Genomic DNA, 115343 nt, shown 5'->3' with positions numbered 1-115343 from the left:
GATCGTGCGCAAATCGATCGATTGTGATTTAACTGCTGCTGAAGGTGTGACAACATGTTCCCAAACTTTGTTTAGTTCAAATTCTTCAATGACACTAACCGGGGTTTGATAACGCACCCACGCAGGGTTGATACCGTAAAACAAGACATCAGCTTCAAAGGCCGTTAAATAGAGCGTAGCAGCAATTTTCTCAATTTGGTGAATATACCGTGGGCGAAATTTACCTGTAAACCAGTTATTCATGGTGGTCAGCGAAACTCCAACCTGCTCAGCAAGACGGGCTTGGGTTAGTGTTTCATCACGATGCAACATAAAAAAAGCCCGCAACAACTCGGCAAACGAATGGCGCGACATTTATACGACCTTTCATTGACTTTGAAAAATACACAAGTGGCAGCGTTGGCGTAGTGCTACAGTTTCTAGCGAGCTCAATTCACCGATAGATCTATCGAATTCGACTTAGTTGGTATTGATTAGCTAACACTGTATTGGAGTATCGTGTCATGAACCAATTAACCAAACGTGAATTCGAGGTTGCCGAGTTATTGAGCCAAGGCCAATTAAATCGTGAAATTGCCGCCCAACTCTGTGTCAGTGAAGTAGCAATTGAACAGCATTTGACTAGGATTTATCGCAAGTTGGCGGTTCGCAATCGGGTCGAAGCAGTGCTAAAATTACGCGGCATGCAGCAAGAATGTATGGGTTCCCATAGTATACAAGATCTTTCGCACTAGCTACACTAAACCTATCGAAACCTTACTACCACATTGCAGCCAAGCGAATCTTTAGCTTTCTTGTTTGGAGGATCTCTGTATGCATGGTGGAGGAAGAATCTTCGGCATGGTGGGGTTGTTGGCATTAATGTTCAATCTAATTGGCATGCCATTAAGTTCAACGAGTGCGCAAAATCGAAAATTACGCCAGCTAACAATCGCACCCGCTGGATTTCCAAAAACGTTGGTTAATCAGTTAGAAACCATTCCGCTTAACGATATTCCCAAGCTAGCCAGCGCAAAATCGATCAGCGTTGCTGATAGCCGAAGTAGCGAAGAATGGATCTTCTTCAGCATTACGCCACTCAGTGCTGATGGAAGCAAAATCGATCCTGCTACAAGCTTAGATGCAAGCTCATTGGCTATCGCGGTCAATGATCACGATAAGGGCTGGACGATTGCCATCGAACCGCAAGCAGCATTTTATCAACAGGTGAGCAATGCACCCGATAGCTTACTCTCGCCCGCTGCTAAAACGAGTCTGTTGTCAGTCCAACAAAAAGCTGTTCAAGCTGTTAATTATCGCTTTCCTTGGGCAGCAAGTAATGGATGGCAGTTATCGCCTGCGCGGCCTACCATTTGGCACAATGGTCGTGCCGTGGATGTTGGGCGCAATGGCGGTGACCTGCGAGTGCTTAACCCCGCCAATGGAGTTGTAACCCAAGTCTGTTATGGTTCAATCAGCGTCAATCTCAATATTCGCTACAACGATGGCAAAACCTTTGGCTATCTTCACCTTGATAAAGCGAGCGTTGATAGCAGTATCATCAATGTTGGCCAGCAGTTGCCGCAAGGCTATGTGCTTGGCAGCGTCTGGAAGGGCTACCTGAATGATAGCTTTCCCAGTTGCGGTAGTACTGCGAGTGCTTATCAATCAGCTACCTATGGTCATCTCCACTGGGTTTTACCAGAAGGCGTGAACATCGTTGATGGCTGGACAATTCAATATCCGATTAATTATTTTGAGCGTAATGGCGAGCACCGTGGGGCTGGCGCTTCGTTCGATTCATCAAATACCAATGTGCAATTGGAGTTGGCTAATCCTTCGTTTGAATATGGGTTTGAAGGTTGGTTTCGCGATGGCCCATGCAATGCAGTAACTTATTCCGATTCACCGATTGATGGTAACCTCTATCTGGTAACCAATCGGAGCAATACCGAAAGTTGTGGCTCGATTTTCCAAGACACGCTTTATCCCGTCCAAGCAAATCACACCTATCGCCTAGCGCTCATGGTTCGTTCGTCTAATGGCAATCAGTTGAGTGGCACGCTGGCCTTGTGGGGGCTTGGCACAGCGTCGAATGATAATGGCAATACCAATGTCACTACAGTAGGCACAAACTGGCTATGTCTCGAAACTGTGTTCAAACCAACAATAAATTATCCCAAACTAAGAGCGCAGTTCTACCTAAAATCGATGAATGGCGACTATCATCTCGATAATGTAACCTTGCGCGAACAAACAACTCCAATTTGCAGCACCATGGCGCTGCATAACCCATCGTTTGAGCAAGGAACCCAGGGCTGGTCAAGCTCAGCTCCATGCTACATTGGAGCAGGCTCTGGTTCTGCGGTTGATGGCAATCGCTATCTGGAGGCCAATCGCAATGGTTCAGAAAACTGCCATTCAGTCTCCCAAGATCTGACCTATGGAGTCCTAGGAAACCGTACGTATCGAATTGCGGTTTGGGTGCGTTCGCCAAACGGTGTACCGTTGAGTGGCACGCTGGCCTTGTGGGGACTTGGTATTTCAGCTAATGAGAATGGCACTAAAAATTTCACTACCAGCGGCTCAGGTTGGCAGTGTGTCGAAGCGGTTTTTCAGCCAAAAACTAATCATTCAACATTTCGGGCCGAGTTCTATCTCAAATCAATGGGTGGCGATTACAATTTCGATGCGGTAGCTGTTCGCGAGCAGGCAACGCCTATGTGCCCCTAAGCGCAAAGGTTAATCGCTAGCTTTGACGAGCGCAGTTGTGAGCAGCTGCGTTCGTTTTATGTTTAGCGCTGCTCGATGAGATGGCGGGCAAAGCTCAGCAAATCGGGCACAATCAAATCGGGGCTGTGCTGCGAGGCTTCAGTCGTGGCTTGGGGGCGCTTAACCCAAGCTGCATGCAACCCAGCGAGCTGCGCACCTTGAACATCGCGCAACAAATTATCGCCAATATACCAAGTTTTGGTTGCTGAGGTTGGCACGTGCGCCAAGGCATGGCCAAACAAACGAGGGTCGGGCTTGCGATAGGCATAATCCGAAGAAATGATAATTGGCGCAAAATATTCGCCTATGCCTAGTTCAGCCAATTCGGCCAGCACAATTACTCGTTGAGCATCGGAAACAATGCCAAGCTGGTAGTGCTGGCGCAAAAGTTCTAGGGCTTGCTTGGTTTCGGGGAAAAGCCGCAAATGTTTGATGCTCAGCACCCGCAATAATTGGCTCATGCTCACAGCCTCAGCAGGATCAAGCCCAAACTCGGCCAGCAAACTAGCCCAAACCTGCTCAGTTTGCCATTCGGGATAGCGTTCGTGGGCAGGCAGATTGGCTTGCATCGCCACAAAATAACGCTTATGTAAACTTTCCGCAGTACAAGCCACGCCCCGATAGCGCAACCACTGGGCCAAATGCTGCCACAGCGCTGGTTGATGCTCATCGGTGTGCACATCAACCAGCGTGCCATAGACATCAAACAAGACTAGCGGACGACCAGACATGCCTGCGCCTCCGCCACTAAGCGTTGGCGATAGTCCCAGCTAAACCATTCGTTGCGCGCAATCCGCAGCAAATAGCAGCCCATATAAAATTGGCCGCGCTGGGTAAATGAGGCAAATTCGGCCTGATCAAAATCGTTCAACAAGCCATAACGATCATAGACCCGCCGAATCAGCCACTCGGCAGCGGTTGCATCACCAAGCATGTTGAAGAAGGCATGCTTCAATTCAGCCACCATACAGCCAATATCAATCGCTGGATCATCGTGGCGGGATCGCTCCCAATCGATCAATGCAAGCTCAGCGGGAGCGGTAAACAGCATATTGGCTGGCGTTGCATCGCCATGAATCATCGAGCGCAAGCCTTGTTCCAGCTCGCCGCTGTTTGCCCAATGAGCTTGGAGCATGCGCAAATTGGCTAAGGCAGCATGGTTGAGCAAGCCTTGACCACGCAATTGGCGCAGCAATTTTTCCCAATATTCCCATGCATTGGTTGAATCAATACTATCGGTGGTGGCAGTACGACGATGCAAGGTGGCCAGCCAGCCAGTGATCGTATCGACATAGGCCATCAAGGGGCCTAAATTGCGGGTTTGCAAAGTGGTTTCGAGAATCGACCCCCAACTTTGGCCTGGCAACCATTCGGTAATTAGCAACAGGCGCTCAGGGTCGGTGGCGAGTGGGCGGGGCACAAGATAGGGTGCTTGGGCAAAACCAAGCGCGTGCAACTGAGCCAAGGTGGTGGCTTCGCGATTCAATAAGGCCCGCGAATAGGCTGGCAAAAAGCGCCGACCATCTAAGCCGGTTTTATGCTCAAACGATTTAATAACCACATGGACTCCGCTATGCGCCTCGTGCACCCGCTGCACACTGGGAGTATTCATAATTGGTTCGACATTGAACGTTGGGTGTAACGTGAAAATCCCTAAACTTGGCAGAGCTTGATCACGTAGCGCAGGAAATGCGCGATGATCTGAGAGCAGCATGATCGTCATCGTTCGCCCGCTCCTTCCTTTATACGAGTTCCACCACCATTGGTTATGCGGCTCACATTGCCGCGCAGTGGGGAATGGCTAGAATGTACAGCGCCTAACTTTCACACGACTTTACGATTGATAGCCTCTTGAGCAATGGTTGAATAGATGCTGCTTGCTCACAGTATAGTTAGGGCTTTTTAATATGTGTAAACGTTTACAAATACTAACATAGCTAGCTAGCGTTGTTAATCACAGTCAAGGGAGTAGAAAAAGGTGATTAAGCCTGCTATTCAGAGGTGATTAACTATCCCCTGTAGGAGTTATTAATCACCTCGCTTGGCTTTGATTAATATTAAAAAAGCAACCCTTAAAGTACTATCGGGTAATGAATGGAGATTTTGCCCACGTGGAATTTTATTCGAGCGTCCCATGCAATCTATTGGCAGATTTACGCGCAATTAATTGAAGTGGCACAAGTTCTGTAAACAGAAACCGAAAACTTCCACAACGTTCGAGAATTTGCGGCCCATACAATGCCAATATCCAGCGCCAGTAGGCCGATAAACCAGCTTGTTCGCTTGCGCGCACTTCGCCGCCCCGCGCAATAAAATCAGTGGTTAATGATGTTAGGACACTGTTGGCTTCTGGTTCGCTTGGCTCAATTGTTTGCAACCAATGGCGATAAAAACTAGCCCATGGATTATCGTTTTGTTGCCACCAAGCTGAGCGTTCTGATGGCACGGTTGGTGCTGATAGTGTTTGCCACGTTTCTTGGTAGCTATGAGCGATGATCAACGGTTGTTGAATGCCCAAACCACCAGCCGTCATTGGCCAATGAAACCAAGCCTCTGGCAATTGCACACGACTCTGCAAACGCTGACGAATCAAATCGCCAACATAGGCCACCATGCTGCCTTGTTGAATAACTTGTTGGCCATAACGCCATAAGGTTGTGCGCAGCTGCTCCCTATGACTGGCTCCAAGGTTGACCCGTAGGCCAATCGCTTGGCATAGGTAGCTGCAAGCCCCATTATACACCTCAATTTTATTAAGAATTGCAGGTGTATTCGTGATCGCTTGAGTGGTTTGGTTAATATATTCGCGAATCAAATGTTGATCAAGTTGCCATACGCCGCGCTGATCTAGGGTCAGAAAGAGCCAATGTGGCGTTTGCTGCGGCAATTCGCTTGGCAATTGGCCATTAATCGCAATTGCGCCAGTTTTTTGCTGATTCAAAGCCAAGCCACAGCTCGCACACCATGTTTGCAAGGCCCGCCAAGCTTTCACAAGTTCCTCGGGATCGGTGGCAATAATCGTCAGGTCATCAACGAAACGCACGATTTGCACATGAGCATGCAATTCAAGATACTGTTCCAACAAACGCAGGACCAATTCGCCCAAAATGTCTGAAATTGGCCGATGATTGGGCAGGCCAACCTGCTGCTTGGTTGCTTGCTGATTGACCTGCAACGGCACAGCCATATATTCGGCAAAAAAGCCAAGTTGCTGCTCGTTCAGTCCCATCCGCTGCAAAATATCCAGCACAAATTGCTGATTGAGCGAAGGATAATAATCACGGAAATCAGTTTTGAGCACATAGATTGGTTGATCAGGTGTGGCATGCAGGCCAAGCTGAATTTCGGCGTTGATCAAACGCAGCGCAATTTCAAGATTATGTTCATATTGCGCATCGTATTCGGCCAATTGGCTCCATTGTTGCAAGCGCTGAATTTCGCTAGCCCGACTGGCAAAAATCGAACTGGAATTGCCATACAACTCAAGGTGTTCAGCAGCATCGTGGGCAAGCGGGCGGCGCAGGCTATGCCACAAATTGACACTTTTAGCCAGCGTGTAGCTTTCGGCAATTAGCTTGTTCAAATCGCGATCGTAGCCGCGATCTTGGGCGATGCGCTTGAGTTTTTTCAAGGGAAACGTACCATTGAGCTGGCAAAATTTGGCAAAATAGGCTTGCCACTGCTCGGCAACCAAGTAATGCAAACACGCGGTCACCAAATCTTCTTGCAAAAACAAGCGCCATTTGGTCCGTGCATATTGCGCTACTGCGGCAACACCAGCCTTGGGCCAGCGCCAACTGCCCAAATGCTCACGCAGCAACAACAAAGCATCGGCCAATTCTTTGAGCATAATCGGATCGCCCACGATTTGGCGGGCCTCGGCCCGCGTGGCAGCGCTATAAAAGCTATCGTTGGCAATACGCCGCAACATCGCAGCACGCAAATCATCATCAAGCAACGCTGGCTCAGCATGCAGCATGGTGGTTAATTCGGCGCGGCTTTCAGGATCAAGCTGATCGTGAAAGATACGATCGAGGACTGGCCCGTGCTTGGTTGCCATCCCAGGCTGATTAATGTGTTCGACCAAGCGCTGGGCTTGCTCAGCATGGGGCGCGTTAACTTCGGCATGATCAAGCCACTCTTGGAAGACTGCGCCAAATATCGAAACCAATTCGGCGCGCAGCTGACCACTGGCCAATTCACGCTCAAGCTCAGCCGACCACCAAGCGGTTAATTCAGGGCTAGCAGGCGTAGCCGGATCGCTTAATAAACGCATGTTGCTAATGCTCGGGTGCAGCGGCTGTTTGGCAAAGGTTAATTGCTGCAATTGCTCCTGCAGGAGCTTAATGCGGGCATGGGGTTCTTCAAGTGTGGCTAATTGTTGGCTAATTTCAGCATAGGTTGCAAGGGCTTGCTCACGTTGCAAGCCCAACTCGCGCAATTTAATTGCAGTTACCAATTGTTCAGTTGCAGTTAACATCAGTGCCTCCAGCAAGGAGCCACATTCTGCTAGCTTTTGTGCATTAATTCGTTCAATGCGGCAAAACTTTGCGATCGTTCAGCAAAAACATAGTGCACCGGCAAAACCGTGATCCCACTTGAGCCGATCGAGCGCAGGTGATCGATGGCTGGCAGAATGTTGGCGCTATCGACGACCAACGATACTGCGTACCAACCGTCGCCACCATCGCGGCTCCACACTGGCGAAACCGTTGGGCCTTGCAATCCCGCCAACGCTGGATGCGCGACCACCCGCGCGCCAACATCGGCGACATCAGCGCCTGGCACATTGGCAATTAGCGAAACATAGGTTTTGGCGCGATGGCGGGCTTCGATCAGCTCTAAAATCGATTGCACAACTCGTTGTTTTTGCGAACTTTCGCGGAGTGAGCGCCGATTGGCAATTAATGCAGCTTGCGCTTGCAGAATCGTGCCTCCTTGAATCATCTTGAGATGATTATCGCGGAGGGTTGTCCCAGTGGCTGTCAAATCGGCAATGATGTCTGCATATCCCAACGATGGCGCGGCTTCGGTAGCCCCTTGCGAGTCGATCAAGGCAAAGACGTTGATGCCTTGTTGGTGGCACCATTGGCGCACCAAATTGGGAAACTTGGTCGCAATTCGCAGTTGGCGGCCAGAGCGCGCATACTCTGCTGCCAAGTCGGCCACATCGCGCCATGACGTTACGTCAATCCAGTGATCAGGCACGGCCAGCACCAAATCGCAATAGCCAAAGCCCAAATCTTTGTAGACCACCACCAGATCATCGCTTTCGCCGCCAAGTTCCTCGACCAGATCGTAGCCGCTTACGCCCAAATCGATCGAGCCTTCGGCGACCTTCTCGACAATATCGGGCACGCGATTCAACAAAACCTCAACCTCGGGCAAGGCTTTAATCGAAGCAGTGTAGCGACGAGGATTTGGCCGCGAGATTTTCAGGCCACAGCTTTCGAAAAAGCGAAACGTATCATCAGCAAGAGCACCTTTGGAAGGCACAGCAAAACGTAGCATTAGCGCGTTATCTCCACAGTCCATTCAGCAGTGACATCGGGCAGATTAACCCGCCGCACTTGCATTTCGATCTTCCAGCGCCCAACCAAGCTTAGCGCTCCCGAAGTTGCGCTGTAGAGTCCATCAGCATCGGCTTCGAGAATTGCCACCTGTTGACCAGCTTCGAGATCAAGCGATTCAAAGCGTAAGCGTACCCGATCTGGCTGAATTACGCCATTCGTATCGCGAACGCCAGCACTAAATCGACGCTCACCTGGGCGGTTATCATCAATAGAGAGTGTCATGGTCAAGCCTTCTTGCTGAGCAGTCAGATTGAAGGGCTGAGCTACACGCGGGGTTGGCGTGGGCAAGGTTGGTTGGGCGGTTCCACCTGCGCTGGGAGCGGCTTTAACCGGATGTGGCGTTTGGGTCAAGGCGCTGGCGACCAAAATCACGCCAATGGCCAATGTGCTTTCTAAGCCCAAGGTCAGGCCAATTTTAACCACGGTTGCTTGATCTTTGGCAGCTTGCAAGCGCGGATTAAGCTTGCGCCAATGCCAAAAACCGAGCAACAGCGTGGCAACCATCACTGCCAGCTTGATCAACAAGGTTTGGCCGTAGCGCGATTCCCACAAACCAGCCAAAGTTGGCAGTTGGTCGAAGGTGCGCATCGTACCCGTCAGCACCACCAAGGCAATGCTAAACAAAGCCAACGGGCTAAAGCGGGCAATTAGCCACGCCAAAGCGCTGTTGCGGGCGGCAGCTTCGGTTTTGCGCAAGACCCAAGCACTCAAAGCCATGCCAATCAAGCCGCCAAACCAAACCGCCGCCGTCAGCATATGCAGCCAATCTGAGGCAACTGGCGTGATGGGGTCATCGATATTGGCCGCAGCATGGCCGCTCATGCTAAACGTCAAGAGGCTCAAACAGGCCAAGCCCAAGGCCAGATAGCCCATTGGCTTGCGATAGGCAGCCAAGAAGGTCAACGGAATCAAGAGCGTAATCGCAACCAAGCGAATCAACGCCAAAATGCCCCAACGGCTCATTGCCATCGACGACAGCACATCAGCATATTGAATTGAGGCCAAGCTGCCATCGCCAAAATCGCTGGCGCGCACCACAAATTCCCAAATTGAGCCAATCAGCAATAAGACCAAGCTGAATTGCGTGAGCCAAATCGTTGGCCGCAGCAGCAATGGCAAGCGTGATTCAGGATTGTGCTGAATCGCTGGCAAGAGCAAAATCAACAACCAAGCCAAGCCGCCGATTGCCCCTAAACCACCAGTTAAGGCGATTGAGCGGCCACTGACCACGCCCCAACTGAGGCCAGCATCAGCAGTTGCACTAACTTCGACCGAAGGCGCGGTTGGCACGGTTCCTGTGCCGATGCTAAACAGCAACGAGCCAGCCGAACGGTGGCCATCGGCAGTCGAAAGCACCTTGTAAATTAAGGTGTATTCGCCTGGGCGCAGCTCGGCAGGCAAAGCCACCTGCATACTATCGGCGGCGGGAAAGGTGGTTTGCTCAAGCCCAATTGGCTGCGATTGCTCATTGTAGAGCGTCAGCGAACTATAACTTTGGTCAAGCGGCTCGCTAAATCGCAGCACAACCTCGGCTGGCGCAACATCGAGCGCCGCGCCATCAACAATGCTGCTCTCGATAACCAAGGCATGCGCCGCCGCCACGCTTGGCCATAAACAGAGCAAAAAAACAGCTAAAACTAAAATCCGCTTCATATCTATCGTTCCTTATCGGTTGCACAAACTGAATCGTAGAGTTCAATTATGGGTTGTATCATAAGTATGGCTTAGGTGTACGTTCAGTCGTTCAGTTCCCTCACCCCAACCCCTCTCCCGTGGCGCGGGCGAGGGGCTTTAACGCTCTGGTTCTACCGCAATTCTTCATTGAAAACGGCGGCTCCCCCTCGCCCGTGTTTTCGTGGGAGAGGGGGTTGGGAGGTGAGAGCATGCCACTGGTTACCAACCCCCAATAGTAAAAAAACGTGCTAGGCCTAAACCTAGCACGCTGGAGCATCGAAAATACTCGTTTAGGCACGGACTGAGCGGCGGCGCAAAGCCACGCCAGCAGCCATGAAAATGATGATTGCGGCCAGCAGAATGCCGACGTTGAAGCCATTGCTGCCAGTTGCTGGCAAGCCTGGGGTGTGATGATCTGGTTGAGCAGGAGTTGGCACGGCTGCATCGCCCACGGCAAAGTCAATTGCGCCAGTTACTTCGTGGCCATCGCTGCCGGTAACCGACCAGCTAACCGTGTAGCTGCCAGTGCTCAAGCCCGATTTCAACGAAACGCGCATGGTTTTGCGCTCAAGATCAGCCAAATCAACCCGACCATCGCCAGTATCAACGACTGTGCCATTAGCATCGGTGACGCTTAATTTCACGCCTTCCGATTCTAACTCATCATTGAAGGTCAAAACCACTTCGCTTGGCGCAGCTGCCAATTTCGAGCCATCGGCAGGAGTTGAACTGACCAATTTGGAGTGCGCTGAACTGACCCCAGGCTGAGCAAAAATAATCACCAACGCCAACAAAGCAATTAAACGTTTCATTATGTAAATCCTTAGTTGCAGCAGATCACAGCGATCTGCCAAAAAATGCTAAACCGATCAAACGGAACCTGTATTAAGCATTGCAACCAAGGTAGCGTGGTGGCGGAGCAAGCGGACGTTCAATCCACGAGCGGCCAATCATGCCTAAATTGCGGTACACCCAACGCGCAATCCGCATTGAAACGAGCACAAGCAGCATCGTTGCTAAAGCAAGCGGCACTTCATGGCCTTGCTCAAGCACGCCCGAAGTGAACGGCGCTGGTTGGAGATGTTGAAAATCATCAATAATTAACTGAATTGGCTGTTGGTGATGATGCCCATGGTGGGCGATTAATGCGGTATCAGATTGTATTACTGCACAATACACAATACAAGCCAGCGCAATTCCATGAGTGAGGATCAAGCCAACCACGCTGCCGACAATCGGCAACCACGCCTGTTTATTGGTTAATTTGTGCCAGTGTTGCTTCATGAATTTAGCGCATCAAGGTGGGAGTTGGCCCCGGTGAGATCAAACACAATTGGCGTTGCTCGGAAAGCTTGCCAGGCCCCCACCATGCCTTGACGCGGGCGATAATTGTAATAATTTCGTCTTCGCTGAGTTGCGAGCCAAAGGCAGGCATTGAATTTTTGCCATCGCGAATCAACGAAATTAATTCCCAATCGGGGTGGGAATAGGCATGCATGCCATCGTTGAGCGCAGGAAACGGCCCCATGCCCTCGCCACTTTGGCCATGACAATTGGCGCAATATTGGCCAAATAAAGCTTGACCGCTGGCTAATTTCTCGCCAAAAGCTGGCTCAATATAGGGCACGGCTGGCTCACCTGTGATGAGAGTTGCTTGTTGGGCTACCTCGCCACAAGCAATCAAGCCTGGAATTGCAATGCTCAACAACAAACCAATTAGTCGCCAGCGCTTAAATTTAGGTTGCATGGGAATCCGACTCCAGCGCTGCCTTGCGCAACATCCGATTGCGTAACGCAGCCAAGGTAATTAAAATTGCGAGCACAATGATTGGTACCATGTACAGAATGACGTTGAGCCAGCGCATGATGCCACCAGCAACATTAACCGTTGTGCGAAATTCTTGGGTTTGGCCAGCCTCAGTCAAACGGAGCAAAAATTGCCACTCGCCGCTGCTCGAAAAATCAAGATCGTGCGAGCCATAAATTGCATCTTCTGGGCGGCTTTCGGGCGCTGGCGTATAGCCAAATTCCTCGCCATCGGGGTCAATTAAGACCACGCTGATTGTATCGACAGGCAAGGCTGCAAAATCGCTGCTATTACGCACGGCAATGCTTGCATCGCCACGGCCAACGCTCATCGGCCCAGGAGCCAACGAAACGACGACAAAATATTGATCGCGAGTTTCACTAATGACGTAATTGCCGCCATGGGCCGCTGCTAGATTTGTCCACCACAAACTAGCCAACACCACCCAACAAACCACCAAACCTAGGCGTTTCAGCATAGAGTGTATCACAATCTTTGGCCGGATAGTGTGGTAGTTTCTTAACCAACAGTCTCAACAATGCGCACTGCTCCACCATCATCGACCAACTGATCCAAGCGAATCGATAAAATTTTCGAGGCTCCATCAGGATTCATTGTAACGCCATAAAGAGTTGAAGCCGCTTCTACAGTACCACGATTATGCGTCACCAACACAAATTGGGTATGTTGGCTCATCTCAAGTAATTGTTCACGAAGTCGCACAACATTGGCTTCATCCAAGGCTGCGTCAACTTCGTCCATCACGCAAAACGGCGTGGGATTAACTTTCAACAAGGCAACCAGCAAAGCCACTGCGGTCAACGAACGCTCGCCGCCAGAGAGCAACGATAGCGGTTGGCGGCGCTTGCCTGGCGGCTGAGCGATAATATCAATCCCACTTTCGCTACTATTTGGATCGTTCAAAATTAACTGCGCCGTCCCACCGCCAAACAAACGGGTAAAGGCTTGGCTAAATTCCTCGGCTACCGCGCTAAATGTTTGGGCAAAACGGCTGTTCATGGCCGTTTCAAGCTCGTTAATCAACTCGCGCAAGCCATCAGCAGCGTGGCGAATATCCCGCACTTGCTCGGTTAGAAATTGATGGCGTTCGCCAAGTTCGGTGTATTCTTGCGGTGCAAGCGGGTTAATCGTGCCCATCCGCCGCAATTTATTGCGCAATTGATCGATGTGCTCGTTGAGGGCTTGAGCCGAAAGTTCAGCTTGCTCAAATTCAGCAGTTTGGCTCAAATCCAGCTGCTCAATATCGATATTTTCTTCGGCGCAACGTTCCCACACATGGTCGCGGCGGGTATTGGCGCTAGCAACTTGGCTTTCGGCGCGGCTGAGGCTGGCTTGAGCTTGAACAAACGCTTGCGCTGCTACTCGTTCATGCTGCTCTGCTTGCTGCAATGCTCCATTAATGCGATTGAGCGCTTCAAGCAATGGCGCTTGTTCGGCATTGGCGGCTTCACGTTGGGCGCTGGCTTGCTGGCGACGCTCAGCTAAAACGACGCTCTGGGCCTCAGTCAAGGCCAATTGCTCGGCCAATTCGTGTTGGCGTTGTTGATCATCGCGGCTGCGCCGAACCAATCCATCGATCAGCTGCTGTTGATCGCGTTGCGCGCGTTGGGTTGCTTGCAAGGTTGCATCGCTCGACACAATCGCGGCGCGGGCAGCAGCAACCCGCTCTTCGCTGGCCCGACTGGCATCAGCAGCCGTTTCGGCCTGATTGCGCGCGGCAGCAACCAAGCGTTCATGCTCAGCAACAAACGTTTGATGGCGCTCAATTTCTGCTTGGCTGGCAGCGATTTGCTCGCTAAGGCTCGCTTGCTCTTGTTGCACATTGGTGCTGCGCAGCGCTTGCCATTGGTGCTCTTGCTCAATTTGTTGCAGGCCACGTTGGCGTTGGGCAAGGCTATCGCGGGCTTTTTCCATGGCACTGCGATTGGTGCGCCGCACGTGGTCTGCCTCGCGGACAGCTTTTTCAGCAGCACCAATCGTGTCAATCGCTTGTTTGAGGATTTGTTCATTGCTGGCAAGTTGCTGTTGAGCGTTGGCAAGTTGGGTTGGCAACTCGCGCAATTCACGTTCGCGGCGCAGTGTGCCAGCTTCACGGGTTTTGGCCCCGCCAGTCATGGCCCCCGATGAGCCAACTTGCTCGCCGCCAAGCGTCACAATCGTCCAACCACCATCCAATTCGGCCAAAATACGACGCGCTGTAGCTAAATCTTCAACCACAATTGTGCGGCCAAGTAGGTGCTGAACTGCGCGCTCATAGTTTTCGGCATAGTTGACTAACTCGCTAGCCACCCCCAAAACGCCCTTGGCTTGGGGAATGCGGCTTGGGCGCGGCGAGCGCAGGCTATCCAAGGGCAAGAAGGTCGCGCGGCCTGCATCGCTGCGTTTGAGTTCGGCAATCGCAGCTTCGGCATCGTCCCATTGGGGCACAATAATATTTTGCAAGCGTGCGCCCAAAGCCACTTCCAAGGCGGTTTCTAGCTCGGCAGGCACTTCGATAACGCTAGCAACCACGGCAAATTGGCGTTGCTGTTTTTCGGCCCACTGCAACGCGGCGCGCACCCCAGTAAACATGCCAGCGCCAGCAGCGGCAGTTCGCCGCAATGCATCCAAGCGGCTATGCAAGGCATCGGCTTCGCGGCGGGCGTAGGCTACCGCTTCTTCGTGCTCACGACGCAGATTGCGGGCTTCGAGCAAGCTTTTTTGGGCTGCTTCTTCATTAGTTTGGGCTTGATTAAATTCAAGCTCTGCTTGTTGATACAGCGCTTGGGCTTGCTCGTGCTGAGTTTGGGCCTGCTGAATGCGCTCTTGGCTCGCGGCAAGTTTTTGTTGATTAGCAGCTAACTCGTTGGCTAAGGCTTGCCAGCGCTCGTGCTGGATCTTGGCGCGCTGCTCGGCTTCATTCAAGGCTTTGCTGGCTTGCAAGGCTGCTGCTTCAGCCTGTTTCAGCGCCTGCTCTGCTTCGCGGCGGGCAGCAATTGTGGCTTGTTCGCCAGCTTCAATCGTACTCAGCGCTTGGCGTTGAGCCAGCAAGGCAGCCTGCGCTTGGGCTGCTTGTTCGGCCAACTCAAGGGCGCGAGCGTGGGCTTGATTTTGCTCGTGCTCAAAGGTTTGTTGGCGCTCGTTGGCTTCATCGCGGCGCGTAATCAGCGCTTGTTGGCGCTCGCTCAAGACCGCCCATTCACGCTCGATGGTTTCCCATTCACGCTCAAATTGGGCTAATTGCTGCTGTTGCTGTTCGACAATCTGCTGCTGGGAATCACGCTGCTGGCGAAGTTCGCCAAGCTGATGTTCGCTTTGCGAATGTTCAGTTTGGGCGTGGGCCAAGGCTTGTTCGGCAGCGGCAAAGGTTGTTTCTGCTTGGGCAACCAGGCTTTGGGCTGCTTGCCACTGGCGACGATAGGCCACGAGCAAGGCTTGTTGCAAGGCTGTTTCAATTTCATGCACTTGCTCTGCTTCGCGGGCTTGGCGGCGCAGCACCTTCAAACGTGGCTCGATTTCGGCCAAAGTGTCCAAGATTCGGCCCAAATTTTCTTCGGTTTGTTTGAGCCGCCGTTCGGCCTCGGCGCGTTTGCTGACCGAAAGGCTAATCGAGGCCGCATCTTCAAATAAGCTGCGGCGCTCTTCTGGGCGTAAGGTCAGGGCTGCATCAACGAGTCCTTGATTAATCAGGGTATAACTTGAAGCCAAGGGCGAGGTGGCTTCTTGAATGTCGCGCAAACGAACTTTATTTTTATTCAAGAAATATTCGTTCTCGCCAGACCGAAACGAGCGGCGCATAATCGTCACTTCGTTGAAATCGAGTGGCAAGGTACGATCAGTATTGTCGATCGTCAAAGCTACTTCGGCCATGCCTTGGGCCGCGCGCTTGCCACCGCCACTATAAATCAAATCTTCGGTGCGGCGACAGCGCAAGGCCGAGAAACTTTGCTCGCCCAGCACCCAGCGAATTGCATCGGTGACGTTGGATTTGCCGCTGCCATTTGGGCCGACAATCGCGGTCACGCCCAAGGGAAACTCAATCACTGTGCGATTGGCAAAAGTCTTAAATCCCTGAATTTCAAGTCGTTTGAGATACATGCAAAACCCTACTTTTTAGGCTGTGGTTGGAGCTAAATGATGCTGCATGGTGACATAGGTTGGCTCGGTGTAGCCTTGGTGGCTATGATATTCGGTAATTGTATAGCCTAATTGTTGATACATGGCGATCAGCTTTGGCAAGGCTAGGCGCACGCCAATCTGAATGATCCGGCGCGCTTCTGCCTGGGCAATTGCTTCGACCGCCGCCACCAACTGTTTGGCCAAGCCTTGGCCGCGATAGGCTGGCAAGACTGATAAACGCCCAAGATACAGCGTATCGTTGCCCCGCCGTTCGTAGAGCACACAGCCAATTAATTGCTGGTTGGATTCAAGCACCAACACGCCGCCATCGCCCATGCGTGCCCGAAAGCTCTCAACTGTTTCCCAACCAACGCTGGATGGCGGGTCAAGCAGCGTTGCATATTCAACAAAGGCTTGGCGAATAAGCTCCAACGCTTGGCTATGTTCATCAAAGCGAGCTTCACGAATCTGCATCGAATAATCCTTAATGCAACGGGCTGGTGGTCGTGACAGAGGCCTATTATACCCGCAGCAGCAGGCGCTTTTGCAGCGCTAAAACAAAAAACTCAAGGGATTAGCCTTGAGTTAGTTTGGTGGAGGTGAGGGGGATCGAACCCCTTACCTTCGCAATGCCATTGCGACGCTCTACCAAGTGAGCTACACCCCCATTTGTTGGTGTTGTGTGTTTGTTCACAACGCGGGCGATTATAGCACAGACTGTTTTGGCTGTCAAATTTGATGCAACAAGTAGCCTAATGCGTGTGCTTACAAGTTGAAACCACGAAGGACACGAAGAGCACGAAGAATGAACAGTTCTCTCCGCTATATCTCGCCCCTGATCCCTAGCCCCTAATCCCCGATCCCTCTTTGACAACCTCGCTATACTCAGTTGAATCTTGTTTTGTGGATTTGGAGGCGGGTGTGTTTGATCAGCGTTGGCAGCAGTTGGCAAAAATTATTGTGCAGCATTCCTTAGAACTGCAACCAAACGATTTGCTGCGAATTCAAGGCGAGGCTATCGCTAAACCATTGTTGTATGCGCTCTATCGCTAGGCGCTGCACGCAGGAGCCAAGATTATTCCCAGAATTATCGACCCTGTATTTAGCGAAATTTTGTTTTAAAGAGGGCAACGACGCTCAGCTGCAATTTAGCCCTAGTACGCTAACCCACGAAATCGAAACGATGAGCGCTTGGTGCGATATTTACAGTGAAATTAATACCAAACAATTCAATCACGTTGATCAACAACGCCAACAATTGAGAAGCCAAGCTGCGAGTTCAGTCCAAGCCTTATTCAACGCCAAAGCGGCGCAAAACCACTTACGCTGGTGCGATGTGATCTATCCAACTCAGGCCTTTGCCCAAGATGCAGGCATGTCGCTGTGGGATTTTGAGGATTTAGTGGTTAAAGCCTGTCTGCTCGATCAGCCTGATCCGGTCAAAGCATGGCAAACAATCTATCAGCAACAGCAAAAAATTACTGATTTTCTCAACACATGTCGCACAATTCGCATGCAAGGCCCAGGGGTCGATTTGAGCTATCGCTGCGACGATCGCATCTGGATTAATTGTGCTGGCAAGCGCAATTTGCCTGATGGCGAAGTTTTTACCGCACCAATTGAAGATTCAGTCAATGGCCGATTAAGCATCAGCCACCCGAGCCTCTATCTGGGTAATTTGGTGAGTGGCATTCAACTAGTGATCGAAGCAGGCAAAGTAACCCAAGCTAGCGCTGAACAAGGCCAAGATTTTCCGCACGCGATGTTGGAGCTTGATGCAGGCGCGCGCTTCATTGGTGAAGTTGCCTTCGGCCTCAACCCAGGCATTACGCAGCCAACGGGCCAAACCATTTTTGATGAAAAGATGGCTGGCACTATGCATCTCGCGCTGGGCAACGCCTATCCTGAATGCGGCGGCACAAATCAATCAACATTGCACTGGGATTTAGTCTGCGATTTGCACCACGCAGAAGTATATGCCAACGACGAATTATGTTATGTCAATGAAAAGTTTATCATTTAATTGCATTCCGTCTGCATCTTGGCCTATCCATTTTTCGTGGTTAAAAAAGTCCTGCGGTAGCGACTTCCCTCACATCCCAGCCTCCTCGCCCACTGAAACGCGGGCGAGGAGGAGCCACCAAAATCGGAGTTTCCATCACGATTCATCGACAATCCAATATATGAAGCCCCTCTCTCGCTAGGCGGGAGAGGGGTTGGGGTGAGGGGATCATTGCTTATGGAGCAACGCTACAGGCAACGCCGTTCAAGCTGAAGCTGCTTGGTTTGGCATTCGTGCCGCTAAAGCTGGCTTGCATACCAAAGCTCGCCGTGCCGCCAGTTGCCAAATAGCCGTTCCAGTTGACGTTGGTCACATTCACTGCTTGGCCAACTTGGCTCAGATTGCCATTCCACAAATTGCCAATTTGCTGATTGCCAGCAAATGCCCAAGCTAAATTCCAGCCGTTGATCGCCGCACCATTGTTTTTAATTGTCACATCGGCGGTAAAGCCCGTTGGCCACTGATTAGAAACAGTGTAAGTCACTTGGCAGCTGCCATTGGTTTGGGTTGGCACAACCGGCGTGTTGCTTGGCACAGGCGTGGCGGTTGCTGGCCGTGGCGTGGCAGTTGGCACGATCGGCGTAGCCGTCGCGGTTGGGCCAATCGGGGTAGCGGTTGCCGGAATTGGCGTTGCCGTCGCTGGTCGTGGCGTGGCCGTCGCCGGAATTGGCGTTGCCGTCGCTGGAATTGGCGTTGGTGGCGTTACCGCGCCAGCTTTTTCATCAAGATAGGCTGCAACCCAAGCCAACGGCGCATTCCAGTTGATTGTAATTTCGTTGGTTGACCACGATTCAATATGATCGACAAAACATTTTTGGGCTTTGCAGCCAGGCAGGCCAATGCTTTGAGCATACGGGTCTTGCAAGGCCGAATTTGGGCCACCAGAAACTGCCCCTGCTGGCGGACGTGGAAAACTGCCATTGGCTTGAAACGCCCAGAAACGGTGATGCGGATTTTGCAGCGGGTTTTCGCCATAGCCAGTCACATACGATTTATCCATCGCGTTGCGTCCAAGCAGATAATCCATGCCTTGGCTCATGGCATTCAGATAGCTCGCATTGCCAGTGAAATCGTGGGCCAAGCCCAAAATAATCCCATTATTCAAGACAAACGAGTTGGAACCCCACGGATAGCCAGTGCTTGGCGCACTCAACGGCGTGCCATAGCCTTGGGTTGAAACATTATTCGCAAAGACCGTAGCAGCGCTGGTGATTGCGTTGCGCACGCCAGCCAATTCGCTACTGTTGAAACCATTGGGTACAACGGCTAACGAAATCGTGCCCAGCGCTTCGGTTGTGCCCCAAGTCATGGCTGGTTCACGGCTGCTATAGTCGCTCGGCACATCTTGATAGTAGCTTGAGCTTTGCAAATAGCTCTTGTATTCAGCTTTGCCAGTGGTGATGTATAGCTCGCTGGCGGCCCAATAAAATTCGTCGCCAACTTGCGGATCGCCATATGAACCGCCGCCAGTGCCATCGCTATCCAACGCAATCACGTTGGGGTTGGCGCGGGCAGCTGCCCAAGCGGTTTCGGCGGCGCTCAACAAACGCGCCGAATAAGCTGGATCAATCGAGCGCCAGATCCGTGAGCCTTGGGCGGCGGTTGCAGCCAAGTTCAAGGTTGCAGCGGTGCTTGGTGGCCGCAACACCCGCTCTTGCGAATCTTGATCAGGCCGCAATGGAATGCCCGTCCAGTTGGCATCGTGCATTTTGTGGTGCACCATGCCAGCGCGGGGCTGACCAGCAGGCACTTGCATACGCAGCATAAAATCCAATTCCCAGCGTGCTTCGTCGAGCAAATCGGCCACGCCATTGCCATTTTCAGGAATATTCATGCGGCCATCGCCAAAATCGGCTGCTGACGAACCAAAATATTGGTTGCGCTCATATTGATTGAGCAATGTCCAGACGGAAATTCCACCATTAACGACATACTTGCCATGATCGCCAGCATCGTACCAGCCGCCAACCACATTCAGCGAATAATTACAGCCAGTGCCGCCAGCACATGGCACATTCGTATCGCCACGATTGGGAGCGATGCCAATATGGCCAGCGGGACGCGTCAGATCGTTGCGCCCAGCATAAGGCATGGTAATCGCAATCCCGCTGCGGTTATGGTAGAAATAGGCCAGTGCATCGTATTTTAATTGGCGATAAACCGTTGAGCTAATATCAAATTGATGGCTGGTATTACCTGCGGCAGCCAACGTAAAGTTACTGCCAGTGCCAGTGTAGCCCGAAAAATCGATAATGTGCAGCGTATCGCCGGAACTAGCATCATAGCCAAAAACCGTAGTAGTGCCCGAAAGCACCGTCGCGCCTGAGCTATTGCGCAATTGCCAAGCTACTGGCGAGTTGCTGCTATTGACAAGGCTGGCACGCTTAACTGCATTCGGCAAATAGCCATGTTGATTAACCCGAATCAGCGAGGAAGCCGCTAGGGCAGCTGAAGGCAGATTTGCGGGAGTGGTATTTGAGGATTCGTGCTGAACAACGCCAAACACCGAGGAAATATTACCAAAAGCCACGCTAGCAGTCAGGGCAACGGTGCTACAAGCCGCTATCAGCGTGCGCGATCGTTTCCGCCGTTGGAAATGAAGCTTCATTTGGTCGATCCTTTTTTGGGCTATTGCAACACACATAGCTGCTGCAATAGTGCAACGTAAGCAATCAGAGCAGCATCTGGGATCGGTCTCACTAAATCAAAGAGCTAAGGTCTATCGCTAGCTGATTGATTATGCCTAGTATTTGAGAGCGTTCCCAAATTTATTGAGGCAAAGATTAAATGATTTTTACAATCCTGTCAATGTTCTAGCGCTACAATAGTTAATTCATGCTAGAAGTAAAAAAGAACAGAGGGGTAAGGGGATCGGTTGTTGGGAACTGGGGATCGGAAATTCAACTCTGCGTTAAATACCTGTTCGTTTAACGAAGCGGCGCAGAGAATATAGGGATTTTGGCTCAGAGCTATAAGAGATAGGAACAATAATCACAATAATCTGTGCCAATCTGTGGCAAAAAAACGTAACCTTCGCGTGCTTCGTGTAATTCGTGGCGAAAAATCTTTGCGGTTTCGTTTTTACTCATCGCTGATTGTTTAACATTCGTTTCGCCTCCCTTCCGTCCCTCCGCCGGAGGGAAACGCCGGGGGTTTTCATCCCCCAGCACCCCCTAATGTTTCTCCGTGGATTGTTTTGATTGATACGAGTCCCCCCAGTGCTCGTCTTCGTGATCTTCGCGTCCTTCGCGGTTTCTGCTCTTCGTGGAATTCGTGCAATTCGTGGCTAAAAATGTATCCTTCGTGATCTTCGCGTCCTTCGCGGTTTCGGCCCTTCGTGTCCTTCGTGGATCAAAAACAAGCCTTCGCGGTTTTGGTCTAATTCTTTTGGTTTCTTAAAAATCATTGACTTTTATAAACATTTCTTTATAATTTCACTGGAATTACAAAGAAATTAACTTGGTGGATGAACGGAACGGGAGACCCATTGAAATGGAGCCACGCTGCTCCGCATACGTATAAGGGGGAAAATCCCATGGTACAACGTCGTATCCTTCGTTTCGCAGTTGGTTGTTGTTCGTTGGTGGTAGGGTTGGTTGGATTGAATCACGTCCATGCCCATGGTTCGTTGCAAACGCCAATGAGCCGAACCTACGCTTGTTTTCTCGAAGGGCCAGAAACGCCTGCTACCGCCGCATGTCGCGCGGCAATCGAGCGCGGCGGCACTCAAGCGCTCTACGATTGGAACGAGGTCAATATTGGCGATGCTGCTGGCCGCCATCGCAGCATTATTCCCGATGGCAAGTTGTGCAGCGCAGGTCGCGAAAAATACGCTGGCTTTGATCTCGCCCGCGCCGATTGGCCAGCAACACCACTCAATTCGGGCAGTTCGCTGAGCTTTTTGTATAAAGCAACCGCACCGCATCGTGGCACATTTGATTTTTATCTCACGCGCACTGGCTATGACCCCAACCAACCGCTAAAATGGTCGGATCTTGAGGCTACGCCATTCGCATCGGTTACCAATCCAGCGTTGGTCAATGGATCGTATGTGATCAATGCAACCTTGCCAAGCGGCAAAACTGGGCGACATCTGATTTATTCGATTTGGCAGCGCTCGGATAGCCCCGAAGCGTTTTATAGCTGCTCTGATGTGACCTTCGGTGGCAGCAACCAAACCACTGTACCAACGGCTACGCCCCGTCCGACTAGCCAGCCAAGCGCTACGCCCCGCCCAACCAGCACCAACGTCCCAACGATAACCGCCGTGCCAACCAACACGCCAGTTGCAACCCCGCGCCCGACCAATGTGCCAACCGCCACCCCCAACCCAAGCACCCCAGCTTGGCAAGCCTATACGAGCTATGCCACTGGCGCAGGCGTGACCTACGCTGGCCACACCTACATTTGCCGCCAAGCCCATACCTCGTTGCCTGGCTGGGAGCCAGCGGCGGTGCCAGCATTATGGCAATTGATTAATTAAATCTAGCAACCGAAAGCTCCTGTGGTGTAGCTATCCGCAGGAGCTTTCTTTGTTTAGGCATAATAATCGGCAACAAGCTAACGCTCTATTGCACAGCCCAATCAATAGCTGCACTCGAACAAGCCTTGGTGAGCACGATCTAACATTCTGCTAACATATGCCAAGCTAAAAGTAACGGATAATACTCCTAGATTATATATCGAGATAGCCGCATGTTTGAACCGATCACCGCTGATCTTTATCGTATCCCGATTCCCGTTCCCTTGCCACTCAAATATGTTAATTGCTATTTGTTGCGCGCCGATCATGGCTGGGTCGTGATCGACACGGGCATGCGTTATGGGCCAGCAGAGCAAACGTGGCTCGAAACATTCGAACGCTTGGGCATCGAATGGTCACAGATTAAGCAGATTATCGTGACCCACTATCATCCCGACCATTATGGGATGGCAGGCTGGATGGCCGAACGCAGCGGAGCCAGCGTCTGGATGTCGCCAACCGAAATTCAGAGCGTGCAACGAGCGTGGTATCAACCCTTGCCCGATGCCGCCGATCATTTGGTCGATTTTTTCGAACTGCATGGCATGCCCAACGATCTCAATCGCCAGATTTGGCAACACACGATGGATGCCAGCCAGTATGTTGATCCCAAGCCTGTGCTGCACCCACTCACGATGGATCAGCCATTGCAGCTTGGGCAACGCTCGTGGCAATTGCTGCACGCACCTGGCCATGCAGATGGTCAATTATGTTTATACGATCCAGCAGATCAATTATTGATTGTGGCTGACCATGTGTTGGCCGATATTACGCCCAACATCAGCCTGTGGCCTGAAGCCAAACGTGACCCATTGGCCGATTATTTGGGATCATTAAACGAATTTGCGGCGCTCGATGTGCGTTTGGCCTTGGCTGGGCATCGCAAGCCAATCGTGGCCTTTCGCGAACGCTGCCACGAAATCGCCCAGCATCACGATCAGCGGCTCGATTTGATGCAGGAATATGCGCGTACTGGCAAAACCGCCTTTGAAGTTTGCGAATTTGCCTTTGGGGTCAGCACGCTTTCGGCGCATCAGTTGCGTTTTGCCATCACCGAAACCTTGGCCCATTTGGTCTATCTCGAAGGCCAAGGCCGCTTGCGCCGCGAACAACGGGCTAGACAGATTATCTTTCTTGATCAACACTAACGCCGATTCGCAACGTTTTTTGGAGGGTGTATGCGCTGGTGGAAAAAACTAAGCTTATTGGTGCTGGCAATGGCTTTGGTGGCCTGTGGCAACGCCGATGTCGATGCTGCCAAAGTGGCGAGCGACGGTGCAACCGCCTTTGAAAGTGTCAATAACTTTCATTTTAAACTGACGGTCAGCGACGGCGAAGCCGCACCATTGGGCGATATTATCATCATCGATGCTGATGGCGATAGCATTCGGCCCAATAAAATTCAGGCCAAAATCAAAGCCAAATTGGCTGGCGCACCAATCGCCGTCAATATCAATGGCATCATTATTGGAGCCGATGCTTGGATTACGCCAAACCCATTTAATGCAACGACCTATGAAAAATTGGCCGATACTGGCGGGCTTGAAACCTTTTCGCCAGCCAAAGGCATTAGCGATGTGCTACGCGGCCTGAAAAACCCAAGCTTTGTCGAAGAGGCAGAGATCGACGGCGTGGCGACCTATCATATCAGCGGCGAAGTTGATGCCCAAAGCGTCTCGGCCCTGACTGGTGGCGTTGCCGAAGCTGGCACAATTAAACTCGATCTTTGGATTGGCAAAGACGATAAATTATTACGTCAACTCGTTGCGGTTGGCCGTTTGGTCAGCAGCGAAAAAGAAACCATCAAGCGCACCTTGGTCGTTTCGCAATTCAACCAATCGATTACGATCACTCCACCACAATAGCCCAGCATTTCGTAGGCTGGTTCGTTATGTCGAACCACGATGCTATGGCTAGAGCAAACATGCAATCGCGAGGTATCCAAAACATGCTTGATCAACCATTAAACGATATATTTACAGGGTGGGCTGCGATGACTGAACACAATAGCGATCGAGTGGCTGATCGTTTTGGCATGCCACGCGCTGAACTCGACGAATTAGTCCATGGCTCGGTGGCCCAACTGGCGCAAAGCCACTACTACCATTATTTGGCGCGGCCCAAGCCACAGTTTGATGATGAGCTTGATGAGAACACCACTGCGCCAAGCAAACCCCGTCATGTTGTGCTGTTTCGCACGCCCGACGACGCACTTTCGTTTGCCCAACGCATTCGCATCGGCGAAACGCCCCGCGTGCGCTCGATTAGCCGCGAAAATATGATTTGGCAGATGCTCAACGATGAAGCCATCGTGCGCGTGATTTTCTTTGAGCAACCACTCGAAGAATTGCCAACTGGCCTCAATTTGCAAACCTTGGCCGATTTGCCTGGCGCAATCGCCATCGAACGCAACGATGTATTAACGTCGCGCCAAATTTGACCCTTACCTATCTGGGTGTTAGAATCCCAATAGGCGGAATATTAAACTAGTAACGATTTCTACTAAGAGCTACGAGTGTATCGTAGCTCTTATCGTATGCCATGCGTTACCCCAATGCGAGGTTGTATGTTAGTCGTCATGGATGCACACGCTACACCTGAGGATATTCAAGCTGTTTGTACGGTGATTGAGGATATGGGTTTGCAGGCTAACACCATGCCCGGCCCAACCCGCACCGCGATCGGAATCACTGGCAATCAAGGGGCGATTGCCGAAGCTGCCCGACTTAAGTTGATGCCCGGGGTACGCGATGTGATTCGCGTCACCGCGCCCTATAAATTGGTCAGCCGCGAGTATCGCGAAGCCGACACAATTATTGAAATTAATGGCGTGCAAATCGGTGGCCCTTCGTTGGTTGTTATGGCTGGGCCATGTTCGATCGAAGGTCGCGAGCAATTGCTCAGCACTGCCGAAGCCGTCAAAGCTGCTGGCGCAACGATTTTGCGCGGTGGCGCATTCAAGCCACGCACCTCGCCCTACAGCTTCCAAGGCATGGGCGAAGATGGGCTAAAACTCTTGGCCGAAGCCCGCGAACTCACCGGCATGCCAGTCATCACCGAAGTGATGGATACCGAGCAAGTCGATTTGGTGGCCGAATACGCCGATATTTTGCAGCTTGGCGCTCGCAATATGCAAAATTTCGCTTTGCTCAAGCGCGTTGGCCGCACCCGTCGCCCAGTTATGCTCAAGCGCGGGCTTTCATCAACCGTCAAAGATTGGCTGCTTTCCGCCGAATATATTATGGCCGAAGGCAATCAGGCGGTCATTTTGTGCGAGCGCGGCATCCGCACCTTCGACGACCACTCACGCGGAACTTTTGATCTGAGCGTGGTTCCAGTCTTGCGCGAGCTGACCCACTTACCAATTATTGTTGACCCCAGCCATGCCACAGGCCGCTGGCAGAGCATTTTGCCAATGTCACGGGCTGGCATCGCCTCTGGCGCTGATGGCTTGATGATCGAAGTCCATCCTAATCCTGCCGAAGCTTGGTCGGATGGCGAGCAATCGCTCTTGCCAGAACGCTTTGTTGAATTGATGGAGCAAGTCGAGCGCATCGCCGATGCTATGGATCGGCCAATTCAAGGCCGAACGAAGGCGGCAGCGGTTTAGCTATCGTGAGGGCTGATCGATGTTTTTCGATCAGCCCTTACAGTTTAATTAGCGCCCATAGCGCATTAATCGATCGGCCACGCGGGGTAAAAAGCGTTGGACTTGGATTAAAAGCTTAACTTTGCCAATCGCCAACTGATATTTATTATTGACAAAACCGCGCCAGAACTCCTCAACCAAGGCCTCTGGACTGATTTTGCCCTTACCGCGCCCCGCCGTCATCGCCGTATCAACCAGCGGTGGAATAATTTCAAATACCCGCACCTGCGTTTGTTCTAGTTGCCAACGTAAGGCCTTGGTAAAAATATGAATTCCAGCTTTGGTAGCGCAATAGATCGGCGCTTGTTGTTTTGGAACCAAAGCCAAGCCCGATGAAACATTGATAATCGCTGCTTCGGGCTGCTGCTGGAGCTTGGGTAAAAAACGCTGAATCAAATCAATCGGCGCAGTTAAATTAATCGCAATTTCCTGATCACGATCAACGTGGGCCGATTGTTGCTCAACTAAATCGCCATGATATTGCACGCCTGCATTGTTGATCAGGATTGATATGGCAGGAACCTGATCGGCTAAGCGCTGACGCTCGCTGGCTTGCGCCAAATCGGCCTGAATGGTGCTAATCGTTGGCTGCAAGGCCCTAAGTTGGGCCAATTTTTGCGCATCACGACCAACCGCAATCACCTGATTGCCTGCTTGGGCAAAGCGTAAGGCCAACGCCCGCCCAATGCCTGCTGCGCCGCCGGTAATCAACACTGTGTGTCCTGTGGTTTGCATCGAAGCTACCTCGCTAGCTAAATTCCTGCGGCTACTCTAGCAAGCACAGCAGCATGCTGCATTATCATAGGTTAATCGGGGCGCAATTGGCGACGAATGCGGCTTAAACTGACTGGTGTAATGCCCAAATACGAGGCAATATGATATTGCTTAATTACGTCAGCCACCGCCGAAAAATCGACCAAAAAGCGTTGATAACGGGTCGTCGCATCATCGAGCAATAGGCTACTTTCACGTTGTTCTTTTTTGATAAACAGCAATTCGGCCACCCGCCGCAAGAGGCGATCCCAACATGGGTGCTGGTTGATCAAGCCAGCAAAATCTACATACTTGGCAACTAAATAGTGGCTTGGTAACAGCGTTTCAATCGTAAATTGACATGGCTCGTTCAACAACAAGGCTCGATAGCCACCGATCAAATCGCCAGGCAGGCAAAACGATTTTGTCCATTCCACGCCATCGGCGGTTAAATAGTAGAAACGCAGCAAGCCATCGACCAAAAATCCCACTTGGTCGGTCGCCTCACCAGCATGCAACCAAACCTGCTCTGCATCCAAAAAACGCGGCTTGAATAAGCGCAAACATGCTTGCATCTGCTCAGTCGGGATCGGCGCAAGCTGCTGAAACGTGCGAGCCATTAGTTCATAGTCATCTATCGGCATCATTCAACTCCTAGCGGTTTTTTAACCACGAAAAACACGAAGGTCGCGAAGATTAATTTTTTTGCCACAGATTAGCGTGATTATATTCTGCTATGCCACATATGCTTGAATTCCACCAATAAACGTCCGCCAGCCCATAGCCTACAGCCAAAAGCCATCGTTCCTCTGCGCCTCTGCGTTAAAAAATTAATCCACGAAGGACACGAAGATGAGGCTATGGGCTATAGGCTATGGGCTTTTGACTTTTAACTTTACCCCTATGTTCTATGCTCTCTGTTCTATGTTCTTTTTGACTTCTGATTTTTGCCTTTTGACTTTTGATTTTGGCTTTTGCCTAAGGTACAATAGCAATATTTGAATTGTTTAAGCGGTGGCCTACATAATGACAGATCATGCAGAGAGTTTATTAGCAGATATTCAGGGGCTTCTGGCAAACGAGCCACAGCTTAAAGCGGCTCTGGCAGCAGCCAAACCCAATACAACCCTCACGATCACGCCTGTGCCAAGCGCAGCGCGGCGGGTTGTGGCAGCCATCGCCACGCTTCAGGCGCGCAGTAGCCTCTTAATTGCCGCCACGCCCGATGCAGCAGTGCGCATGCACGCCGATCTCACCGCTTGGCTCGGCGAAAGCGTGATGCTCTTTCCGCCAACCGATACCTTGCCCTACGAGCATATGTCGGCGGATATTGGGATTGTTGCTCAACGCTTGGCAGTGCTGGGGCGTTTACATGCAGGCGAAACCGTCTGTGTAGTAGCTTCGGTTAAGGCCTTGATGCAACCAACCATGACTCCCGAGGAGTTTGATTTTGCCACCCGCGTGTTGCGCCAAGGCGACCAGCATGATCCACGTAAATTATTGGCCCACTGGGTCAGTTTGGGCTATCGCGTCGGCCCAACCGCCGAACAACCAGGCGATCTCAGCCAGCGTGGCGGGATTATCGATATTTTTCCGCCAACCAGCGAGCGCCCAATTCGGCTTGAATTTTGGGATGATCAGCTTGAAAGTTTGCGCATTTACGACCCAATTTCGCAACGCTCAGACAAACGTGTGCGCCAAATTCAAATCAGCCCAGCCCACGAGATTCCGTTTTGGCGACGTAACGAAGCGATCAAACGCATCGATCAGTTGCAAATTGCTAGCTTGCGTCGCGAAGTGCAACACGAATGGGCCACCGCCCGCGAACATCTCGAAACAGGCCAGCGCTTTGAAGGTCGGGCGTTTTATGCACCGTTCTTCCGCACGCCCCACGAAGCGGTTGAAGCTGGTTTATGGCAACATTTGCCAAGCTCAGCGATGGTGATTCTCTCCGAAGAACATGAATTGAATGCCCAAGGCATCGAACTGCAAAGCCATGCCGACCTTGTGCGCAACACTCAAGTTGAAAATAACGAATTACCAGCAGATTTTCCCTTTCCATTAATTGCCTGGACATTTATTCGCAAAGCAATTCAACGTTGGAGTTGCCTCAACCTGAGCAATCAGCCAATCGCCGATGATCAAAACGATGCCTTTGTGCGCGAAATTAATAGCTTCAGCCAAGCGCCAGCATATGGCGGCCAAACTGATCGGTTGTTTGAAGATTTGCGCGAACGCTTGGTTGGTGGCGAACGAGTTGTATTGGTTTCGCCCCAAGCCAGCCGCTTGCGCGAATTGGCCAGCGAGCACAATTTGGCCCTCATCGGCGAAGAAGATGGCCCCGATGTTGATGATCCAGCTTTCCAAAGCGGCACGATTATTATTCGCCATGGCAACCTATCTGGTGGCTTTAGCAGCGATCCCTTGCGCCTGATCTTGCTCAGCGATAGTGAGATGTTTGGCTGGCAACCACGGCGCGCAATCTCAACGCGTGCCCGCAAACAGCGCAGCGAAAGCGATCGCACGGCGTTTTTGCAATCGCTCAAGGTTGGCGATTATGTGGTGCATATCGAGCATGGCATCGCCCAATACGAGGGTTTATCGCGCATCGAGGCCAGCGGCGCTGAACGTGAGTTTTTGGTGTTGCGCTACGCTTCTGGCGATAAATTGTATGTGCCAGTCGATCAAGTTGATCGGGTTTCGCGCTACATTGGCGCTGGCGAAGGCAAGCCAACCCTCACCCGCTTGGGCACGTCGGATTGGGAGCGAGCCAAGCGCAAAGTGCGGGCTGATGTCGAAGAACTCGCCACCGAATTACTTGATCTCTACGCCGCGCGCCAGTTGGTCGAAGGCTTTGCCTACAGCAGCGACACCTCGTGGCAACGCGAACTGGAAGATAGTTTTCCCTACACCGAAACCGATGATCAATTGCGGGCAATCGAAGATGTCAAGAGCGATATGGAAAACACCCGTCCCATGGATCGGCTGATCTGTGGTGATGTGGGCTTTGGCAAAACCGAAGTTGCGCTCCGCGCCGCCTTCAAAGCGGTGCAAGATGGCCGCCAAGTGGCCGTGCTGGTGCCAACGACGGTGCTGGCCCAACAACATTTCGAAACCTTCTCACGGCGCATGCAGATGTTTCCAGTGCGGATCGAAATGCTTTCGCGCTTTCGCTCGCCAACCCAGCAAAAAGCGATTATCGAACGCATCGCCAAGGGCGAAGTCGATATTGTGGTTGGCACGCATCGGATTTTATCCAACGATTTGCATTTTAAGCAGCTTGGTTTGGTGATTATCGACGAAGAGCAGCGCTTTGGGGTCAAGCATAAAGAAATGTTGAAACGCCTGCGCCATGAAATTGATGTGCTGACGCTGACTGCAACGCCAATTCCACGCACGATGCACATGGCGTTGTCGGGTATTCGCGATCTCAGCGTTATCGATACGCCGCCCGACGATCGTATGCCGATCAAAACCTATGTGCAGCCCTACAACGAAATGTTGGTGCGCGATGCGATTCTGCGCGAGTTAGGGCGCAATGGCCAAGCCTACTTTGTGCATAATCGCGTCCAATCGATTTACACCGTCGCTAATCGCATTCAAAAATTAGTGCCCGAAGCTCGCATTGGCGTTGGCCATGGCCAGATGCCCGAAAAAGCGCTGGAAAAAGTCATTCTGCAATTTTTCGAGGGTATGTTCGATGTGTTTGTTTGTACCACAATTATCGAAAGTGGCATCGACGTACCCAGCGCCAATACGATGATTATCGACGATGCAACGACCTACGGCTTGGCGCAATTGTATCAACTGCGCGGGCGAGTTGGCCGTTCAACCCAACGTGGCTATGCCTATATGTTCTATAACCCAACCAAAGCGATGGGCGAAGAAGCGCAAAAGCGGCTTGAGGCAATTCAAGAGGCCACCGAGTTGGGCGCTGGCTTTCGCATCGCCATGCGCGACCTTGAAATTCGTGGCACTGGTAATTTGTTAGGCGCTGAGCAATCGGGCAATATCACCACGATTGGTTTTGATCTCTACTCACGCTTACTTTCGCAGGCGGTCGAGCGAGTGCGAGAGGAGCGCAAACGTGGCCAAACCCAAAAGGCTGGCGAACAAAAAGCCCAACGGGCGCGTGCCGTCGAAGCGCTGCGCCGCGCGGCGGTGGTTTCGGCGCGCAGTGGTTTTAGCAGCGATGCTGAAGATCCCGTTTTGCCCGATGCAATGGTCAGCATCGACCTGCCGATTAATGCCTATCTGCCGCAAAATTATGTTGACGATGAGCCGCTGCGTTTGCGGGTTTACCAGCATATCGCCGAAGCCCGCTCGACCCGCGACATTCGCATGCTCCGCCAAGAGCTAGAAGATCGCTTTGGGCCAGTGCCTGAGCCAGCAGCGCGCCTGCTTGATTTATTGACGCTCAAAGTTTTGGCTTTACAAGCGGGCGTGGTTTCGATTATCTCCGATGATAACGAAATTACGGTGCGGCTGCCCAAGAGCGTTTATCTTGATCGCGAGCAACTTCAGCGTGAATCGCCGCGCGGCGTGGTGATTGGCCCACAATTGGCACGGCTTGATCGGCGGGTGCTGCGCGACGATTGGGAAGTCGTTTTGCGCCAGTTGCTTGAGGCATTAAATAAAATTAGCAATTGATATGCTTAATTAAGCATACACATTAATGAAATTTTGAGCTTTTAGGCTATAAATATCACAGAAACTGCATATTTGCATAAAACCATGGAATCTGCTATAGTTTTGGGGAATGCAACGTCTTGAGCTTGCACAACCAACTTGCATTCGTGGTCAGGTAGCAATACCTGCTCAACAAAACAGGCCACAGCGAAAAAAAGCGAGGCATGCGTTCCGGGAAGACGCAAGCGCAGCTTTTTTCGTTTTTAGCCTGCTCGTTTTTGGATACAGGAAAGAGGATTCCAGTCATGTTCGAACGAAGCAAACGCTTAGCCGCCATCGTGCTTACGGGCGCGATCTTGGCAGCCTGCGGAAGCGGCACCAGCACCACGCAACCAACTACTGGCAGCACCAACGCAACGGCGGTGGTCGAGCCAGGCACAGATACTGGGGCGCAACCCAGCAGCGATGGCACGGTGATTATTGGCATGAGCCAATCACCTGATACGCTGTTTGGGATGGAATCGCAATCAAGCGCCACCACCCAAGTGTTAAACTCGGTGCAACCGGTCTGTATTACGACCTTGAGCTACGATTATCAACCAGTTTGTTTTAGCGAATTGCCAACCTTCGAAAATGGCGGCGCAGTTGAAGAAACCGTCACCATCGACGAAAGCTATACAGGCCCATTCGTGATCAATAATGAAATCGTAACCGATACCAGCATTTTGACTGGGCCAATCGAATTGCCCCAAGTCAAAGTAACCTGGAAGTTGGTCGATGGCATCGCATGGGAAGATGGCACGCCAGTAACCGCCGACGACTTCTTGTTTGCCGCTGAGTTGTATGCCAACCCAGGCACCAAGGTCGCCAGCCGCTTCACCATCGAGCACACCGCTAAATACGAAAAGGTCGATGATCAAACCTTCTCGTGGTATGGTTTGCCTGGCTATCAAGATTCAACCTATTTCTTGAATTATGCAGGCGGCGCGCTTGGCCCTGAGCCAAAGCACGTCCTTGGCAGTGTTGATGCAGCAACCATTGGTGGCAGCGATTATGCAAGCAAACCATTGGCCTATGGCGCATACAAAATCGATGAATATGTGCCCCAAGAGCGAGTTGTGCTGAGCGCGAACCCAAATTATTGGGGCGCAAAACAAGGCTTGCCCAAAATTGCTAATGTTATTTATAAATTCGTCACCAACGAAGATCAAATTTTGCAACAATTGCAATCAGGCGAAATCGATGTGGTCGGCCAAATTGGCTTATCGTTAGCCCAAGCACCATCACTTGATGAATTGCAAGCTGGCAACGAATTTGATATTCAATATGTGCCAGCCACGGTCTGGGAACATATCGACTTTGCAGTTGAGCGTGGCGATGGGATTGCAACACCGTTTGCCGACCCCAAAGTGCGCCAAGCAGCTGCTTATGCTATCAATCGCCAAGAAATTATCGATCAGATTTTGTTTGGCAAAACTGTGGCCATGAACAGCTTCATGCCTGAAGATCACTGGGCTTACCCCAGCGATGCAAGCGCCATCAACAGCTACGATTTTAATCCAAGCAAGGCAATCGAATTGCTGAAGGAAGCAGGATGGGTTGCTGGCGATGATGGTATTTTGGTCAAAGATGGCCAACCATTCAAGATCGAATTCTTCACCACCGAAGGCAACGATACTCGCCAAGCAGTCGCCCAATTGGTGCAAGAATACTTGCGCGATGTTGGCATCGATGCTGAATTGCAGTTTGTGCCTGGCACCGATTCATTGTTCAAAAATGGTTCGGAAGGCATCTTAGCTGGTCGGCGCTACGATTTGGCCTTGTATGCATGGGTCAGCGGCCCTGAGCCATCAACGCCATTGTATTTGTGCAGCCAAGTGCCAACCGCCGAAAACGGCTACGCTGGTCAAAACAACACTGGCTACTGTAACCCAGACTATGATAAAGTGGCGCTCGAAAGCCAAAGCATCGTCGAACGGGCAAACCGCTTGCCATTGCTCAGCCAAGCCCAACAAATCTTCAACCGCGATTTGCCAACCTTGCCGTTGTATCAACGGATTAATGTTGGGGCTGCCCGCAAAACAATCAGCGGCTTCAAACTCGACCCAACCAGCCAACAAGATTTCTACAACATCGAAACCTGGGAATTGGCGCAATAGGGAAGGGCTATAGGATGGATGGCTATTGGCTATCGGAACAATCGATATGTCAATAGCCATCCATCCACAAAGAACGTAACCGCGAAGAGCACGAAAGATGATCCTTCGTGCTCTTTACGATTAACGATCCACGAAGAGCACGAAGATCGCGAAGGTTAAGTTTTTTCGCCACAGATTGACACAGATTGGCGCAGATTATTATTTTCCAATAGCCTATAGCCTATAGCCATCATTTCGCTTCATCCCTCATAATTCATAATTCATACCTTGTTTTAGCCACGAATTGCACGAATTCCACGAAGCATGTTCCGATAGCCTCTAGCCACCAGCCTATAGCCTCATCCCTCTGCACCTCTGCGCCTCTGCGTTAAAACGTTGCTCCTTTTTTGCCTTTTGATTTCTGCCTTTGGCCTTTCATCCCTCATAATTCATACTTCTGACTTTTGATTTTTGCCCTGTTAACAATTGCTCATCAAATGCTTACACCAAATTTGCAGATTTGTTAATCAATTCAGGGTAGGCTAGATTCAAACAAGCTATCAGGAGCTATTTGGGCATGGCGCAAGCAATTAAGCAACCGATTCATCCTTGGGCAAAGCGGCTTTACCAAGCAGGACGCTGGGCTGGCAATACTGTACTTTGGTTGCTGCTCTGGCTCAGCTGTATTGCTAGTATGTTTTTTATGATTCGCTATTTCAGCGCTGCTGAATGGCTCAGCAATTTGCAAGGCACACCGCACATGCTGGCCGAATTTGGCATGCGGTTGTTGATGGCGCTGCCATGTACGCTCTTGCTCGTGCTGATGCTGCGGCCTGTGCGTACTCGGCGTTGGATTATTGACCAAATTATTAAGCTCGCTCAAGGCTTACGGCGCAAGCAAACCAACCAATCTAGCGAGCAACCCGTAACCCCAATTGCCAACGAAATCGCGCCAACAAGCCCCAGCCTTGCAAGCAAACCGCTCTCTCGCCGCCGCTTTTTGGTCGAATCGGGGTTGGTTGGCGGGGTGGTTGGCTATGCCATGTTGGTTGAGCCATACCAAATTCAAGTGCGCGAAGTGAACTTGCCAATTGCCAATTTGCCCGAACGCTTTCGCGGCATGAGCATCGCCCAAATGAGCGATTTGCACATCAATGCCTACACCACCAGCGCCGATTTGGCCCGTGCTGTGGCCCAAATCAACCAACTTAACCCTGATATGGTGCTTTTGACTGGCGATTTTGTGGATTGGGATGCGCGCTTTGCTGACGCGGCGACCGAACCGTTTCGCCAGCTGCGTGCGCCAGAGGGCATTTATTCAGTGCTGGGCAATCACGATTACTACAGCGGCAAGATTGACACAATCAAACAAGCAATTCAACGCCACGATTTAGGCTTGTTGGTCAATCAACATACGGTTTTGCGGCGCGGCGCTGATCAATTGGTGCTGGTTGGGTTTGATGATCCACGCCATAATCGCAACGGCGGGCCACGGCTCAGTCCAGAGAGCATCAATCCCGAGGCAGCCTTGAAAGGCACGCCCAAGAATGTGGCGCGCTTGGCGATGGTGCATAACCCAGTAATTGTGCCGCATTTCGTGGCCAACTATCAGCTTGATGTGATTTTATCGGGCCATACTCATGGTGGCCAGTTTCAAGTGCCAATTCTGACCGATCAGTTGGTTGGCAATGCTGAATATTTTGTGCGTGGCCATTACGATCTTGGCAAATCGCAGGTTTATGTCAATAGTGGCTTTGGCTTTACCGGGCCGCCGTTGCGTTTTCGGGCAGCGCCAGAAATCACATTAATCAATTTGGTCAATGCCAAAGCCTAGCCCGACTCAAGGCTGAGAGCTAGCAAGGCCAACGGCTGAGCACAATCTTGGTTTTTGCTGTATAATAGCCATTACGTGTCAATTTTTATGATTGTACGAAACGCCAAATAAAAGGGGGTGAATTCTAGTGGCAAGCATTTCGGTAGATTCAAATGAATCAATCGACAAAGCACTGCGCCGTTTTAACAAGGCCGTGCAAGCTGATGGCATTTTGACGGAAGCCCGTCGCCGTGAGCATTATGAAAAGCCTAGCGTTAAACGCAAGCGCAAGGAAGCTGCTCGTCTGCGTAAGTTGCAAAAGATGGCTCGTGAGGCCAACAACTAAGCAATTCGCATGACGCCCCCCGAATCGCCGCAGCTTGTGGAAATACCACGCTGCGGCGATTTTCATGTATCATGAGAGTTGCAGATTATTAAAGAGGTTCAAAAATGTCGATTCAACAACAACTGCAAGAAGATATGAAAAATGCCATGCGCAACAAAGAGCAACAACGGCTCGATACGATTCGCATGATGCTCGCATCGCTTAAAAATGCCCAAATTGATCTTCGGCGCGAGCTTGATGAAGTTGAAGCAGTTGGCGTGATTCAAAAAGAAGCCAAGCGTCGCCGCGATGCTATGGCCGAGTATAATAAAGCGAATCGCCCAGATTTGGCTGCCAGCGAAGAAGTTGAACTGGCGATGATCGAAGCCTATTTGCCCACCATGCTCAGCGCCGATGAATTGCGGCCAGAAATTGCGGCAATTATTGCCGAGCTTGGCGCAACCAGCATCGCCGACCTTTCCAAAGTAATGCCTGCGGCTATGCAGCGCTTCAAGGGCAAAGCAGAAGGCCGCGTGATCAACGAGGTTGTGCGCTCATTACTTAGTGCCTAAGCTATGATAGTTCGTTCATATCGCTTAAAAACCTTGTTACGCTCCCTGATCGAGCATCACCACCACTGGGTGTTGGTGCTCTTCGGGATCGGGCTGACCGTGATCTTGACCGTGATTTTTACGTGGCGCTCAGCCGTCAACCAAGATATTATGGTCGGGCGGCCAAGCCCACGCACCATCAATGCTGATCGCGATTTGACCTTTGAAAGCCAATTGCTAACTGAGGCCAAACGCCGCGAAGCCGCCAACGATCCGCGTAACTTGGTTTATAACGAAGATACTCAAATTCATGGCCAGCAACGCGAGCAACTGCAAGCAACCTTCAGCGTAATCAATTCGATTCGCGATAATCCCAGCCTCAATCTTGATCAGCAGCGTGGCCAACTGACTGAATTGCCATCGCTGCCACTTTCCGATACGCTAGCAATTACAATTCTTGAGGCCGACGACGATACATGGCAACGGATTAAAGATCAAACCAATGCCTTGTATGATCGCACGCTGCGCGAAAATAATTATTCGCTGGATGAAACAACCCTCGCCGATATTAAAATTCGCTATTTGCCTTACAACTTGCCGAGTAGCTTGGACCAAGATCAGCGAGCCGTTGTGCTCTATTTGGTCGAGCAAACCCTGCATGTTAATCGCACCCTCAACCAAGAAGAAACTGCGCGCCGCCAACAAACCGCCCGCAACGCCGTCCAATCGGTCTCGAAGGATGTTGTGAATGGCGAAAATATTGTGCGCCAAGGCGATACGGTTTCAGCAGAACAATACGAAACTCTGGTCAAAATGGGCCTGATCACGCCAGAATTGGGGATTGACGGCTTTATGGGGCGCTTACTTTTGGCGCTCTTGGTCGCCTTGGGGCTTGGCATAGCGCTGTATATCGATCAGCATAATCTGCTGACGTGGCCGCGCGCCTTGCTGGTCATTATGATTTTGACCGTCATCCCGATTTTATTTGGGCGGTTATTTATTGGCACATGGTTGAACTTCCCCGAAACCTTCGCCTTGGCAATTATTGCGATTCCGCTGGCGGCGCTGTTTAACAATAATTTGGCCTTGATCGTCTCGGCTTTGGTGTCGATTGTAATTATGTTTTTGGGCGAGGGCGCACTGCAAGTTGGCATGATTAGCTTTGCAGGAGCGTTGTGCGGTATCTACGCCATTCGCCGCGCCGACCGTGCCATGGCCTTTATGATGGCTGGCGTTTGGATTGCGCTGGGCGTATTTGCCACGGCCATGGTTTGGCGCTTGATTCAGCCCCAAGGCGTGACATGGCAACAAACCATGTTTACCTTGATTTTTAGCGTGCTCAACGGCGGCATTACCGCTATGATGTCGCTGACCTTGCACAACGTGCTGGGACGGGTCGCTGGCATCGTCACGCCAATGCAATTGCTGGAATTGGCCCACCCCAACCAGCCACTGTTACGGCGCTTGATGCAAGAAGCACCAGGTACCTATCATCACTCGGTTGTCGTGAGTAATTTGGCCGAACAAGCCGCCGAACGCATTGGCGCAGATACCTTGTTGACGCGGGTCGGAGCCTATTATCACGATATTGGCAAAATGCTGCGCCCCTTCTTCTTCACCGATAATCAATATGATCGCTCGAATGTGCACGATAATCTCGATCCGCAAACCAGTGCCAAATTAATCGCCGACCACGTGATCGAAGGCGCGAAGATCGCGCGCCAGCATAAAATTCCTGAGCAAATTGTTAATTTTATTGTTGAACATCATGGCACCGATGTCATTCGCTATTTCTATCAGCAAGCCTTGCAAGCAGAAGATAGCGTTGATATTAACAATTATCGCTACCCCGGCCCCAAGCCTCAATCGAAAGAAACCGCAATCTTGATGCTCGCAGATGGCGTGGAAGCTACCGTGCGCTCCAAGGAGCAATCGGGCATGCTGGTTGCTGAGCGCCACGACGATGATGATCATCAAGCGCCGAAGGGCTGCCAGAGCATCGCCCAAGTGGTCAATCAAAGCATCGATATGCGAATTGCCAGCGGCCAGCTTGATCAATCGCCGCTGACCCAACACGATCTGAATACGATTCGCCAATCGTTTGTCAAAACCCTGCAAGGGATCTATCATCCACGGGTTGAGTATCCCAAGTTGATTCGGGAAGCCCAGCCAAAGTGAACTATCACGCCCACGAGGGGCGTGGCTTCTGCCTTCAACGACGGTTACCAGCGTTTCGCTGGGTTTACACCATCTCCAGCAGCGTTTTGGCTTTCCGTCGTCCCAACCGCAAGCAGGCGTATTCCTTCATGCAACATGTTGATCGCGGCGTTGCCATCCCGATCATGGGTCGTGCCACAGGTGGGACATGTCCACATGCGATCCGCCAGCGTTAAAGTGGTTTTCGTCTGGCAATGGTGGCAGGTTTTCGATGAGGCGTAGAACCGCCCAACTTTAACAATCTGTTGTCCGTGCCATTCGGCTTTATGGTGCAGCATTTGCATGAAGGTACTGAGGGCGGCATCACTGAATGATTTGGCCAGCTTGGTTCTCGCAAGGCCTTTAATATTCAGGTCTTCGATGCACACCACGTCGAATCGTCGAACAATCCCCAACGCATGCTTATGCAGCCAATCGGCGCGTTGGTTACGGATTTTTTGATGGACTTTCGCAACCCGCTTCTTTGCTTTTAATCGGTTGTTGCTCCCCTTTTGAGCGCGTGAGAGTTTGCGCTGAGCGCGGGCAAGTTTCTTCTGGTTGCGGCGGTAGAACTTTGGTGGTGCAGTTTTTTCGCCTGTTGACAGCGTGGTGAAGGATTCCAGTCCCACATCAATCCCCACAGGCCGATCAGCGGTTGGTTGAACATCAGGGCGGTCGATATGACAGACAAACACCACCCACCATGCGCCCATTGCGTCTTGCTTGATTGTTGCGCCCTTCGTTATGCCTTGCAAGGGGCGATGAATAACCGCCTGCATCAGTCCGATTTTTGGCACGCTGATCGTGCGTTCATCAATCATAACCACGCCTTGCGGAAAGCGGAGGCTATGCAGCGTAACTTTGCGTGATTTGAAACGTGGGTATTTGGCGCGTTTGGCAAAAAAGTTGCTGAAGGCCGTGTTTGGTAGTGGGTTTGCTTGCAGTGCAATGCCCAATTCCAGACAAAGCGTCGGCAGCCAGCCCACTGGACCAAGGTTTCGACGTGGGTTAGGGTGGGTTGCAAGACGATATTTGTAACAACGGGTCAGCGTTCGCATGATCAAGCTTCCTTTTGATTGGCGCTATCTGCGGTCGTGGCGGATTGCGTTGGTGTGCGTAGTCATGGCCTTGGTTCTTTTCAATGGTGAGTGTCGTAGTAGCAACACCATCAACTAAATATGCGATAATTATAGCATATCCTAATGTATAATGTCAACTACCTATTGCAAAAATAGAGTATATTCGCTATAATTCTCTCAACGTAGGCAGGAGTTAACAGCATGGCACGATGGCGACTACGGGAAATCGCGGAGCCAGAACGATGGACTGCCCGAAAACTCGCTATAGCGACAGGCTTGGCGTATAACACGGTTTGGGGTATCTGGACGGGGAAGAGCAAACGCGCCGATCTGGAAACCCTGTCAACACTGGCAGCAGCACTCAACGTTCATCCACGAGACCTGATCGGGAATGGCGAGGATCCTGGGGAGACGGAAGAATGATATGCCCTCGCACTGCTACGAACAGTCGAGGGCATGGCGACACCAAACCAAGGAAGGCAGAGCGACGATTAGTATACGCGATAATGGCCATTTTTTGACTGTATGGGATAGAGTATGTCGTACGCAGTCAAAAACAACCGAACCACGTTTGATTGCTCTTCACAAGATAGCCTGCTATTTCTCTCTTTAATTGCTCTTCGTCAGAACTGGCACGCATGCATCCCACGCGGGGAACCTACACCGTGGGTCTTGGGGCGGGGTGTTCTGCGGCAAGCCTATAAACCAACCTATCAATAAGGAAATAACGCGGTATGTTAGAACTAACAGCCCATATTGAAGTTGTGCCTGCCGATTTGGTGCTTGATACCAGTTTGCTAGAGCAGGTCGTAGCCCAAGTGTTACGTGATGAAGGCCAAACTGGCACCTGGGAAATTGGCATTCGCATCACCAACGATCAAGAATTACAAGAACTCAATCGCCAATATCGTGGCATTGATCGCCCAACCGATGTGCTTTCGTTTGGCGAGTATGAAGACGATGATGATGATTTTATTGTGCCAGATGGCGTGTACGACGATGATGAATTTGACGATCCTGAGGCTGATGAAGCTGCCTATCTTGGCGATTTGGCAATTTCGTATGAGCGGGTGCTGACCCAAGCTCAAGAGTATGCCCATTCGAGCCGCCGCGAATTATGCTATTTGGTAGCCCACGGCAGCTTGCACCTGCTCGGTTACGACCACGAAACCGACGAGGAGCGCGAAGATATGCGCCAACGCGAGGAAAAAGCCCTGCAAGCGCTTGGCATTACCCGCGAAGCAGAGCCGTATGTTTAGGGTCTAGGGGTCAGGAGTCAGGGACTAGCAATTGATCCATAAAGGACAAGAAGGGCACGAAGTTCGAAACCGCGAAGCACGCGAAGGTCGCGAAGTATTCAAATTCAAATAGCCCGAACCCTGCCCCCAACCACCAAGCTCCAGCGCCATTATGTTCTATGCTCTATGTGTACTAGCTCATTGGGTTGGCAACCAGAAGCATGCCCTCACCCCCGGCCCCGCTCCCACTGAACGCGGGCGAGGGGAGCACTGGATTCGTGGTTCCCCCTCGCCTCGCTGGCGGGAGAGGGGGCTAGGAGGTGAGGGGGAATCGTTGTTAACGCAATAAATCAGTACAGCTATGTTCTATGCTCTTGATGAGAATTTGTGGATGTTTCAGGCGATTTGGAAATTTATCTGCGGCTTTGGCTATGCCTTTCGCGGCATTTGGATCTTAATTCGCAGCCAGCGCAACGCTCAAGTTCATTGTTTGGCAGTAGTTGTTGTGGCAATCGCAGGCTGGTTGCTCGAGATCAGTGCCAATGAATGGCTGGCAGTGATATTAATTAGCGTGATCGTTTTGGCACTTGAAGCAGTAAACACAGCGATTGAGAGCGTGGTCGATTTGGTTTCGCCAAGCTATCATCCGCTCGCAGGCCGCGCCAAGGATGTAGCGGCAGGAGCGGTGTTGATTGCAGCAATCGGGGCCTTGCTGATTGCCGCAATCATCGTTTGGCCGCGCCTAGCGCACTTGATAGCTAGTTGAACGTTGATCAAGCAGATACTCTTGCCAGAGCGTTTGGCCAGCCTCGCCACGTGCCACCGGCTGCATGCGATCAGCGCCATCGGGCACAAGGCTCAAGTGTTGCTCAGCAAAAAAGACCGTTGGCCGACCATCGTAGTCAACCACTGGCGAGATTGGCAGGCCAAAGATATCGGGGCCGCCATGAGCACGCCAGTAGCGCCACAAGAGCGTTGGCATCGTGATTCCCGTGGTTGCCTCAACCGTGGTCGTCACTAAGGGCAATAATTCCTCTGAGCGTGTCATCAGTGCTTGCACAGCTCGCAAGTTTTGTTCAAAATCGGGCAATTCGCCAGTTGATAATTCTGGCGTGATCGAGGCAATGCCCAGCGCCCCTGCCCAATCGTGCATCCCGCCAGTAATCATATAATTGCCCCAATAGCGGTCATAGCGATAGCCGCTGGCTTCAGCATAGACTTGGGCCAAAGCAATTGATGGTGCATGTTCGCAAAAAGCAGGAAACACATCGCCGCCATCGCTATGAATCCAAACCACCGCCGAGGCATCGAGCACCAAATCACGCACCAACTGGCTCTCTAATTCCGATTCGACAAAGGCTCCGCCGGTATCCGAAACGATGCCATACGCGCCCTCGACCGTTTGATTCCAATCGTTATCAGGGCAGGCATCGAAGTTGGTATCCATGTTGCGGTTGAGATCAACGCTGCGGCTATTGAAGCGCGTGCCAATTGCTAAGCCATCGGGATTGACCGTGGGAATGATATACAAGCTCACATCGGCTGGCACTTCGTTGGGTCGTTGGCGAAAATGCTCAAGCAACGCCATTGCCAATTGATAGGTGTTGGCTTCAGGGCCGCCGTGGGTATTCGACACCAGAAACAGCTTGCGCGGGCCTGTGCCAAAGCGCGTGCCAGTAATTGCCCGCCCTTGCAGCGATGTACCAAAGGTCAAATCGATAATTGGCACAGTGCTAGCGCTTGGCGTTGCTTGGTTGGTTGGCGTTTGGGCGACAAGCGTGGTCGCCGGAATGCAGAGCAATCCAGCGACCATACTTAACATCAGCAGATATTTCTTCATTAGGGATTTGGTGTTGGAACCACAAGTTCAGGTGTTGGCTCTGGTTGTGGTTCAGGCGTTGGCTCCGGCTGTTGCGGTGGTTCTGGCTCCGGCGTTGGTGTGGCCGGCTTCGCACACGGGTCGGTTGGACGACAGCCTTTTGGTGGCAATGGCGTTGCCGGATTGTGTACAAAGATATCGGGCCATGGCTTGAAGTGGGTATAGAATGGCTCGCGCACAACCACTTGGCCATTTTGGCGGATAATGCGATAAACCGTAATATCCATGCCATCGCGCGCGGTATCAGTCTGATTGAAGACACCGACTGGCTCTTTGGCATCAGCGATAAAGGTTGGCTCGGTTGGCTTAGGATATTCTTTGGTTACATAGGGGCCATCAAGCACAACTTCGCGCTCAGGAGCCGTGCCATACAAGGCATAGGTAACGGTAGCAGTTGAATCGTTGACGTAGGTGTTGAGCAACAACCAATTGCCAGTATCATTGACAAAGCGGAAGTCCAATGCCCCAGTGAAAATTGCCGCATCCATGCCAAACGATTCGTACACTTCATACCACGAAATGCGGAAGGAGTGGGTATGACGCTCGGTAATGGGCAAACCAGCGTGGAACGCAGCCCGGAACAAGGTCGTTGAATCTTGGCAAATCCCGCCGCCCCATTCTTCTTGAGTGCGATTGCCAACAATTGCATAGCCCTTGACGAAGCCATTTGATTCGTCGATTGAGCCAACCGCATTGTTGAACGAGAATTCCTCGCCAGGTTTGATTAAGATGCCATCAAGCAAGTACGAGCCAGCTTTGATGTTGGTAACCCGATATGAAGCTGAGCCTTTGTAGGAACTTTGGCCAACCCCAACCGTTTCGACAATCCCCAAGCTATGCAAGTTTTCGGCGGTTACATCGGGCTGCACTTCTTTGATCACTAATTCGATAGTGCGGGTTTCGCCAATCGTGGCTTGCTCGATAATGCGCAGCGCTGAGGCTTCTTCATCGAGGCGCAAACCAGTACGGCCTTCGCGAGTAATTGTTAGGGCACCGCCATCCCACGCCACGCGCGGATTGACCGAACCACGGCCAATTTCGTCGGCGAAGCTTGCGACCCGTTGGCGAATCATTTGCTCGTTCAACGAGGCCACCATTTTGGTTTTGCCGTTCGCGTCGGTGTGGGTGTCGAGCCGAATCAAAGCCCGCAAATCATCAACGCTCAATTCCCATTGCAACTCGCCTGCAACCAACGTCAACGGTGATTGCAAGACAGCATCAATCGTTTGTTTGGCTTCAGCAACGCCATCATCAAGCACGGTTGGCACAACCATTTCGGTGCGCAACACAACTTCAGCTGGCGAGAGCGTTTGCAACTGGGTCAAAATATCCTGTGCAGTTTCATCAATCAAGATCAAACGGCCTTCGCGGGCAGGAGTCATGGTGGCGTTATTACCAGCCACAATCAAGTTGGCATTAACTGGCGCAGCAATCAAATCGTTGGTTGCAGTGCTCAGATACTCGCCCAATTGGCCTTGATCGATCGTCACTTGCAACGGAATATCATAGCCATTTTGCCAAATGCCTGAAACTGCTTGCAAAGTATTGATGATATTACCACCACGCCCGAGCTTATAGGCTTCATCGACCGATTGCTCGACCGAGAGACTGATGCCTGCATCTTGTGCTGAAGGCTCCCAGGTTTGACCATTGAAACTGAGTGCTAAAGGCCGCTTGAGCAAATCGGCATAGCGCTCGTTGAGCAAGGCTTTGGCTTCTTCAGGCGTTTTTTGGCTCATATCGATGCCCTGAATTGCCACATTTGGATAAATGCGGCCTTCAAAGGTGCGGTTGAGATACCACAACCCTACGCCAAATAGTAAGCCAAACAAGCCCAACGTAATGCCAGCGCCCCAGATAAATGTTCGCAGACGGCTGCGTTTCCGTTGTGGTGGCGCAGCCGATCGAACGGGGAGATCGTCGGCCAATGGCGCAGTTGCTTCATACTGCTCGACATCGCCATTTTGACGGCGACGCTCCATGGGGCCATATTTTTGATAAAATTCATCTGCCATGCCAAACACTCCTAGCGACCAAACAGCACAATAGTTTTATAAATTAACAAACCAAGCCTAATGTGCTTAGATGTTGATGAAAATACTGGCAATTAACGAAAATACCAAAACCACCACCAGAATGATGGACACAATTCGGTAAATTTGTTTAAGCTGCTGATTATTCACCGAGGACTCTCCTAGTTAAACATTGTGGCTATTATACCATTGCTCAGGTATTATGTCGTTCCATTTAAAGCTGATGTTTCGCTGAAAAATCGGCAAATAAACGCTTTGCAACCATGCGAGCAAGCAGCATACCAGCAAGTACATCCCAGACGCGATGTTGTTTGGTGGTGAGGGTGCTGATGATAATTGCCACAGCCCAAGCCGCTACGAGCCAACGCCACGGCGAGCGCAAACGCCAATGGGCCTCCGCCAACACCATCGCATATGCTGTGTGCAAACTGGGCAAGGCATTGTACGGTGGATCAACGCGCCAAAGCCAAGCAAGCACGCGGTTGGTTGCTGGTTCTGGGCGGGGCACACTGGTGCGCACACTGCAAAAAATAATCGATCCTAGGCTATTGAGCAGGCTAATGGCCCAAAAAACTCGCCGGGCTTGGGCGGGCTTGGGCCAAAAATAAGCAGCATTCAAGCCTAAAAAGGGGTAGAGCGAAAGATAGGGGAAGACACTCGCAGGCAGCAGGGGAATCAGCCGATCAAGCGCGGTTTCGGGCACAACGTAGGCTGGCTGATCGGGAACATGGCTTGCAGCAAAATAACCGCCAAACGAGATCAAGGCAAGCGCCAGATCGGGGCTTGGCGAGGCCAGCGGCGATTGTTGCTGCAAGCCTGGCATATTTAGCTATTCACAGCCGATTCGCTATAGTGATTGCCGTTGCGGATGGTGCGTGGCACTTCATGGCAACGGCGACAGCGTGCTTCATAGGCTTCTTGCGCCCCAACCAAAATAATTGGGTCATCATACGAGGCAGGCATGCCGTTGATCAAGCGTTGCGTGCGCGAAGCAGCTTGACCACAAATCACACAAATTGCTTGCAGCTTGGTCACTTCTTCGGCTTTGGCGAGCAAGGTTGGCAATGGGCCAAATGGCTCACCGCGAAAATCTTGATCTAAGCCAGCGACAATGACCCGAATGCCGCGTTGGGCTAAAATATCGCATAAATCGATCACCGCAGGATCAAAAAACTGAACCTCATCGATCGCCACGACAGTTGTTTCAAGCACAATCGCCGCCGCAATATCGGCAGCAGTTTGCACGGGGGTTGCCAGCACGCGCACGCCATTATGTGAAGCAACTTCTTCATCGGAATAGCGAGTATCGATGGCTGGCTTAAACACTTGGATTTTTTGCCGGGCGATTTGCGCGCGCTTGACACGCCGAATCAGTTCCTCGGTTTTGCCGCTAAACATACTGCCGCAGACAACTTCAATCCCACCACGTTGCATGAGAACTCCTTATCGCATCAAGAGGAAGTGCAGGCCGCAAGGCAACAAAAGAGCCACGCGAAGCCTGGTGGTATCGCGTGGCTCTTTCCAGTTCAGAACAACGATGAAACCTTATTCTTCGGTTGAAGTTGGTTCTTCGCCGTAGACTTCATCGTAGAGGCTGCGCTTCTTGGGGGCTTGTTGAGCGCGAGCTTCGCGGCGGCGTTGGGCATCTGATTGCTTTTCTTGGCTTGATTGCAAGCGCTTCATAAAGCGATCAACTTGACCAGCGGTATCCAAGATGCGTTGTTCGCCGGTGTAGAACGGGTGGTTGCCTGACCAAACGTCCAAGCGCAATTCAGGCTTGGTTGAGCCAGTGATCAAGACTTCTTCGCCGTTCACCACAATTTTGGCATTGGGATAATATTTTGGGTGAATGTTCTTCTTCATGATAACTCCTCGATGGTGATGCTTTAGGCTTCAGCTTCAGCAGGTACAACGCTCACCATTTTTTGGGTGCGGCTGTAATCTTCGAATTTGACATGACCATCAATCATCGAGTAGATGGTGTAATCGCGGCCAAGGCCAACATTTGCGCCAGGGCGTACTTTGGTGCCACATTGGCGAACGATGATTGAACCAGGCTGAACCAACTCACCACCGAAGCGCTTGATACCACGCATTTGCGGCTTGCTGTCGCGCCCGTTTCGCGAGCTACCTACACCTTTTTTATGTGCCATTTGCAGGCTCCTTTCAGACGCGGGCCAACCGCGCGGTCAGATTACTTGTTGGGAACTACAATATCGTTGATGGTGATTTCAGTGTATTTTTGGCGATGGCCGGTGCGGCGGCGATAGCGTGCTTTTGCTTTGTAGCGGAACACGACGATCTTTTCGCCCTTCACAACTTCGCCAACGGTTGCTTTCACAACTGCGCCACTGATCAAGGGTGCGCCAACAAAGGTGTCGGCTCCACCAACCATCAAGACTTCATTAAATTCGATAGTGCTTCCATCTTCAGCGTCGGTCAAGGCAATTTGTAATGTTTGGCCTGGCTCAACGCGATACTGTTGGCCACGGTCTCGAATAATGGCGTACACGATGCCGCTCCTTCTGGCGGTTTGGTCCGCCGCCGATAAAAAAGAGAGGGGCATCTGCCCGCCCTCTTTTAATGATATTTTTTCTTTACAATACGGCGACGAATTATAACAGACAGCTTTGATGCTGTCAACCACAGCGATTTGAATTTTTAGGCCGCTTGGCTAGCGCAAATCACGCTCGATTTGAGCATTCCCTCACCCCCAAACCCCCTCTCCCACGAAAACGCGGGCGATGGGCTGCACACCTATTCACCTCTGCGAGCTAACCCGATAGTCATTGTTGACGTTGCCAAATATAACTATTTTTTGACTATGCTTTAATAAATTATTAAGTATGGTATTCTATAGTACCTACGCTCAGAGCAAAGCATAACAACCCTCCAGATCAGCAATTCCATTCTGAAAGGAACTTAAATGAAGGATCATCGGCTGATTACCCTGCTCGCGTTGTTCGTCATTATTTTTGCTGGGGCCAGCATGGTTCACCCGTTGGAAGCCAAAACCGTCAGTAGCGATAACTTGGTTTTGGGCAATCCTAGCGGGGCGGTCACCAGCAGCAGCTATCCTACCAATTATTTGATTCAACGCAACCAATACGCACTTTCGTATCATCGTGATAATGGCATCGCCAATTGGGTCAGTTGGCACCTTGATAGTGGCGATATTGGCAGCGCCTCACGCAGCGATTTCCAATCAGACAGTAGTTTGCCCAGTGGTTGGTATCGGGTCGCAACCGGCGACTACAGCGGCAGCGGCTACGATCGCGGCCACATGACTCCCTCCGGCGACCGCACCTCAAGCTCCAGCGACAACCAACCAACCTTCTTCATGACCAACATCATTCCCCAAGCTCCCGATAACAATCAAGGCCCATGGGTCGACCTCGAAACCTACGCCCGCGAGTTGGTCAGCGCAGGCAATGAGTTGTATATGATCACAGGCGGCGCTGGCTCACGCGGCACAATCGCCAACGGCAAAGTGCGCATCCCCAACTCAACCTGGAAAATCATTGTGGTGCTGAGCCAAGGCAGCAACGACCTGAGCCGCATCAGCAATAATACGCGGGTTATTGCAATCAACATGCCAAATGTGCAAGGCATTCGCGATAACGATTGGCGCGATTATCTGACCACAGTCGATGCGCTCGAAAGCTTGACTGGCTATAACTTTCTCTCGAATGTTTCAACTAGCATCCAAAGTGTCATCGAAGCGCGGATCGATGGCTCGACAACGCCAGTGCCAACCGCCGTGCCAACCTCAGTAAGCAACCCAACCGCGACTCCAGTGCGCACCGCAACGCCCCCACCAAGCACTGGCTGTAGCTCAACTCGCTTGTTCTTCTCGGAATACGTGGAAGGCAGCGGCAGCAACAAAGCCTTGGAACTTTACAACAATACTGGATCCAGCGTCAGCTTGAGCGGCTATAGCATCCAACTCTATGCGAATGGCGCGACCAACGCCACTAGCAGCGTTAATTTAAGTGGCTCGCTGGCCAATGGCGCAACCTATGTAATTGCCAATGCCTCTGCTTCAAGCAGCCTCTTGAATCTAGCCAACATCACCAATGGCGTGGCCAACTTCAATGGTAACGATGCCTTGGTATTGACCTACAACGGCACAGTTGTTGATAGCTTCGGCCAAGTTGGCAACGATCCAGGCAGCAGTGGTTGGAGTGGGTTGACCAGCGACCGCACGTTGCGCCGCAAGGCCAACATTGCCTCAGGCGACACCAATCGCAGCGATAGCTTTAGCCCAAGCAGCGCATGGGATGCCTACAGCAGCGATACCTTCAGCGGATTGGGCAGCCACAGCGTGAGCTGTCAATAACGCCCTAGACAATTTTCCTGAAACCAAGAACAGGCCACTGGAGTACTATCCAGTGGCCTGTTCGTCCTTAAGGACGAGAACGATTCGCCCTCGAATACCTGTTTAATAATTAATGAGCCATGGTATGCTTAGGCGGTGGGTAGGCTCCTAGCCTACAGGAGGAAACGATTGAATGGCAATGTTAAATGTTGTTGATGTTAAAAAGTCTTTTGCGGGAACGCAGGCAGTTCGCGGAGTCAGCTTTAATGTTGAACCTGGCGAATTGTTTGGTGTACTTGGCCCCAACGGGGCCGGTAAAACCACCACGATCCGCATGATTCTCGATATTTTGCGCCCCGATAGTGGCTCGATTGAAGTCCTCGGCGGCCCAATGGATGAATCCAAGAAAAATCGCATTGGCTATCTGCCCGAGGAACGCGGCCTCTATCGCAACCTCAAAGTTATCGATTGTATGGTCTATTTGGCAACCCTCAAGGGCATCGAGCGCAACGAGGCTCGCAAACGGGCCAGCGCCTATCTCGAACGGGTTGAACTTGGCCATGTTGCCCAGAAAAAAGTCAGCGAATTGAGCAAAGGGATGCAGCAAAAAGTGCAATTTGGCACCACCATTTTGCACGAGCCAGACATCGTGATTATCGACGAACCCTTTGAAGCACTCGATCCGGTCAACACGCGCATGGTCAAAGATCTCTTGTTTGATATTCGGCGTGAAGGCCGCGCGGTGCTGATGTGCACCCACCAAATGCACCTGATCGAAGAAATGTGCGACCGCATCGTGATGTTCAATCGCGGCGAAATTGTCTTGAATGGCACTTTGCGCGATGTACGCCGCCGCTTTGCTCCCAACGCAGTTTGGGTTGAAGGCAATGGCTCGTTCGATAATTTGCCTGGCATCGAGAGCGTCCAAACCGAAAATGGCCAAGTCCAGCTCAACTTGCAAGCTGGCACCAGCCCGCAAAGCGTTTTCCAAGCCTTAGCAAGCCGTGGTGACACCACGATCGATCGTTTTGAAGTGGCAATTCCGTCGCTCGACGATATTTTCGTGCGTGTCGTCAATGGGGAGCGTGGCCAATGAGCAAGGCAAAATGGTGGACCATCGCCGCTCATGAATATGCAGTCCATGCCAAACGCAAAGGTTTTTTGATTGCTACCTTTGGCACGCCGCTCTTGCTGGTGGCAATCTTCGCGGCAATCTTTGCCTTTATTGCCTTTGGCGATCAGAGCAATAGCCTTGGGGTGGTTGACCAAGCTGGCATCACCCAAAAACTGCCTGCCACGGTCACGATCACCGATACCTTGCGCAAAGATGTGGCGGTTATTCGCTTTGATAGCGAAGATTTAGCCAAAACGGCGCTCAGCAAGCAAGAAATTGATGGCTATGTGGTCATTCCAAGCGATTATCTACAAAGCGGAGCCTTGCGTGGCGTTGCCAACGAAGGCAATTTGAGCAGTGATGCCCGTGGCCGCTTCACCGATTACATGCAAAAAGCCTTGATTAGCAATCAACCATCGTTGAATGATCAACGAGCACTTGAGCCAATTGATCAGGTCTATAATCGCAAGCCAAATAGCGATGTTGAAACCAGCGAAGGCCAAGGGGTTTTGCTCTTTTTCGCGCCCTATATGTTTGGCATTTTCTTCTTTATCGCTGTGTTTAGCTCAAGTGCCTACTTGATGACCGCCTTGGTTGAAGAAAAAGAATCCCGGGTAATGGAAATTTTGGCGACCTCGCTGCGGCCATTTGAGCTGATGGTTGGCAAAATTGTCGGCCTTGGCTTAGTTGGCTTAACCCAAATTAGCATCTGGGTGGGCACAGCGCTGCTTGCCTTCACAATTGCCCGCGCCAACATCGAAGGTATGGCCAATTTAACCTTGCCAACCAACGTCTTGTTGATTGGCGTAGTGATGTTTGTGCCAGCCTATCTGATGGTTGCGGGAGCACTCGGCGCAATCGGTGCAAGCGTTTCGGCAGTCCAAGAAGGCCAGCAATTCTCAGGCATTATCTCGATCTTGATGATTTCGCCAGTCTGGTTTATCAACATGATTATTGAAAACCCGAATGGCCCATTAGCCCTGTTCCTGAGCCTGTTCCCCTTCACAGCACCAATTGTTATGATGCAGCGGGTTGCCTTGGTCAGCGTGCCAGCATGGCAAATTGGGCTATCGGTGCTGTTATTGATTGGCATGGCTTTATTAATGATTTGGCTTGCAGCCCGAATTGTGCGGGTTGGGATGTTGCGCTATGGCAAACGGCTTACATTGACCGAAATTCGCCGCGCATTGAGCCTTGGAGGTCAACATGGCGAATAAAATGCTCAGTGTCGCCCAAAATGAATTTATTAAACACATTCGCAAACCAACATTTTGGCTCGCCGTTTTCGGCATGCCGCTGCTGATTGCGGTGGTTGGCTTTTTTAGCCAATCCAACAACAATAACCGCAGTGGTTTTGCGGTGCCCGGCTTGGGCGACCCAGCCAAAATCAACGAAGATATTCTTTCGGGCGAGCTGAAAATTGGCTTTGTTGACGAAAGTGGCGTGATTAAAGGCATTCCAAGCAGCTTCGATCCCCAAACTGCTTCGCTGTATATCCAATACCCCGATGTGGCGCAAGGCTTGGCAGCGATGGAAAAAACCGATATTCCCGCCTTGTATGTGATTCCAAGCGATTACTTGGCCACTGGCAAGGTGCAGCGCTATAGCAACCAAGTTAATCCTTTTGGCGATTCGCTCCAATCATCGTTGGTCGAATTATTGCTAAGCACTAGTTTGTATCCCGATAACGGTAGTAGTTATGCCTTTTTGCTCCAGCAGCCAACCACCCAGCTCAAAGTTGAGGGGCCTGATGGGCCAATCAACAAGGCCACGAACGAAGGCGAACGCATGCAATCGGCCTTTCTCTTAGGTATGGGCCTGGCCTTATTGCTCTATATTTCGATCTTCTCATCGGCCAACTTGCTGTTGCAATCGCTGATTGAAGAAAAAGAAAATCGCGTAATCGAAGTTATGCTTTCGTCGTTGCGGCCCCGCAGTTTGTTGCAAGGCAAAATTCTTGGCCTCGGTCTCTTGGGTTTGGTTCAAGTTGCAATCTGGATTGCAATGGGCGCGTTGATTACGGGTCAAGGTGCAGCCTTGGGCAGTATGATGGCCAATGTCGAAATTTCGCTTGGCGCATGGTTGCTGGCTTTGATAAGTTTTGTGCTTGGCTATGCCATGTATGCGTCGCTGATGGCGGGCATTGGGGCAGTGGCCAACACGATGCGCGAAAGCTCGCAACTGACGGTCATTGTTGGCTTGCCAATTATTATCCCGTTGATGTTCATCAGCGTGATTATCGAGCAACCAAATGGCGGCTTGACCACAGGTCTGAGTCTGTTCCCATTGACTGCGCCAGTCGTCTTGACGATTCGCAGCGTGTTGACCAGCGTGCCACTCTGGCAAGTTGGGCTGTCGGTTGGATTGATGATTGTGACCGTGATTGGCTTGCAATTTGTCACAGCGCGTATGTTCCGCGCCAGCACCTTGTTGCGGGGCAGCAAAGCCTCATTTGGCGCAATGTGGCAAGCCTTACGTCAACCAGAATAGGCTGCAACAATCAAAATGCTGTCGGCGTTAATTAATCCGACAGCATTTTGGCAAAATTGCTCTCGTTTTTTAGCAGCAAATCTGCTACAGTAGACTCCTGAGTTGGAACTTGTTCGGTTGTTGGGTTTTGTGTGGAAGAGCTTTGCTCTAGGAGGAACCTAGCGTTATGCGAAAACGCATCGGCTTAATACTGGCTTTGCTGGCAGTTTTGTTCACAACAATGCCTGCAGCAGCAGAAATTGTCAATGTCCCCTACGCCGAAGAACCAGAATTTTTGCTCGACGACGAGGAGTTGTTGAAAGTTGCTCAACTGCAAGACAACACCTACCCCGGCGTTAGCAGCACAATCAGCCCCGATGACACCACCGTGTTGATTGGCAACTATCGCTACAGCGATACTGGCTCAGCGTTGTTGAATGTTGTTGATGGCTCAATCGTGCCAGTTCAACCATTGCAACTGCCAGAAGATAGCGACTTTTTCCCATTTTCTGCAACTGAAATGGTTTGGCTCGACAACGACCATATTGGTCAAGTCTTGTTTGACCCATTCACAGGCAGCATGATGCTGTCAATCGACCGCAACACTGGTGCAATTAGCCTGTATCCCGTTAATTTGCCTTACATTCCATTGTCGATTGCGCCAAACGGCTCAAACTTGTTGGTTGTGACCTTCGATCAAAGTGAACTCGAAGCTATGCGCCAAGCACCTGAGTCGGTTAAATTGCCGTTCAGCGTCGAAGCGCCAAAAACGACCATGGAACGGGTCAAGCCAAAGGATAAGATTGCCTACTACGCCCACACCGACTCACGGGGCCGGATGAGTGAAGAAACCCTTGATTTGGCAATCTACGACCTGAACACTGGCGCATTGACCCCATTGTACAGCGTGCCCGACCACACCTTGCTCTACGATTATGCGTGGGCAAAAGATGGTAGCAAGCTGGCCTTGATTCGCGATAGCGTGATTTTGGGCGAAGGCTTTGGCGAAAAACGCTTGGTTGACATTATGACCCAAGATGCACTTGGCGGTCTGTCACCCAAGGATAACCCACTCTTCACCCAAAATGTGCTCGACACCTTCGATTTGACGACTGGCAACTTCAAGCCTGAAGCTTGGCGGGCAGTCAATGGCGATGGTCGGGTTGTGCGCGACATCGAATGGAGCACCGACGGCCAACGCTACATCGTGCGCTTGGAACGCCCAGCTCAAATCGCTGGTCGACCAAACCCAACCTATATCTTCCCAGATATGGCAAGCTATGAATTCCGCAGCATTGATGGCAGTTTACTGCGTGAATTGTACACGCCAGAGTTGCAAACGCCTGATGCTTCAGCAATCAAGTTCCTGTCGCCAGATGAAGTCTTGTTCAACACCGTCACTGACACCAACCAAGCCTTGTACTACTTCAACCAAGGTTCAGGTGAGTTCCGCAAGATTTCAACCATGGATGGCACCTACTTCGGCGCGATCAGTACCAACCTGACCCAACAATTGATCTTCAGCTATATGTCGTTCAGCCAGCCAGCCGATATTTATCGTATGAACTGGAACGGCCAAGCCTTGAGCCGCTTGACCTGGGGTAACGGCGAGCTTGAAAAACTCAACAATGTGCGGGTTGATAGCGTTTCGTTTACCGTCAGCAGTGGCGCACAACGCAACGGCTTCTTGATCCAACCAGGTGGCGCTGAATTCCCGCCAAAAAATGTGCCAATTGTGTTCTGGCAAGAAGGTGGCCCACGCTCCACCATGACCCAATTCTTTGCAGCCAACACGGAAAACCCTTACAACTTGTTGCCAAACTTTGGCATCGCTGTGTTGTATGTGCCACTTCCAGGCCGCTTGGGCTTTGGGCCAGAATTCTTGAACGCCTTGGCTGATAACGACAACTTCGGCAAAATCGACATCGACGAAGGTGCCGAAATTGTTGGCCAAGCAATCGCACGCGGTTGGACTTCACAAAGCAAAATTGGGGTTACCGGTTGTTCATACGGCGGCTATTTCAGCGCCCAAAGTATCACCCGCCACCCAACTCGCTACGCTGCTGCCAACCCACAATGTACCTTGTTGAACAATGCCAATGAATTCCACTTTGGCTTGGGGCCATTAATTGCCTACCTCGAAGGTGGCACACCAATGGATAAGCCAGCTGAATATGCCGAAGATTCGCCATTGAATCGGGCTGACCGCGTGCGCACCCCAACCCTGTTATTCCATGGTGAATTCGACTTCTTGCCAGTCAAGTATGCAGTCGATTTCCATGATCAAATCGAAATTCAAAAGCATCGCGTCAAGTTGGTAACCTATGAGCTCGAAGGCCACGGCCTGAGCGACCCAGCCAACCAATTCCGCGCTGCCCAAGAGCAAATCTTGTGGTTCCGCCAATATTTGAGCGGCGACCCAAGCGTTGCCGGCGAGCCAGTCGTTGCCGATGCAGCAACCATGACGGTACCTGAAACCACGAATGTAATCGTGTTTGAAGAAACCACCACGGTTGCCCCAAGCTTCCAACTCAGCAAAAACTGGATTGCTGCTCAGTAATTTGGTTGAATGCAACAAGCGGAGCCGTTATGGCTCCGCTTGTTTTGGTTAGGCCACATAGCCCGCTTGCAATTCGCGCTCGATCATCGCCAACAACAGCCCAGAGCGAATGCTCACCTGAGCATTGGGCGCGGCAAATTCGTTGCTCACACCTCGCGCCGGGCCAATCGGTAGATCTTCATCGCGCAATGGATAGCGCAAGCCCTCAGTGCGCACGCCCCCAACATCGCCCAACGGCAGGAGCGAAACCCGCAAGCCAGCTTTGCCTTGAAATTCTAATTGCTGGCGAATCAAACGTACTTCCCAAGCGCCATCAAGCAGCGCCACATCACGCCCAATCAAGGATGGATGGGTCAGCAACAATTGGTTGGCCATGTGCATATCAGGGCGGCCACCAAGCGCCGCCAAAATCCGAATTTGATCTGCGCCACGTTCAACTGCCAACAACAACGCCAATTCGAGATCGGTCTCGTTTTTGGCGGCGGGAAAGCGCAAAATTTCGACCTTACGGGCTTGCATAATCTCCAACATGGCAGGTTGAATCGAATCCAAATCGCCAATAATCACATGCGGCGTAACGCCGTGATTAAGCGCATGACGTGCCCCGCCATCAGCAGCAATCAACAAATCGGTGCTGCTCAACAAGGGCAATGCCGAGCGAATATCTGCTTGCGGCGCATCGGCCAAAATAACTGCTAGCATTAGGCTCCTTGGCTCAGTGGCGCTAAATCCAATAATTCAGTCAGCGAGCTAATCACATAATCGGTTTGCACCGCCCGAACTTTGGCTCCAGGCCGCTGCAACAGCACCGTGGTCATGCCAAATTTTGCTGCGCCAGCATGTTCTTGGGTATCGCCATCGCCAACATACACCACCTCGCGCGGGTCAACTCCAAGCGCATCGATCGCATGTTGGTAAATGCCAGGCTCGGGCTTGGCCGAACGCACATCGCACGAGTAGGCAATTGCATCAAATAAATTGAGCAAGCCCATCGGCTCCATCATCGGAATCGTTTCAGCTGAACAATTGGTGACCAAGGCAATTTGGTGGCCGCGATCGCGCAAGGCTTGCAGGGTCGGGATGGTATCGGGATAAACTCGCAGCGTGCTGAAAAACTCCAAGCGCTGTTTGGTCAAGGTCGCATGCACCTCAGGCGTAACCGTAATGCCCAAGTAGCTCAACGTTTGGTCAACAATCTCCTCAGCTTGGCGATAGGTACCGACCATGCGCGCTTGATACGAGCGGCCAGCGGCAGTATGAAAGGCATGATCGTCGATGCCCAAGAGCGGAGCCGCCAAGGTTGCCCAGTTGTAGGCAGGGTCTGGCTCGATCAAAGTAAAGTAGAGGTCGATAAAAACAGGTCGTGGCATAAACGCTCCGTTGCATAAAATAATCTTGCAGCTATTGTATGCAGATTGGCGTTTTGTGGTACGATGCTGGCTGATTGTGGCCTTTAATTCCGAAGGGTTGTGCATGGATCGGCCAAGCGTTTCAATTATCGTGATCAATTTTAATGGTAAAAAACACCTTGTTGCTTGTTTAAACTCCTTGATTGCCCAACGCTACCCAAGCAATGCACTCGATATTATTGTGGTCGATAATGCCTCGCACGATGGCTCCTGCGACTTAATTCGCCAACAATTCCCCAGCGTCCAGCTCATCGAAAATCGCGAGAATTTGGGCTTTGCGCCAGCAGTTAATCAAGCGGTGCGTTTAAGCCAAGCCCAGTATGTGGCCTTGATCAACAACGATGCCAAAGCCGATCCCGATTGGATCGCGCAGTTGGTGGCCGAAATCGAAGCCCATCGCGCTGAAAAGGTGATTGCAGTTGGCGCAAAAATGCTCGATTGGGAAGGCCAGCAGATTGATTTTATTCAAGCAGCATTAAATATTTTTGGCCATGGCAACCAACCCTTTACCCGCATGCCAGCCGCGAGCGTTTTGGGCCACACTGGCCCGCAACTCTTTGCCTGTGGCGGGGCAATGCTGGCTGATCGGGCGGCATTTTTGGCCATTGGTGGCTTCGATGAAAGCTATTTTGCCTACTTCGAAGATGTCGATTTTGGCTGGCGGGCTTGGTTGCTCGGCTATCAAGTGCGTTTTACGCCAGCAGCGGTGGTCTATCATCGCCAACATGCCACCGCCAACACCATGGGCGGGCATCAAATTCGCAGCTTGCTTGAACGCAATGCGCTGCGCACAATCATCAAACATTATGCCGATGAGCAATTGTGGCGGATTTTGCCAGCAGCTTTGTTGCTAATTATTCAACGCAGCTTGCTCGATGGCGCAGGTAGCTTTGATCGCAAAGAATTTGATTTGCGCCTGCGCAACCAAGGCGATCAAACGAGCACTATGCACGTCCCCAAGATTATGTTGAGTTATATCGCAGCTTTGGGCGATGTGCTCGATGGCTGGGATATGCTGTGGGCTGAACGCCAACGCATTCAGCAATTACGGCAGCGCAGCGATGCTGAACTTTTTAAATTATTTGAACAACCATTTGGCTTGATCGATATTGATATTCAATTGCATATGCAACAACAAACCATGGTCGAGAGTTTTAAATTGCGAGAACTTATGCCGCACCCAACCACCAATGTGCTGATCGTCAGCATTGATCCGTTGCAAGCAGCCTTGGCCGGGCCAGCAATTCGCAGCGTGCAAATTGCCAAACAGCTGAGCCAGCATTGCAAAGTTGTGCTTGCCGCGCCTGATCGGGCCGATTTGACGCTTCCCAATGTGCAAACCATCGCCTTCCCCAGCAACGATGGCGCAAGTTTGGGCGAGTTGGCGCTGAATGCAGAAGTAATTATCGTGCAAGGCTATAGTTTGCAAAAATATCCCCAATTGCTGAATGCAGAACGGATTTTGGTGGTCGATCTCTATGATCCCTTCCATTTCGAGGCGCTTGAATTGGCCGAACGCCGCGGCATGAGCCTTGAACGGGCAATCGCGGTCAACGATGCCAGCGTTGAAGCCATCAGCGAGCAATTAGCATTGGGCGATTTCTTTATCTGTGCCAGCGAGCGCCAGCGCGATTTGTGGCTGGGCGCGTTGACCGTGAGCAAGCGCTTAACGCCTGAGCACTATCGCAATGATCCAACCTTGCGCAAACTAATCGATCTTGTGCCATTTGGCTTACCAAGCGAGCCACCGAAAGCCACCCAGCCCGTGATGCGCGGCGTGATTGAGGGCATTAATCACGCTGATGTGATTGCCTTGTGGGGTGGTGGCATCTGGGAATGGCTTGATCCCTTGACAATTATTCGGGCCATGGCCGAATTGCAGCACAGCCACCCGCAGTTGAAATTGGTCTTTATGGGTGGTCAGCACCCAAATAGCCAAGACGTTGGCGTGATGCAGCGCTACACCGAGGCCGTTGATCTCGCCAAAGCGCTTGGTTTATATGCCAAAACCGTCTTTTTCAACCAAACATGGGTTGAATACGAGCAACGGGTCAACTATTTGCTCGAAGCAGATCTGGGGGTCAGCGCGCATCATAACCATACAGAAACCCGCTTTGCCTTTCGCACGCGCTTGCTCGATTATCTTTGGGCCAGTTTGCCGATGATTGTCTCTGCTGGCGATAGCTTGGCCGATGTGGTGCAGCACGAGCAACTTGGCCAAGTAGTGGCGATTGAGGATGTGCAAGGCTGGGTTGCGGCCTTGGCCCACGCGGCGGATACCCGTTCGAATCGTGAGCAACGCCAAGCGCAATTTGCCCAGGTGCAACAAGCCTATACTTGGGAGCAAGCCTGTGCGCCGTTGGTTGCGTTTTGTCGCCAACCGCAGTATGCCGCCGACAAACGGCGCAGTGTTAAGGCTCAAAGCAAACAAGCAGGCCATACCAGCATGCGCTACCGCATGGATGAGCTTGATCGGGTTGTGGCTGAGAAAAACGAGCACATCGCCCACCTCGAACAGCATATCAAAGGCATGGAAAATGGCAAAGTGATGCGCCTATTACGGTGGATCAATCGTTTGCGTAAGGGTTAGGGTTAGGGGTCAGGATTCAGGGACGAGGGATCAGGAATACTTTGTGCGCTTCGGATTCTTCGTGGATCAGATATTTAACGCAGAGGCGCAGAGAATATGGAGGATTTAGGGGCCAGAGATCAGAAGTCAGGATTGCTGTTTGGGTTCGATAATGCAAATCTGACCCCTAATCCCTGAATCCTGACCCCTTCGTGAATCAAACCCGATCCCCAGCCCCCGACCTGCTCCCTATGTTCTATATTGTATGCTCTATGTTCTAAATGGATAGGGTATAATAACCACGTTTAACTAGTATGGCTGGAATTTTCCCATGAAAATATTATCTGCCTTGACCTACTACGCGCCGCACTGGACGGGCTTGACCATGCATGCCCAACGGGTGGCTGAAGGACTCGCAGCTCGTGGACATCACGTCACTGTCTTAACAATCCAGCATGAGCCAACGCTGCCAACCGAAGAAATCTTGAATGGCGTGCATGTGTTGCGGCTCAAGCCAGCAGCGCAAATTAGCCGAGGCATGCTCGCCCTCAACTTTCCCTTTGTGGCTGCCAAATTGATTCGTAGCCACGATGTAGTGCACGTGCACACGCCCCAGCTTGAGGCCTTGTTGCTTTCGGGCTTATGCCGCATGCTGAATAAGCCACTGCTGATGAGCCACCACGGCGATTTGGTCATGCCAACCGGCCTCGTCAATCGCGCAATCGAAAAAGTGATGATTGGCCAAATGGTGCTGGCAGGCAAATTAGCCCGCCGAGTCAGCGCCTACAGCCGCGATTACGCTGCACATTCCAGCTTTTTACAAAAATTCAGCAAAAAATTGACCTATATTTACCCACCAGTCGAGTTGCCAACGCCGATTCCAAGCCAAGTTGCGGCTTGGAAATCGGAACTCGGGATTAGCGATAAGCCAATTGTTGGCTTTGCTGGGCGCTTCGTCGAAGAAAAAGGCTTTGATTTCTTACTCAAAGCCATGCCGATGATCGCCGAGGTCTTTCCCGAGGTGCGTTTTGTGTTTGCTGGCGAGCATAAAATGGTCTATGAAGATTTCTATTCGACCTGCTTGCCGATGATCGAGCAAAACCGCGAGCGGATTGTGTTCCTTGGCTTGTTGCGCGATCCCCAAAAACTGGCTAATTTTTATGCAATGTGCGATCTGTTTACCTTGCCAAGCCGCACCGATTGTTTGGCGATGGTCCAGATCGAAGCCTTATTAGCGGGCACGCCGCTGGTGACCAGCGATATTCCAGGAGCGCGGGTTGTGGTTCAAGAAACTGGGTTTGGGCGCTTGGTAGAAACCCAAAATCCACGCGCTTTGGCTGATGGCATTATTGAAGTGCTGAAAAATCCCCAAACTTATAAAGTTCAGCCCGCCAAAGTTGAGCAAGTTTTTTCCGTCAAAGGCATCCTCGATAGCTACGAACGGACGATGGCCGAGATGTGTGGCCAGCCCGTTTCAGCATCGGTTGTATAAGAAAGAGCAATCACTATGACTGAACAACCTTACGCCCCTTTAGCGCCCCACGATGCAGCGCTGATGGATACGATGCTGCGCAACGAGGCCGACCCAGCCTATAGCCGTCGCGCCCGCCGCTTGATGGAATACCTTGATCTGCACGATGGCGATACGGTGCTCGATTGCGGTTGTGGCTATGGTTTTTATACCGCGATGATCGACAAGCTGCGCGATTTGCACGTCGTTGGCTTCGACGAAGCGTTTGATCGCTTGTTGGTCGGCCAAGAGCATGCCAAACGAGCGACGTTTGTGCGCGGCGATGGCCAAGGCATGCCCTTTGCCGATAATAGCTTCGATAAAATTCTGCTCTCGGAAGTGCTCGAACACATTCCCGATCAACAAGCAGCCTTGCACGAATTGCGCCGCATCCTCAAGCCAGGCGGCATTTTGGCCATCTCCGTGCCGCACGCCAATTATCCATTGTGGTGGGACCCAGCAAGCTGGATCTGGACGCGGCTTGGCGGCAAGCCCTTTACCCACACCAAATTTGGCAGCATTTGGGAAAACCACGTGCGCTTGTATGAGCCAGCCGAATTGGTGCGCCAAGTGCGCATGGCCGATTTCGAGGTTGATTGCTGCGAAGAAGCCACCCACTATGCCATTCCAATGACTCCGTATGTGGTCTATGGCATTGGCAAGCCCTTAATCGAATCGGGGATTTTGCCCGAACGCTGGATGAAGAGCGCCGACCGCATGCGTGGCGACCAAAACCAAGGCAGCAAATTAAACCCACTCAACCTGGCTCGTGGCATCATCAATTATGTCGATCAATTGAATGAACGCCCAGAAACCCTGCAAAAACGTAGTTTTGTCAATGTATTTGTCAAAGCGCGCAAGCCCTTGAGTTAAGTCTTTCAGGAGATCGTTTCCATGCTACGAGGTGTCTTACCGAGCCAGCGCTTAGGCTGGCTCTGGCTCTTAGGCTTGCTTGGAACTGCCCTAGCGCTGATGATCAAGGTGCAAGCGAAGCTTCAGTTTCGCGAGCTTGATGGCGCAGTTTTGTTGGGTGCAGCTGTCAGTTTGGGCATCTGGTGGTGGTTGATCAAACGCCAACCACCAAAACCCGATGTGTTGCCAACCATCGATCAGCGCCCAATCAAGCATCTAACTTTGCGCTTAGGCATCAGCGCTGTGGCAATGTTTAGTGCCCTCGTAGCATGGCATAATCTTTTTGGCAATGAATTTAATCCACTTTCAACGTGGGCATGGCTGATTGCAATTGGCTTATGGCTCTTGGCATGGCTGCCATGGCAACGCCCACGCATGCCCAAGGCCGATCGCGCCGAAACCAAACGGGCCTGGCTAACCTTCGGCTGTTTGCTGGCTGTGACTGCCGTTGGCTTGTGGATTCGGCTGTATCGGCTTGATCAAATGCCCTACGACATGACGGTTGATCATGGCTGGAAGATGGAAGATGTTTACACCATTTTGCAGGGTGGTCGGCCTTTATTTTTGCCCAACAACACAGGCCGCGAGCCAGGCCAATTCTATTACATTGCCACGTTAATTCGCTTTTTTGGCGTGCCGTTTGGCTTTATCGCACTCAAACTTGGCAATGTAATTATCGGCACGCTGACGATTCCATTTATCTATTTATTTGCCCGCGAGCTTGGCGGGCGCAAACTTGGCATTTTGAGCGCGATGCTGTATGCCTTGGGCAAATGGCCGCTCGAAACCACCCGCATGGGCTTGCGCTTTCCCTATGCCACCCTGCCCGCCGCCTTGGTGCTGTGGTCGCTCTGGCGCTATGTGCGCTTGGGCAAACGCAGCGATGCCCTGCTGGTCGGTGTATGGATGGGCATGGGCTTGTATGGCTATATCGGGGTTCGGGCAGTACCCTTCGTGATTGCTGCCGTCTTTGGCTTGATGGCCTTTGATCGCCGCCGCCGCAATCGCAAGGGCTGGCTGACATTGCTTGGCCATGGCAGTCTAACGCTGATCACAACAGCGCTGATTTTCCTGCCGCTGGGCCATTTTATGCTCGATTATCCTGATGTTTTCTGGTTTCGCGTCAGCACTCGCACCAGCAACCATCTCGATGAAATTAGCCGCGAGTTTTGCCAAGATACCAGCAGCGAACGAGCCTGCGATATTAAAAAATTCGTTGCCAACAACGTCAATTTAGCGGTAGCCTTCAATTGGCGCGGCGATCGCAACGAAGTAAATAATGTGCGCTTCGACCCATTGCTGGATAAAGTTAGCGCAGCTTTGCTCTTGCTTAGCTTGCCAATCATCGTTTGGCGCTTATGTATTGAGCGCTCGTGGCGTTGGTGGATGCTGGTGGTGAGTTTGCCGTTGCTTGGTTTGGCCACAACCCTCAGTTTGGCCTACCCGATTGAAAACCCGAGCGCTGCCCGCACTGGCGTGCTGATGCCCGTCATTTTCACTATGGCCGCCGCGCCCTTGGCGCTAGCAATTGAGTGGATTACCAAAGCCAAGCCGTTTGATCAATGGTGGCGTGGCTCGCGAGCCTTGCAAGGCTTGCTTAGCGTTGGCATGTGTATTTGGTTGTTGGCATGGGCTGGGCGCGAGAATTTCCAGCGTTACTTTGTCGATATGGCGCGCCAATACACGGGCTTTATTCCCAATAATCGTGAAGTTGCTGATGCGATTCGCTACTATCGCGATGCCCAAGGCGTGCCCTACGCCAATGCCTACCTCATGCTCAATAGCTATTTTTGGAAGGAATCGCGCAACATTAGCGTGTATTTGAACGATATGGAGTGGTATGCGAGCAACACAATTAAGCCCGAAATGGAGTTAGTTGTGCCCGAAAAACGCCCAGTGATTATTGTGCTCAATCCTGATGATCAAGTGCATATTGAGCAATTGCAGCGCGAGCACCCCGAGGGCGAGTTGCGCCGCATCAGCAGCGCGGTTGGCAAAGATTTTCTTGTATTCCATCTGCGCTGATGATTACGCTTGGCACTGCTGGCCACGTTGATCATGGCAAATCGAGCTTAGTTCAAGCCCTAACTGGCATCAACCCCGATCGCTGGGCCGAAGAGCAACGCCGCCAAATGACGCTTGATCTGGGCTTTGCATGGTTCAACACGCCTGCTGGCCATTCGGTCAATTTGGTCGATGTGCCAGGCCATGAACGCTTGATCAAACAGATGTTGGCGGGAGCAACTGGCTTCGATGGCGTGCTCTTTGTGATTGCCGCCGAAGAAGGCATGCAGCCGCAAAGCCACGAACATCTGCAAATTCTCAGCCACCTCGGCATTGACCAAGGGCTGATCGTGCTGAGCAAAAGCGATCTGGTCGATGCTGAGTGGCTTGAATTTATGACCAGTGAGATTCAAGCCCAAGTTGCCAATACCAGCCTGGCGAATGCGCCAATTGTGCCAGTTTCGGCCCGCACTGGCGCTGGCATGGCCCAACTACTCGCTGCAATCGATCGCTTGATTAGCCAATTACCAGCCCGCCCAATCCAGCAACAAACCCCACGCTTGCCAATCGATCGGGTGTTTAGCATCGATGGCTTTGGCACAGTCGTCACGGGCACGTTGCGCGATGGCAATTTGAGCGTTGGCATGGAGATCGAAATTCAGCCCCAGCAGCTGCGTGGCCGAATTCGTGGCCTGCAATCGCAGCAAATCAGCCAGCATTCAGTCCAAGCAGGCATGCGCGTGGCAGTCAATCTCAGCGGCATCGAGCGCCAACAGCTCAAACGTGGCGATGTGGTGACCATACCCCAAAGCTTTGCCCCAACCAATTTACTTGATGTGATTGTTGCAACAACTGCCGATGCGCCAACCCTAAGCCACAATATGCCGTTGCAGCTCTACCTTGGCAGCGCCGAAATCAGCTGTAGCTTGGCCTTGCTTGATCGTGATACGTTGCCAGCCGAGGCCCAAGCCTTTGCCCAATTGCGCTTAAACCAAGCCAGCATCGCCCAACGCGGCGATCGCGGTATTTTGCGCCGAGCCTCGCCAGCAGCCACCGTTGCTGGCATTCAGGTACTTGATGCGCATCCACAACGCCATCGCCGCATGCGCCCAGCAGTGATTGAGCATTTGCAACAACTGGTGAATGGATTGCCCCATGAAATTCTGCTCCAAGCGATCGAGCAGCAATGTTTAACCTGGCAGCAACTGCAACAACACAGCGGATTGGATGCTCAAACCGCCCTAGAAGGCCTAACCACAGGCTGCAACAACGGCATGATCGTCATCGTCTCAGCAACACTGGCCACGCTCACGGCCAGCAGTTTAATCACCAGTTCAGGCTATTGGCAGCAAGTGCAAACCAAACTGCGCCACATCCTCGCCGACTATCATCAAACATGGCCATTGCGCCAAGCGATGCCCCGCGAGGAATTGCGCAAACGCATGGGCCTTGAAGCAAGCAGTTTCAGCCAAATTATCCAAGCCTTAGCCGAGCAGCCATGGCTCCAAATCGAAGCCAACCAGATTAAACTCGCTGACCATCAGGCTCAGCCTAGCCCCAGCCAACAAGGCCAAATTCAAGCCTTGCTAGGATTATGGCAGAGCAATCCGGCCCTACCACCCAGCTGTGAGCATTGGCCAACCATCGATCAAGAACTCTGGCGGTATCTGTTACAAACCGAGCAGCTGATTCAAATTGCGCCAGAGGTCTATTTCTTGCCAACCCAATATCAGCGCATGCACAACTGGGTGCTGGCGCAACTCGCCAATGGCCAAAGCATCAGCCTCGCCCAAGCGCGCGATGCCTGGCAAACCAGCCGCAAATACGCCCAAGCAATGCTTGAGCACTGTGATCAACTGCGAATCACGCGGCGAGTTGGCGATGTGCGGGTAGCCTATTGAGCTTAACGAAGTGTTAGAAAAGCTTGGCAGCCCTAGCCCCGCCCAAATGCTCGTGTTATGCTGAAGCAATGGTGTTTGTGCCAGCGGAAAGGATGTCGAACGTGAGTACAAAACGTTTATCAATTAAACAACTTGGTAGTGTGCTTTTGATTAGTGCCGCCGCAGGCGCAGGCGCACGCTATCTCGCCAATAAAACTCGCCAACAAGGCCAAAAAATCTACGATTATACAACCCCCCAGAAACTGATCGATTGGTCGGTTGCGCGCACCATCGCCTTGCGCGTCTCGCAATGGCAGGAGCATCCGGTCGTCAATCGGGCTGAACGCCAAGCTGAATACGATCAGATGGTCGAGCGCAGCCAGCCCTTAATCGATGAATACCTGAACGTCAAGCTGCCCGAAACCCTTTCACGGGTCAAAGTGGTTGATCGCAAAGAATGGATCGATGCTAATTTGCGTTCGTTTGAGCGCTTGTTCGAGCCAATCGAAAAGCTCTATCGTCAAGCGGCCCAAAATGCAGGCCGTAATCCATCGGTTAATGCGATTAATCGGGCTTTTGTCGGTGCACAAGTTGGGGCCATGGTTGGGGTTTTAGCCCGCAAAGTGCTTGGTCAATATGATTTAAGTTTGCTCTCGCCCCAAGCTGAGCCAGGTATGCTCTATTTCGTCGAGCCAAACATCGCCCGCGTACAAGAAGGCCTAGGCGTTGATGACCATGACTTCCGCTTGTGGATTACGCTGCACGAAACCACTCACGCCTATGAGTTTGAAGCCTATGGCTGGGTGCGCGATCACTTCAGCAATTTGATTCAGCGCTATTTCAATGAGCTTGGCGGCCAGCTTGATGCCTTGCGCAATGGCTTTGGCAGCTTCATCAACCGTATTTTCAGCAACAGCAAAGACCAAACCGATGGCCATTGGATGGAGCAATTGCTGACCCCAACCCAGCGCCAAGTATTTAGCGAGCTGCAAGCATTGATGTCGTTGGTTGAAGGCTATAGCAACCACATTATGAATGAAGTTGGCCGCGAAATTCTGCCAAACTTCGACCAAATTGAAGCGCGAATGAGCGATCGCAAAGAAAAACGCTCAATCTTCGATGAATTGTTCAACCGCATCACGGGCATGAGCCTCAAAATGCAGCAATACGAGCAAGGCGAGCGCTTTGTGAATGCCATTGCCGACCATGGTGGCAAGGATTTGGCAGCTCGCGTTTGGGAAGGCCCAGAAATGTTGCCAACCCTCGAAGAAATTCGCAACCCACAACTCTGGATCGCCCGCGTCGGGGTATAGTTGACGTTCCCTCACCCCCCAACCCCTCTCCCACTCAACGCGGGCGAGGGGGAGCACCCGTTTTCACCACCTAATGCGCCAAAACCACGCCATTAAAGCCCCTCTCCCATCGGATGGGAGAGGGGTTGGGGTGAGGGGGATCTTAAAGCCTACCATCTTGCAACAAATCCAAGATTAATAACAAAGTCACAATTTTTGGTTAAAATACTGCTGCTCTTTTAGCCAATTAGGAATTGTATGAACGAATTGAATCAAGCCCAAGCAGCTTTACTCAGTGGTGATTTGACACGTGCGCGTGGTCATCTGGCGCTCGTCATCCAACAAGAGCCAGATAATGTCTTGGCCTGGCTGATGCTCAGCGAAGTTGTACATCAACCGGAGCGCCAACGTGAATGTTTGCAACGGGTTCTAGCGCTCGACCCACACAACCAAACCGCCCAAAAACGCCTAGCCGCGATCGATCAGCCTGTCATCGCCCCAGCCAAGCCCATAATTGCCCCAAGCACAGTGCAGAAACTCAACCAGCAACCGCAACCGGTGCGCCCACCAAGCAATAATCCTCCAGCCAACACCAGCTTAATCTCGATGATCGCCATTGCAATCGCCTTGGTCGTTTTGTTAATTGTGGCCGTGATTGTCTTGCGCGGCATCCCTGAAAACCCAAGCGAGCAGAGCCAACGTTTGCAGGGATTTCTCGTATCGTTTATTTTGATTGAATTGGTTTAATCAAAGGTTATTAATGATGGATACAGCGACAATTCTTACGCAAGCAACTAATCAAATCAACCAAATGATTGGACATCGATTTGATGTACTCGATATAAGTAAGCCAATTTCGACGGCTGCTGCGCTTAATTTACTTAAAATTATTTCGAAACTATCACCATTAATTGGAAATTTAATTGAGTTCAATATTGTTGAAATGCTCAATAAACATAACCAATTTAGCAATCTTGGCTCTTGGATACGCCAAGATCCTGGATTTCCTGACGCAATTTTCCAAAGTGGCATTACACCTAGTCCAGGATTTGAAATCAAAGCGTGGTTCCCATTATCTACCGAAATAACAGCCCGATTTAAGGATAGCGCAACCCATTTTCAAGCCCAAAACATCTATATGATTCTGATTGCTTGGGTTCCTGAATATCTGGTTTATGGCAAACCAAAAATCCTTGATATTGCCATTATTGAAGGTGGATCGATTGCCCGTTCGAGAGATCTGCATTATCATAATCCACCTGATTACCTGCTACTTGAACCAAATGACACAACTCATCGAAGCCGTAACTTACAACAAACCACCGTCAATGGCTACAAGTGGCAAGGAACATCGGAAGAATTTCAGGCAGCAGCGGAAATAGTAGAAACATGGGGGCAAGAAGGATTAGAATATAATTCAAGCCCAATCATCCAACAACAATACAGACAATTAATTAATCGTTATCCCTATCGGCTTGATACAAATTTTGCCAAGATAGATCGAATTAGACATCCCGAAATTGAAACATTTAAACGTCAAATTTACCAAACTCAGCTTCATGGACTGACAATTCAAGCATGGTCACGCTTATTTACAACCAATATGGCTGACCAAATACGGACAGTTTTCCAACAACAGCTTAACCTCAAGGAAGATGCTGCTACTTCGGTGTTGGAATGAAGCGCTCGATACCATAAAGATAGTAGGTAGCATCAATTTCGGCAGCATAAGCACGGCGTTTTAGTTGATTAGCGGCTAAAGCGCCACTGAATAACCCGCCAAAAGGCTCCCAAATAACATCATTAACATCACTACTGGCACAAATAATTCTTTCCATCAAATCTAATGGCTTCTGATTAAGATGGATGCCTTTGCCTTGCTGTGTCTTAACCCGTTCTGCATTCCGTAATCCATCACGCTGCCAAACATTGGTAAAGCCATAAGGACAATAAAATTTTGCCCGCATTTTAGCCCATTCGGCTGAGGTCAAGGGATTAATAGTATCAACTGAAAAATAAGGTCGGCCTCCAACATCACCATGGGTATTAGCATATTCAACCAATAACTCAAATCGTTCAGGCGGTGGAAAATACCATAAGTGTCCCTGATTGAGATATTTTCGGGTCGCAGCATCGGCTACGCCACATGCCTGATTTGCCTCACGCAACCGTAAGCCTGTTCGCTGCCACTCATGGAGCAACCATTGTTTTAAGCTTAAACCACGAATTTTTGGCTCAAAAACATACTGTACACAAAGTTCAGTAACAACCGGAAATTGGCGTAACTGCTTTGTATTGACATTACCAGCAATATGCGATTTACCTTTATCCCAAATATTTGTGCCAACATACCGCCAGCCATAGCGCTCCAAAATTGGATGTACCGCAGCCCAACCAATTTCACTATTCCAAAACCATAAAGTTGTTAGGGGTAAGGCGCGCTCAGACCACGCTTTAATATGCGGTTCGTACCACTGAGGTAAATCCCCATGGTTCGCTGGATCGCCATTAAATCCTAATACCCCATACGCGCCATCTGAAATAATCACCGTTGGGACATCCCATTGATGATAAAGATCTAAGCTATCGCCATAATGCAACATAACAGCTTCGTTTTGCCAAATCGTTTGGGTTGGCGAAATCGTTAACTCAACTGCTTTTTTGCGCCCAACCGTACTAGGGGCAGCATACGATAGTAGCGTTTTAGATTGGATCAATGATGATAAAGATTGGCGTTTTGATGGCATAGAATACTCCGATTTAGCACAAATGGAGTATAGCATAGGTTATGTTAGAGCTAATCAGACAGGCTAGATTTTTCGGCTACGAGCCATCGCCCAAAGGTGAAGCATGATACAATATCATGAGAATTTTAGTGCTTGGAGTTGCCATGAATGCTTCGCAATTGCTTAAACAAGAACGCGCTGATGCCGTGGCATTACTTGAATCGTTAACTGAAGATCAGTGGCAGGCGAGTACGCTCTGCGAAGGCTGGAACGTCACCGATTTGCTGGCGCATATGGTCGCCCGCGAATCGCAACCAATCCGCTTTATTGTGGCTGAATCAACCAAAGGCAAACTCGGCGTGCACCCCGACGAGTTGATGAACAAAGCCCGCAAACAAGGCCGCTTCAAATTATTGCAGGAATTTCGCAATGGCCCGCCCTTGGCCTTTCGTTTGCCAGGCATTGCGCTGGCCAATTTTATTGAGCAATGGGTGCACAACGAAGATTTGCGCCGCGCAGGCTTGAACAAACCACGCATCTCATCGCCAGCAGTCCAAAACCTGATCTGGAAAATGCTGCATATTAATGCTCGCATGATGCTGCGCTCATTCAAAACGCCTGGTACTTTGAGCTTGGTGCGCCCCGATGGCCGAGCCTTGGCATTTCAGGTTGGCGGTGCATTTCCGCGTCAAGCAGACCCAGCCGATGCTACGCTGAAGCTCATCGGCGAGCCAGGCGAAATTTTGCTGTATTTATTTGGCCGCAAAAGCGCCGCAAATGTGACGATCGAGGGCGATCAGCGCTTGGCTCAAGCCTTACGCGACACAACGATGGGGCTATAGGAGAGCAGCAATGCAACAGCGTAAGGTCGCTCATTATATCGTTACTGGCTTAATGCTCATTCTTGGCTTGATTTTCGGCGCTTTCTTTGTGGTTTGGTGCGGCCTGTTGCGCTTTCTTTTTACCGAAGATGGCTGGACTGGTTGGTTTTTGCTGATTATGGCGGGCGTTATCGCATGGCGCGCGATCGAGGCTGGCCGCGATGCTTGGGATGGCTTGCCCAGCGCGCCGCCAAGCGCGATTGCTGCCTTGTTAGCAACCCAATTTTTGTTTGTGGTCATTCAGGTGCATGCCCGCTGGTCGGGCCAAAGCAGTGGCATTGATTTCTTAACGATTCTGCCGCATGCGCTGATTTTTGGCTGTATCGGCTTAATTTTCAGCCTCAATGGTCAATTTACTGGCCACCTGATCGAATATGCCGACGATGAATTTTTGGCTGAGCCAGCATCAAGCAATGAGCATGACGATGACGATGATTTGATGTATTTGGGGGGAGCATGATTTTATTGCTCGGTGGCACTGGCACTTATTTTCTCGACCTTGAGGCCACATTAGGCGCTGGCAGCTACCAAACGCTGGAAACGCCCTATGGCACAGCAGGCTCAATCTATCAGTCAGCCCAGTTTGGCGGCAAAATTGGCCTTGCCTCGCGCCACGGTTGGGGTCGTTTAGATGTTTCGCCGCCATTCGTCAATAGCCGCGCCAATATTTGGGCCGCCAAAGAGCTTGGCTATCAGCAGATTTTAAGCTGGAATGGGGTCGGCGCAATCAATCAATTGTTGCAAGTCCACGATTTGCTGGTGCTCAACTACGTGCTCAATGGCACCAAAACTCGCCCGATCAATTTTGCTGGCGATCGCCCAAGCCCAACCGCTTGGCAAATTCCGCAAGCTGTTTTTGATGTAGCGAGTGCCCAAGCGCTCTATCAGCAAGCCCGCAAGCAGCAAGCCCGCAGCTTCGATTGTGGCACTTACGCATGTTCGGAAGGCCCACGCTTGGAAACTGCCGCCGAAATTCGGGCTTGGGCCAATTTTGGGGCCGATGTGGTTGGCATGACCTTGGTTCCAGAGGTGTTGTTGGCCTACGAGTTGGGGATTAAATTCGCCTCGTTGGCCTATGTGACCAACTATGCGACGGGGATTGAGCCAAGCGCAGGTGCACCACGCTTCTTTGGGGTTGAAGTGGCCCAAACATGTCTCCAAATTGTGCTAGCAACCGCAGAACAGTTGCTGGCAACTAGCGATGTGAGCAACCAATGACGTTTACCATAACCTCACTTAATACGCCATTTGGGCTGGCGATGTTTGCCACGAAAAACAGCCCCAGCGGGACGGTCGCAATTTTGCTCGACGAACCAAACCCGCATGCGGCGCTGTATGCAGCCAAAACCCAAGGCGTAAGTTGGATTATCGAGGCCGTGAGCATGCTGCCATGTGATGGCCTGCTTCAGCCAGACGATATTCTGATTCCCGATCAGCTGGTCGATTTGACGCAGCAACGGGCATCGACTTATTTTCGCAATCGTGGCTATGGCTTTGTTGGCCAAAACCCAGTTTGGTGTCCCGATTTGCGTTCCAGTTTATTAAGCGCTGCCCAAAGCGTCAGCCAACGGGTGTTTAGTCGTGGTACACTGGCGGTTGGCGAGGTCGATACCACGCTTGAGGCCGCTCAAAGCTGGCAAGCCCATGGCCTAAGCCAAAGCGCTGCCCCAGCAGCTTATCTCGCCAAAGAATTAGAATTATGCTACGCTGTCGTGGGCATTGTTGGCACGGCAGCCAGCACCCTTGGCAATACATTAATTGCGGCAGTCGCCCAGCATTTGCCTTCAAGCGCAAGCTGCAACTGTCGCCAGACCATGCAATCGGCGCGCGATCGAGGCCTGATTGGCGACGATTGGCGAACATGGATTGGGGAATAAGATGGCACTCGTATTACGTAACAGCACACAAATCGAAAAAATGCGCACCGCTGGCCGTTTGGTTGCCCAAACCCATGCCATGCTGCGCGAATATGTCGTTCCAGGCGCAGTCTTGCTTGATTTGGATAAATTAGTTGAGGACTATCTGCGCGAGCATGGCGCAACGCCATCGTTTAAAAATTACAAGGGCTTTCCAGCCTCAACCTGTATTTCAATTAACGATGTGATTTGCCACGGCATTCCCGATAAATCGCGCTTGAAAGATGGCGATTTGGTGGCGATTGATATTGGGGCGTTTCTCGATGGCTGGCATGGCGATTCATGCGTAACCTACGCGGTTGGCAACATCGATGCTCAAAGCGAAAAGCTGATGAAAGCGACCGAAGAAGCGATGTGGCGCGGGATTGCCCAAGCCCGACCAGGCAATACGCTTGGCGATATTGGCGCGGCGATTCAAGAATATACCGAAAGCCAAGGCCTCTCGGTGGTGCGCGAATATACTGGCCACGGCATTGGCCGCAACATGCACGAAGCGCCAACCGTTTTACATTATGGCGAGTGGGGCAAGGGCTTACGCTTGCGCGCAGGTATGACCTTCACGATTGAGCCAATGGTCAATCTTGGCAGCTACGCCACCCGTTTGCTCAAAGATGGTTGGACGGTTAAGACCGTCGATGGCTCGCGTTCGGCCCAATTTGAACATCAAATCGCTGTTACCGATGGCGATCCCTATATTTTAACGGTGCTGTAAACAATGGCAATCAGGATCTACAATCAATCACAAATTGCTGAAATGCGCAAAGCTGGCATGTTGGTCGCCCAAGCCCACGCCATGCTGCGCGAATATGTTGTTGCTGGCACAGTGTTGCTTGAGCTTGATCAACGGGTTGAGCAGTTTATTCGTGAGCACGGCGCAACGCCATCATTCAAAGGCCACGGTGGGTTTCCTGCCTCAACTTGTATCTCAGTCAACGATGTGGTTTGCCACGGCATTCCCGATAGCACGCGGCTGAGTAATGGCGATATTGTCTCAATTGATATTGGGGCTTGTCTCAATGGCTGGCATGGCGATTCGTGTGTGAGTTATGCAGTTGGCAAGCTCGATTCGCAAAGCGCCAAGCTGCTGAAAGTGACCGAAGAAGCGATGTGGCGCGGGATTGCCCAAGCGCGGGTTGGCAAAACTATTGGCGATATTGGCGCAGCGATGCAAGAATATACCGAAAGCCAAGGCTTCTCGGTGGTGCGCGAATATACTGGCCACGGGATTGGCCGCAAAATGCATGAAACCCCACCAGATGTTTTTAATTTTGGCGAATGGGGCAAGGGCCTCAAATTGCGGGCTGGCATGACCCTGACGATTGAACCGATTGTGAATATTGGCTCGGCGCGAACCCGCGTGCTGCGTGATGGCTGGACGGCCAAAACCGTCGATGGCTCGCGTTCGGCTCAATTTGAACATCAACTAGCGATTACCACTGGTGATCCAGAAATTTTAACCAAATTATGAAATTAACCAAACGCTATAGTGGCTTCGCAGCCATGCTTGTGGCGATTCTCGCGCTTGATCGCTGGGTTAAATGGTGGACGCTCGATACGCTCACACCCTTGGGCAATCCAGGCACCGAGCCAATTCCTGGCATTTTGCGCTTCGTCTATGTTGAAAATCGCGGCGTAGCCTTTGGCTTTTTGGAAAACAACTCGCTGTTGCTGGGGATTCTGGCGCTCGGCGTGATTGGCTTTGTGCTGTTTCGCTCGCGCACATGGTTTCGCGATGCAGGCCTGCTTGGGCAAACGGCGGTTGTGGCAATTATTGCTGGCGGTTTGGGCAATATTATCGATCGCTTTGCCTATGGCTTTGTGGTTGATACCTTCCACATTATTCCGCTACCGATCTTTCAAGTGTTTAACGTTGCCGATATGGCGATTTCGTTTGGCGCGGTTAGCCTGTTTATCACGCTTTGGCGCGAGGATGCAGCCAAACGCCGGAGCCAACAAACTGCTTAAACCACAGCGCTCCTAGGTGTACTGGTACATTGGATCGGCAATCATGTTCCCTCACCCCCCAACCCCCTCTCCCACTGAACGCGGGCGAGGGGGAGCCGTCGTTTTGACGAAGAATCGGTGCAAAACTATGAAGTGAAAGCCCCTCGCCCGCCACGTGGGAGAGGGGTTGGGGTGAGGGGATCAAGCCGTGGTTAACCTAATGAACCAGTACATTGTAGGGGCGCTTTTCAATTTTAGACCCCAAAGGTTTGAACATTATTGCGCCCAGCAGCCTTGGCTTGATACAGCGCTTGATCTGCTTGCTGAATCAACTGCTCCAAGGGAATTTCGGCATGCTCGTGGCAGAGCGCCAAACCAAGGCTTACCGAGCTGCTAATTGGCTGTTGATCATAGGTTAAGCGTTGTTGTTCAATTGCGCTACGCAAGCGTTCAGCAACCAACAGCGCCTCGGCCTTGCTCACGCGGCTCAACAGCACAATAAATTCCTCGCCACCATAGCGGCCAATCAAATCGGACTGGCGCAAGGCTGCTTGGGCAGTTGTAGCAATCGATTGCAGCACCTGATCACCAACGTGATGGCCATACTGATCGTTAATCTGCTTAAAATGATCAATGTCAAACAGCATAATTGCAACTGAATTGCCAGCCAGCGCTGCTTGTTCCAACAAAACTTGGGCCGAAACCAAAAAATGGCGGCGATTATACAGGCCAGTCAAGCTGTCAATCGTTGCCAAGCGTTCCAGTTCAATCCGTTGCCGATCACGTTCTTGCATCTCTGCCACCAATTCCTGAGTTTTTTGATAATACAAACGGGCTTGTTGTTGAGCTTGCTGCACCTGATGCTTTACTTGCAATAAGCGCAAGCGTTGGTCTGAGCGTTCATTAAACAAGCTTTCGCGCAAATGATGATAGGCTTTGAAGTGCTGGATAGCGTTGGCATAGTCGGCCATTTGCTCGTAGATAGCGGCCAATGCGCTATGCGCCGTTGCTTGTTGGCTAAGATCGTTGGTATCGATCGCCAGCGCCAAACCCCGCTGCCCAAACGCCAAGGCTTGCGCATAATCGTGCTGACTTGCTACTAGGATACCACGTTGGATCAATGAAAAAATCATATCTTCTTGAAAGCCAAGCCGTTGGGCCAAACCAAAACTGGCCTCGAATTCGGCCATAGCTTGGGCCGAGCGCCCAAAACGCTGATAGACTACGCCCAAGATATTCAAGACCTCAACAATTCCCTGCGACCAATTAAGCGCCTGGTACAGCTCCAAACTGGCATTAGCATAAATCAAGGCATCGTACAATTGGCCATATTCCAAGGCAACCCAGCAGGTATTATCGAGCATCGTGGCATACAAGCGTTTTTGAGCTTTGGTTTCAAGTTGGGCTGGCAGGCGTTGAAATGCGCGTTGCAAATAACTTTCGGCCTCCATTGGCTGCTCTAAAACGCGATATAAATAGCCAATATTGCTATTCAGAATGGTTTGCATCCATTCATTATCAGTATTGATCGCAATTTCTTCAGCAATCAGATAATGCTCTAAAGCAGCATCAAGCTGCGATTGCAACGCCAAAGTTACGCCTAAAATGTTATGCAATGCCATTGTATCGACCCAATTATCAATAAATTGGTCGGGAGCATCTTGGTAATAGCTTGCAGCAGGATTTTTCAATTCAAAGATATTGGGATTCACATAATCGCAATATTCGAGTGCTTTATAAAAACAATTTAATGCTTCAGCATATTTTTTATGCACGCTATAAAATTTGCCGCGCCAATACCATGCTTCAACTAAGCCCTGATAATAGGGCGTGTAGGCAAATAAACCATTGCGAGCATGATACTCTGCCTGATAATTTATTTTCCATGCTTGCGCTAAATCGATGTGACGTAAATTTGCGGCCCATACATTTAACAAATCGATAGTACGAGCAGGATTGGTAGATTGCTTTAATTCTTGCTGAATTTGCTGTGAGACAACCATAGTGTGCTTTCGTTGGCAAACTTCTTGCTCTCTGGATTGATCCAATCCAGTATGATCGCACATGCGGCGATCAATATAAAAACTTTAACATATGCATAATCTTTGCACCATCCCCTCAATGGTGCAACCAATGTTTGGTAAAATCTACCGCTTTCGGGAGATTTTTTGCAACGTAAGTGAGTAGTTTTGCGAGCGTAAGCAATTTTGTTAAGCAATTGATCTAGACTGCATTCAAACGCTATTTTTGAAACGGCTTGACGCTCAATTGCCAACATCAACGCCAATCAAGGAGCATCGTAGCAATGACAACCCAGCGCATCTTGGTCGTTGGCGCTGAAGCAGAGCCGAAAACCAGATTTATTCAGTCGATTTGTGACACGTGGAGCAGTCACGAGCTTGATGGAGCAAACATCCAGAGCAGCCAAAGCAGCGTACTCATGGATATAGGCCATTTGGACTACGCCGAACAACCTTCGGTATGGTATGGAATTCCTGCGAGTGCTAGCCCAATCATTCATGAGCTTGCCCAAACCGTCAACGGTTGTCTTGTATTAATCGATCCAAGTGCTGATAATGAGGCGATGCTTGAGCTTGCCGATCAGCTTCAACAATCGGTTGCTGGGCCAATTATGTTGTTGGTAACGCAGCAAGCAGCCGTATCCGACCACCTTCGCACTGCCTTAAATCGTTCAAACCATTACATAGTAGACAGTTACAACATGCATAAATCAGAATCAATCCACCGAATCATGACCGCCTTGGGTGGCACATTGCCCACCAACAGCTCTGTGCAAAAAGAATATATCACCGCAACCTTTGATCAAGTGAGCAAAGTGCAAGCCCTGTTTGAGCAGCTTGCGCTGAATACCAATCACGACATTATTGGCACAGCCTTAATCGACACCAACGGCGAACTGCTGGTTTCAACCTTGCCAGCCAAGATTAGCCCTGAACAATTGGCAGCGATTAGCGGGCCATGGTTACGCATCGCCGATAAAGTAGCCCACAGCGCCGCTTTAGGCCAAACCGAAGAAAGCATTATTCGCACTGCTGAAGGATTGTGCATTATTCGCCCAGTTCATAGCCATATTTTGATTACCTTGCTCCAGCCACATGCCAATCTTGGGCTTTTTTGGCTCAATGTTGCTGATATGGAGCGCCCATTGACGGAGCTATTGGCAGCCTAATGAATGCACAATCGAGGCATCCCGCTAGCATGTAGCGGGATGCCGTTTTTTTTAGCTATTTGGTAACGTAGGGCAAGAAGATCTGCACTTGAGGAATTGCCACAGTTGCACTCGCTGAGGGCGTGGCACTCGCAGTTACGACTGGAGTTTGCGAAGCTGTTTGCGTGATCGAAGGCGTTGGGGTAAAAGTAAAGCTTGGCGGGCCGCTATCAGTTGGGCTAGCGGTGACGCTCACTGCTGGCGTGGCCGTGCGGGTTGCGGTGGCCGAAACAGTTGCAGGAGTTACCGCGCTGGTTGCACTTGCCGTCACGCTTGGCGTGGCCGTGCGGGTCGCACTTGGGGTTGCCGTGGCCGTGCGGGTCGCGGTTGGGCTACCCGTGCCTGGTGTAACCGTTACCGCTGGCGAGCCATCAACTTGGGCCTCAACAAAATTTTGAATTGCGGTTGGCACATTCGAGAGAAAATCAAAGCCAGTCATGCTTTCAATATAATCGACGCTGACCCGATATTGCTCCCAAGCATTGCTGCGAATTCCTTGATTATTGGGCATCCAAATGCCGATCACCCGAGTATTGGTGGCAACGCGATTAGCATCATCATTCCCCACAGGCAGGATAACAATCACCTTCCAGGTGAAGGCGGGAATGTTCACCCGACCACTGGCAATCGTGCCTTTTGTGCCATAGCCACCAGTCATAATGTAGAGTTCGTTGCCAGCCCGCGCCCATGTACGACACATATTTTCCAAATTGGCCCACGGGCCTTGGTTATTATCAGGCGCTTGGGGAATCATATTCGACATGATGAAGGTTTGATCGTTGGCAGCCCGTGAGACAGTGCGGTCGCCTGAGGGGATCATATGGCCACGGTCATAGCCGCTGCCGCTATAATCGCCTGGCTGCACCCGATACCAACCACTTGGCAGGCTTGAATCAGCCACAAAATCGCCGCGCGAAGTGCTACCAAGATCTTGCACTTCCAAGTGCCAACTAACCCAAGCTGGAATGCCAGCATCGCGTTGGTAGGCCATAGCATATTGCGTGCGTTCGATTAAATAATTATCTGGCACCAAGGGATCGCTGACCGCATTGCTAGGATTGCCCAGCGTGAGGTGTAAACTATCGTTGGGAGCCGCTTGGGTGGTTGGTTGACGCAGGCCCAGCGCCAACAGTCCTAAAATGAGCAGACCAAAAAGCCGACGCAGACCAGTCATGACAGCAATGTCCTTTCGCAATGAAAGTATGATGAATAGCTTGCATACTGTACCATAGCTGTCTAGGCATAAATCAGCAGCGCATAACCACCAAAATCCTGCCTAGCGCTGGCCTCACCTGTATGGGGGATATAGGCCTACAACAAAGCCGTTATATGATCATACTTGCAATTTTAGAAATTAGCTGTATCGTTACAGAAGTGAAGTAAGACACATGCTTTGCAAAAACGAGTTGCTCCAGAAAGCGCTCGTTTTTTTGCAATCTACAGATGCAAACAACGCGGCAATGAAGCTGGCGAGGCAGGCGTAGCGCTCGTCAGCTTTGTTGTATGCCCAAAATTCTCAGCATGGCCTTACAAATCACGGCGAAAACCTGTTGGAATCTATGAGGAGTCAGCGTATGGGCAGCCGTTTGGCGCTCTGGCGGTCGAATGCACGGCCCGGGGTTCGGGGTAGTCTGTATTATTTGTGTTTTTGGTCAAGCGTTGGCATGTACGTGCCATTTATCAATGTGTACTTTACCAACCTTGGCTTAAATGGCCAACAAATTGCCATGTTTGGGGCGATTAGCCCGTTGGCGGTGCTGTTGTTTAATCCCTTGGTAGGAGCAACGGCTGATCGGCGGGGCTGGCATGTGCAATTATTGCTGAGTATGTTGGCGTTCACCGCCTTGAGCCAAATTGCGCTGGCATTTCCAACTAGTTTCTTTACCATCTTGCCAGTGATGGTTCTGTTGGCGGTGGCTCGCGGGCCGATCGCGCCCTTGGCTGATAGTATGATTGCGGGCATGGCGGTGCGCCATCAGCTGGCGTATGGCAAATTGCGGCTCTGGGGGTCGGTTGGCTACGCCGTAACTTCATTATTAGGCGGCATTTGGTGGGCCAAAACTGGCTACCCAACTATGTTTATTTTGACTGGGTGTATGACAGGCTTGGTTGCGATTGTTGCCAATAGCCTTGATCACACCCCAGAATTGCGCAAAACCACCGTCAAGCCAGCCAAAGCGCCGCGCGATGCAGCCTTTATCGCAATTGTGATTATCACGGGCTTGGTCGGCGCAGCCTTCAGCATGGTTTCGATGTTCGATGGCAATTTGATTCAAAAACTCAGCGGTGGCAGCACGATGATGCTTGGCATTTTGCCCTGTGTAATTGCCAGCACCGAAGTGCCAGTCATGTTGAAGGCTGATCGGGTGATTGCGCGCTTTGGCACCGCCAAAACCCTTGCCATTGCCACCTTAATTCTTGGGCTGGGCTTTATTGGCAGCGGTATGGTCAGCGAAGCTTGGATGTTAATTCCCATTGGCATGTTTCGGGCTTGTGGCTTTGGCTTGTATTCAGTTGCAATTATTCGCCTGATTACCGAGCGGATTCCAACCAACTTATTGGCAACCGCCCAAGGCCTGATTAGCGCCATCGGCGGCGGCTTATCGCCGTTGTTGGCAACCCAAGCTGGCGGCTATATGTTCGATGTTTCAGGGCCACAATTGGTCTTTATTGTGGCTGGCACATGCATTGGTTTGGCAACCTTGGTGGTTGGGCTGGGCCTCAAATTGAATTGGTTCAAGCCAGCCGCCACAATCGCCTAATTGGCGTTTGCTGCGTTACAGCATCACTTTGCAAAAGTGGTGCTGTTTTGTATTTTAGCCCGACTTGACAGCAACGACAGCATTGCGTAGAGTGGCAACTATTAATTATTAGTTAAAGGTCATTCGTATGCACACTCGAACCATGATTCGTTGGCTATTGTTCGCAAGTTTGTTAATCGTTGTGTTTGGGAGTTATGCTTGGCAGCAGCAAAGCTTTGCCCAAAGCCCAGCCACCATCACCAATCCATGGGCGCTGCGCCAAGGCAAGGCCACCTATTACACTGCAACGGGCTTGGGCAATTGCAGTCTGCCATTGCCAAGCGATTTGTTGTTTGGCGCGATGAATAATCCCGATTATGCCACGGCGGATTATTGTGGCGCGATGGTTAAAATCACTGGTCCCTTGGGATCGGTCACAGTACAAATTACCGACCGCTGCCCTGAATGCCAAACTGGACATATCGACCTTAGCCCGCAAGCGTTCGATCGGATTGCGCGGCGGGTTGATGGAATTGTGCCAATCACATGGCAACTAATCAGCAATCCAGCCACCACGGGCAAGGTTGGCTATCATTTTAAAGATGGTAGCAATCAATGGTGGACGGCGGTGCACCTGCGCAATCATCGCAATGCCATTGCCAAATTTGAGTATCGGATGGGCCAAGCGCCATATAAAGTGGCTCCGCGCTTTATTTTTAATTATTTTATTGCCGAAACTGGCATGGGTGCTGGCCCCTATAGCTTTCGCACCACTGATGTCTATGGCAATGTGATTGTTGATGAGAATATTGCACTTGGCGATAACGTAACGAGACCAGGCCAGCAGCAATTCCCCTATGTTGCGCCACCAGGCTCAGCAACCCCAACCCCAAGCCCAACGCCGCGCCCAACTGTGCCGCCCGAAAGCCTCACCGAACACGTTTGGTTGCCATATACGCGGAAATAGCTAATCCCCTCACCCCCTTGCCCCCTCTCCCACTGAACGCGGGCGAGGGGGAGCCGACTCTTTTTTACCAATGAATTGAGGGAGAACCAGAGCATTAAAGCCCCTCGCCCGCACCGTGGGAGAGGGGTTGGGGTGAGGGAACCTTAAAACACTAAGGCCCAGCGCAATTGCACTGGGCCTTGACCGTAGCTCGCTCCAAAAATTTAGAACTTGCTCCAGAGGTATTGATTGGTTACTTCGTGGTGGAATTGAACTTCCGAGCGCTTGATCAACGTGCCCAAGCGATGTGGACAGCGATCAGCTGAGGCCGTCTTCAGTTCAGCGTACTTAGCTTGAATTTCTTCGCCCAAGACTGAAGCGATGATTTCGCTCGATTGGAACGATTCGATTGCATCGTAAATGTTGTCGGGCAATACTTTTGCGCCCTTGCGAACTGACAAATCGGCCTTTGGCCCTTCTAAGCCGACCTTCAAGAGAGCGTAAATTGCCATGTATGGGTTGGCATCGGGAGCAATCGAGCGCACTTCAATCCGCGCTGAACGAGCGTTGCCTAATGGAATCCGCACCATCGAACCACGGTCGATTGCCGAAGCCTTGATTTGGTTTGGCGCTTCGTAGTGTGGGTCGAGACGGCGATAGGAATTGACGCTGGCGTTCAACAACAAACACAGATCCAAGCCACTGGTCAAAATGCGGTCGACATAGTTCCAGCCGTATTCCGACAAGCCTTCTTCGCCATTGGCATCGTAGAACAAGTTGGTATCGCCCTTGGCCAATGACATGTTGGTGTGCATCCCGCTGCCGTTGACCCCAGTTACGGGCTTGGGCAAGAAGCTGGCGGTCAAATCGAGTTTGTAGGCCAATTGGCGACAAATCAATTTATACAGCAACACTTGGTCGGCTGCGACCGAGGCTTCGGTGTAGGAATAATTCATTTCGAACTGTGAAGGCGCAACTTCTGGGTGATCTTTTTCATTTTCAAAGCCCATTGCGCGTTGAGCTTCAGCAGCAGCATCAATGAACAAGCGCAGCGGATCGCCAGGCAATGAGTTGTAGTAGCCACCAGTGCTGACCAAATCGAAGTGGCCGGTATCGCGGTAGTGTTGCTCGGCGTTGCGGCCCTTGAACAAGAAGCCTTCAATTTCGTTAGCAACGTTACAAACGATGCCTTCTTTGGCCAACAATTCAGCGGTGTAGGCTTGCAAGCGGGCGCGGAAATCGGCTGCATAGACTGAGCCATCGCGTTCGAGCACTTGACCAAACACCAACACTTTGCCAGGCCCAAAAATATCTGCTGGCAACCAGTAGAATGCACCCCAATCGATGCCCAAGCGCAAGTCGGATTCTGATTGTTGCGAGAAACCACGGATTGAAGAGCCATCAAAGGTCAAGTTATCAGCTGATTTCAACAAGAATTTTTTGTCGTAATCGAGCATGTGCAAGCGGCCTTCAAGGTCGGTGAAACAAACGGTCACCGCTTTGATGCGGCGTTCGTCGTTCAAATAGCGCATGCGCTCTTCTTGCAACTTGTCCAGTGACGTGCGGGCAACCCGTTGAGCTTTGGCAGCGAGGTTCAGTTCTTCCAACTCTTCGTAGGGAATTTCGAGAAAGTCGCGAAGTGTCATGGTGTGTCATCCTTTGTTACTAACAAAGCCATACTCGGTGTCCCGCGAGCATGGAGGCTTCGTAGTGGGTTTGGAACATTCAGGGATATGGCCAAGGAACGCGCGATCCATTCAACTAGGTCGCATTATACGCAATCCCATCACACCAGAACTTGTGTAATCTACCCAAAGTTTAAATTGCGCTATTTGTACAAGTTGCACAAAAGCTTTGCTAATTGCTTGTCGCTAGAGGCCGCATGGCGGGTTATATACGAAACAGTGATTGTAGCAATCTGCCTAATCAACCACCTCGACCAAGCATGGAAAAATAATGGTAAAAATCGAGCCTTGGCCAAACACGCTTTCAACCTGAATCGTGCCGTTCAATAGCTCGATAAAATGGCGACATAACGCCAAGCCCAAGCCCGTGCCGCCATAACGCCGCGTCGTCGAGGCATCGCCTTGGGTAAACGGCTCAAACAAACCCAATATTTGCTCGTTGGTCATGCCAATCCCAGTATCGCTCACCCGACATTGCACATGCTGGCTGGCTGGGTCAAAACTCACACTCAAATTGATGCTACCTTGTTTGGTAAATTTTGCGGCGTTGCTCAAAAGATTAAGCAAAATCTGGCGCAGCATGGCCCGATCAGTGTGAATTAATGGCAATTGTTTGTTTGGCTCAAACGCAAGACTATTGGCATTTTTATGGGCCATTGGGCTAATTGTGGCAATTAATTCATGGCCTAATCCATTCAAATCAAACGTTTCGGCAGCAATTTGATATTTACCAGCCTCAACTTTGGCCAAATCAAGCACATCATTGACCAAGTTGAGCAATTGGTGGCCTGCATCGTTAATCTGACCAATATCATGACGAAAATCGTCAAGCATGCTGGGATCGCTAAAATCGGTGTCGTCCATCAGCAATTCGCTATAGCCAATAATTGCATTTAGCGGCGTGCGCAGCTCGTGGCTCATATTGGCCAAAAATGTGCTTTTGGCGCGATTAGCCGCTTCAGCAGCATCGCGGGCATGGCGCAAGGCTTCTTCTGCTTGTTTGCGAGCGGTAATTTCTTGAATCGTGCCCTCAGCATAGAGCACCGAACCATCATCTGCATACACCAAGCGTGAGGTTTCGCTAATCCAAATCCGTTCGCCATTCGCAGGCCGATAAACTTCCGACTCAATTTCATCATACCCGCCATTGGTTTGCAGCAGCTCGCGCAAATATTCAAAGCGCTCAGGATCAACATACATCGTGTTGAGATCGGCCACATAATCGACCAATTCATGTTCGTGAACAAAGCCTGCTAAGCGCACCAAAGCCGGATTGGCCCGTAACACCCGACCATCAAGGGTTATGCGAAAAATCCCAATTTTGGTTGTTTCAAAGATTGTGCGATAATCGCGCTCAGCCATGCGCAGCGCATCATTTAATTGATGATGCTCAGTTATATCCTGCAACGAGCCATAGATTTTGATGGGCTGGCCAAACTCTAGCTCAACGCGCCCGGTAAAACGCCCCCAAAACGTGCGCCCACGAAAGGTGCGCATTTCGAGGCTCAGATCAAACGAACCACGCTGCTCGATCATCTGACGAAAAATTGACTCTAGCTGAATAAGCGTAGCATTGGTATGAAAAAAATTCTGATTCTCAATTGTCGGCGTATATTCAAGCGGCGTTGTATCTAAAATACGATACATTTCGCGCGTCCAATACACTTGGTTGGTGCGCAGATCAATTTCCCAGCCCCCAACATGAGCGGTTTGCTCAGTTTGCAGCATCAAGCGTTCAAGCCGATTGCTCTCGGTAATATCGCGCACCAACCACACTTGGCGCGGGCCATGTGCCGCCAAGGTGCATTCCAAAAGACAACTTTGACGTTGACGATTAACAATAAAGCCTTGAATTGTTTGGCCTAAGCTTGAGGCTGAGGCAGTTGCATATAATTGGCGCATACTGGCAGCTTCAGTTGGATACAACAACTCAAACCATTGCTCGGCAGTGGTAATTTCGGCGTTGCTATAGCCAATCATCGCCGTAACTACTTGATTGAAAAAAACCTGAGAACCTTGAAACCAGACCAAACCAACCGGAAATTGCTCAAGCGTCACATCTTTACGGCGGGTCGCTTTGATCAAACGGCGTTGCCAGGCGCTGGTTAGCGGCCATTTCAGTTTCTGAGGCATAGAGTCTCGTCCTCACAACACAAGTTTCAAGCCTTCGGTCTAAGCCCTATTGTAGTATGAGAAGCCCAACGATCCAAGTAGTTTAAAGCAAGCGTATCATTTATGACGCACTGCACAGCAGCAAGCAACGACCATGCTATAATGAGTTTCCCGCAGCACAATTCAGATCGCAGGAGGCGTTGTGGAATTAATTAAGAAATATGGCAATCGTAAGCTTTACCATACCAATGCCAAACAATATATTACCTTGCATGGCATCGCCAAGTTAATCCGCGCTGGCAGCGATGTTCGGGTGGTCGATAATGTTACTGGCGAAGATTTGACGGTGCAAACGTTATCGCAAATTTTGCTCAACAACAAAGGCCGCCGTTCAGGCCCGCTGCCAATTCCGCTCTTATCCGATCTGATTCAAACCAGCGGTGAGACGCTCTCACAGATGCGGCGCAACCTGTTCCAATCGCTTGGTGGCAGCCAAATTGTTGAGGCCGAAATTCGCTTGCGGCTTGAACATTTGCTTGATGAAGGCAAAATTAGCGAAGAATTATGTCAACGAATGGGCCAATTATTGCTCAATGATTCGGGCCATGCGCATGCCGAAAATCTGCCCGATCGCTCTGATGTTGAACGTTTGAAAGGTCAAGTTGAGCAACTTGCCAATTTAGTTGAACAGTTGTTACAGGATAAATAAGCAATCGCCGTTTCTCCGATTCGTTTGCCGACGTATCGCCAATGGCAATGAGGCCACGATCAATGAAGAATTCAACCCCATCTAAACGCGCGCTCGTTCTTGCCGGTGGTGGCATCTCTGGAGCTGTTTACGAAATTGGTGCACTCCGCGCCATCGATGATCTCCTCACAACCCTCACAATTAATGATTTTGATATGTATGTTGGCACCAGCGCAGGCAGTTTAATTAGCTCGTGTCTGGCCAATGGCATTACGACCCGCGAGTTGCTGCGCATTCTCGAAGGGGCCTTGCCCGATGCCAAACGCCTGCAACGCGACCAAATTTTGGCGCTCAATTTGCGTGGCTTAGTCAAACGCGGACGACGCTTGCCACGGCTTTTGGCCCAACGCGCAATCGAAACTTTGCGCCATCCACGCGATTTTGCGCCCTTAGATTGGGCTTGGAAGATGCTCGAAGGCTTGCCCAACGGCATTTATTCAACCAATAGTTTAGAGCGCTATCTGCGCAATTTCTTGGCCGAACGTGGTAGCAACCACTTTGCCGAGCTGCAACGCGAACTGTATATCGTAGCAACCGAGCTTGATAGCGGCGATCGGGCGGTGTTTGGCGAGGGCAATCTGCGCAATGTGCCAATTTCGGCAGCAGTCGCCGCATCAAGCGCGATGCCGATTGTCTATGAGCCAGTGCGGATCAATGGCGTTGATTATATTGATGGTGGCGTGCGTGGCACGGCCAGTCTCGATGTGGCGATTGATCGTGGAGCCAAATTGATTGTCTGTGTCAATCCACTGGTTGCCTTTGATAATCGCAAGCAACAGCTTGGCAGCCGCATCGCCGATGCAGGAATTCAGGCGATTGGCAACCAAGTATTTCGCACCTTTATTCAGGCTGGTTTACACTATCACATCAAAAAACTGCGCCAGCAACACCCAGATGTCGATATTATTTTGATTGAGCCACGGGCTGATGATGCGACGGTGTTTGGCGAACATGTGCTGCATTATGACGAGCGAATGATGCTGGCTCGCCATGGCTACGAATCGGCCACGATTCGCATGGCCGACCAATATCAAGATTACAAGGCGATTTTGGCCAAGCATGGCGTACAAATCAGCCGCCAACGGGTTGCTAAAGAGCTGCATCATCTGTTTGCCAGCGACGATGCCGAAACCGTGCACTCGTTACTTGCCCGCGATCCCAATGGCAAGCGCCTGACCAACCCCCAAAAAAGCTGGCGCACGGCCAACCTCGCCCACACCCTCGATGATCTCGATGCGCGGCTTGGCAACTTGGAATAATTGCGATTGATCCCCTCGCCCCAACCCCTCTCCCGTGCGCGGGCGAGGGGCTTTCTGATTACGAAAATGTTAGTAGAAAACGATCTTGCCCCAACCCGCTCCCACGCAGTGGGCGAGGGGCTTTAACATCGTGGTTTTCTCCCAATTCCTTTGTGAAATAGTCGGCTCCCCTCGCCCGCGTTTTCGTGGGCGAGGGGGCTGGGGGTGAGGGCATGTTCTTGATTACCAATCCAATCAACCCTATGTTCTATGCTCTTTGCTCTATGCTCTTTTTAACCTCCACTTGACAAATTCATTAATTTTTTATAAAATCTTTATAATTTCAATGAAATAAGTAAGGTTTTAGTCCATAGGCCAAAATGACAATCAATGGAGGAATGTCATGGATGTTGCGTACCGAAGGACGGCCAAGCTGCGCGGAGCATTTTCGCTCACCATCACTCTTGCTCTGCTGGCGGGAATGTTGCTAACGCGTGGCACGCCAACGCAAGCGGCAGGCAATGCAGACTGTCGGCCTGATGGGATGGTTCCAACCGCTGGAGTCGACACACCCTATTGTGCCATTTACGATACCGCTGGCCGCGAAAAAATGGGTAGCGATCACCCACGCCGGATTATTGGCTATTTTCCAAGTTGGCGCACTGGCACGAATGGTCAGCCAGCATACCTCGTCAACAATATTCCTTGGAATAAAATCACCCACATCAATTATGCCTTTGCTCACATTCAAAACAGCCGCATCTCGGTTGGTAGCAACACCGCCACCAACCCCTCGATTGGCATGACTTGGCCCGGCGTTGCTGGCGCTGAAATGGACCCAGCCTTGCCCTACAAAGGCCACTTCAACCTGCTGACCCAATACAAACGCCAGAATCCCAACGTTAAAACGCTGATTTCGGTCGGTGGTTGGGCAGAAACTGGCGGTTATTTTGGCGATAATGGTGATCGGATTAGCGATGGTGGTTTCTTCAGCCTAACCGTCAACGCCGACAACAGCGTCAATACCGCAGGCATCAATACCTTTGCCGATTCAGTGGTTGGCTTCTTGCGCGGCTACAATTTCAACGGGGTCGATATTGACTACGAATATCCAACCTCGATGAAAGACGCTGGCCATCCGCTGGATTGGGTCTATGCCAACCCCCGCCGCGCTAGCCTGATGAAAGGCTATGTGGCCTTGATGAAAACCTTGCGCGAAAAGCTCGACGCTGCGGGGGCTGCCGATGGCAAATATTACATGCTGACGATTGCCTCGCCCTCATCGGGCTACTTGCTGCGCGGCATGGAAACCTACCAAGTAACCCAATATCTCGATTATGTCAATGTTATGTCATATGACTTGCACGGTGCATGGAACGAGTATGTTGGGCCAAACGCTTCGCTGTATGATGATGGCAAAGATGCAGAATTAGCTGCGGCTGGAGTTTATACCACAGCCCAATATGGCGGCATCGGCTATCTCAACACCGACTGGTCGTACCACTACTTCCGTGGCAGCATGCCAGCGGGCCGAATCAACATCGGCGTGCCTTATTACACCCGTGGCTTCAAAAATGTCAATGGTGGCACAAATGGTTTGTGGGGCACAGCGGTTGGCTCAAATTGTCCGATTGGCTTGACCAAGTGTGGTGATGGCGCACGCGGCATCGACAACATTTGGCACGATACCGAAAATGGCCAAGAAGTTGGCGCTGGCGCAAACCCAATGTGGCACGCCAAAAACCTCGAACAAGGCCTTGCAGGCAGCTACATCAGCCAATTTGGCCTGAACCCAGCCACCGACCCAGAAGATCGCTTGACTGGCACATATGTCCGCAACTACAGCAGCTCATTGGTTGCGCCATGGCTTTGGAATAGCCAAAAGCGCGTCTTTATCTCAACTGAAGATGAGCAATCGCTGGGAGCCAAAGCCGATTATGTGGTCAACAAAGGCTTAGGCGGGATCATGTTCTGGGAGCTTTCAGGGGACTACGATTGGCACGCCGAGCGCAACAACGGCCAAGGCGAATATTTCATGGGCGATACCTTGACCAGTCTGCTGTATGACAAGTTCCGCAGCGCGCCAGCCTATGGAGCCAACAAAGCCAATCGCACGCTGCCCAGCAATTTGCTCAACATCAAGGTCGATTTCACCAACTGGCCAATTGGCGATAACAACTATCCAATTAGCCCCAAAATGGTGATAACCAACAACTCAAATGTGACGATTCCAGGCGGCGCAACCTTTGAATTTGATTATGGCACCTCGGCTCCCAACAATGCCAAGGATCAATCGGGCTTTGGCTTTACCGTGACGAGCAGCGGCCACACTGGCAGCAATGCTGGTGGCTTGCGCGGCGATTTCAACCATATTCAATTCAAATTCCCGGGCTGGCAAACCCTTGCTCCAGGCGAGAGTGTAACGATTGATTTCGTCTACTATCTGCCAATGAGCACGCCATCGAACTGGACTGTGAACTTTAACAACACGACCTATGGCTTGGTCAGCGATTATCCACGTGGCACGGTGGTTGGCCCAACGCCAACGGTTGGAAACCCAACCAATACGCCAGTTGCAACGGCAACGCGCACGCCAGTTGGCCCAACCGCTACGCCAACCCGCACGCCAATTGCGACCGCGACCCGCACACCTGCCCCAAGCGCAACGCCAACTCAACCGGGCACGTGTACTGCGCCAGCATGGGAGAGCGGCAAAGTCTATCTGCGTGGCGATTTGGTTTCGTACAACAATCGTCAATGGTTTGCCCAATGGTGGACGCAAAATGAAACCCCGGGCAATGCTCAAGTTTGGCAGGATCAAGGTGTTTGTGGTGGGGGCAACCCAACCAATACGCCTGTTGTGCCAGCAACCAGCACACCACGGCCAACCAATACGCCAGCCGTGCCAGCGACCAGCACACCACGGCCAACCAACACCCCAGTGCAACCAAGCGCTACCCCAACCAATACCACTGGCGTGCAGCCATGGGCAGCTAATGTGAGCTATGCAGCTGGGGCAAAAGTAAGCTATAACGGCATCATTTATACCTGTCTGCAAACCCACACCTCGTTGCCAGGCTGGGAGCCAAGCAACGTTCCAGCGCTCTGGCGCGCCAACTAAGCTCGCCATTGTTCAAGCCGCAGCGCCATGCACTGGCCTAGAGTGCATGGCGCTGCGGTTTTTTAGCTCCTAAAAAAATCCACGCCTGCAAGCTAGCTTGCAGGCGTGGATTTTGTTTAACTAGCATGGACCTAAGCTTGATTTAGTTAGGACGGGCGGTTGGTGGTGGCGTTGGGCCAGTTGGTGGCACTGCCGTTGGCCGCACTGTGCTGGTTGGCGTTGGCGTTGGATCGGCTGGGTTATGCGGCGGGCTGGTTGGAACCACCGTTGCCGTAGCTGGAGGTAAGGCCGTTGGCAGCTCGGTTGGGCACGTTGTACAGGTATTTGGCGTGCTGGTTACTGGCGGCAATGCCGTTGGTTCTTCCGTTGGTACCTCGGTTGGACACACCGTAGCGCCACATGGTGCTGGCGTGCTGGTTACTGGTGGTGGCACTGTTGGACAAACCGTAGCGCCACAGGGCAATGGCGTGCTGGTTGCTGGTGGAACAATCGTTGGGCAAACAGCACCATTACACGGCAATGGCGTATTGGTTGGATACTGTGGCTCGCTCGTTGGAACCGCAGTTGGATCTGGCGGCACAGCCGTTGGCTCTTGGCCCACTGGAGTTGCCGTTGGCGGCACAGCCGTTGGCTGTTGGCCCGCTGGGGTAGCCGTTGGGGGGCCTTGGGTTGGCACAGTTGTTGGCACGGTTGGATTACATGGATTGGTCGTACTTGGCACACAAGCTGGCGTTGACGTGCTGGTTGGCACAAGCGTTGGCCAAGTTGTGCCGATTGGTGGTAATTGCGTTGGCAACGCAGTTGGCACGCTTGGCCCACATGGATTAGTCGTGCTTGGCACACAGGTTGGCAGCGCCGTCGCAACTTGGGTTGGCACGCTAGTTGGAACACTCGGCTCACACGGTTTGGTTGTGCTTGGCACACAGGTTGGCCGAGCGGTCGCAACTTGGGTTGGCCGCGCCGTGCGCGTCACAACTGAAGCTACTTCAACATTTTTGCCAGTCTCAACTGGTTTGACTGCCCAGACTCCGCCAGCAATCAAAAACATCAGGCCCACTGCAAAAGACCACATCATTATCGTTTTTGTTCGGATCATTGTTGTTACTCCAAGCTTGGCACGGATCGTCCGCACCTGTTCGGTCGTAAGGTGGAGCGTGCTGGTTGGCAACTGTTCTAACAACTGGCTGGTTGTTTGCTGCTGACGAAGTGCTTGGCGACAAGCTGCACATGCAGCAACGTGCTGATTCACCACTTGCCACTCATCCTCAGTCAGGTGTTGCCAATCGCTGAGGAGCGGCTGAAGATCATGACACTTCATGGCCACGTTCCTCCTCATATAAACTCCGAAAACGATCACGGGCCCGTGATAATCGTTTGCGGACTGCACCTAATTCTTCACCGTTTAATTTGGCGACTTCTGCTGGACTACAGCCAGCGTAATGGACCATCAAGAGCACTTCTGCATCTTGGGGTTTGAGTTTGGCTAAGCAACCACGGATGGCTTGAGTGATTTCAACATTCTGGGCGAAATTATTGGCCTCTGGTTGCCAGCTACGCATAAACCAACTCCAACGGCGTTGCCGTCGCAGGTGATCCAAGGCGAGGTTGCTGGCAATTCGAAAGAGCCATGCTTGGGGAACCGCTGGCAAAACCGCTGGATCAAGCACCTTCATAGCGCGGAGGAAGGTTTCTTGCACCAAATCGGCTGCCTGTTCAGGTTGCCCCACAATTCGCGTCAGATAGCGAAACGTTGCATCGTGATAGTCATCAAACCATTGGCTTATGACTTGGGTCACTGCCGTCTCTCGTTCGGTTGTGTGCACATAAGGAATAATCATAGGCTGCTTGCCCCGGCGGTAGCATGCTGTCTGCAATTAATGACGAACAGCTCGCCCAAAAATGGACAGGCAGAATCGCAATTATCCAAAATTGCTCAAATGTGCATGAAACCAGTACCGCAAGTTTATTCGTAAGGTTGAGCACGTACAGTTATCAAGCGATTTATTAGTACTGAGGTCATAGTTCCTAATGAGTGATCTGACGTTGTTTACCCATGATTATCGGTCAACGATGTGGCATAAATTAAATCAGCAGCAACCGATTGTGGCAATCTTCGTTAGTCATTCGGTCGATGCCAGTTCGCAACAGATGCTACGCACGATGGAAGCGCAACAGACGCAATTCCGTCAGTTACAAGCCCAACCAGTCATTTTAACCAAAACGAATCCCGCTCATTTAAACGCATTTATTCAGCATTTCCAGCCAATCTATCCTGTGCTCAGCGATCCTAATGGTGATGTGTTTCGCAGCTATAGCTTCGCCAGCGAACAACTCGAATTGCAAGGTGGCATTTTGGTCTTGCCACCACGCTCAATCACCGCTGTTTTTCGCTTTGTGCCCCAAAACGATGAGCAACAATTGCCAATCAATGAACTTTTAGCCTGTGTCAAAATGTTGAATTACTACAACTCAAGCATTACAGCCTAGCAGTTGGCGATATTGGCGCGGCGTGAGGCCCGTAATCAAGCGAAATTGACGCGAAAACGCGCTATGATCAGCATAGCCACAGGCCAAGCCAATCGCTGCAATCGAATCAGCGCCAGCCAACAGATTAATACTGGCATCAATGCGGGTTTTAATCAGCAGTTGCTTGGGGGTTAATTCAAAAATCTGTTGAATTGCTCGTTCATATTGGCTCAATGATAGTTGGGCAAGCGTTGCTAATTGCTGAATTGATGTTATTTCAGCAAAATATTCGTTTAAATAATCAATTGAGCTAGCAACCCGCCGCCAAGTTGGGGCATTGCGATTTGGGCTACGCAGATCGCGCGAAATCCCAATTAAGCCCATAATGTTGCCATTGCGATCGCGCAACGGGCGTTTGTGGGTCACACACCAACCCATCTGCAAATTTGGGTAAATATGCACCTCTAAGCGATGATTCAGCGCGCAGCCAGAGCGAATAACCTGCTGATCTTGGCTGGCATAACTCGCCCCCAACTCCAACGGAAATAAATCTTCGGGCAATCGCCCAATTAATTCCTGCTTACTGAGACAACCACAGCGCAAACGCAGGGTTTCATTGACCACACTATAACGCCCCGCCCGATCCTTGCAGAAAAACACCACATCGGGCAATAGATCAAACAAGGGCACAAGTTGCGCCACATCTGGATACTCAATTGTGCAAAAATCCGCATGCTGCATAGCCTAATTGTACAAGACAAATTGCCATAAACCCGCTATTGTAGGAGTTGGGCATCGGGAGTTGGAACCGCGAAGAGCGCGAAGGACGCGAAGTTTTGATCCACGAAGAGGATGGGCTATTGGCTATTGGCTTTTGGCTCTCGGACAATCATTGAGGGTTGGCAACAGACGGTTGGCACAGCACGCGATCCTGATCCCCAGCCCCTGACCCCCGACCCCTCGCTACAAGGAGGCATAATGCGCATTGCCATTGTCGATTCGCATACCGCTGGCGAACCAACTCGCATCGTGATTGCTGGCGGCCCTGAGCTTGGCGGCGGCAGCGTTGCTCAACAACGTGATGTGCTAGCCCAAAATTACGATTGGCTACGCTCGGCGGTTGTCAACGAGCCTCGCGGCTCCGATGTGTTGGTGGGCGCAATTTTATGTCCACCAAGCGACCAACGCTGTTGCACAGGCGTGATCTTCTTTAATAATGTTGGTTATTTGGGCATGTGCGGCCATGGCACAATTGGCTTGGTTGCAACCCTCGCCCACCTCGGCAAAATCGGGGTTGGCGAGCATCTGATTGAAACACCCGTCGGGATTGTCAGCGCAACCTTGCACCCCGACGGCCAAGCCACGATCGAAAACGTGCCAAGTTACCGCTATCAAGCCAATGTAGCGCTCGATCTACCGAATCCTGGCCGAATTCATGGCGATATTGCTTGGGGCGGCAATTGGTTTTTCTTGGTCAACGACCATGGTCAAGATCTCAGTTTGGCCAATGTTGAGCAACTGACAAATTTTAGCTGGCAAATTCGCCAAGCCCTCGAAGCAGCCAAGATTACGGGCGCAAACAACGGCCTAATCGATCATATCGAATTATTTGGGGCTGGCGCTGAAGGAGCCAACAGCCGCAGTTTTGTGCTCTGCCCGGGCAAGGCCTACGATCGTTCGCCCTGTGGCACGGGCACGAGCGCCAAATTGGCCTGCCTCGCCGCCGATGGCAAACTTGCGCCAAACACAACTTGGGTGCAAGAAAGCATCATCGGCAGCCGCTTTGAGGCCAAATATCGCCACGAGGGCGAGGCAATTATCTCCAAAATTACTGGCTCGGCCTATGTTACGCTCGAAGGCCAGCTCATTTTGCACGAGGCCGATCCATTTCGCTGGGGGATTCAATGAGCAGCGCAATCATCGTTGGCGGCGGGATTGTAGGCTGTGCCGTAGCGCTGGAATTGGCCCAAGCTGGCGTACAAGTTACCCTCATCGAGCGCGATTGCCTTGGCAGCGGGGCAACGGCGGCAGGCATGGGCCATATTGTGGTGATGGATGAGGGCGAAGCGCAATTAAAGCTCACCTTGTATGGCCAGCAATTGTGGCAAACGCTCACCGCCGCGCACCCACAACGCCACGAATATCATGAATGTGGCACATTGTGGGTTGCCACCGATGCTGAAGAATGGCAATTGGTTGCTGAAAAAGCAGCGGTCTATCGCCAGCATCTAATTCCCTGCGAAATCTTGGATGCAGCAGCACTCTATGCCCACGAACCAGCGCTACGAGCGGGCTTGGTCGGTGGCTTATTGGTGCCAAACGATAGTGTGGTCTATCCACCAAAAAGCGCCGTTTACCTGTGGCAACAAGCTGAGAAGCACGCCGCCAAACTGGTGTACGGCGAAGTTCGCAGCATTCAAGCCAATGCTGTACAGCTGAGCGATGGCCGCCAACTGCATGCCGATGCGATTGTGATTGCCAATGGCCAGCGTTGCATTGAGCTATTGCCAGAGTTGCCAATTCGCGCCAAACGCGGCCAATTGGTGATTACCGAGCGCTATCCCAATTTGATCAAGCATCAGCTGGTCGAATTAAGCTACATCAAAAACGCCCATGCCAGTAGCGGCGATTCGGTGGCATTCAACCTTCAGCCACGGCCCAACGGCCAATTGTTAATTGGCTCCTCGCGCCAGTTTGATCGCACCGATCGCCAAATCGATCAACAGTTATTAAGCACAATGTTGCGCAAAGCAATTGACTATGTGCCAGCGCTGGCCGATGTGCGTTGCCTGCGCACTTGGACTGGCGTGCGCGCCGCTTCGCCCGACGGCTTGCCGCTAATTGGCCAGCATCCTGAGCAGGCAGGATTATGGCTGAATGTTGGCCACGAAGGCTTGGGAATTACGACCGCCTTGAGCAGCGCCCGCCTGTTGGCCGACCAAATGTTGCACCGCCCAGCAGCGCTCGATCTTCAACCCTACCTGCCACGCGGCTTGCAGCAGGAGCAACGATGAAACAAATTCACATTTCAATCAATGGCACACGCTATCAGGTTGCTGAGCACAGCAATCTCGCCGCCGTGCTGATGACCAACGCCATCGCCAATCGGCGCTCGGTTAGTGGCGAGCCGCGCATGGCCGTCTGTGGCATGGGCAGTTGTGGCGAGTGCCGCGTAACAATCAACCAGCAAGCTCATCAACTGGCCTGCTTGCAACAATGCTCCGAGGGCATGGAGGTGCAGTGTGAGCCTTAATCTGGTGATTGTTGGGGCTGGGCCAGCGGGCTTGGCCGCCGCGTGGAGCGCAAGCCAAAGCAAGGCCAATGTCACTCTGATCGATCAATATGATCAGGCTGGTGGCCAGATTTGGCGTGGTGGAACACACGCTGCGCCAAAGCGTTATCAACATTTGTTTGCTCAGCAGACAGAACTGCGTTATCTCAATAAAACCCATGTAATTGGTGCAAACGCCGATCACTTGTTTTTGGCAACGCCGAACGGCCCGCAACAACTCGCGTTTGATCGCGTGATTTTGGCCAACGGTGCGCGAGAATTGTTCTTGCCGTTTCCTGGCTGGACGCTGCCCAAAGTGCTGGGAGTTGGCGGCTTGCAGGCCTTGGTCAAAGGTGGTTTGCCGATTGCAGGCAAAAACGTCGTCGTTGCAGGCAGCGGCCCGTTGCTGGTTGCGGTCGCTAGCCAGCTAAAACAGCGTGGCGCAATCGTTAAAGCCGTGGTTGAGCAAGCGCCATTGGGTCAATTACTGCGGTTTGGTCGGAGTTTGGCTGGCTATCCAAGCAAAATTGGGCAAGCAGCCCAAAGCATAGCAATGTTGCGCAATACGCCGTTTTACCCAAATACATGGGTCGTGGCAGCTGAGGGCGCTGGCGCAGTGCAACAGGTGCGGTTAAGCAATCATCACAGCATCGAATGCGATTATTTGGCCTGTAGCTGGAGCTTAATTGCCAACACCGAGCTAGCGCAACAGCTTGGTTGCAAACTTGAGCACAGTTTTGTGCTGGTTGATCGCGGCCAACAAACCAGTGTCAATCATATCTATGCTGCTGGCGAATTAACTGGCATCGGCGGCGAAGATAAAGCAATCGTCGAAGGCCAAATTGCTGGCTTTGCGGCAACTGGCAATTATCAGGCGGCCAGCCAATTGGCCCACAAGCAAGCTCAAGCCCGCCAATTTAGCCAACAATTAGCAACAAGTTTTGCATTACGACCAGAATTACGTCAACTTGCACAGGCCAATACATTAGTTTGCCGTTGCGAAGATGTGACATTTGAACAATTGCAAAATCAGCCATCGTGGCGCAGCGCCAAACTCCAAACCCGCTGTGGCATGGGCGTGTGCCAAGGCCGAGTTTGCAGCAGCGCAACGCAATATTTATTCGGTTGGGGTCAAGATAGCGTGCGCTTTCCGATTCATCCGGTCAGCGTCGCCGATTTAGTAATGGAGTCAGTATGAGCATGTGGCATGGAGTTATTCCGGCAATTACCACCCGTTTTAATCACGATGGCAGCGTTGATCATGGTTTTTTGGCCGAGCACTGTCGTTGGATGTTGGATGCTGGCTGTGTGGGGATCGTGCCGCTTGGCTCACTAGGCGAGGGCGCAACCCTGAGCGCTGCTGAAAAACAGGCAATTCTGCAAACCTGTGTCAAGGTTGCTGGCAAGAATCCGGTTATTCCCGGGATTGCAGCGCTTTCGACCGCTGAAGCATGTCAGCTGGCCCAACTAGCTGCTGCCGAAGGCTGCTCAGGTTTGATGGTGCTGCCGCCATACCTGTATTCAACCGATTGGCGCGAAATGCAAGCTCATATGAGCGCCGTCATCAGCGCCACCGAGCTACCAGTGATGATCTACAATAATCCAGTAGCCTATCGCACCGATTTTGTGCCCAGCCAAATTGGCGAATTAGCCGAGCGCCACCCAAATGTGCAAGCAGTCAAAGAATCGAGCACCGATGTGCGGCGGGTTACGGCAATTCGGGCTGAGCTTGGGCAACGGCTCGAAATTCTGGTTGGGGTTGACAATGCGATTGTTGAGGGCATTGCAGCTGGTGCGGTGGGCTGGATTGCTGGCTTGGTTAATGCCTTTCCCCATGAATCAGTCGAATTATTTCACTTGGCGCAGGCCGTTAGCGCAGGCCATGGCGATCGCGAACGTTTAGCGGCGATTTATGCTTGGTTTTTGCCATTGTTGCGGCTCGATACCGTGCCAAAATTTGTCCAATTGATTAAACTAACGCAGGCTATGGTCGGCATGGGCAGCGAAACCGTGCGCGCACCACGGCTTGAATTAGTTGGAGCCGAGCGCGAAGCAGCAGTTGCAGTGATTGAACAAGCCCTTGCGCAGCGGCAGGAGTTATGGCCATGAAACCTATTTTGATCAACGGCGAATGGCAGCTTGGCGATTATGTTGGCAGCTTTCAGGCAACCAACCCGACAACTGCCCAAACCATCGCCACCGAGTACCCAATTTCTGGGCGTGGTGATTTAGAACTCGCCTTGAATGCGGGGGTTGCAGCCTCACGCGAACTGGCGCAAAGCAGTGCCGAGCAACGCGCCACATTTCTCGAACGCTATGCCGACTTGATTGAGGCCAATCGCCAACAATTAACTGAGCTAGCCCATAGCGAAACAGGCTTGCCAATCGAGCCGCGCTTGAACAGCGTTGAATTGCCGCGCACGGTCAATCAATTACGTCAAGCTGCTAATGCCATACGCAACCACACCTGGGAATTAGCAACGATCGACACAAAAGCCAATATTCGCTCGTTGTATGGCAGTTTGGCAGCGCCAGTTGCCATTTTTGGGCCGAATAATTTTCCATTTGCCTACAATGCGATTGCTGGCAGCGATTTTGCCTCAGCCATCGCCGCAGGCAATGCCGTGATTGCTAAGGGTCACCCAAGCCATCCGGCCACCACCGAACGCTTGGCTCAATTGGCACATGAGGCGGTTTTGGCGGTTGGTTTGCCAGCAGCGAGTGTGCAACTGCTCTACGGCTTGCCCGACGAATTGGGCTTGGCGCTGGTCAGTCATCCATTAATTGGCGCAATTGGCTTTACTGGCTCGCGGCGTGCAGGCTTGGCGCTCAAAGCTGCCGCCGATCAAGCGGGCAAAGCGATTTACCTTGAAATGTCGAGCATCAACCCAGTCGTCATGTTGGCAGGCGCTGTGACTGAGCGTGCCGAAGCGCTTGCCGCCGAATTTGCTGGCTCTTGCACGTTGGGTGCTGGCCAATTTTGCACCAATCCAGGCTTGTTGATTTTAGAACATTCAGCCGCCAGCAACGAATTTATTGAAGCTACCAAAGCCCACTTCAGCCAATACCCCAGTCTGACGCTGCTTAATCAAGGCGTTTTGGCAGGCATCGAAGAGGGCATTAGCGCGTTGCACGATGCTGGCGCACAAGTGTTGGTTGGCGGCCATGGCTTGGATGATGGCTATCGCTATGCCAATAGTTTGCTGTATGTCGCAGGCAACAGCTTTCTCGCCAATCCTCAAGCGCTGAGCCACGAAGTATTTGGCCCAGTCAGCCTGATTGTAGAGTGTGCCGACCAAGCCGAGGTTTTGCAAGTGCTTGATTGTCTTGAAGGCAATTTGACGGGCAGCATCTACAGCAGCAGCGATGGCACAGATGAAGCGTTTTATCAAACCGTCGCTGAACGTTTACGCGCCAAGGTTGGGCGGTTGCTCAACGATAAAATGCCAACCGGCGTGGCGGTCAGTTCGGCCATGAACCATGGTGGGCCATATCCGGCCACTGGCCATGCAGGCTGGACGGCAGTTGGCTTTCCGGCGACAATTCGGCGCTTTGCGGCCTTGCACTGCTACGATAATGTGCGCGAATCACGCTTGCCCAGCATTCTGCAAAATGCCAATCCGCAGGCTATTTGGCGCTTGGTTGATGAGCAATGGAGCAATGCTTAATGCTTGAATTAAAAACTAGGCTGGGTGGTTTGATTTAGGTTTTCCACCCTTCCGTCCCGCCAGCGGGAGACGCAGGGGGTTTTCAGCCCCCTGCACCCCCAAATGTTTATGTGTTGGATTGTTACTGTGATTCTATAACCCCCAAACTTCGCACACTTCGTGGATCAATTTAACGCAGAGGCGCAGAGCGACCGAAGAATGAATTATGAATTATGAGGGATGAAGGGGCTAGGGTTCAGTGGCTCGGCTTACCCTCAGAGCCTATAGCCACCTCGCATTCGTGCTCTTCGTGGATCAAAACTTCGTGTCCTTTGCGTTCTTGGTGGTTTTCGTCACTGGTTCATGCACGTTCGTTTCACCACCCTTCCGTCCCGCCAGCGGGAGACGCAGGGGGTTTTCAGCCCCCTGCACCCCCAAATATTTAGGTGTTGGATTGTTCCTATCTTTCTATTCCCCCTTCGTGGTTCCGCCCGAGGGGTCAGGGAGCATGGATGGGGGATCGGTATTCCGTACAGTGCCAACCGCATGTCGCCAACTCCAATGATTGTCCGAGAGCCTATATCCACCTCGCTTTCGTGCTCTTCGTGTCCTTCGTGGATCAAAAGCCAAGGCCCCGACCCCCAACAACCGATCCCCAAATCAAATCAGCAAGCAATCATTGTCAGAGCCAAGCGCAGCATGCTAGACTGACGGCAGTTTTGCCAACAGGAGCAGTGTGATGGCTAGCGTAAAACCTCAATTATCGCCATGGGTTCGAATTATGTTTGTGATTGTTGCGCTGGTGTTGATCGCTGGCGTTTCGTTGTTGCTGGCCCCGAGTTTGGTTGGGCCGCGTTGGCCGTGGGCCTTGCGCCCATTTGCGACCCGCTTTTTAGGCGCGGTTTATGCTGCCGAAATGGTGGCAGTGATCTGGACGCTCGTTATCAATGATTGGTCGGTGGCGCGCTTGACCATTCCCCAAGCAGTTACCTTTACAACGGTTGTCACCGGAGCATCATTGGCGTGGCTCAATAATTTTGATTTTGCGCGGCCAATTGTCTGGCTCTGGTTCATCATCTACACTATTCCAACTGTGGTTTTGGGTTGGTATTGGTGGCAGTATCGGGCTTGGCCAGCGGTCAATCCGCAAGCGCTTGGCTGGTTGCGCAGCATCTTATTAATTGAAGCAGTGGTTTTAGCGGGCTATGGGCTGGCCTGTATTGTTGCGCCAGCCTGGGCAACCGCTTTTTGGCCATGGAAAATCGATGCCTTTCATGCGCAAATTTATAGCGCCTTGTTCATCACGGGAGCAATTGGTGCATGGATTGTTGCTGGCGGTGGGAATCGCCATGAATTATTGACCCTTGGTGGCAGCCAAGTCGTACTAGGGTTGGGCGTAATTGCAGGTTTAGCACTGGTTGATTTTGGCGCAGCGAACCTGAGCGTGCCGTGGGCAAGCCTTGGATCGATTATTTGGGTCGCAAGTTTTGGGCTAATTGCCTTGGTTGGGGGCTTATTAATTGGGCGGGGATTGCAACAGCAGAGCTAAATCAGCGGGTAAACTTCTCCCCGCTTCCCTCGGGCTCGAAAACCTCAAGCCCGCGCTACGCCTCGTCGTGCATTGTACCACAACTCTAGGTTGCCCGTGCTTGCAGCCTCAAGTATAATATTGATTATTGTTCATTCGGTGTGCGCAGATAGGGGAGATCTGCCAATCCCCGCCGATCTTAACTTGTTGAAGCTCAGGAGATCACATTATGTCTGCGTTTCCTTTACGTGAATTTGCTTCGACTGCTCAGGCATCCGTTGATAGTGGGCCGCAATTTCCCAATGAACCAACTTCAATTGAAGAAACCGGTCTTGGGATGGGTTTTATTGCCGATCTTGTGCTAAAAGTTATTTATTTCAACGGCACTATTACTGCCCAGCGGATCTCAGAGCAAACCTGTTTGCCCTATCTCAACGTCATCGACAAAGTATTGCAATTTCTCAAAATGAGCGAGTATGTCGATATTGTCGGGGCCGAGCAAGGCTTTGGCGAACGCGCCTATCAATATGTCATTACCTTGCAAGGCTCGCGCAAAGTTAACGAAGTGCTCGATCGCTCGCAATATGCTGGGGCAGCGCCAGTTCCGCTTGCCGCCTACATCGAGATGGTCAATCGCCAGTCAATTGGCGGCATGACGATCAATCAGCAACGCATCCGCGAAGCCTTCAAAGATCTAGTCGTCAACGACGAAATGCTCGATAAAATTGGCCCTGCTGCCAACTCGGCGCGTTCACTATTCCTCTATGGCCCGCCAGGCAATGGCAAAACCACCATCGCCGAAGGGATTTCGCGGATTATGGGTGGCTCGGTGATGCTGCCCTATGCTGTCGAAATTGATGGCCAAGTGATCAAACTCTACGATCCGCTCAATCACTCGATTTTGACTAAGCCCGAAATGCGCCACGATGATGTGCCAGCACCATTTGGGGCGGTCGCGACGACCATGCCACCAGCGCCCGATCGCCGTTGGTTGCACTGCAAACGCCCACGAGTGATGGTCGGTGGTGAACTGATTTTGGAACAACTGGAACTGATCTTCGACCCAATTTCCAAAGTCTATGAAGCACCCTACCAAATGAAAGCGAATGGCGGCTTGTTCCTGATCGACGACTTTGGGCGGCAACGCTGTCGGCCAGAAGAATTGTTGAACCGCTGGATTGTGCCACTCGAAAAGAAAATCGACTTTTTGGCCTTGCAAACTGGCAAAAAAATCGAAATTCCCTTCGATGTGTTGATCGTCTTTTCGACCAACCTCGACCCCAAGGGCTTGGTTGATGATGCCTTCTTACGGCGGATTCGGCATAAAATCGAGGTTGCCAACCCAACGCCCAACGAATATCGCGATATTTTCCGCATCGTGTGCAAATCCAAGGGTGTGCCCTATAGCGACGATGGCTTGCGCTATTTGATTCAAGAACACTATTTCAAAGTCAACCGCGAATTGCGCTGTTGTCACCCACGCGATTTGCTTGATCAAGTGCTTGATGAAGCCAAATATCGTGGCCAACCGCCCCAAATGAACAAAGACCTTTTGGATCGGGCTTGTGAAGCCTATTTTGTCAAAATGTAGTGAGGTCAAGCTATGTCACTTCTCAAACGTCTTGGAAGCACGCCAACAAGCCCAGAGCCAGCAGCACCACCAGCGCCAGTTCAACCCATGGCTGGCGAGCAATCAATGCCTGAATATCGGTCATCGTCGTTGACTCCGCTTAGCCCTCCACCGCCACCAGCCCCAAGCTCGGCTCCAATGCCAAGCGGCAATCTGAGTGCCTTGGCCGGCTCAAGCTCTGGCCTCAGCGCTGGCACGATCAATACTAGTGGCTTTTTGGTGCTCGCCGATCGCGATGCTCATCGCAAATTACTTGAGCTTTCACTCTGGATTGTCGATAAAATTCAGGCTTCGGCTGGCTCGCAAACCCAGCTGCAACGCAACGAAGATTCCGAGCGGCTGATTCAAGAGCGCTTTACCACCTTTGTCCGCCAATCGAGCACAAACCTCGATCAAGATGGCATGAAATTGCTCTATCAAATGGTGCTTGATGAATTATTTGGCTTCGGCCCGCTTGAGCAACTGATTCGCGATGATAGCATTACTGAAATTATGGTCAACAGCGCCACCGTGGTCTATGTTGAACAACGTGGTAAATTGACCCTTTCACCAGTTATTTTCGCCTCAGAAGATCATGTGCTCAAAGTGATCGACCGGATTATTCGGCCACTTGGACGACGGGTTGACCGCAAGTGGCCAATGGTCGATGCCCGTTTGCCCGATGGCTCGCGGGTAAATGCAATCATTCCGCCATGTGCAATTGATGGCTCATCGCTGAGTATTCGTAAATTCTCCAAGAAAAAGCTCCAAGTCAGCGACTTGATCAACTATGGCTCAATGACCAAGGAAATGGCCGACTTCCTGAATGCCTGTGTGGTCAGCGCCATGAACCTGATCGTCTCTGGCGGTACTGGTTCGGGTAAAACCACTTTGCTCAACGTGCTTTCCAACTTCATCCCCGATCACTACCGCATTTGTACGATTGAAGACTCAGCAGAACTTCAACTTGGCAAAGACCACGTTATCCGGCTTGAATCCAAGCCTGCCGATATTGATGGCTCTGGCTTGGTCACCATCCGCGACCTTGTGAAGAACTCGCTGCGGATGCGCCCTGACCGAATTGTGGTCGGGGAAATTCGCGACGGCGCGGCGCTCGACTTGCTCCAAGCAATGAACACCGGCCACGACGGCTCAATGTCGACTGTCCACGCCAACACGCCGCGCGACGCAATTCGCCGTTTGGAAACCTTGGCCTTGATGTCGGGTTTGGATTTGCCAGTCGCGGTTATTCGCGAGCAAATTGCCTCGGCAGTGCATGTGATTGTGCAGCAAGCGCGTTTGCGCGACGGCTCGCGGAAAGTTGTAGCGGTCACCGAAGTCCAAGGCATGGAAAGCGGTCAGGTGGTGTTGCAAGACATCTTCATCTTCGAAGATCAAGGCACTGCCCCCGATGGCAAAGTGTTGGGTGTTTTGCGGCCAACCGGTACACGACCCCGCTTTACGCCAGTCCTCGAAGCCAAAGGCTTCAAATTGCCTCCATCAATCTTCGGCGCAACCTTCCCAGGCATGCGGCGCTAAGCTTCTAGTCTCTCATCAAGCAACAACCCGTAGGATTCATCATTCCTACGGGTTGTTTGGCGTTGGCAGGTTGTGCTATGATCGCTAGTAATAATCATTCATAGCAAAGGGGAGCGTAATGGCTCGACAAACCTGGACTCGCCGAAGTGCAATCTTGGCTGGCTTGCTGCTAGCGCTGTGGGGTTGTGGGCAGTATATCGCCCCAGCCACCAAACTCGCGATTAATCCAAATGCCGACTCAGGTGCTTACTACCCAGCAATCTATGTTGATAGCAACGATCTGCGCCATTACGCTTGGGCCGAATGCCAAGCAGGCAATGGCTGCGACCTAATTTATAGCCGAATGCGCGGCCCCAATGAACTGTTACGCCACACCATCAGCGCCGATAATTCGACGGCAACCCTTGGCTACACCAGTTTAACCGGCGATATTAGCGGCACAATCCACTTGGCCTACCTCAGTAACCAAACGAGCTTGACCCAAGGCGAGCCAAGTTATCGCCCCTATGTCGTCAGCATTAGCCCCGACGGCGCAACCGTCAGCCAACCGGTCAGTTTGCAAGGCGAAAGCATCAACAATAGCTTGATTAACCCAATCGCCGTGCGCAATAGCGATGGCTCACGCGTTGGCGTGCTCTACACAATGCTCATTCAAGAACAACAAATAACCAAGCAAGCGCTGGTTTATCGCCAAATCGTGCCCAGTTTGAGCCAACCAGTTGTGATCGAAAGCGTCGCCACCAATATTATTCTGACTCAACCACGAATCATCCTCAATAGCGCCAATGAAATTCATGTAGTCTATGGCAAGCGTTCGCTCCTCGTCAATCAACGCAACTTTGGCGGCGACCCAACCCTCGACGAAATTCGCTATGCCCATGGAACGCTAATTGGCATGACTGCGCGCACCGTTGATAGTTACACCAGCGCATCAAACATTATTCCTTTTGTCTACGATCTCAGTTTGAGCGATAACGTGTATGTAACCTATATCAAGCATCCAAATGGCGCTCCACCGCGTGGAATTGCGACCGATAGCCTGCGCATGCACAACGCAACTGCTAACACGACCAGCGATTTAGTCTTGCCGTCGATTCGCGAGCCATGGAGCATCAGTGAAATTAGCACCGTCAGCGATGGCACAGGTCGGCCAACTGTCTATTTTGCTGGTAGCAACAATAGCTTCAGCGATCCATTTGTCTATGATGTTTGGCAATACGATGTCCAAGCCAGTGATGGGATTAATCTCACCAATACGCCTGATCAGCATGAAAACAATCTTGCAAGTAGCCGCTTCCAGCTTGTCGATTTGGTTGCATGGCAGGCCGATAGCTTTAGTAGCAGCGGCTGTACAACTCAAATTATTAGCTATCGCAGTGATTTAGCCAATCAATTGCATATCGCCGAACAGTTTCTCAACCCATTGGGCTGCACCCCAAGCGTACTCCAAATGAGCGTTGGCAACGACGTGGCAGCGGGCGTTTGGATCTCGGTTGCCAAGAATGATCCAACGCTCAACGTACCAGCAACTGCATTTAATAGTTATGGAACGTTTTTACCCATTACCCAACGCTAAAGCTTGTAATCAGGCCAAAGGATGACTTAATAATCAGCCTCATGCCGCTACAACAGATTGGGCTATGCGCTGATACTGCTCACAGCACTTATTTACACGATTTTTTGAGGAGCATATGCAAGCAGTAGCCCAATATACCCTGCGCCCTGCAAGTTTAGCTGATATTCCAGCAGCAGTTGCGCTAATCAACCGTTGTTCGATGGAAGAAGCGAATGTCATTGAAATTACTGAAGCCGAGTTAGCCAGCGAGTGGGAAGATCCCGAATTTAACATTGAAACCGATAGCTTAACCATGTGGGATGGCGACAACCTGATTGGGGTCGCAGGGGTCTTCAATCACGATCCATTTGTTCATGGCTATGGTTGGACGCGCGTACATAGCGATTATGCTGCAAGTGGAGTTCAAAGCCAACTTTTGGATTGGTTGGAGCAACGCACTAGCCAAGATATTGCCAAAGCCCCAAGCGATGCTGCGGTCAGCGTCTATCATGGCGTGCTCAGCACCAATCACGAATTGGCCAACAGTCTGCAAGCCCATGGCTATAGCCTTGTGCGCCACTTTTTGCGCATGGTCATTGAATTGGCTGATTATACGCCGCAACCAGTCCAATTGCCCGAAGGTTTGATCATTCGGCCTTATGATCCAGCAACTGAATTGCCAGCGGTCATTACGGCGGTACGCGATTCGTTCCGCGATCATTGGGGTTATCTCGAATCGCCCTTTGAAAAAGAGCTGAAACATTGGGAAGAAATGATCAGCCGCGAGCCAAATTATGATCCTTCGCTGTTCTTCATCGTCTGCGATGGTGACCAAATTGCCGCAGTTGCTATGTGTTGGAAGCATATCACCGAAGATCCAACAATGGGCTGGGTTGGTACGCTGGGCGTGTGTCGGCCATGGCGGCGCAAAGGCTTAGCCAAAGCAATGCTCTACCATGCCTTCAACGAATTTGCCAAGCGTGGCCAAGAGCGGGTTGGCTTAGGGGTCGATGCTTCAAGCCTGACTGGTGCAACCAAGGTATATTCCGACGTTGGCATGAAGTCGGTGCGCCAATTCGACCGCTACCAAAAAGTATTGCGGCCAGGGGTTGAACTCGGTACCGAAACCGTCGAAGCCTAATTTTCAAGCCAAAACCAAGCCAACCACCAGAGTAGTATACTGTGGTGGTTGTCGGCTTTTTAGGAGCAAGATCATGGCCCATTTTATGTTGGAGATTACCTATACCGTGCCGCTAGCGCAAATCGAAACCAAATTAGCTGAGCATCGAGCATTCTTGCAAGCAGGCTATGACCAATGCTTGTTGCTTAGCTCAGGCCCACAAAATCCGCGCATCGGCGGCATTGTCATCGCCCGTGCGTCCTCGCTTGAGGCAATTCAGGCTTTCTTCGCCAACGATCCCTATCAGATTGCCAACTTTGCTGAGTATCGTTTTGTCGAGTTCAATCCAGTCAAATATCAGCCATGGCTCGAAGAATGGGTGACGGGCAGCGTTGAATAATGCTGATTGGCTGGTTGTCTGTTGCGATTAACAACCAGCCAATTGCTCATTAATCGTGCAAAAACGGTTCGTCAGCATGCACCGCAGCAACCGCTGGCTCGTCGCCGCGCCGATAGGCAAAGGCCATGCGTGGCGTATTATGCGCCCAACCAAATTCGCCTTGGGCATTCAACACAATACAGCCTGCTAAGCCTTGCACCCGCCGCTCCAAAAAAGCAATATTGGCTTTGGCCGCTTCGTGGGGCGAAGCAGTGCGCAATTGATCAGCGACACTTTTGGCCAAACAAACTTTCATAATCGATTCGCCCCAGCCTGTGGTCGAGCAACCGCCAGTTTCATTATCTGCATACAAGCCACTACCAACCAACGGCGAATCGCCGACCCGCCCGGGCAATTTGTTGGGAATTCCGCCGGTTGACGTTGCAGCCGCAATCGTGCCAAAGCTATCAAGCGCCACCGCGCCAACCGTATCGTGCGCAGAATGAAAGGCATCGCGGCCTTTGTAGTTGGGGTTTGATTGTTGTTCCTGCCAGCGTTGGCGTTCGCGCTCCACCACCAACTCAGCAGGATCGCACAACTCAGCACCATGCTCAATCGCAAATTGCTCAGCACCATTGCCAACAATCAACACATAATCGCTTTCGAGCACTTGGCGGGCAACGCTAATCGGATGGCGTACGCGTTGGACTGCGGCAACCGAGCCAGCCCGCATACTCGCGCCATCCATAATCCCTGCATCCAATTCAACTTCGCCAATCGCATTCAGAAACGAACCCACCCCAGCATCAAATGTTGGGTCATCTTCGAGCACCCGAATCGCAGCTTCAACTGCATCAAGCGCAGTGCCGCCTTGCGCCAAGACAGCCCAACCAGCATCAAGCGCCGCCAAACAGCCCTGTTTGTGGGCATCAATTTGATCATCGGGCATGTTCCAAGCCCCACCATGGACAATCAGGGCAATCATCGCTGCTCCTTTGCTGCGAAGAATGAATGCTTCAATGTTGGTATTTTAATCGAATTTTTGCGGTCAGGGTTCAGGATTCAGGGGCTAGGGGTCAGGAAGAATTAACCGCGAAGATCACGAAGGTCAATTTAAATTTAATGGTTCTATAGGGTTGTTGATGTCAGAGTTCAGGGGCTAGGGGTCAGAATTGCTAAACATAACAACTATGGTCAAAACTCCATCTTCGTGCCCTTCGTGGTTAAAAATATGGCCTTATAATCTGACCCCTGACCCCTAATCCCTCGCCCCTACTTCATCGCCATCAAAATTTGCCACTGGCTCGCTTCATCGAAGGCGACGATTGGCAGCACCGCATCGCCAAACACTGCTTGCACCCGCAAACCAGCCCGTTGTAAATAGTGCTGCCACTCAGGAAAGGTATATAAACGAATCCGTTCGCCTGGATGCACAGCCTCGCCGCCGTTTGGCTCAATATAACGATAGGCGGTTTCAATCGTGCCAGTAATAGGGTTAAAGTGCGATTCGCGCAACACATAGCCTGGCCCCACCTGATGCCAGCCGCGCCGATAGTGTTGCATATAGCTGCTAATTTGATAGGGATTGATGCATTGCAGCACCAATCGACCTTGGGGCACAAGATGATCAGCCAGATCATTGAGCAATTGTTGATGTTCAAAATCGCTGAAAAAGCCCAATGAGCTATTCATAATCAAGATCACATCATACATGCCCAAATCGTCAAGTTGACGCATATCGCCAGCAATCACCCGCGCGGGCAATTGTTCAGCAGTAATTTGGGCGCTAAGCTGATCAACTAATGGCGTAGCTAATTCAACGCCATCAATGTGATAGCCACGCCGCGCCAAACCCAACAGATGCCGACCATTGCCACAGGCCAAATCCAAAATCCGCATCTCGGGAGTTAAATTCAACACCGTTTCCAAAAAATCAACTTCATTATTGGTCAAGCTGGCGGCAACGTCAGCATAAGTTGCAAACTCGTGAATTTGAAACAATTCTTCCCACCACATCCGCTGTTCATCCATTGCCACCTCGCTTATAATTTACAAACAATGCCAGTGATTGAGGGTCGCATATGTTGCCAGAAACACTTATTCAACAAATGAGCCATGGCTGGATTCACGCTCCGATTGCCTCGCTGATTTATCACCGCAGCGGGCGCGCCGAATTACTCAACCTTGCGGGAATGGAGTTATTGCAATATCTGCCCGAAGAAGCCACCCAAGCGCAACAACATTATAATCTGCATCGTGACCCTTCGCTCCAAGCGCCACTGACCAAAAATGCCATTACCTCGGCCTTCGAGGGCAAAAAATCGCGCATTAGCGAGCTAGATTATGAGTTGCTGAACGTCCATGCGCGGCCATCTGGTAAGCATATCGTGGCGCGGCTCAATCTGGCTCCCTTGCGCGTCGAGGAAAAAACTGGCGAGTATATTGTGGCGTTCTTTACCGATATTACTGCGCAAGTCATGATGCGCCGCGAACTCGATACGCGCAAGCACGAAATTCAGCTGGCTGAGCAGCAACAAGAAGCGATGCGCGCCGAAATCGAGGCCCGCTCGGCTCCGGTTGTGCCGGTGTTGCCTGGCATTTTGGTGCTACCGCTGGTTGGCGCAGTCGATTCACGCCGCGCCGAATATGTGCTGAATTGTTTGTTGGAAGCTGCCTCGGAGCATAGCGCCGACACATTATTACTCGATGTAACGGGAATTCCGGTCGTCGATACCGCAGTTGCTAATTATCTGCTGCAAGCAATCAAAGCCCTCAAGTTGCTTGGCACCGATACAATTGTCGTTGGCATCAGCCCTGAAATTGCCCAAACCCTCGTTCAATTGGGCTTGCGGCTCGAAGATATTACCACCCGCGCTGATTTGCAAAGTGGCTTGCAAACTGCGCTCCGTCGGCAAGGCCAAGTTATTCGTGCTCGTTCGTGAGGTGCACCCATGGCTTCTAGCTTAAATACACTCATTCGTAGTAGCGCTTGGTCGGTTATGTCAATCGGTTCAGCAATTTACGACAGCACTGGCAAGGCGGTCTATACCAACACTGCATTACGGCGGATTTTCAATCTCAGCCCAGCAGAAATGTTGGAGCTTCAGGGCAATTACAATTTATTTGATGATCCTTCGCTGGCCGATCCCGAGGTTCAGGCCGACATCAAACGCGCCTTTGCTGGCGAGAAAGTCCTTTTGCCAACTTTAGATTATGTGATTGTCGATGCCCATGGCCAGCCAAGCAATCGCCACTTAGCTGCACGGTTTACGCTCAAACCGTTGGGCGATGCCCAGCCGCCAGAATATGTCGTGGGCTATTTCCACGATGTCAGCGAAGCAATGGAGCTTGAAACCCAAATTAGCGCCCGCCGCGACGAAATTGCCCGGATGAGCCAGCAAGATTCCTTGCTCAAAGCCGAAATTGCTGCGCGGGCGGTGCCGGTCGTGCCGATTTTGCCAGGCATTTTGGTCTTGCCCTTGGTTGGCGGCATCGATCCCGTTCAAGCTGATCAAATTATCACCGCCTTGCTGCAAGCCAGCTCGCGCAACAACGCCGACACCGTAATCTTAGATTTGACGGGCGTGCCTGTGGTTGATACCGCCGTGGCCAACTACATTTTGCAGGCCATCAACGCACTTAAGTTGCTTGGCACCGAAACCATTGTGGTTGGGATTAGCAACGAAATTGCCCAAACGATTGTGCAATTGGGCATTCGCTTGGATAGCATCGCCACCCGCGCCGATTTGCAAAGTGGCTTAATGGCTGCCCTCGAACGCCAAAACTTGACGATCGAGTCGATCTAACGTGCTATAATCGCTGCATTATCTTCGTTCAATCTGGCTATGCCTTGGCATTGGCTTGTGGATAGGAATTCTGGTTTTGACCTTCATTTTGTTGCTTGATGAAGATCGGGCGTTTTCGGCCACGCTCGCTCGCACTTTAGAGATGGCTAGTTATCGGGTAATGCGCGAGTGGACTGAAACCAGCGCCCGCGAAGTTGCTCGCACCCAACAGCCCGACCTGATTTTGCTCGATCTTGAGCTGGGCCGCGAACAAGGCTGGGCCTTGCTTGATGAACTGGTAAGCTTGGGCTTGCGAGTCATGGTGATGTCGCATCGCAGCAGCGCCGAGGATATTGCTCGTGGCTTGCGGGCTGGTGCAACCGATTATATTACCAAGCCTTATCGCACCGAAGAATTGCTGGCGCGGATTGCGATTCGCTTGCGCCAAGCCCCGCCACCAGCCTTGCAACGCGCCGATACCCGTGCGCCCAAACTGGCAGCCGAGCCTGTAATCGAAACCCCTGAGCCTGAACCAGTGGTTGCGGTCGAAGCGCCTGCCTTGAATATTCCGCTTGGTCAGCGCCTGCGCCAAGCCCGCAAGCAGCGCAATATCTCGCTCGTCCAAGCCAATTTGGATACCAAAATCCAAATGTACTATATTCAGGCAATCGAAGAAGAAAAATATGCCCTGTTGCCGCGTGGCAGCGCCGCCGAAGAAATTGTGCAACGCTATGCCCAATTTTTAAGCGAAGATCCAGCTCAGGCCTTGGCCGAGTTTCGGCGATTGCACCATAGCGATGTTGAAACCCTGCGCAATTTGGGCGGTCAGCCAGTGCGTTATCAACGCCGAATTTCGTGGCCGTTAGTTTTGAGCCTCGTGGCGCTGTTAACCTGTGGCTTGGGTTCAGGCGCAATTGCCCTACTCTTCCCTGAAGAAACCCGCAACGTCACAACCAATGTGCGGGCGATGTTCAGCGACCCAACCGCCACGCCAACACTCACGCCAACGCCAACGGCAACTCCAACATTAACCCCAACGCTCACGCCGACGGCAACCCCAAGCTCAACGCCAACAGCAACGCCAGAACCAAGCCCAACCCTTGATCCAAATGCGCCAACGGCGACACCTTAAGGAGTTTATATGTCAATCAAAGCTGATCGCTGGATTAAGCGCATGGCCCAAGAACATGGCATGATCGAGCCATTTATCGATGGCCAAGTGCGCGGCGGAGTCGTCTCATACGGCTTGTCGTCGTATGGCTATGATATTCGGATCGCTGATGAATTTAAAATTTTCACCAACGTCAATTCAGCGGTGATCGACCCCAAAAACTTCGATCCACGTTCATTCGTCGATGTCAAAGCTGATGTCTGTATCATTCCACCAAACTCGTTTGTGCTCTGCCGCACGATCGAATACTTCCGCATTCCGCGCAATGTGCTATGTGTGTGCGTCGGCAAATCGACCTATGCAAGATGTGGTCTGATCGCGAATGTAACGCCCTTCGAGCCAGGCTGGGAAGGCTATGTGACGATTGAAATTAGCAACACAACGCCATTGCCAGCCAAAATTTACGCCAACGAAGGCATCGCCCAAGTGCTGTTTTTCGAGGGCGACGAGTTGCCAGACGTGGCCTATGATGATCGTTCGGGCAAGTATCAAGGCCAAACAGGCGTAACCTTGCCCCGAATTTAATTATTAATTTGGCCATTTTAATAAATCAGCCTACAATACAAGCAACCACCATGTTCGTGGTAGCAAGGAAGTAAAAGCGTATGTTGGTAACAGGTGTTGATTTAATTGAGATCGATCGGATTAATCAGGCAGTTTCGCGTTGGGGCCAGCGTTTTGCCCGCCGCGTGTGGACCGAAGCAGAATGGTTGCGTTGTCGCGATAGTGCTCAATCGCTCGCGGCGCGCTGGGCAGCCAAGGAAGCTGCCGCCAAAGCCCTTGGCGTTGGATTAAAGGGCATCGGCCACCCCGCTTGTTCGGTTGCATGGCGCGAGATTGAAGTAGCCAACGATCCCCAAGGCAAGCCGATGTTGCGGCTCCACGGCGCAGCCCAACAACGCTCCGAAGAACTCGGCATTCGTCATTGGTCGGTCAGCCTTTCACACAGCGGCGAGCAAGCAATCGCGTTTGTGGTAGGCATGGGCTAGCTCAAATAGAATCAATGGGCGCTAGGCAAAACCTAGCGCCCATTTTTGTTATTTAGCAGGATCTTGCAAGAATGAAATCAAGCGGCCTTCTGCATCATACAACGAAGCATTATCATTATCTTTGTCATTCCAAATTGAGCCAGTTGCAGTCGAATTAATTGGGCGGGTTTCGCCAGCAGCAAGGCTACCACTCAATGTTGCATGCAATTGGTTGCCGCGAATGCTGCAAATTCTCCAGCCATCAATCGCCACTGGAGCATTGCTTACATTTTGCAGCACCACCGTTTCAGTCTTTTTATTGACGCTCACAATTTTCACAGGATAATTGCTGGCCACGGTTGGGTCGGCTTGGCAATTATTAAATGATGGTGGCGGTGGTGCAGGCGTTGGGGTAACAATCGGCGCAGGCGTTGGCGTTACTGGCGGCTGCGGCTGTGGCTGCGGAATCACGCCTCTGTTGTCCAAAACTTCTTTGCCCAACAAACCCAACAAAACTTTAAATTCGTCAGGATTACTGGGGTGCCATTCGAGCCGCGCCCGCTCAAACCATTGGGTTTGCACCGTATCGCCATTGGCGTTGGTTTCAAGATTCACTCCGGTCAAGGGCAAACCAAAGAGTTGCAACGAACGGGCATAATTATCCAAACCATCAATCTTCAAGCCATGCGATTGCCAATAGCTTTTGAAACCAAGCCCATTGCTTTGATCGCAGACGTTATGGCCAGTTTCTTCAAACCACAAACACCCTTCAACTGGGCCAGTTTCACGGGCTGCAACCTCACGCCCAAGCTGCTGCAAGCGTTCTTTGCCCAACAAGCCCAAGAGCACTTCATAGGCCGTGCCCGCATTTTCTGGGTGCACTTCAAAGCGATTGCGTTCGAGCCATTGGGTATGATAACTCATCCCAGTATCTGGGTTGGGTTCGGCTTTGGCAAAGGTAATTGGGTAGCCAAAAACTGGCAAGCCGCCGTTATCATCCCAATAATCACTGAACGGTTCTTCCAAACAATAGGGGTTGTTAACTTCGACGAAGCATAAATTATGGGCAGCGGCGGCGCGAGGCAATAAACCAGCAAGTAGTAAGAGCCAAATCCAACGGCGCATAGCAGTTCCTCAGCTAAAAAACGTCGTTGTTAGTATACCAAAAGCTAGCTTTTTTAATTGATTAAATAACAGCAGGCCCGCTGATCTGTGCGATCAACAAGCCTGTGGTTGGTGCCGAGGGCGGGAGTCGAACCCGCACCCCCTTGCGAGGAGAGATGTTTAAGACCTCAGCGTCTGCCATTCCGCCACCTCGGCGCAACGAGCAAGATTATAGCGCATATTAGATTTTTTGGCAAATTAGTTTCCGTTTATTGATATAATATATCAGTAATTTAACCATATGAGGTATTGGTATGAGCCTTGATCATGGAATCTATATGCTGCGCGAAGCAACGACCGCTGATTTGGCGGGAGCACGCCAGCTAATGTTACACACCTTTGAGCACGATTTTGGCATTGGCTACGTTGCCAAATGGCATGCTGACGTTGATAATTTAGCCGGAGCCTATCTGGCAAATCCACGCCAAGTGCTGTTTGTGGCGGTCGTTAAGGCAACTGGCGAGGTCGTCGGCACCTGCGCGGTGCGCACTAGTGGCCCCAAAGCGCCTTACAAGCCCGAATGGCTGGTTGAACGCTATAGCACCGCCGAAACCGCTCAACTCGTGCGGGTTTATGTTGCTTCAGATCATCGTCGAGCGGGCTTAGCACGCCGCTTGGTGAGCTTAACCCGCGATTGGATTCTCAATGAAGGTACATATCGTACAATTTATCTGCATACCAACCCAGCGATTGCCGGAGCCGAGCATTTTTGGCGCTCACTGCCAACCAGCGAAATCTACGACGATCGGCCAGATCAAGGCGAATTTCAAAATATTCACTTTGAAATGGATCACACAACGCCGATTATTTAATCATCGAGGGCAATTAATTCGCTTTCAGCATAGGTTAATTCACGAATAGCCACAGCACATTCTTGCCAGCGATCTTGAGGCAATGCCAGCATCAAGGTAATATCGCTGGCAAAATCTTCACTTTCAATCACCGGATCAAATGTATTGAGCAAACGGCGCAATACTTCATATTGATTATAATTAATTGTGACCATGCCAGTGCGGCGAATAACTT

100 protein-coding genes, 2 tRNA genes and 1 pseudogene (2 of these 103 running past the window's edge) are annotated in these 115343 nt (G+C 51.4%); 63 read left to right on the top strand and 40 right to left on the bottom strand.

Annotation, left to right across the window (positions count from 1 at the left end; genetic code table 11):
• Positions 1–354: the 5' portion of a helix-turn-helix transcriptional regulator gene (locus JOD20_RS06490; RefSeq protein WP_204754477.1), read on the bottom strand. Its footprint begins 210 nt before the window's first position; the window shows 354 of its 564 coding nt (coding positions 1–354); the start codon lies at positions 352–354; its stop codon lies off the left edge, out of view.
• 149 nt (positions 355–503) lie between these two features.
• Here JOD20_RS06490 and JOD20_RS06485 point away from each other — a divergent pair, with 149 nt between their 5' ends.
• Together JOD20_RS06485 and JOD20_RS06480 are read left to right on the top strand one after the other, a co-directional pair.
• Entirely contained in the window at positions 504–734 is a 231-nt protein-coding gene (locus tag JOD20_RS06485) for a response regulator transcription factor (RefSeq protein WP_204754476.1), read from the top strand.
• A gap of 79 nt (positions 735–813) precedes the next feature.
• Positions 814–2712, top strand: a complete 1899-nt coding sequence (locus tag JOD20_RS06480) for a carbohydrate binding domain-containing protein (RefSeq protein WP_204754475.1) — start codon at positions 814–816, stop codon at positions 2710–2712.
• A 62-nt stretch (positions 2713–2774) separates the two neighbouring features.
• On the opposite strand, the gene JOD20_RS06475 is transcribed toward JOD20_RS06480, so the two are convergent.
• The 12 genes from JOD20_RS06475 to JOD20_RS06420 all read right to left on the bottom strand — a co-directional run bounded on the left by JOD20_RS06475 (position 2775) and on the right by JOD20_RS06420 (position 16591).
• Positions 2775–3482 (bottom strand): HAD family hydrolase, encoded by a 708-nt coding sequence (locus JOD20_RS06475; RefSeq protein WP_204754474.1) that lies wholly within the window; start codon positions 3480–3482, stop codon positions 2775–2777.
• On the bottom strand, positions 3464–4474 hold the full coding sequence (locus JOD20_RS06470; protein ID WP_204754473.1) for an aminoglycoside phosphotransferase family protein: 1011 nt from the start codon (positions 4472–4474) through the stop codon (positions 3464–3466). Before JOD20_RS06470 ends, JOD20_RS06475 begins: the two co-directional genes overlap by 19 nt.
• Before the next feature lie 396 nt (positions 4475–4870).
• On the bottom strand, positions 4871–7231 hold the full coding sequence (locus tag JOD20_RS06465; protein WP_204754472.1) for a reverse transcriptase domain-containing protein: 2361 nt from the start codon (positions 7229–7231) through the stop codon (positions 4871–4873).
• A gap of 29 nt (positions 7232–7260) precedes the next feature.
• On the bottom strand, positions 7261–8262 hold the full coding sequence (gene hisG / locus JOD20_RS06460; RefSeq protein WP_204754471.1) for an ATP phosphoribosyltransferase: 1002 nt from the start codon (positions 8260–8262) through the stop codon (positions 7261–7263).
• Positions 8262–9977, bottom strand: a complete 1716-nt coding sequence (locus JOD20_RS06455; RefSeq protein WP_204754470.1) for a copper resistance CopC/CopD family protein — start codon at positions 9975–9977, stop codon at positions 8262–8264. The genes hisG and JOD20_RS06455 overlap by 1 nt, the downstream gene beginning before the upstream one ends.
• 311 nt (positions 9978–10288) lie before the next feature.
• On the bottom strand, positions 10289–10810 hold the full coding sequence (locus JOD20_RS06450; protein WP_204754567.1) for a copper resistance protein CopC: 522 nt from the start codon (positions 10808–10810) through the stop codon (positions 10289–10291).
• A gap of 73 nt (positions 10811–10883) precedes the next feature.
• Positions 10884–11282, bottom strand: coding sequence for a hypothetical protein (locus JOD20_RS06445; protein WP_204754469.1), 399 nt, complete (start codon positions 11280–11282; stop codon positions 10884–10886).
• A gap of 4 nt (positions 11283–11286) precedes the next feature.
• Complete coding sequence (locus JOD20_RS06440; protein ID WP_204754468.1) at positions 11287–11745, bottom strand: c-type cytochrome; 459 nt, start codon at positions 11743–11745, stop codon at positions 11287–11289.
• Positions 11735–12283 carry a hypothetical protein gene (locus tag JOD20_RS06435; protein ID WP_204754467.1) on the bottom strand — a complete coding sequence of 183 codons (549 nt, stop codon included), beginning with the start codon at positions 12281–12283 and terminating at the stop codon, positions 11735–11737. The genes JOD20_RS06440 and JOD20_RS06435 overlap by 11 nt, the downstream gene beginning before the upstream one ends.
• Before the next feature lie 41 nt (positions 12284–12324).
• Positions 12325–15903 carry a chromosome segregation protein SMC gene (gene smc, locus JOD20_RS06430; protein WP_204754466.1) on the bottom strand — a complete coding sequence of 1193 codons (3579 nt, stop codon included), beginning with the start codon at positions 15901–15903 and terminating at the stop codon, positions 12325–12327.
• Positions 15904–15918: 15 nt separating this feature from the next.
• The gene (locus JOD20_RS06425; protein WP_204754465.1) at positions 15919–16398 is read right to left on the bottom strand and encodes a GNAT family N-acetyltransferase; all 480 of its coding nucleotides are present in this window, start codon (positions 16396–16398) and stop codon (positions 15919–15921) included.
• Between the two features lie 117 nt (positions 16399–16515).
• Positions 16516–16591, bottom strand: a tRNA-Ala gene (locus tag JOD20_RS06420).
• Between the two features lie 254 nt (positions 16592–16845).
• Between JOD20_RS06420 and JOD20_RS26690 the strand changes: the two genes are divergently transcribed.
• Together JOD20_RS26690 and JOD20_RS06415 are read left to right on the top strand one after the other, a co-directional pair.
• Positions 16846–16977, top strand: coding sequence for a hypothetical protein (locus JOD20_RS26690; RefSeq protein ID WP_275580570.1), 132 nt, complete (start codon positions 16846–16848; stop codon positions 16975–16977).
• Positions 16961–17947 carry an aminopeptidase gene (locus JOD20_RS06415; protein ID WP_204754464.1) on the top strand — a complete coding sequence of 329 codons (987 nt, stop codon included), beginning with the start codon at positions 16961–16963 and terminating at the stop codon, positions 17945–17947. The genes JOD20_RS26690 and JOD20_RS06415 overlap by 17 nt, the downstream gene beginning before the upstream one ends.
• A gap of 214 nt (positions 17948–18161) precedes the next feature.
• Here JOD20_RS06415 and JOD20_RS06410 read toward each other — a convergent pair whose 3' ends face one another.
• Complete coding sequence (locus JOD20_RS06410; RefSeq protein WP_204754463.1) at positions 18162–20594, bottom strand: glycoside hydrolase family 9 protein; 2433 nt, start codon at positions 20592–20594, stop codon at positions 18162–18164.
• Positions 20595–21521: 927 nt separating this feature from the next.
• Here JOD20_RS06410 and JOD20_RS26685 point away from each other — a divergent pair.
• The 5 genes from JOD20_RS26685 (at position 21522) to aroF (ending at position 26118) form a co-directional block, all read left to right on the top strand.
• The gene (locus JOD20_RS26685) at positions 21522–22469 is read left to right on the top strand and encodes a lytic polysaccharide monooxygenase (RefSeq protein WP_204754462.1); all 948 of its coding nucleotides are present in this window, start codon (positions 21522–21524) and stop codon (positions 22467–22469) included.
• 212 nt (positions 22470–22681) lie between these two features.
• Positions 22682–23656, top strand: coding sequence for an MBL fold metallo-hydrolase (locus tag JOD20_RS06400; protein ID WP_204754461.1), 975 nt, complete (start codon positions 22682–22684; stop codon positions 23654–23656).
• Between the two features lie 30 nt (positions 23657–23686).
• Positions 23687–24373 (top strand): LppX_LprAFG lipoprotein, encoded by a 687-nt coding sequence (locus JOD20_RS06395; protein ID WP_204754460.1) that lies wholly within the window; start codon positions 23687–23689, stop codon positions 24371–24373.
• A 128-nt stretch (positions 24374–24501) separates the two neighbouring features.
• Positions 24502–24948, top strand: a complete 447-nt coding sequence (locus tag JOD20_RS06390; RefSeq protein ID WP_204754459.1) for a hypothetical protein — start codon at positions 24502–24504, stop codon at positions 24946–24948.
• Positions 24949–25074: 126 nt separating this feature from the next.
• Positions 25075–26118: a 3-deoxy-7-phosphoheptulonate synthase gene (gene aroF / locus JOD20_RS06385; RefSeq protein WP_239583750.1), complete on the top strand. Its 1044-nt coding sequence runs from the start codon at positions 25075–25077 to the stop codon at positions 26116–26118.
• A 48-nt stretch (positions 26119–26166) separates the two neighbouring features.
• Here the strand turns inward: aroF and JOD20_RS06380 are convergent, their stop codons facing one another.
• Positions 26167–26892, bottom strand: a complete 726-nt coding sequence (locus JOD20_RS06380) for an SDR family oxidoreductase (protein WP_204754458.1) — start codon at positions 26890–26892, stop codon at positions 26167–26169.
• A gap of 71 nt (positions 26893–26963) precedes the next feature.
• Positions 26964–27557 carry a Crp/Fnr family transcriptional regulator gene (locus JOD20_RS06375; RefSeq protein WP_204754457.1) on the bottom strand — a complete coding sequence of 198 codons (594 nt, stop codon included), beginning with the start codon at positions 27555–27557 and terminating at the stop codon, positions 26964–26966.
• 379 nt (positions 27558–27936) lie between these two features.
• On the opposite strand from JOD20_RS06375, the gene mfd reads away from it, so the two are divergent.
• The 6 genes from mfd to JOD20_RS06345 all read left to right on the top strand — a co-directional run bounded on the left by mfd (position 27937) and on the right by JOD20_RS06345 (position 38544).
• Positions 27937–31560, top strand: a complete 3624-nt coding sequence (gene mfd / locus JOD20_RS06370) for a transcription-repair coupling factor (RefSeq protein ID WP_204754456.1) — start codon at positions 27937–27939, stop codon at positions 31558–31560.
• A gap of 284 nt (positions 31561–31844) precedes the next feature.
• Positions 31845–33698 carry a peptide ABC transporter substrate-binding protein gene (locus JOD20_RS06365; protein ID WP_204754455.1) on the top strand — a complete coding sequence of 618 codons (1854 nt, stop codon included), beginning with the start codon at positions 31845–31847 and terminating at the stop codon, positions 33696–33698.
• A 556-nt stretch (positions 33699–34254) separates the two neighbouring features.
• Positions 34255–35511: a metallophosphoesterase gene (locus JOD20_RS06360; protein WP_204754454.1), complete on the top strand. Its 1257-nt coding sequence runs from the start codon at positions 34255–34257 to the stop codon at positions 35509–35511.
• A 127-nt stretch (positions 35512–35638) separates the two neighbouring features.
• Positions 35639–35836, top strand: coding sequence for a 30S ribosomal protein S21 (gene rpsU / locus JOD20_RS06355; RefSeq protein ID WP_012190199.1), 198 nt, complete (start codon positions 35639–35641; stop codon positions 35834–35836).
• Between the two features lie 104 nt (positions 35837–35940).
• Positions 35941–36387 (top strand): GatB/YqeY domain-containing protein, encoded by a 447-nt coding sequence (locus JOD20_RS06350; protein WP_054535371.1) that lies wholly within the window; start codon positions 35941–35943, stop codon positions 36385–36387.
• Positions 36388–36390: 3 nt separating this feature from the next.
• A complete protein-coding gene (locus JOD20_RS06345) occupies positions 36391–38544 on the top strand; it encodes an HD family phosphohydrolase (RefSeq protein WP_204754453.1) in 2154 nt (717 codons plus the stop codon).
• A 44-nt stretch (positions 38545–38588) separates the two neighbouring features.
• Here JOD20_RS06345 and JOD20_RS06340 read toward each other — a convergent pair whose 3' ends face one another.
• Together JOD20_RS06340 and JOD20_RS26855 are read right to left on the bottom strand one after the other, a co-directional pair.
• Positions 38589–39548: an RNA-guided endonuclease InsQ/TnpB family protein gene (locus tag JOD20_RS06340; RefSeq protein WP_338034175.1), complete on the bottom strand. Its 960-nt coding sequence runs from the start codon at positions 39546–39548 to the stop codon at positions 38589–38591.
• Positions 39530–39586 (bottom strand): annotated as a pseudogene (locus JOD20_RS26855) (hypothetical protein); the annotation flags it as partial. The gene JOD20_RS06340 and the pseudogene JOD20_RS26855, both read right to left, overlap by 19 nt.
• Positions 39587–39842: 256 nt before the next feature.
• Here JOD20_RS26855 and JOD20_RS26965 point away from each other — a divergent pair.
• The 3 genes from JOD20_RS26965 (at position 39843) to JOD20_RS06325 (ending at position 41645) form a co-directional block, all read left to right on the top strand.
• The gene (locus JOD20_RS26965) at positions 39843–40064 is read left to right on the top strand and encodes a helix-turn-helix domain-containing protein (protein ID WP_204754452.1); all 222 of its coding nucleotides are present in this window, start codon (positions 39843–39845) and stop codon (positions 40062–40064) included.
• Positions 40065–40375: 311 nt separating this feature from the next.
• Positions 40376–40900 carry an rRNA maturation RNase YbeY gene (ybeY, locus tag JOD20_RS06330; RefSeq protein ID WP_204754451.1) on the top strand — a complete coding sequence of 175 codons (525 nt, stop codon included), beginning with the start codon at positions 40376–40378 and terminating at the stop codon, positions 40898–40900.
• Between the two features lie 340 nt (positions 40901–41240).
• Positions 41241–41645: a diacylglycerol kinase family protein gene (locus tag JOD20_RS06325; protein WP_239583748.1), complete on the top strand. Its 405-nt coding sequence runs from the start codon at positions 41241–41243 to the stop codon at positions 41643–41645.
• Here JOD20_RS06325 and JOD20_RS06320 read toward each other — a convergent pair.
• The 7 genes from JOD20_RS06320 to rplU all read right to left on the bottom strand — a co-directional run bounded on the left by JOD20_RS06320 (position 41622) and on the right by rplU (position 47303).
• Entirely contained in the window at positions 41622–42701 is a 1080-nt protein-coding gene (locus tag JOD20_RS06320) for a M14 family metallopeptidase (protein ID WP_204754450.1), read from the bottom strand. The two genes, JOD20_RS06325 and JOD20_RS06320, sit on opposite strands and share 24 nt — an antisense overlap.
• Positions 42702–42718: 17 nt before the next feature.
• Entirely contained in the window at positions 42719–44773 is a 2055-nt protein-coding gene (locus JOD20_RS06315) for a VanW family protein (RefSeq protein ID WP_204754449.1), read from the bottom strand.
• Positions 44774–45005: 232 nt separating this feature from the next.
• Positions 45006–45614: a phosphatase PAP2 family protein gene (locus JOD20_RS06310; protein WP_204754448.1), complete on the bottom strand. Its 609-nt coding sequence runs from the start codon at positions 45612–45614 to the stop codon at positions 45006–45008.
• A 2-nt stretch (positions 45615–45616) separates the two neighbouring features.
• The gene (locus JOD20_RS06305; RefSeq protein WP_204754447.1) at positions 45617–46225 is read right to left on the bottom strand and encodes a thymidine kinase; all 609 of its coding nucleotides are present in this window, start codon (positions 46223–46225) and stop codon (positions 45617–45619) included.
• 111 nt (positions 46226–46336) lie between these two features.
• Positions 46337–46654: a 50S ribosomal protein L31 gene (rpmE, locus tag JOD20_RS06300; RefSeq protein ID WP_054535363.1), complete on the bottom strand. Its 318-nt coding sequence runs from the start codon at positions 46652–46654 to the stop codon at positions 46337–46339.
• Positions 46655–46677: 23 nt separating this feature from the next.
• Complete coding sequence (gene rpmA, locus JOD20_RS06295) at positions 46678–46944, bottom strand: 50S ribosomal protein L27 (RefSeq protein WP_012190209.1); 267 nt, start codon at positions 46942–46944, stop codon at positions 46678–46680.
• Positions 46945–46985: 41 nt separating this feature from the next.
• Positions 46986–47303 carry a 50S ribosomal protein L21 gene (gene rplU, locus JOD20_RS06290; protein WP_054535362.1) on the bottom strand — a complete coding sequence of 106 codons (318 nt, stop codon included), beginning with the start codon at positions 47301–47303 and terminating at the stop codon, positions 46986–46988.
• A 414-nt stretch (positions 47304–47717) separates the two neighbouring features.
• On the opposite strand from rplU, the gene JOD20_RS06285 reads away from it, so the two are divergent.
• From JOD20_RS06285 to JOD20_RS06265, 5 genes are all read left to right on the top strand, one after another.
• On the top strand, positions 47718–49130 hold the full coding sequence (locus tag JOD20_RS06285) for a DNA/RNA non-specific endonuclease (RefSeq protein WP_204754446.1): 1413 nt from the start codon (positions 47718–47720) through the stop codon (positions 49128–49130).
• 172 nt (positions 49131–49302) lie between these two features.
• A complete protein-coding gene (locus JOD20_RS06280; RefSeq protein WP_204754445.1) occupies positions 49303–50205 on the top strand; it encodes an ABC transporter ATP-binding protein in 903 nt (300 codons plus the stop codon).
• On the top strand, positions 50202–51440 hold the full coding sequence (locus JOD20_RS06275; protein WP_204754444.1) for an ABC transporter permease: 1239 nt from the start codon (positions 50202–50204) through the stop codon (positions 51438–51440). Before JOD20_RS06280 ends, JOD20_RS06275 begins: the two co-directional genes overlap by 4 nt.
• Entirely contained in the window at positions 51430–52713 is a 1284-nt protein-coding gene (locus JOD20_RS06270; RefSeq protein ID WP_204754443.1) for an ABC transporter permease, read from the top strand. The genes JOD20_RS06275 and JOD20_RS06270 overlap by 11 nt, the downstream gene beginning before the upstream one ends.
• A 166-nt stretch (positions 52714–52879) precedes the next feature.
• On the top strand, positions 52880–55252 hold the full coding sequence (locus JOD20_RS06265) for an alpha/beta hydrolase family protein (RefSeq protein WP_204754442.1): 2373 nt from the start codon (positions 52880–52882) through the stop codon (positions 55250–55252).
• A 48-nt stretch (positions 55253–55300) separates the two neighbouring features.
• Here the strand turns inward: JOD20_RS06265 and JOD20_RS06260 are convergent, their stop codons facing one another.
• The gene (locus JOD20_RS06260) at positions 55301–55954 is read right to left on the bottom strand and encodes a thiamine diphosphokinase (RefSeq protein WP_204754441.1); all 654 of its coding nucleotides are present in this window, start codon (positions 55952–55954) and stop codon (positions 55301–55303) included.
• Positions 55954–56622: an HAD family hydrolase gene (locus tag JOD20_RS06255; protein WP_164689604.1), complete on the bottom strand. Its 669-nt coding sequence runs from the start codon at positions 56620–56622 to the stop codon at positions 55954–55956. The genes JOD20_RS06260 and JOD20_RS06255 overlap by 1 nt, the downstream gene beginning before the upstream one ends.
• Positions 56623–56725: 103 nt before the next feature.
• Between JOD20_RS06255 and JOD20_RS06250 the strand changes: the two genes are divergently transcribed.
• The 8 genes from JOD20_RS06250 to JOD20_RS06215 all read left to right on the top strand — a co-directional run bounded on the left by JOD20_RS06250 (position 56726) and on the right by JOD20_RS06215 (position 68509).
• Positions 56726–59251, top strand: coding sequence for a glycosyltransferase (locus JOD20_RS06250; RefSeq protein ID WP_204754439.1), 2526 nt, complete (start codon positions 56726–56728; stop codon positions 59249–59251).
• Positions 59252–59561: 310 nt separating this feature from the next.
• Positions 59562–60722 carry a glycosyltransferase family 4 protein gene (locus JOD20_RS06245; RefSeq protein ID WP_204754438.1) on the top strand — a complete coding sequence of 387 codons (1161 nt, stop codon included), beginning with the start codon at positions 59562–59564 and terminating at the stop codon, positions 60720–60722.
• 15 nt (positions 60723–60737) lie between these two features.
• Positions 60738–61613 carry a class I SAM-dependent methyltransferase gene (locus JOD20_RS06240; RefSeq protein ID WP_204754437.1) on the top strand — a complete coding sequence of 292 codons (876 nt, stop codon included), beginning with the start codon at positions 60738–60740 and terminating at the stop codon, positions 61611–61613.
• A gap of 21 nt (positions 61614–61634) precedes the next feature.
• Entirely contained in the window at positions 61635–63677 is a 2043-nt protein-coding gene (locus JOD20_RS06235; protein WP_204754436.1) for a glycosyltransferase family 39 protein, read from the top strand.
• Positions 63677–65557 carry a selenocysteine-specific translation elongation factor gene (gene selB / locus JOD20_RS06230; RefSeq protein WP_204754435.1) on the top strand — a complete coding sequence of 627 codons (1881 nt, stop codon included), beginning with the start codon at positions 63677–63679 and terminating at the stop codon, positions 65555–65557. The genes JOD20_RS06235 and selB overlap by 1 nt, the downstream gene beginning before the upstream one ends.
• Positions 65558–65658: 101 nt before the next feature.
• Positions 65659–66849, top strand: a complete 1191-nt coding sequence (locus JOD20_RS06225) for a zinc-dependent metalloprotease (protein WP_204754434.1) — start codon at positions 65659–65661, stop codon at positions 66847–66849.
• Positions 66850–67086: 237 nt separating this feature from the next.
• Complete coding sequence (locus JOD20_RS06220) at positions 67087–67575, top strand: tetratricopeptide repeat protein (protein ID WP_204754433.1); 489 nt, start codon at positions 67087–67089, stop codon at positions 67573–67575.
• Positions 67576–67591: 16 nt separating this feature from the next.
• A complete protein-coding gene (locus JOD20_RS06215) occupies positions 67592–68509 on the top strand; it encodes a hypothetical protein (protein ID WP_204754432.1) in 918 nt (305 codons plus the stop codon).
• On the opposite strand, the gene JOD20_RS06210 is transcribed toward JOD20_RS06215, so the two are convergent.
• Positions 68490–69575 (bottom strand): DNA methyltransferase, encoded by a 1086-nt coding sequence (locus JOD20_RS06210; RefSeq protein ID WP_204754431.1) that lies wholly within the window; start codon positions 69573–69575, stop codon positions 68490–68492. The two genes, JOD20_RS06215 and JOD20_RS06210, sit on opposite strands and share 20 nt — an antisense overlap.
• Positions 69576–69691: 116 nt before the next feature.
• Between JOD20_RS06210 and JOD20_RS06205 the strand changes: the two genes are divergently transcribed.
• Genes JOD20_RS06205 through lspA form a run of 7 tightly spaced genes read left to right on the top strand, consistent with a single transcriptional unit; the run spans position 69692 to position 74316 of the window.
• The gene (locus tag JOD20_RS06205; RefSeq protein ID WP_204754430.1) at positions 69692–70396 is read left to right on the top strand and encodes a maleylpyruvate isomerase family mycothiol-dependent enzyme; all 705 of its coding nucleotides are present in this window, start codon (positions 69692–69694) and stop codon (positions 70394–70396) included.
• A 10-nt stretch (positions 70397–70406) separates the two neighbouring features.
• Complete coding sequence (locus JOD20_RS06200; RefSeq protein WP_204754429.1) at positions 70407–70895, top strand: hypothetical protein; 489 nt, start codon at positions 70407–70409, stop codon at positions 70893–70895.
• Complete coding sequence (locus tag JOD20_RS06195; RefSeq protein ID WP_204754428.1) at positions 70892–71653, top strand: MTAP family purine nucleoside phosphorylase; 762 nt, start codon at positions 70892–70894, stop codon at positions 71651–71653. The genes JOD20_RS06200 and JOD20_RS06195 overlap by 4 nt, the downstream gene beginning before the upstream one ends.
• Positions 71650–72312, top strand: coding sequence for a phosphorylase family protein (locus JOD20_RS06190; protein WP_204754427.1), 663 nt, complete (start codon positions 71650–71652; stop codon positions 72310–72312). Before JOD20_RS06195 ends, JOD20_RS06190 begins: the two co-directional genes overlap by 4 nt.
• 1 nt (position 72313) lies before the next feature.
• Positions 72314–73063, top strand: coding sequence for a type I methionyl aminopeptidase (gene map, locus JOD20_RS06185; protein WP_054537419.1), 750 nt, complete (start codon positions 72314–72316; stop codon positions 73061–73063).
• A 3-nt stretch (positions 73064–73066) separates the two neighbouring features.
• Positions 73067–73819, top strand: coding sequence for a type I methionyl aminopeptidase (gene map, locus JOD20_RS06180; RefSeq protein ID WP_204754426.1), 753 nt, complete (start codon positions 73067–73069; stop codon positions 73817–73819).
• On the top strand, positions 73816–74316 hold the full coding sequence (gene lspA, locus JOD20_RS06175; protein WP_204754425.1) for a signal peptidase II: 501 nt from the start codon (positions 73816–73818) through the stop codon (positions 74314–74316). Before map (JOD20_RS06180) ends, lspA begins: the two co-directional genes overlap by 4 nt.
• 233 nt (positions 74317–74549) lie before the next feature.
• On the opposite strand, the gene JOD20_RS06170 is transcribed toward lspA, so the two are convergent.
• Positions 74550–76298 carry a tetratricopeptide repeat-containing diguanylate cyclase gene (locus JOD20_RS06170; protein WP_204754424.1) on the bottom strand — a complete coding sequence of 583 codons (1749 nt, stop codon included), beginning with the start codon at positions 76296–76298 and terminating at the stop codon, positions 74550–74552.
• A 302-nt stretch (positions 76299–76600) separates the two neighbouring features.
• Here JOD20_RS06170 and JOD20_RS06165 point away from each other — a divergent pair, with 302 nt between their 5' ends.
• A complete protein-coding gene (locus JOD20_RS06165; protein WP_204754423.1) occupies positions 76601–77485 on the top strand; it encodes a roadblock/LC7 domain-containing protein in 885 nt (294 codons plus the stop codon).
• Between the two features lie 55 nt (positions 77486–77540).
• Here the strand turns inward: JOD20_RS06165 and JOD20_RS06160 are convergent, their stop codons facing one another.
• The gene (locus JOD20_RS06160; RefSeq protein WP_204754422.1) at positions 77541–78698 is read right to left on the bottom strand and encodes a DNA/RNA non-specific endonuclease; all 1158 of its coding nucleotides are present in this window, start codon (positions 78696–78698) and stop codon (positions 77541–77543) included.
• 400 nt (positions 78699–79098) lie between these two features.
• Here JOD20_RS06160 and JOD20_RS06155 point away from each other — a divergent pair, with 400 nt between their 5' ends.
• Positions 79099–80286: an MFS transporter gene (locus tag JOD20_RS06155; RefSeq protein ID WP_204754421.1), complete on the top strand. Its 1188-nt coding sequence runs from the start codon at positions 79099–79101 to the stop codon at positions 80284–80286.
• 127 nt (positions 80287–80413) lie between these two features.
• Positions 80414–81232 (top strand): expansin EXLX1 family cellulose-binding protein, encoded by an 819-nt coding sequence (locus JOD20_RS06150; RefSeq protein WP_204754420.1) that lies wholly within the window; start codon positions 80414–80416, stop codon positions 81230–81232.
• Between the two features lie 203 nt (positions 81233–81435).
• On the opposite strand, the gene JOD20_RS06145 is transcribed toward JOD20_RS06150, so the two are convergent.
• On the bottom strand, positions 81436–82857 hold the full coding sequence (locus JOD20_RS06145) for a glutamine synthetase family protein (protein ID WP_204754419.1): 1422 nt from the start codon (positions 82855–82857) through the stop codon (positions 81436–81438).
• A 276-nt stretch (positions 82858–83133) separates the two neighbouring features.
• Positions 83134–85029, bottom strand: coding sequence for a PAS domain-containing sensor histidine kinase (locus JOD20_RS06140; protein ID WP_204754418.1), 1896 nt, complete (start codon positions 85027–85029; stop codon positions 83134–83136).
• Positions 85030–85210: 181 nt separating this feature from the next.
• On the opposite strand from JOD20_RS06140, the gene JOD20_RS06135 reads away from it, so the two are divergent.
• The 3 genes from JOD20_RS06135 (at position 85211) to JOD20_RS06125 (ending at position 90115) form a co-directional block, all read left to right on the top strand.
• Positions 85211–85717, top strand: a complete 507-nt coding sequence (locus JOD20_RS06135; RefSeq protein ID WP_204754417.1) for a polyhydroxyalkanoate synthesis regulator DNA-binding domain-containing protein — start codon at positions 85211–85213, stop codon at positions 85715–85717.
• A gap of 62 nt (positions 85718–85779) precedes the next feature.
• A complete protein-coding gene (locus JOD20_RS06130; RefSeq protein WP_204754416.1) occupies positions 85780–87015 on the top strand; it encodes a patatin-like phospholipase family protein in 1236 nt (411 codons plus the stop codon).
• Between the two features lie 382 nt (positions 87016–87397).
• Positions 87398–90115 carry a chitinase C-terminal domain-containing protein gene (locus JOD20_RS06125; RefSeq protein WP_204754415.1) on the top strand — a complete coding sequence of 906 codons (2718 nt, stop codon included), beginning with the start codon at positions 87398–87400 and terminating at the stop codon, positions 90113–90115.
• A gap of 142 nt (positions 90116–90257) precedes the next feature.
• On the opposite strand, the gene JOD20_RS06120 is transcribed toward JOD20_RS06125, so the two are convergent.
• The gene (locus JOD20_RS06120; protein ID WP_204754414.1) at positions 90258–91433 is read right to left on the bottom strand and encodes an anti-sigma factor family protein; all 1176 of its coding nucleotides are present in this window, start codon (positions 91431–91433) and stop codon (positions 90258–90260) included.
• On the bottom strand, positions 91420–91911 hold the full coding sequence (locus JOD20_RS06115) for a sigma-70 family RNA polymerase sigma factor (RefSeq protein ID WP_204754413.1): 492 nt from the start codon (positions 91909–91911) through the stop codon (positions 91420–91422). The genes JOD20_RS06120 and JOD20_RS06115 overlap by 14 nt, the downstream gene beginning before the upstream one ends.
• A 232-nt stretch (positions 91912–92143) precedes the next feature.
• On the opposite strand from JOD20_RS06115, the gene JOD20_RS06110 reads away from it, so the two are divergent.
• Complete coding sequence (locus JOD20_RS06110) at positions 92144–92602, top strand: redoxin domain-containing protein (protein ID WP_204754412.1); 459 nt, start codon at positions 92144–92146, stop codon at positions 92600–92602.
• Here JOD20_RS06110 and JOD20_RS06105 read toward each other — a convergent pair.
• Positions 92585–93283, bottom strand: coding sequence for an AraC family transcriptional regulator (locus JOD20_RS06105; protein ID WP_338034174.1), 699 nt, complete (start codon positions 93281–93283; stop codon positions 92585–92587). The two genes, JOD20_RS06110 and JOD20_RS06105, sit on opposite strands and share 18 nt — an antisense overlap.
• A gap of 276 nt (positions 93284–93559) precedes the next feature.
• On the opposite strand from JOD20_RS06105, the gene JOD20_RS06100 reads away from it, so the two are divergent.
• The 12 genes from JOD20_RS06100 (at position 93560) to JOD20_RS06045 (ending at position 107250) form a co-directional block, all read left to right on the top strand.
• Complete coding sequence (locus JOD20_RS06100; RefSeq protein ID WP_239583746.1) at positions 93560–94489, top strand: proline racemase family protein; 930 nt, start codon at positions 93560–93562, stop codon at positions 94487–94489.
• Positions 94486–95595 (top strand): NAD(P)/FAD-dependent oxidoreductase, encoded by a 1110-nt coding sequence (locus JOD20_RS06095; protein ID WP_204754410.1) that lies wholly within the window; start codon positions 94486–94488, stop codon positions 95593–95595. Before JOD20_RS06100 ends, JOD20_RS06095 begins: the two co-directional genes overlap by 4 nt.
• A complete protein-coding gene (locus JOD20_RS06090; protein ID WP_204754409.1) occupies positions 95592–95834 on the top strand; it encodes a 2Fe-2S iron-sulfur cluster-binding protein in 243 nt (80 codons plus the stop codon). The genes JOD20_RS06095 and JOD20_RS06090 overlap by 4 nt, the downstream gene beginning before the upstream one ends.
• Positions 95824–97050 carry an FAD-dependent oxidoreductase gene (locus tag JOD20_RS06085; RefSeq protein ID WP_204754408.1) on the top strand — a complete coding sequence of 409 codons (1227 nt, stop codon included), beginning with the start codon at positions 95824–95826 and terminating at the stop codon, positions 97048–97050. The genes JOD20_RS06090 and JOD20_RS06085 overlap by 11 nt, the downstream gene beginning before the upstream one ends.
• Positions 97047–97961 carry a dihydrodipicolinate synthase family protein gene (locus JOD20_RS06080; protein WP_204754407.1) on the top strand — a complete coding sequence of 305 codons (915 nt, stop codon included), beginning with the start codon at positions 97047–97049 and terminating at the stop codon, positions 97959–97961. The genes JOD20_RS06085 and JOD20_RS06080 overlap by 4 nt, the downstream gene beginning before the upstream one ends.
• Complete coding sequence (locus tag JOD20_RS06075) at positions 97952–99520, top strand: aldehyde dehydrogenase (NADP(+)) (RefSeq protein WP_420828941.1); 1569 nt, start codon at positions 97952–97954, stop codon at positions 99518–99520. The genes JOD20_RS06080 and JOD20_RS06075 overlap by 10 nt, the downstream gene beginning before the upstream one ends.
• A gap of 718 nt (positions 99521–100238) precedes the next feature.
• On the top strand, positions 100239–101048 hold the full coding sequence (locus JOD20_RS06070; protein WP_204754405.1) for a hypothetical protein: 810 nt from the start codon (positions 100239–100241) through the stop codon (positions 101046–101048).
• A 208-nt stretch (positions 101049–101256) separates the two neighbouring features.
• The gene (locus JOD20_RS06065; protein WP_204754404.1) at positions 101257–102618 is read left to right on the top strand and encodes an ATP-binding protein; all 1362 of its coding nucleotides are present in this window, start codon (positions 101257–101259) and stop codon (positions 102616–102618) included.
• Positions 102619–102630: 12 nt separating this feature from the next.
• Positions 102631–104175, top strand: a complete 1545-nt coding sequence (locus tag JOD20_RS06060; RefSeq protein WP_204754403.1) for a TadA family conjugal transfer-associated ATPase — start codon at positions 102631–102633, stop codon at positions 104173–104175.
• A gap of 118 nt (positions 104176–104293) precedes the next feature.
• The gene (locus tag JOD20_RS06055; protein ID WP_204754402.1) at positions 104294–105751 is read left to right on the top strand and encodes a hypothetical protein; all 1458 of its coding nucleotides are present in this window, start codon (positions 104294–104296) and stop codon (positions 105749–105751) included.
• 115 nt (positions 105752–105866) lie between these two features.
• Positions 105867–106871, top strand: coding sequence for a GNAT family N-acetyltransferase (locus JOD20_RS06050; RefSeq protein WP_204754401.1), 1005 nt, complete (start codon positions 105867–105869; stop codon positions 106869–106871).
• Positions 106872–106944: 73 nt separating this feature from the next.
• Positions 106945–107250 (top strand): YciI family protein, encoded by a 306-nt coding sequence (locus JOD20_RS06045; RefSeq protein ID WP_204754400.1) that lies wholly within the window; start codon positions 106945–106947, stop codon positions 107248–107250.
• Between the two features lie 49 nt (positions 107251–107299).
• Here JOD20_RS06045 and JOD20_RS06040 read toward each other — a convergent pair whose 3' ends face one another.
• Entirely contained in the window at positions 107300–108214 is a 915-nt protein-coding gene (locus JOD20_RS06040) for an isoaspartyl peptidase/L-asparaginase family protein (RefSeq protein WP_204754399.1), read from the bottom strand.
• Between the two features lie 287 nt (positions 108215–108501).
• Positions 108502–109260 (bottom strand): class I SAM-dependent methyltransferase, encoded by a 759-nt coding sequence (locus JOD20_RS06035; RefSeq protein WP_204754398.1) that lies wholly within the window; start codon positions 109258–109260, stop codon positions 108502–108504.
• 50 nt (positions 109261–109310) lie between these two features.
• Here JOD20_RS06035 and JOD20_RS06030 point away from each other — a divergent pair, with 50 nt between their 5' ends.
• The 5 genes from JOD20_RS06030 to acpS all read left to right on the top strand — a co-directional run bounded on the left by JOD20_RS06030 (position 109311) and on the right by acpS (position 113174).
• Positions 109311–110171 carry an STAS domain-containing protein gene (locus tag JOD20_RS06030; RefSeq protein ID WP_204754397.1) on the top strand — a complete coding sequence of 287 codons (861 nt, stop codon included), beginning with the start codon at positions 109311–109313 and terminating at the stop codon, positions 110169–110171.
• Positions 110172–110180: 9 nt separating this feature from the next.
• Positions 110181–111035: an STAS domain-containing protein gene (locus JOD20_RS06025; RefSeq protein ID WP_204754396.1), complete on the top strand. Its 855-nt coding sequence runs from the start codon at positions 110181–110183 to the stop codon at positions 111033–111035.
• 76 nt (positions 111036–111111) lie between these two features.
• Positions 111112–112146: a response regulator gene (locus JOD20_RS06020; RefSeq protein WP_204754395.1), complete on the top strand. Its 1035-nt coding sequence runs from the start codon at positions 111112–111114 to the stop codon at positions 112144–112146.
• Positions 112147–112155: 9 nt separating this feature from the next.
• On the top strand, positions 112156–112710 hold the full coding sequence (dcd, locus tag JOD20_RS06015) for a dCTP deaminase (RefSeq protein WP_204754394.1): 555 nt from the start codon (positions 112156–112158) through the stop codon (positions 112708–112710).
• A gap of 80 nt (positions 112711–112790) precedes the next feature.
• A complete protein-coding gene (gene acpS, locus JOD20_RS06010; protein ID WP_204754393.1) occupies positions 112791–113174 on the top strand; it encodes a holo-ACP synthase in 384 nt (127 codons plus the stop codon).
• Positions 113175–113222: 48 nt separating this feature from the next.
• Here acpS and JOD20_RS06005 read toward each other — a convergent pair whose 3' ends face one another.
• On the bottom strand, positions 113223–114278 hold the full coding sequence (locus JOD20_RS06005) for a hypothetical protein (RefSeq protein WP_204754392.1): 1056 nt from the start codon (positions 114276–114278) through the stop codon (positions 113223–113225).
• Positions 114279–114387: 109 nt separating this feature from the next.
• Positions 114388–114473, bottom strand: a tRNA-Leu gene (locus JOD20_RS06000).
• A 98-nt stretch (positions 114474–114571) separates the two neighbouring features.
• On the opposite strand from JOD20_RS06000, the gene JOD20_RS05995 reads away from it, so the two are divergent.
• A complete protein-coding gene (locus JOD20_RS05995; protein WP_204754391.1) occupies positions 114572–115129 on the top strand; it encodes a GNAT family N-acetyltransferase in 558 nt (185 codons plus the stop codon).
• Here JOD20_RS05995 and JOD20_RS05990 read toward each other — a convergent pair.
• Positions 115126–115343: the 3' end of a YigZ family protein gene (locus tag JOD20_RS05990; protein WP_204754390.1), read on the bottom strand. It continues 400 nt past the right edge of the window; only the last 218 of its 618 coding nucleotides appear in the window; its start codon lies off the right edge, out of view; the stop codon is at positions 115126–115128. The genes JOD20_RS05995 and JOD20_RS05990 overlap by 4 nt on opposite strands.

The organism is Herpetosiphon giganteus (genome assembly GCF_016907925.1).
Lineage (GTDB): Bacteria > Chloroflexota > Chloroflexia > Chloroflexales > Herpetosiphonaceae > Herpetosiphon > Herpetosiphon giganteus.
This window is presented reverse-complemented; position numbering and strand designations above follow the sequence as displayed.

What these genes read in the sequence shown, in the direction of transcription:
- JOD20_RS06485 (WP_204754476.1), top strand. Translation starts at nt 504, where the DNA reads ATGAACCAATTAACCAAACGTGAATTCGAGGTTGCCGAGTTATTGAGC.
- JOD20_RS06480 (WP_204754475.1), top strand. Translation starts at nt 814, where the DNA reads ATGCATGGTGGAGGAAGAATCTTCGGCATGGTGGGGTTGTTGGCATTA.
- JOD20_RS06475 (WP_204754474.1), bottom strand. Translation starts at nt 3,482, where the DNA reads ATGTCTGGTCGTCCGCTAGTCTTGTTTGATGTCTATGGCACGCTGGTT.
- JOD20_RS06470 (WP_204754473.1), bottom strand. Translation starts at nt 4,474, where the DNA reads ATGACGATCATGCTGCTCTCAGATCATCGCGCATTTCCTGCGCTACGT.
- JOD20_RS06465 (WP_204754472.1), bottom strand. Translation starts at nt 7,231, where the DNA reads ATGTTAACTGCAACTGAACAATTGGTAACTGCAATTAAATTGCGCGAG.
- hisG (WP_204754471.1), bottom strand. Translation starts at nt 8,262, where the DNA reads ATGCTACGTTTTGCTGTGCCTTCCAAAGGTGCTCTTGCTGATGATACG.
- JOD20_RS06455 (WP_204754470.1), bottom strand. Translation starts at nt 9,977, where the DNA reads ATGAAGCGGATTTTAGTTTTAGCTGTTTTTTTGCTCTGTTTATGGCCA.
- JOD20_RS06450 (WP_204754567.1), bottom strand. Translation starts at nt 10,810, where the DNA reads ATGAAACGTTTAATTGCTTTGTTGGCGTTGGTGATTATTTTTGCTCAG.
- JOD20_RS06445 (WP_204754469.1), bottom strand. Translation starts at nt 11,282, where the DNA reads ATGAAGCAACACTGGCACAAATTAACCAATAAACAGGCGTGGTTGCCG.
- JOD20_RS06440 (WP_204754468.1), bottom strand. Translation starts at nt 11,745, where the DNA reads ATGCAACCTAAATTTAAGCGCTGGCGACTAATTGGTTTGTTGTTGAGC.
- JOD20_RS06435 (WP_204754467.1), bottom strand. Translation starts at nt 12,283, where the DNA reads ATGCTGAAACGCCTAGGTTTGGTGGTTTGTTGGGTGGTGTTGGCTAGT.
- smc (WP_204754466.1), bottom strand. Translation starts at nt 15,903, where the DNA reads ATGTATCTCAAACGACTTGAAATTCAGGGATTTAAGACTTTTGCCAAT.
- JOD20_RS06425 (WP_204754465.1), bottom strand. Translation starts at nt 16,398, where the DNA reads ATGCAGATTCGTGAAGCTCGCTTTGATGAACATAGCCAAGCGTTGGAG.
- JOD20_RS06415 (WP_204754464.1), top strand. Translation starts at nt 16,961, where the DNA reads ATGCGCTCTATCGCTAGGCGCTGCACGCAGGAGCCAAGATTATTCCCA.
- JOD20_RS06410 (WP_204754463.1), bottom strand. Translation starts at nt 20,594, where the DNA reads ATGAAGCTTCATTTCCAACGGCGGAAACGATCGCGCACGCTGATAGCG.
- JOD20_RS26685 (WP_204754462.1), top strand. Translation starts at nt 21,522, where the DNA reads ATGGTACAACGTCGTATCCTTCGTTTCGCAGTTGGTTGTTGTTCGTTG.
- JOD20_RS06400 (WP_204754461.1), top strand. Translation starts at nt 22,682, where the DNA reads ATGTTTGAACCGATCACCGCTGATCTTTATCGTATCCCGATTCCCGTT.
- JOD20_RS06395 (WP_204754460.1), top strand. Translation starts at nt 23,687, where the DNA reads ATGCGCTGGTGGAAAAAACTAAGCTTATTGGTGCTGGCAATGGCTTTG.
- JOD20_RS06390 (WP_204754459.1), top strand. Translation starts at nt 24,502, where the DNA reads ATGACTGAACACAATAGCGATCGAGTGGCTGATCGTTTTGGCATGCCA.
- aroF (WP_239583750.1), top strand. Translation starts at nt 25,075, where the DNA reads ATGTTAGTCGTCATGGATGCACACGCTACACCTGAGGATATTCAAGCT.
- JOD20_RS06380 (WP_204754458.1), bottom strand. Translation starts at nt 26,892, where the DNA reads ATGCAAACCACAGGACACACAGTGTTGATTACCGGCGGCGCAGCAGGC.
- JOD20_RS06375 (WP_204754457.1), bottom strand. Translation starts at nt 27,557, where the DNA reads ATGATGCCGATAGATGACTATGAACTAATGGCTCGCACGTTTCAGCAG.
- mfd (WP_204754456.1), top strand. Translation starts at nt 27,937, where the DNA reads ATGACAGATCATGCAGAGAGTTTATTAGCAGATATTCAGGGGCTTCTG.
- JOD20_RS06365 (WP_204754455.1), top strand. Translation starts at nt 31,845, where the DNA reads ATGTTCGAACGAAGCAAACGCTTAGCCGCCATCGTGCTTACGGGCGCG.
- JOD20_RS06360 (WP_204754454.1), top strand. Translation starts at nt 34,255, where the DNA reads ATGGCGCAAGCAATTAAGCAACCGATTCATCCTTGGGCAAAGCGGCTT.
- JOD20_RS06350 (WP_054535371.1), top strand. Translation starts at nt 35,941, where the DNA reads ATGTCGATTCAACAACAACTGCAAGAAGATATGAAAAATGCCATGCGC.
- JOD20_RS06345 (WP_204754453.1), top strand. Translation starts at nt 36,391, where the DNA reads ATGATAGTTCGTTCATATCGCTTAAAAACCTTGTTACGCTCCCTGATC.
- JOD20_RS26965 (WP_204754452.1), top strand. Translation starts at nt 39,843, where the DNA reads ATGGCACGATGGCGACTACGGGAAATCGCGGAGCCAGAACGATGGACT.
- ybeY (WP_204754451.1), top strand. Translation starts at nt 40,376, where the DNA reads ATGTTAGAACTAACAGCCCATATTGAAGTTGTGCCTGCCGATTTGGTG.
- JOD20_RS06325 (WP_239583748.1), top strand. Translation starts at nt 41,241, where the DNA reads ATGTTCTATGCTCTTGATGAGAATTTGTGGATGTTTCAGGCGATTTGG.
- JOD20_RS06320 (WP_204754450.1), bottom strand. Translation starts at nt 42,701, where the DNA reads ATGTTAAGTATGGTCGCTGGATTGCTCTGCATTCCGGCGACCACGCTT.
- JOD20_RS06315 (WP_204754449.1), bottom strand. Translation starts at nt 44,773, where the DNA reads ATGGCAGATGAATTTTATCAAAAATATGGCCCCATGGAGCGTCGCCGT.
- JOD20_RS06310 (WP_204754448.1), bottom strand. Translation starts at nt 45,614, where the DNA reads ATGCCAGGCTTGCAGCAACAATCGCCGCTGGCCTCGCCAAGCCCCGAT.
- JOD20_RS06305 (WP_204754447.1), bottom strand. Translation starts at nt 46,225, where the DNA reads ATGCAACGTGGTGGGATTGAAGTTGTCTGCGGCAGTATGTTTAGCGGC.
- rpmE (WP_054535363.1), bottom strand. Translation starts at nt 46,654, where the DNA reads ATGAAGAAGAACATTCACCCAAAATATTATCCCAATGCCAAAATTGTG.
- rpmA (WP_012190209.1), bottom strand. Translation starts at nt 46,944, where the DNA reads ATGGCACATAAAAAAGGTGTAGGTAGCTCGCGAAACGGGCGCGACAGC.
- JOD20_RS06285 (WP_204754446.1), top strand. Translation starts at nt 47,718, where the DNA reads ATGAAGGATCATCGGCTGATTACCCTGCTCGCGTTGTTCGTCATTATT.
- JOD20_RS06280 (WP_204754445.1), top strand. Translation starts at nt 49,303, where the DNA reads ATGGCAATGTTAAATGTTGTTGATGTTAAAAAGTCTTTTGCGGGAACG.
- JOD20_RS06275 (WP_204754444.1), top strand. Translation starts at nt 50,202, where the DNA reads ATGAGCAAGGCAAAATGGTGGACCATCGCCGCTCATGAATATGCAGTC.
- JOD20_RS06270 (WP_204754443.1), top strand. Translation starts at nt 51,430, where the DNA reads ATGGCGAATAAAATGCTCAGTGTCGCCCAAAATGAATTTATTAAACAC.
- JOD20_RS06265 (WP_204754442.1), top strand. Translation starts at nt 52,880, where the DNA reads ATGCGAAAACGCATCGGCTTAATACTGGCTTTGCTGGCAGTTTTGTTC.
- JOD20_RS06260 (WP_204754441.1), bottom strand. Translation starts at nt 55,954, where the DNA reads ATGCTAGCAGTTATTTTGGCCGATGCGCCGCAAGCAGATATTCGCTCG.
- JOD20_RS06255 (WP_164689604.1), bottom strand. Translation starts at nt 56,622, where the DNA reads ATGCCACGACCTGTTTTTATCGACCTCTACTTTACTTTGATCGAGCCA.
- JOD20_RS06250 (WP_204754439.1), top strand. Translation starts at nt 56,726, where the DNA reads ATGGATCGGCCAAGCGTTTCAATTATCGTGATCAATTTTAATGGTAAA.
- JOD20_RS06245 (WP_204754438.1), top strand. Translation starts at nt 59,562, where the DNA reads ATGAAAATATTATCTGCCTTGACCTACTACGCGCCGCACTGGACGGGC.
- JOD20_RS06240 (WP_204754437.1), top strand. Translation starts at nt 60,738, where the DNA reads ATGACTGAACAACCTTACGCCCCTTTAGCGCCCCACGATGCAGCGCTG.
- JOD20_RS06235 (WP_204754436.1), top strand. Translation starts at nt 61,635, where the DNA reads ATGCTACGAGGTGTCTTACCGAGCCAGCGCTTAGGCTGGCTCTGGCTC.
- selB (WP_204754435.1), top strand. Translation starts at nt 63,677, where the DNA reads ATGATTACGCTTGGCACTGCTGGCCACGTTGATCATGGCAAATCGAGC.
- JOD20_RS06220 (WP_204754433.1), top strand. Translation starts at nt 67,087, where the DNA reads ATGAACGAATTGAATCAAGCCCAAGCAGCTTTACTCAGTGGTGATTTG.
- JOD20_RS06215 (WP_204754432.1), top strand. Translation starts at nt 67,592, where the DNA reads ATGGATACAGCGACAATTCTTACGCAAGCAACTAATCAAATCAACCAA.
- JOD20_RS06210 (WP_204754431.1), bottom strand. Translation starts at nt 69,575, where the DNA reads ATGCCATCAAAACGCCAATCTTTATCATCATTGATCCAATCTAAAACG.
- JOD20_RS06205 (WP_204754430.1), top strand. Translation starts at nt 69,692, where the DNA reads ATGAGAATTTTAGTGCTTGGAGTTGCCATGAATGCTTCGCAATTGCTT.
- JOD20_RS06200 (WP_204754429.1), top strand. Translation starts at nt 70,407, where the DNA reads ATGCAACAGCGTAAGGTCGCTCATTATATCGTTACTGGCTTAATGCTC.
- JOD20_RS06195 (WP_204754428.1), top strand. Translation starts at nt 70,892, where the DNA reads ATGATTTTATTGCTCGGTGGCACTGGCACTTATTTTCTCGACCTTGAG.
- JOD20_RS06190 (WP_204754427.1), top strand. Translation starts at nt 71,650, where the DNA reads ATGACGTTTACCATAACCTCACTTAATACGCCATTTGGGCTGGCGATG.
- map (WP_054537419.1), top strand. Translation starts at nt 72,314, where the DNA reads ATGGCACTCGTATTACGTAACAGCACACAAATCGAAAAAATGCGCACC.
- map (WP_204754426.1), top strand. Translation starts at nt 73,067, where the DNA reads ATGGCAATCAGGATCTACAATCAATCACAAATTGCTGAAATGCGCAAA.
- lspA (WP_204754425.1), top strand. Translation starts at nt 73,816, where the DNA reads ATGAAATTAACCAAACGCTATAGTGGCTTCGCAGCCATGCTTGTGGCG.
- JOD20_RS06170 (WP_204754424.1), bottom strand. Translation starts at nt 76,298, where the DNA reads ATGGTTGTCTCACAGCAAATTCAGCAAGAATTAAAGCAATCTACCAAT.
- JOD20_RS06165 (WP_204754423.1), top strand. Translation starts at nt 76,601, where the DNA reads ATGACAACCCAGCGCATCTTGGTCGTTGGCGCTGAAGCAGAGCCGAAA.
- JOD20_RS06160 (WP_204754422.1), bottom strand. Translation starts at nt 78,698, where the DNA reads ATGACTGGTCTGCGTCGGCTTTTTGGTCTGCTCATTTTAGGACTGTTG.
- JOD20_RS06155 (WP_204754421.1), top strand. Translation starts at nt 79,099, where the DNA reads ATGGGCAGCCGTTTGGCGCTCTGGCGGTCGAATGCACGGCCCGGGGTT.
- JOD20_RS06150 (WP_204754420.1), top strand. Translation starts at nt 80,414, where the DNA reads ATGCACACTCGAACCATGATTCGTTGGCTATTGTTCGCAAGTTTGTTA.
- JOD20_RS06145 (WP_204754419.1), bottom strand. Translation starts at nt 82,857, where the DNA reads ATGACACTTCGCGACTTTCTCGAAATTCCCTACGAAGAGTTGGAAGAA.
- JOD20_RS06140 (WP_204754418.1), bottom strand. Translation starts at nt 85,029, where the DNA reads ATGCCTCAGAAACTGAAATGGCCGCTAACCAGCGCCTGGCAACGCCGT.
- JOD20_RS06130 (WP_204754416.1), top strand. Translation starts at nt 85,780, where the DNA reads ATGAAGAATTCAACCCCATCTAAACGCGCGCTCGTTCTTGCCGGTGGT.
- JOD20_RS06125 (WP_204754415.1), top strand. Translation starts at nt 87,398, where the DNA reads ATGGATGTTGCGTACCGAAGGACGGCCAAGCTGCGCGGAGCATTTTCG.
- JOD20_RS06120 (WP_204754414.1), bottom strand. Translation starts at nt 91,433, where the DNA reads ATGAAGTGTCATGATCTTCAGCCGCTCCTCAGCGATTGGCAACACCTG.
- JOD20_RS06110 (WP_204754412.1), top strand. Translation starts at nt 92,144, where the DNA reads ATGAGTGATCTGACGTTGTTTACCCATGATTATCGGTCAACGATGTGG.
- JOD20_RS06100 (WP_239583746.1), top strand. Translation starts at nt 93,560, where the DNA reads ATGCGCATTGCCATTGTCGATTCGCATACCGCTGGCGAACCAACTCGC.
- JOD20_RS06095 (WP_204754410.1), top strand. Translation starts at nt 94,486, where the DNA reads ATGAGCAGCGCAATCATCGTTGGCGGCGGGATTGTAGGCTGTGCCGTA.
- JOD20_RS06090 (WP_204754409.1), top strand. Translation starts at nt 95,592, where the DNA reads ATGAAACAAATTCACATTTCAATCAATGGCACACGCTATCAGGTTGCT.
- JOD20_RS06080 (WP_204754407.1), top strand. Translation starts at nt 97,047, where the DNA reads ATGAGCATGTGGCATGGAGTTATTCCGGCAATTACCACCCGTTTTAAT.
- JOD20_RS06075 (WP_420828941.1), top strand. Translation starts at nt 97,952, where the DNA reads ATGGCCATGAAACCTATTTTGATCAACGGCGAATGGCAGCTTGGCGAT.
- JOD20_RS06070 (WP_204754405.1), top strand. Translation starts at nt 100,239, where the DNA reads ATGGCTAGCGTAAAACCTCAATTATCGCCATGGGTTCGAATTATGTTT.
- JOD20_RS06065 (WP_204754404.1), top strand. Translation starts at nt 101,257, where the DNA reads ATGTCTGCGTTTCCTTTACGTGAATTTGCTTCGACTGCTCAGGCATCC.
- JOD20_RS06060 (WP_204754403.1), top strand. Translation starts at nt 102,631, where the DNA reads ATGTCACTTCTCAAACGTCTTGGAAGCACGCCAACAAGCCCAGAGCCA.
- JOD20_RS06055 (WP_204754402.1), top strand. Translation starts at nt 104,294, where the DNA reads ATGGCTCGACAAACCTGGACTCGCCGAAGTGCAATCTTGGCTGGCTTG.
- JOD20_RS06050 (WP_204754401.1), top strand. Translation starts at nt 105,867, where the DNA reads ATGCAAGCAGTAGCCCAATATACCCTGCGCCCTGCAAGTTTAGCTGAT.
- JOD20_RS06045 (WP_204754400.1), top strand. Translation starts at nt 106,945, where the DNA reads ATGGCCCATTTTATGTTGGAGATTACCTATACCGTGCCGCTAGCGCAA.
- JOD20_RS06040 (WP_204754399.1), bottom strand. Translation starts at nt 108,214, where the DNA reads ATGATTGCCCTGATTGTCCATGGTGGGGCTTGGAACATGCCCGATGAT.
- JOD20_RS06035 (WP_204754398.1), bottom strand. Translation starts at nt 109,260, where the DNA reads ATGGATGAACAGCGGATGTGGTGGGAAGAATTGTTTCAAATTCACGAG.
- JOD20_RS06030 (WP_204754397.1), top strand. Translation starts at nt 109,311, where the DNA reads ATGTTGCCAGAAACACTTATTCAACAAATGAGCCATGGCTGGATTCAC.
- JOD20_RS06025 (WP_204754396.1), top strand. Translation starts at nt 110,181, where the DNA reads ATGGCTTCTAGCTTAAATACACTCATTCGTAGTAGCGCTTGGTCGGTT.
- dcd (WP_204754394.1), top strand. Translation starts at nt 112,156, where the DNA reads ATGTCAATCAAAGCTGATCGCTGGATTAAGCGCATGGCCCAAGAACAT.
- acpS (WP_204754393.1), top strand. Translation starts at nt 112,791, where the DNA reads ATGTTGGTAACAGGTGTTGATTTAATTGAGATCGATCGGATTAATCAG.
- JOD20_RS06005 (WP_204754392.1), bottom strand. Translation starts at nt 114,278, where the DNA reads ATGCGCCGTTGGATTTGGCTCTTACTACTTGCTGGTTTATTGCCTCGC.
- JOD20_RS05995 (WP_204754391.1), top strand. Translation starts at nt 114,572, where the DNA reads ATGAGCCTTGATCATGGAATCTATATGCTGCGCGAAGCAACGACCGCT.